Raw genomic sequence first — 109,253 nt, 5'->3', positions numbered from 1 at the left:
CCCCACCGCTCCGACGCCTCAACCCCCTCTTACTCCCCCCACCTGCCGTGGTACCCGCGGCCCCCCGCTGCCCCCCCTAGCTCCGCCGGTGCCGGGGGGGGCTTCACCCCCCGCCAGGGCCGCGAGGTGCAGTACGACCGTCTCGTGATCGCGACGGGTGGTGCAGCGCGCCGTCTGCCGGCGAGCGTCGTGAAGACTTCGCACATTACTTACCTGCGTACGCTCGACGAAGCCGTGGCGCTGGGCGAACGTCTGCGCGCGAGCCAGCGCGTGCTCGTGGTGGGCGGCGGCTGGATCGGTCTCGAAGTGGCGGCCACGGCGCGCAAGCTCGGCGTGGAGGCGACCGTGGTGGAAGGCGCGCCGCGCCTGTGCGCGCGCTCGCTGCCGCCGCTGGTTTCGGACTTTCTGCTGAACCTGCATCGCGCAAATGGTGTGGACGTGCGCCTGAATGCGGCGCTCGTCTCGCTCGGAGATCACCCGGAGGACGCGAGCCGCGTGCGCGCCATCTTCGCCGACGGCTCGACGCTCGACGCCGACTTCGCCGTGGCCGGCATCGGCCTCGCGCCGCACACGGCACTCGCGCAGGACGCGGGCCTCGCGGTGACGGACGGCATCGTGGTGGACGAATACGGCGCGACGGAAGACCCGTACGTGTTCGCCTGCGGCGACGTGGCCAATCATCCGAATGCGTGGCTCAAGCGGCGCGTGCGGCTGGAGTCGTGGGCCAACGCGCAGAACCAGGCCATTGCGGCGGCGAAGGCCGTGCTGGGCGTGAAGGTTCCGTACGCCGAGATTCCGTGGTTCTGGTCCGACCAATACGACGTGAACCTGCAGATCCTGGGCGATCTGCCCGCGGACGCCGAACTGGCGGTGCGCGGCAACCTCGACGAAAAGCGCGCGACGCTCTTCTTCGTGGAGCACGGCAATCTGCGCGGCGTTATCGCGATCAACGCCGCGCGCGACCTGAAACTCGCGCGCAAATGGATGAGCCAGGGCCGTGCGGTCGATCTTTCGACCCTGACCGACACCAGCAAGGCACTTGCGTAGACCAACGAAACGGGAATGGACGAGACGCATGGGAACCATCGATAACTTCATCGGACGGCAGAGCGCCCAAGGCGTGGGCGAGGCCCACACGCGCGGTTCGATCATCGCGCGGCTGGAACGCCTGCCGACCAATGCCATGCAGGTGCGCGCGCGTATCCTCATCGGCCTCGCCACGTTCTTCGATGGCTTCGACGTGATCGCGATCGCCGCGACACTGCCGATCCTCATCCAGAAGTGGCATCTCACGCCGTGGGAGATCGGCTTTCTGATCGCTTCCGGGTCGATCGGGCAACTGTTCGGCGCTTTCCTGTTCCCGTGGCTTGCCGAGCGGCACGGCCGCGTGCGCGCGATTGCATGGAGCTCGGGGATCATCGGCGTGACGAGCATCGCGTGCGGCTTCGCACCCACCTTCGCGGCGTTCGCTGCGCTGCGGGTAGTGCAGGGTCTGGGTCTGGGTGGCGAACTGCCGGTGGCAGCCACCTACATCAATGAAATCAGCCGTGCGCACGGCCGTGGACGTTTCGTTCTGCTTTACGAAATCGTGTTCCCCATCGGCCTGCTCGCCTCGAATGCGCTGGGCGCCTGGATGGTGCCGCGCTTCGGCTGGCAGGCGATGTACTTCATCGGCGGCCTGCCGCTGATCCTGTTCTTCACGCTGCGCCGTCTCGTGCCCGAGTCGCCGCGCTGGCTTGCCGAACACCATCGCCTGGACGACGCGCATCTCGCCGTGAGCGCGTTCGAGCGCAAGGTGAAGGGCGTGCTCGAACCGATCCCGGATGCGGCGGAGTTCGACGCGCTGGTCAACCGCTACCCGGAGCGCCGCGTCAAGGATCTCTACGGTCCGGCCTACCTCAAGCGTTCGATCGCCGTGGCCATGCTGTGGATGACCTGCGGCTTCATCCAGTATGGTCTTTCGACCTGGCTGCCGACGATCTATCGCACGATCTATCACGCGCCGCTGCAACTGGCGCTGAATCTGGCGGTGGCGGCGTCCGTGCTGGGCGTGGTGGGCTCGCTCACCTGCGCGCTGCTCGTCGACAAGGTGGGCCGCAAGCCCATCATCAACGTCTCGTTCGTGCTGTGCGCGCTGTCGCTCGCGCTGGCCGGCATCTGCCACGCGATGTCGGTGTACGTGGTTGCGACATTCTGCGCGTTCGCGCTGGGCTTCCTCGCGTGCGGCTTCATCACGGCCTACGTCTACACGCCGGAGCTCTATCCCACCAGCATCCGCGCCATGGGTTGCGGGATGGGCGGCGCGTGGCTGAAGGTGGCGGCCATCTTCGCGCCCACCATCGTTTCGAAGACCATGATCGGCGGAAATCTCGACATGGCGTTCTACATCCTCGCAGCCGTGCCGTTCCTCGCCGCCTTGGCCGTGCATCTGCTCGGCATCGAAACCAAAGGCAAGGTGCTGGAGCAACTCGAAGCCTGAGGGCGGGTAGCACCTCCAGTCGCGCGAGGTCGGGGACCTGGTCACGTGCCGGGTCCGCCGGCACGTGACCAGGCCGGACGGCTAGTGGAGACCCTTCATCCGAAAATTCGTACCAGTCCGACATTGAGGGCGGGTGCGGGGTCCTACACTGCTTACCGGTTTTACCAGCGGCTCCGTAACGCCTGAGCCAACCAGCCGGAAACCTTATCCTGCCCTTGTGAATTAAAAGGGCTCCATCATTGCGAGCTTGGCCCACATCTGGAATTGCGCTTCAGCTTACGCAGGCACAGTGCGATCTCAAAAAACGAAAACAGTATTTATACTGTGTGAGTGGCCTGTAACTTGATGGAGCCCGATCCCGATGCCTCCTGTGATGAAAATCCGAGTCATACTCGCCGACGACCACCCCATGCTGACCGCAGGGCTCAAGCACATTCTTTCGGGGACGAGCACGATTGAAGTCGTTGGCGTGGCTCGCGAGTCGGGTGAAATCGTCGAGCAACTGGACAGCGTGGCATGCGACGTACTGATCACCGACTACTCGATGCCGGGCGGGAAGTACGGCGACGGCCTCACATTTTTGTCGTTCATAAGACGGCGCTACCCCAACCTGAAGATTGTCGTATTCACGATGATCGACAATCCTCCGCTGACGACTGAAATTGCCCGCCTGGGTGTGCGTGGCGTGGTCAACAAGGGGGGAAACATCGATCTGCTGGTCGCGGCGGTCCACGCGGTCGTTGCCGGCGATACCTTTTTTCCCGAAACCACCGACTCGCGGCAACTGGAGTCGAAAGTTGCTCGCGAGCGCGAACGCCCCGCGCTCACAAAGCGGGAAATGGAAGTTGTTCGTCTTCTTGCGTCCGGTCTTACGGTTAGCGAAATTTCGCAGCAGTTGCATCGAAGCAAGCAGACGATCAGTACTCAGAAGAACACTGCCATGCGGAAATTAGGTATCGAACGCGATGCCGATTTATATCGCTTCATTTTCGAAAGCGGCCAGGGCGGCCAACCCTCGTCGGCGCCCGGCGGCGCTGCGCCCCTGTCAGAAGACCCAGGGCCGATGGCGGGTTAACGCTGCCGCGAACCGGCCCGGTTCACGCCCGGGTTTTGTCGTATCTGGATGCTCTAATGCGGCCACGCGTCAAGGCTTCCAGCGCGAAACCGAATCCGATTGATGCCAGGACCAGGGTGGCGCCAACGGCGGCGCAGGCGAGGACGATCAGGTGTTCATGCCCCGCTTCCTCTGTCGGCTGGACGATTAGGGTAGCGAGCCAATTCAGGCACGGCGAGAAAATTGCCACGTTAAGGAACTGCATAAACATGCTTCAAAACCCGAGAGAAAATTTACGTCTTCATGGTGCGCGAACTATGTGCAACATGATTTAAGAATGTGCGGCCGAGTGTACCTTCGGCTCAATTTTGAGATTGTTAGAAAAAGGAAGGAATTCGCCGATAGGTGACAGGTTCTTGATCGGCGTCCAGGTACCTTAGGTGTTACTGCGTGGCAATGTGGCCGGCTATTCTGAGCAGCCTGGCCGTCACCTTGCGCGCGGCCGTTTCAAGGGGAATGGCGCTTTGTCCAAGTACGGATGCCCGAAAATCGGCAAGCGCATCGGCAAGCGGTGTGTAGCGTAGAAGCATGGCGGTACCGCTTACACGATGTATCCACTCACGCAGCACCCCCTCATCCGGCGCCTCAAGCAGCTCGGCCAGCTTTTTCACGTCGTCACGCAGGCTCTCCGCCCCGATTTTGATCAGCGTTTCGTCACGGCCGGCATGGCTTTGCTGGCCGCAGATCGCTTGCCAGTCGAGCGGCGGCAATGGAACGTCGCCGCTATCCCCCGCCTCTGGACTGTGCGCCGGATCGGAACCTGTGCTTCCGGATTGCGTTCCTTCCTGGGAAGGTGCCGCAGTTTGCGGCAAGCAAGCCGGTGCCCATCGTGCGAGGCATGCACGCAATACTTCGATCTGGGCGGGTTTGCGCAGCCAGTCGTCCATGCCGGCTCCGAGGCATCGTTCGCGCTCGTCCGGCTGCACGCTCGCCGTCACGCCAATGATGGGGAGCCGTTCGGAGGCCGACGCAAGAGCACGTTGCCCTCGCTCGCGCTCGCGAATCTCCCCGGCGAGGGCATACCCGTTGATGTTCGGCATATGGCAGTCGGTAATGAGTATGGCGTAATGGGTTGTTTCGTAGAGCTTGAGTGCCTGTGCCCCATCTTCTACGGCATCGCTCGCACAGCCTAGAAGCTGGAGCTGCATCTGGATCAGATGCCGGTTCACGGGATTGTCTTCGGCCACGAGGATCAACGCGCCGTCGCGCAGCGCCTCGTCGCGGGTCCGGACTACCGGCAGAGAAGTATCGTCGGCGTTTGCCTGTGCATGGGCGTTCACCCTTTCGCCGAGAGCCGCGTGACATACGGCACGCAGGCCTCGGAACGAGAGGGGATTGACGCTCAGGCGAATGTCGTCGTCGGTGAGCCGGTAGCCGGCGGCCTTCGGGCGCTCCGTGACGTGAATGGCTGTGAGACGCTCTCCCAACCCCTTGGGAGGGGGCACTTCCGCATCGAGAAAGACGACGTTCGGTGTGCCGGAGCTTTCTTCGCCTGGCAGGGTATTCATTTCGTCCCGGCTTGCAATGGCGGCATGCACCCCGAGCGCGCCGAGTCCCTCGCGCAGGGCTTCGGCGAGGTTCCTGTTCGACACCAGGATGGCGGCGCGCAATTGGCGCAATTGCGCTTCGTCGTCCTGCTTTCGCTTCTCGACGGGCAGCGGCAGGCAAACGGTCACGCGGGTTCCTTTGCCGGGTTCGCTCGCTATGTCGATCTTCCCGCCCATCAGCTTGATCAGTTGATTCGAAATCGCCAGACCGAGGCCTGTGCCGCCAAAGCGCCGGGACGTGGACGAGTCGGCCTGGACGAACGGCGAAAACAGCATGGGAATTTTCTCTGTCTCGATGCCGATGCCCGTGTCGGCTACCGCCAGACGAAGCACCTGAGCGGAGCCTGTATCGCTTTCAATGTCGACATTGAGCGAGATCGTGCCATTCGCGGTGAATTTGGTGGAATTGCCGAGCAGATTAAAAAGAACCTGGCGAATGCGCACGCTGTCGCCACGATGCCGTGCCGCTACGTTCCGGTCGATCCGGCAGCGCATGGTGAGGCCCTTTTCATGCGCGCGCGCCGAGAGCATGCCCATCACGAGATCGCAAACCGCTCTAAGGTCGAATGGCTCGCTTTCGATGGCGAGCTTGTTGGCCTGAATCTTCGAATAGTCCAGTATGTCGTCGAGAATCTGCAGCAGGGCACCGGCCGAATCGTGAATCATGCCTACGATGGGCGCCTGGTCTCCCCGCAAGTCGCCTTGTGCCAGAATTTCCACGAGCCCAAGCACGCCGCTCATGGGCGTGCGAATCTCGTGGCTCATCATCGCAAGAAATTGGTCCTTGACGACTGAGGCGTGCTCGGCTGCGTCGCGGGCTTCCTCCAGTTCTTCGGCCCGTTGGTGCTCGCGCGTCGTGTCGTTCCAGTACCCGTCCCAAAGCAGCGCGCCGTCCTCGCTGCGACGCGGCACGGCGCTGATCTGCAGCCAGCGCACGGCGTTGCCGTCGAGTGCCTGGACGTCGGCGAACAGCGGCCGCATGGTGCGCCCGGACTCTTCGAATGCCTCTCGCAGGTAACGTATCTGATCCGGCGCGACGGCCAGCTTATGACGAAGGTCTTTCGACGGCGGCCCGAATTGCGGGAGCTCCGGCAGTAGCTCCTCGTTCCCGCCAACGTATTGATACGCCAGGCGGTTGTTCGGATCGCGCCGCAATTGAAATACGGCGGCGGGCAGGTTGCGCGTGATGTCCTGCAGCAGGGCTTCTGTTTCGCGAATCTTTCGTTCGGCATTGACAACCGGCGTGACGTCCACGACAACGCCGACCGAGCCGAGCTGTTTGCCGCCTTCGTCGAAGAATTGCCGGGACCAGTACAGACCATGCCGTTGTTCTCCGTCGAGATTGACGAATCGAACGAAGACGCCGTCGAACGTCTTGTTTTCGCCAACCAGTGCCTCGATCGCGTGCGTGAGCGATCCGGTCAATTTGCTGCGTCGAATACATTCGGGGATCGTGAGCCCGATGATTTCCGAACGAGGTAGCCCGATGGCCGCCGCGGCTCCGGCGTTGACGTCGATGTAACGGCCTTGCGCATCGCGCACGCCGATCGGGAGCGGCACGAGGTCGAGCAGCGTTTCGCGGAACTTGAGTTGCGTGGTGAGATCGGCTTCTGTTCGCTTACGCTGGCGCACTTCGGTGCGCAGGCGCGCATAGCCGAATGCCAGTGCGACGATTGCGGCCAGGACGATCAGCAGAATGGGCAAGCTGCGGCGGATTGCATCCTGCCATGAGAGGCCGAGCTCGTATCGCGTTGTGAGATACCGGTTTTGTAGCGCGGCGCGCTGCGCCTCCGGCATGGTTGTCAGTACCCGGTTGACGATTGCCACGAGCGGTTCGAGACCGGCCCTGAACTGAAATCCGATGGCCTGCCGGTATCCGGTCCAGCCGAGCACCTTGAAGTCTTCCGCGTCGTCTCCCTGCAGCAACTGGTCGAGCGCGGCGAGGTTGCCGATCACGACGTCGGCGTTGCCTTCGCGCACGAGTTGCAATCCGTCAGTGGGCGAGCGCACTTCGATTGTTTTCGCGTTCGGGGCTTCGGTATGCACCCAGGCGGCGTTGCCGGACCGCTCTCCTACGGCGACGCGTAGACCGTCGAGTTGCGACAGGCTGCTCACCACCGGCGCCGTCCGCCGCCCGACAATGGCGACGGGATACGTCATGATGGGTACCGTGGCGCGCGGCAGGCGCTCGCGGTTCGGCACTGGCCAGACATAGACCACCAGATCCGTGGTGCCGGCCGCGAGCATCGAACCTTCCTCGTTAGGCGAGCCGCGCGGCGAAGACGTCTGGACGATCCGTATGTTGAGTCGCTTTGCGATATAGGCGAGATATTCCGGTAGCATGCCCGACGGCTGGCCGGCGCTGTCGAGATAGCTATAGGGCGCCCATCGGGTAACCAGAGTGGCCTTCAGAGGCGGCAGGCCCGCAAGGAATTTTTGCTCGTCGGGGCTGAGTGTGAACGTGCTCGACTCGGGCGGCGGCGTCACGTCACCGGATATCCATCGGGCAAGCAATTGCGTGCGCTCGTCGGGGTTAATGCGCTCAAGACCATGATTGACCCTGTCGCGTAGCGCTGCATGGTCGAGCGGGAACGCGAAACGCAAGTCGCCCGATGGTTCCGTGTGGGCCTCGCTAATAACGAGATTGCGAAGCTCCGGATCGCGCATCTCGTATTCGACTGAGGGGAGAAGGCCGAAGTATGCGTCCGCGCGGCCTGCTGCCACGGCCTGCAAGGCCTCATGCGTGTTGGGCGTATAGAGGAATCGTGCGTCGGGGTAGCGTTCGCGCAGTTGCCGCCCCATGAAGAAGCCTTCCTCTACGGCGTACGTTGCGCTGGGCGCGAGGGCGGGGCTCGCGAATGCGGTGCGATCGGGGCGCGTCACTACAACTCCGCTGCCGTCGTAGTAGGGATCGGAAAACGTGAGGCACGCTTCGCGCTGGGGCGTGCGCGCCAGGTCCGGAACGATGTCGACTTCGCCACGGCACGCGGCAAGCACCAGATCGCCCGCATTCGCAAATATGCGGGTCTGGAAGCCGTTCGCCCCGATTCCCAGCGCCTTTGAAAGAAAGGCTCCGCTGAGGCCATCCAGCTTGCCGTCCGAGAGGTAGTCGAACGGCGGCCAGCCGTCCTTCGTTACACCGACAATGGGCGTTCGCGCGGTTGCGGAATCGGCTGCGGCGACGCCGGGCGTTCCGGGGACGGCGTCCGCCGGCCAGACAAGCGTGGCAATTACCAGTCCTGCTGCCCATGCGCGGCTGCCCACCCGCCTGGGCCATGGGAAAGAAATGCCGATTCCCATTTTGCTCTCCGTGTGACGGCTTCCTGACCGGATGTCGCGATTGTAAAGACTGCTATGGATTATGAGCCAAAACGGTTGTCGTTTTGCCCTGCAAAGGCTGGTCTGGCCGCCCGGTTCGCAACGCGTTTTTCCACCGGGGCGGATTTCATGCCTCGAGTTTCACCCCCTTTTCCACCTCATTTTTCCACTGTTCGATGAAGTGCCGCTTCTGAGGCGAGGAAGACAGCAGGAAGATATTCAGGCTGGAGATAAAGCTGCGCTGCTCGGAATCGGTCAGCGAACCGAAGGCGACGAGTGCCGCACTAATTGCGGATGAATCGAAACGTTGGCGTTGATGCACGGCGAGTAAGCTCCCATGGTTTGCTAGCAGTCGGCTAGTTCAGGCAAGCGTAGCGAAGCTTCTCGCGTGATGCTATCGAACAATTTTTAAAAATTTGGCTGACTGATTACCATTTCAGCCCCCCCGCTTGTTATCTAACATACTCGCGAGCCTTTCGACAATGTGCGACGCACACCGACAGGAAACGCCTACATGGGCTGTTGCGGAGTTTTCGCTTGGCCTGATTCGGGGAATATTTAAAAAAGGAAAAATCCGGTAGACAGCAAGGCGATTTCGTACCAGTTCTATCCCTGAATGCCCTGTGGCTTCCGATAATTGCATTGGCCCGAGATTAAGGGGCGAGGAAACCAGAGCCATGGATTCAACGCGGTTCCGGGCGGTAAATCGCAAATTGACAGATGCGTTTGATGCCTTCGGCGGAATCGATTGAGTGGATCTGGTCATTTTAAAGATGATGACAATTCAGGAAAGTTTGAAAATGAAAAAGATCGCTATTAGCACGATCGTCGCTGCGATGGGTCTGGCTGCTGCTGGTGCGCATGCTGGTCCGGCAAACAACGGTGGTGTGCTGACCATCAATGGCGCGCTGACTGCCCAAACCTGCACGGTGAATGGTAACGGCTCGGGTTCTAACAATTTCACGGTCACGCTGCCGACCGAGTCGGCAGCGGCACTTTCGGCTGCGGGTTCGGTCGTTGGCGCAACGGGTTTCAGCATCGCCCTGACGAACTGCGCACAATCGGGTAAGGTGCGCACGTTCTTTGAATACGGCTCGAACACGCTGGCCGACGGCAATCTGTTGAACAACGGCAGCGCTACCAACGTGGAAGTTCAGTTGCTGGACTACAACAACGGTTCGAATGTCATCGATGTGAGCAAGGCCGATGGTGCGCAGAACTCGAATCTGGTCACGATCAGCAGCGGTGCCGCGAACCTGCAGTATGCAGCGCAATACATTTCGCCGACTGGCGGCGCGACTCAGGGTGCTGTGACGACCAACGTCACGTACTCGATGTCTTACCAGTAATCCACTGGTGTGCGGACGGAGCGCCCGAGCGCCTTCGTCCGCAAGGTTGGCCACGAAATAGCGGCTCGCGGGTACCTGCCCTTCCTACGGATCCGGGTAGGTCTCTGATTAGGTCTTGCGTGCGGCCGCTTTCTTCCGTCTGGCTTTATTTATGTTGATTTCGCACTCAGGCACCGATGCCGGAACGGGTTGTGCCGCACAAATGCGCGAAACACCATTTCACAGAATTTTGTTCTCTGGTTGAGCGTCATGAATATCCGAAAACTCCTCAGCAGCGCCATGGCCGCAGGTGCGCTGGTTCTGGGCGCGATGTTGCCTGTTGCGGCGCATGCATCGGTCGTCATTGCGGGTACGCGCGTGGTCTATAACTCCACGGATAGCGAAGTGACGCTTAAGCTCTCCAACGTCGGCCAGTCGCCGGCGCTGACCCAGGTATGGCTCGACAAGGGCGATCCGAAGGCCGATCCGAGCAAGCTCGACCTGCCTTTCATCATGACGCCGCCGCTCGCGCGCATCGACCCGGGCAAGTCACAGACTATCCGCATTTCGTATACCGGCGAAGCGATGCCGAAGGACCATGAAACCCTGCTGTGGTTCAATCTGCTCGAAGTGCCGCCCAAACCCAAGGCGGAGGAAAGCAGTGACAACTACGTGCAGCTTGCGTTCCGCTCGCGCCTGAAGTTCTTCTTCCGCCCGGCGGGTCTGCCGGGCAAGGCCGATGATGCACCGGATAAGCTCATGTGGCATGTGGGCGATAAGGCCGGCAAGCCCGCGCTGCTGGTGTCCAATCCCACGCCGTATTACGTCACGATCATCGAAGCCCATGTGGGCGAGGGCGAACATGCGCCGAAGTTCGAAGACGGTGACATGGTGGCGCCCGGTGGGCAGACCGCGTTGCCGCTCTCGGCTGCGGCCGTAGCGGGTGGCAAGGTGACGTTCACCACGCTCAACGATTACGGTGGTCCGATCAAGCACGAGGCAGCACTGCAATAACTCTTTGGCATGTCCGATTACGGAGCATGCAAATTATAAAATATAAGGATTCCGAAGCAAATTTCAGTTGAAGTGCTTCGGATTTAGCTTGAGTCGCGCTGAGCGAACAGAACCACTAAACGCTGCGAGGTAGAAGGTCCGTGTGCCGGTGATTTGACGCGTCGGCTGGGGCAGTGCTGCCTGCGGATCTTGATCATAACCATGAGCCATCAGTCACAGTCCCATTTCAATCACGCGTACGCCGGCTCGCTTTCGCTTAGCCAGGCCAGTGTGGCCGTGCTGCTCGCGTTTGCGGCCGCAGCGGCGCAGGCCGGTGATCTTCCCGATGCCAGCGTGGCTCAGCCGGGTGCATCGATCTCGGTGAACGATGTGCAGAGCACTCCGCTGTCCACGTCCGCTGGTCAGCCGGCAACAAGCAACGGAACTCAGGCTACGCCGCAGAACGTGTCTGCGCCTGTTACGGCAGGTGGCAACGCAACTACTGGCGCTACACCGGCCACCCCGGCCGCACCTCAAAGCGTGGAGTTCAATACCCAGTTCTTCAGCGGTACCGGCGCGGCAGGCACGGACATCACCCGTTTCAACAAGGGTAATGTCGCCATGCCGGGCCACTATCGCGCTGCGCTTTATGTGAATGGAGTGTGGATTGGCGTAACCGACGTCACGCTGCGTGAAGTCGACGGGCAAAAGAACAACGTCCAGCCGATATTTGACCGCGATCTGCTCACCCGCGCGGGCGTTGATGTCATGCGCCTGCCGGAAGCGGCGAGCACAAAGCTCGATGCCGTGGCCAAGGGTACCAGCGTTGTGCTGCTGCCCGAGCTGATTCCTCAGGCAACCGCCACGTTCGATCCGGGCGAGCAACGCCTCGACCTGAGCATTCCGCAGGCGGCGTTGAGCCGCAACGCACGCGGCTGGGTCGATCCGAAGTACTGGGACGATGGCGTGACGGCGGCGACGCTGCAGTACAACGCCAACGTCTACCACACGAACGGCAGCGGCTTTTCGACCACGCAGGGCTACCTGGGTCTTACGGCCGGCCTGAACATGGGCGCCTGGCGCTTTCGGTACAACGGCAATATCACGAGTCAGACGGATTCCGGCACGCACGTGCAGAGCATGCAAACGTACCTGCAGCGTTCGTTCACGCCCATCAAGAGCGAACTCACGCTGGGCGACTCGTACACGGACGGCGAAGTGTTCGACAGCTTCGGCGTGCGCGGCGTGCAACTGGGCACGGACGACCGCATGTACCCCGAGTCGCAGAGGGGGTATGCGCCGATCGTGCGCGGCATTGCCAACACCAATGCCAAGGTTCAGGTCAAGCAGAACGGCAACATCATTTATGAAACGACCGTGGCACCGGGCGCGTTCGAGATTAATGACCTGTATCCCACTGGCTATGGTGGTGACCTGCAGGTGGTCGTGACCGAAGCCGACGGCAGCCAGCACGTTTCCTCGATACCGTATGCGGCGCCGGTGAACGCGCTGCGCGAGGGCCGCTGGCGTTACTTCGTGACTGCGGGCGAGTATCGCGATACGAGCATCGACAGCCATCCGTTCGTGTTCGAAGGGACGTTGCAGCGCGGTATCAACAACTTCGTCACGCTGTATGGCGGCCTGATCGGGGCTACGGATTACGTTGCCGGCGAGGTCGGGGCCGCGGTGAACACCCCCTTGGGTGCCTTTGCCCTGGACGTGACCCAGGCGAACACGAACATTCCGCAGATGCCGGGCCGTAGCGGCCAGAGCTTGCGTCTTTCGTATTCGCGCGTGTTCGCGCCGACGGATACTGACGTCACGCTGGCGGCCTACCGCTATTCGACCAGTGGCTACCTGAGTCTCGCGGATGCGATGACGCTGCGCGATTACGCGCAGCGCGGCATCCCCAATACGGACACCGGCATCCAGAAGGGCCGGCTCCAGCTCACGCTGAACCAGACGCTGGGCTCGTGGGGCTCGGTGTATGCGTCCGGCTATGTCCAGAACTACTGGAACCGGCAGGGTACCGACACGTCGTTCCAGGTGGGCTACAACACCAACATCCGCCGGGTGGGCGTAGGCGTTTCGGCCTCGCGCGAGTACGACACCGGCACATCGCGGTGGGACAACCGCTTCATGCTCAATCTGAACGTTCCGCTCGACATCGGCTCGACCATTGCCAACACGACGACGAGCTACACGCACGACTCGCTCACGAATACGGACCAGATCCAGGAGAGCTTCTCGGGCGCGGCAGGCAAGGACAACCAGATCAACTACGGTGCCACGGCGGGCTATACGACCGGTGGCCAGGGTGCAAGCGTGAACGCCAACGCGGGCTACCTCGCGCCGTTCACCCAGGCGCGCGTCAATGCCGGCTATGCGAACGGCTACTCGCAGGTGGGCGGTGGCCTGTCGGGTTCGGTGGTGGCGTACGAGGGCGGTGTTGCGCTCACCTCGCAGACCGGCGACACGATGGCGATAATCGAAGCGAAGGATGCGGTAGGCGCACGCGTGGCCAGCGCGCCGGGCGTGGTGGTCGATACGCATGGTCACGCCATCATCGGCGGCATGATGCCGTACGAACTGAACGACGCGGAAATCGACACGAAGGGCCTGCCGATGGGTGTCGAGCTCAAGAGCACCGAGCAGCACTTCGCGCCGACGGCGGGTGCGGTGGTGCGCGTGAAGTTCGATACGGACTATCGCGGCCAGGCGGTCATCATGAGCCTGCGTCGCACGAACGGAGACGTGGTGCCGTTCGGTGCCGATGTGCTGGATGGCAACGGGAACAGCGTAGGCACGGTAACCCAGGGTAGCCGCGCCATGTTCTTCAGCAAGCAGGCGGCCAACGACCTGACCGTGAAGTGGGGCGAGGGCATTGGACAGAGCTGCAAGGTTCACTACGACATGCCGGTCGCGAAGAAGGGCGAGTCGATGACGACCCAGTTTGCAGACGCGAGCTGCCAGTGAATTGACAAACTTCAAGGCAAGAAAAATGAATTACTTTAGCAATTCAAATCGAAAGTGGTGGGTGTTTGGTGCGCTTCGAAGCATGGCTCTGGCGCTGCTAGTGTGCGTTCCGGTGCTTCATGCGCGCGTCGCGATGGCGGCGGACGCATTGAACTGCAGTACCCCCGTCACAATTAACATTCCCATCTCCGGCTCCATCACAGTTGGGCGAGATGTGCCCGTGGGCACGCAACTCACACAATGGTTTACAGCGCAGGCATGGCCCTACTCAACCTGTCTGGGTACTTTCACTCAGTATATTGGCGTGGGCATAGGATCAGCCGTTGCACCAACGGGGCAGCAGGTGAGCATTGGCGGACTCTCCCTTCCTGTATTTCCGACTAACGTAGCTGGTGTGGGTTACGTCGTTGAGTCGATGTCACGATTCGACTATGTGGTTGGCGGCTGGGACACCGGCTGGAGCAGTTACTCTGCCGTTCCGAGCTCGACGACCATTTATATTGTAGGTAATGACTGGTCGCTCAACCCTCTTTATTACAACGCCGGCTTGGGTGTACAAATAGCCTTTGTAAAAACGGGGCCAATTTCGCCTGGCCAAGTGACGACTTTTCAGGTGGGGACTGGTACTGCTGGCGCAGCTATCGGAACTGGCACGTACAAAACGTTCAGTGGCAGCCCTCTGGCACCTGTCAACGCTACGGGGGCGATAAGTTTCACTCAAGCAAGCTGTACGACGCCTGACGTTACGATTCCACTCGGAACACATTTGACCAGTGAGTTGAAAGGGGCGGGGACTTTCACCAGCGCAGCCAGTTTCAATATCAATATCAATAATTGTCCAGCCGGACTGGGTACTGTGCTCCAACCGGCCATTCAATACCGGATTGATCCTACTACAGCGGTGCTAAATAGCGCGCAATCAGTCGTGGCGTTGGACAGTACTTCGTCGGCTACCGGTGTTGGTATTCAATTGCTGCAAAGTGACGGCTCGACCCCTTACGCTTTAAGCAATAATCAGACATACAGTGGCTACAACACGAGTACCGGTGGTAGCTATACCATTTCGCTCCAGGCTCGTTATTACCAGACTGGTTCCACGGTGGCAGCAGGTCCGGCCAATACGTCAATGACGCTCACCATGACCTACTACTGATTTATCAGTATTCATGACGTGGAAGTCGAGAACGGAAAACTCGGGCAGCCAGGTAAATTCTCCGGGGTTGATTTCCAGGCGTTTCCATTCCTGTTGGAGGATCAATATGTCTAAACTTAAAGCGATTAATGCGAGCGTGGGAAAGCTATTATTTTCTTTTGCTATCCTTATGTCGGTGATGACTGGATCGGCATTCGCTGCGGACGCAACCTTAACGTTCACAGGAACGTTCCTGACGCCGTCTTGCACTATCGATAGTGCAAGTCAGAATCAAACCGTGCCTCTGGGTAGTGCACCGATTTCCAACTTCGCCTCGGTCGGTAGTACCAGCAATCCCACTGCCTTCAATCTGAACCTCACCGATTGCGCACCGGGCACGAATGTCACAATGACGGTGGCGGGTACGATGGATACGGTTCAGAGTGTGTTGCAGAGCACCGGTACGGCTACCGGCATGGGAGTGCAGATTCTGCTTGCGGGTAGCGTCGGCGCGACAACCGGTACGCCAGTTACGTTAAACAACGCGGTCAACCTTGGCGTGGTGGGATCGACGAATGCGATGACGGTTCCGTTTGTCGTCCAGTTTTACAGGCTTAGTACGCTGACAGCAGGTACGGTGGCGGCAACGGCTACGGTGAACTTTACATATAACTGAACGCTTTGAATGATTCGTCACTCAAGTTGCGCTTAGCCTTGTACCAGGGAAGCACTAATTTATCTGTCTCGGAGGGCATCACAGATGTAGCCGAAGGCGTTTTGATGGGAAGTACACGAATGGAAAGCACGCGAATGTTCGCAAAAAAAAGCAGAAAGATCGGGATACAGAGGTTTGTGGCACTGTTGCTGCTCTTTCTCATTTTCGGCCCGAAACCGGCGAATGCCACCTGTACGTTTAATTCTGGAAGTGCCAGCCGGTCTATTAATATTATTGTGCCACTGACGCTGTCCGTGCCTCGCGACACGCCGAACGGCACGGTGATCTACACGTCTGCCAGCACTACTCCGTCAGGAGTGGTCCTCATTACCTGTGCTGGCGGCGAATCCCGAGGTGTTTTGAATCAAATCGGCTCGAACCCTTCATCGGGTACCCAGTTACCCGTTGGTACGAACACCGGTCTTGCGTGGGAGTACATCCTCAACAGCACCACCAGCGCCGCCCGGGCTGCGTACCCTAACGACGCGGCGGCCCCAGATGCAATCATTAACTATGGCAGCTACGACGTTCAGTTCGCCCTCGTGAAGACAGGAGATATTCCGCCAGGGACTACCGTGCCGGGGGGCACAGTGGGTCAGTACGAAGCGGGCGGCATTATTCCCGAGTACGTCGTGCTCAGTAATCCCATCGCCATCACGGAGGTGTCTTGCATGACCCCCGATGTCACCGTGCCGCTGGGTACCCACAAGACAAGCGAATTGTCTGGTGTGGGCACGAGTACAGCGAGTGTCGGTTTTATGATCAATCTCAATAGCTGCCCTTCAGGTATCAATACCGTTTCGTATCGCATCGACCCGGTGACCGCGGTTGTCAACAGCAGTCAGTCCGTCGTGGCATTGGACGGCAGTTCGACAGCGTCGGGCATGGGCGTGCAGTTGCTCAACAGTGACGGTTCGGCACCGCTCCCGTTGAGCAGTTACCAGAAACTGAGTAACTATTTGACCACGGGCGGTAACTATACGATTCCGCTTACTGCGCGCTACTACCAGACTGATTCAACAGTCAGTCCGGGTACTGCTAACTCGTCGATGACGCTCACCATGCAATATCAGTAATCCTCCTGAGAACTGCCTGGTTTACGTTATCGTGAACGACAACATCGGCGCCCAATATTCCATCGCCAATTCAGTCAAGTTCGAAAGCACCAACTATCTGGGTTTCCATTTCGGTGCCCTTCATGGTCTTGGCAACGATCCGGGCGCCTTCCCGAACGGACGCGTGTGGAGCATCGGCGCCGGCTACAAGATCGGCCCGTTTACCATTGCCGCTGCGTATGACCAGATGGACAGCGACCCGGGTGCGGCCGCGCTTTCGTCGCCCGCCGTTACGGTGCCCTACGGCGCAAGCCTGCAACACACCTATGGCTTGACGCCAGCGCTCGCCCTGGTAGGCAACTATACGTATAGGTGGGCCAACACGTCCGGCTCGGTTACGGAATCGAGCAGCCCGAAGTGGAATTCGGTCACGCTCGGCGTGGACTATTCGCTCAGCAAGCGTACGGATGTCTACTTCGCCGGTGTGTATCAGCACGCATCGGGCGACGTGTACGACAACGGGCAGGGTGATGTGGTGGGCAATGCAACGTCTATCGCAGGTCTGCTGCCAGCGTCATCCACGCCCAATCAGGTGGGCGTGACGGCGGGCATGTGCCATCGTTTCTAAACCGGCATGAAATTGGCGAGGCGTCGGGCCTCGCGTCGCCAACTCATTGCTGAGGCAATCAAACGTTTACCTGCGCACCGCCTGGTGCGCGAATGAATTCGTCTGCCATGCAAAACGAACGGCTCCGGTGCGAGACGACTTGGTGCCTTTGCCGGTTTCGACTATAAAGAAAAGGATCCCTTAATATTGCTGCGGTGTTTGCCTGCCTCCATGACTTCAGGCTGGCGGGCGGGTTAGCCGTTTCACGGGCCGAAGCGAGACCCGGCGCGCTGATCCGTATCCTGTGAAGTGTGATGTTTTGAATCCTTGCAGGATGAAAATCATGCTCACGAAAGGCCATCGCGAACCACGCTGGGCTACCAGCGTGATCTGTCTCGCCCTGAGCGGCAACGCCCTTGCGGAGGGCGTTGCCGACGGCGCGTCCGCTGGCGTGCTGCTTGCCTCGATTGCGCCGCTGCCCATGGAGGTCGTTTCGCCCATACCGGAGCCGGGCCAGTACGTCTTCCGCTACGCTTTGCAATATTCGTCTTACCAGGAGGCCACGGCCGGGCTCAGTCCTTCCGACTTTTATGCCGCTTCGCCCGAAACGTTTGGGCGTGCTGCCGTGCCGTCGTCTTCCGGTTCCTCGCATCTGCAACAGCAACCGCAAGCAACATCCGTGGAGAGTGGGTTCGGCACGGTGGCCTCGTCGGCTTCGCTGCTGAGCCTGCTTCAGTTGTCGGATGAAGGCACGGGCTCAGCCGCACATACCACGCGCCGGCTTGCGATGATGGTCAACGACTGGCGCGTTTCCGCCAGTGCGCACCTTTCCGTCACGCACGGCCACGATACGGGAGCCGCCGTTTCGCTCCAGCACAAGTTTTGAGGGGTTGACGCGCGGCGGGTTATCTTCGCCTCATTGCGCTGCCCATTCGGCTAGCGTGGCGATGGTATTCATGTTGCGTGCTGTGCCCGCCTTTGCTGCCGGAATCCGGAGCTTCGAGCGTGCCATGCCGTCCGGGTAATGGACGTAGATCTCGCGTTTGCCGAGCGCGATTGCTTCGGTGCCGAGGCCGCTTATGTGCGCCAGCGTGTCGGCGGGCGGCGGCGCGTCGAGAAAGATCGCAACTGTTCGGTTGAGTGCCGCCGTGGTGAACGGATTGGCGCGCAGCACCGCGGCCAGTTCGCCGCCCGTGCGAACGAGCACGCCGACCGGTTTGCCGGCGTACCCGTCGAGGCGGCGTTCGAGCGCGGACTTGGCCTTCGCTTCGGAAAGCGCACTGGCAAAGACGAGGTTGCCGCTTGCGATATAAGTGCGTACGTTCGCAAAGCCGATGGCTTCCGCCATCGCGCGGAGTTCCGCCATGGGGAGTTTGCCGGTGCCGCCCACATTCACGGCGCGCAGGAAAGCGACGTAGGTTTGCATTCGGCAATTTTATGACGTTTTGCCAGCGCGCACCGCTGGTGGTGTACGCCGGCCGTGTGCTCAGGCGACCTTGAAGCCCCCCGTCAATTCGCGCAGCGTGTGGGCCTGATCGGCAAGGGAGGCCGCCGCTGCCGCGCATTGTTCCACGAGCGCGGCGTTCTGCTGCGTCACCTCGTCCATCTGCGTGATCGCGAGACCAACCTGCTGGATGCCTTCGCTTTGTTCGCGCGACGCCTGTGCGATCTCGCCCACGATGCTCGTCACGCGCGTTACCGCCGTCTCCACCTGTTGCATCGTCCCGCCTGCGCTCTCGACCAGACTCGCGCCGCGCTCGACACGCGACGTGGATTCGGCGATCAGCGCGCCGATTTCGCGCGCCGCCGTTGCCGAGCGTTGCGCGAGGCTGCGCACTTCGCCCGCCACGACGGCGAAGCCGCGGCCTTCGTCGCCGGCGCGCGCCGCTTCGACGGCCGCATTGAGCGCGAGGATGTTGGTTTGGAAGGCGATGCTCTCGATCGTGCCGATGATGCCCGTCATCTGTGCGGAGCCCGTATGGATCGCGCGCATGGTCTCGATCACGCCGCTCATGGCGTTGCGGCCATTCGCCGCGAGATTCGATGCGTCGCGCGCAAGACCGCTCGCCTGCTCGGCGTTGACCGCGTTCAGTTGGACCGTGGCCGTGAGCTGTTCCATGGCCGAAGCGGTTTCGCCCAGTGAGGCAGCCTGCTCCTCGGTGCGCTGCGAGAGATCCTGATTGCCCGCTGCGATCTCCTGCGTGGCAGAGGCGATGGCCTGGGAGCCGGTGCGCACCGAGGCCACCGTGCCCAGCAGGCGCTCCTGCATCGCGCCGAGCGCGTGCAGCAGCGTGCCCATCTCGTCGTTCGCGCGCACGGTCACGCGGGTGCTGAGGTCACCCGCGGCGATGGCGTCGAACTGGTGCAGCGCGCTCGTGAGCGGCGTCATGATCGCGCGGCGCAGGGCGCGCCAGCTCAGGAACGCCACGCCCAGCGCGAGCACGATGCTCGCCGTGCAGGTGGCGAGCATGGCGTGAAAGAGGCTCGTGGAATGGGCTTCCGTTTGCGTCGCTTGTTCGTCCAGATAGCGCTCCAGCGCGCTCTGGCTCGCGTTCATTGCCGTGTAGAGCGCGATCAGATGCTGCGCGCGGCTCTCGTCCATCCACCCCGTGTTGCCGCTGCGGATCGCTGCGATCAGGCGGTCGACGCCGTCGTGGCGCACGGCGTTGCGCTTCGCGTCCAGGTCGTCGGTGAGGGCGGCGAGCTCCAGCGTCTTCGGCAGCGCGCGGAAATCGGCCCAGTGACGGTCGGATTCCGCGAGCAGGCCGTTGGCCCGGTCCAACTGCATGCCTAGCTGTGGCGACTGCGGATTGGCGATTGCCCAGTCCAGTCCGAAGCGGGCGCGCGACATGGCCGTGCCCGACTTGCCGAGGGCGACCACCGACGCGTAGTGAGTCTCATAGGCCTCGTGCTGGGCTCGGTCGCTTTCGGCCATGCCGACGATGCCGATCACGCCGGTCGCGATCAGCAGCAGGGCGAGGAACGCGATCGTGGCGGCGATGCGCGCGTTGAGCGTGAGGTTTTTCATTGTGGGAGGGGGCGGGTTGCCAGGTCTCGCTTACGTTTCTTTGATGGAACAAAGATCCAATCATGGAATATATAACGGCAGAAAGCGGGCGTTATTTAGCCCCGATCCTGGCTATGGCAGGCATTCCAGGGAAAACGAGGGGTTGGATGGCGATAAGCGCGGTGCCGAGCCAGATAGCCTTCCGCGGAAGCTCCGGCCTGTCCTCTTGCTGTAATGACAGGCCGGCTTGGCGGATCGGGCGAAGAAGACGAGACTCAATCTTCCTCTGCTGATCGTTGACGGTGGGAAACGCGTACCGTCAGACGGTACGCTCGCCTTCGCTTACTGATGCGCCGACGCGAACAGGGACGGCTGAGTTGCCGTTTGCGTCATCGTCGGCGACGAGACGCTGGCGGCTCCGCTTGAGTAGGTGGCCATGGCGGCAACCAGTTGCGCGGTCTGCGTGTCGGAAACCGAGGCGCCCAGGCTGCTGCCCACACCCGAATTCTGCAGTGTGGCGCTCGATCCGTTGAAGTTGAAGACCGTGCCCGACGTAACGTCGCTGATCGTGGCGATGTTTCCGTTGCCAAGCTGCAGGGTCAACACCCCGTTGACGAACTGTTCCGCGCCCGCTCCAGCCATGCTGCTGTTCAGCACGATCTCTCCGGATTCGACCGTTAGCGAGGCAGATCCGATCTGCACTGCCTGGCCATACCGCGCGGACAAATCGTAGTTCATGTTGATCGAATTGCCCGAGCCAGTCAGGGCGAACGAGTTACCGGAGGTTGCGTCAATCGTGTCGTTGACGGCGTTGATGGTATAGCCGGCGCCGTCGAGGCTAATGTAGTCTGCACTCGAATCCGCAACGATGGTGCCGTTTGTGCCGTATGCGTATACGGTACTTCCCTCAGCTACGGCTATGTAGGAGCTGTCACCGTGATCATAAACAGTGTTGCCAATGCTGCTGTTCCAATAATTGGATTCTCCCCACAGTTCCCCTTGCGTATCACTACTGGCGTTAACCGAGTTTTCGTTGCCACTGACGTCGAGCGATGTGTTGTTATTCAGGACGATGACATTGGAATCTCCTTGCAGGCTCAACAAGTCTGTTTTCGAGGCGTCCTGGTCGGTGCCGACGTTGAAGACCCCATTGTTCATGTATTCGACGGAGTTTCCGGACCCTTGCAGCGCGAGCGACACGGGGCCTGATTGGGCGTTCATAACGTGGTCTTCAATAATTTCGTTATTGTTACCCGAGACCGTTGCCGTTGTCGTTCCCACACCGGAGAATCCGACGATATCGATGAGATCGTTGTCCGCGTTGACGCGGGTACCGGTGCTGCCTTGCAGGAAAATCGAATCGTCGCCCCGGGTTGCGTACACGATATCATTCGCACCGGTCAGCCACACGTCGCTATTATTTGCACCAACGGTAATCGTATCGCCGTCGGCATAATCGCTAAGCTGGACGCCAGTCCCGGCAAATACCGTGTTTCCACTACCAGAAACAAGAAGTGAAGAACCGCTTGCGCCTGTATCAATAATGGTGTCCCCTGTTCCCGTGACCTCGCATCCCTGAGCGCCGTTCTCGACAATAACCATGTCGGAAGAGCCGTTCAGGTAGAGTCATGCGCCGCTTTGTATATCAAACGTGGCATTGTCCGTCGTGTACGAAGCATCGGACGTAACTTCAATGATGTTACTCATGAGATTTCCTCGATTTAATTGAACATGCGTTTTTATCGACTCGATTCCCGACGGCGTTGCTGGATTCAGGTCCAGCGGCGGCGAGGTCCGATCGCTCGACCCACATGGACATGCAGGTCGAGGTGATATGGGCCAACTACTAGGGCGTGGTTGGCCTTGCTACGGTTGCCTAATTGCGGTTGCCTAATGATGCGAAGCGGCAAGCAGAGGTGCCGAAGCCGCCGAATCTTGCGTCGTGAGCGTCGACGAAACACCAGCGGGAGCAGCGGCGTAGGAGGCCATCGACTGGACGAGCTGTTGTGCCTGCGGATTGGCTGATGCACCAACGCCTGCGCTTTGCAGCCCGGGGTTTTGCAATACCGACCAGGTAGCGTTACCCGATGCGTCGATAGATTCAACCGACGTTCCCGCTTGAAGGTTGCCGACGCCAAGAATATTCCCGTTGCCGAGATTTATATATGCGCTGCTGTAGGACAGTATGTTGGAATTCAGGCTGGCGCCGCCGAGAAGCACAATTGTGTTTCCGTTCTCGATAAATGAACCGGAACTTGTCGCGACGGAAACTGACTCGATTGGGCAGTTATTTTGATCGACGCTTTGGCCGATGTTGATCGAGTTGTTTGAACCATTCACACTGAGTTGTACCGAGTAGCTGGACTGTACGTCAGTGCTGGCACTGATCGAGTTACCGTTCCCATTGATGGTCATCACATGCGTCGTAGCGCAAAGATCGATTACGTCATTGTTGCCGCTTACCGTATTTGCATCGAAAGCGGTAATCTGGGTACCCCCTTGTGTAGCATTAATGGTGGAATTCGAGCCAGCGGCATAGACCCAGCTGTTTGCGCCAACAGTGATAGTGTCGCTAGCGGCGTTGTCAGTAACGTGGCTGTTAGCGCCGAGAGATACGGAGTTGTTCGCACCGTACATCACGGCGCTAGCACCGTTGATGCTCGACCCGTTGAGCGCATTGCCTGTTCCCTCGATATTCACATAGCTGCCGCTGCTTTCAAGCAACACCGTATTCGACGACCCGAATATCTCCAGAAAGCCGCTAGTCGCAGCGTCGTCAAACATCGCATCGTCCGTGGTGTATGTGGTATTGGGTTGCGTAACTTCATAGAACGAAATGCTCATAAATACTCCCATTTGAGTTGAGCATGATTAATCGATCCGGATTTCCGGATCGGACTGATGGAAGCTGCGCCATGGCAGCGCAGCTTCCGCAACTGCAATTTCTAAACTGTTTCTGTTGTGAGTCGGGCGCTGGAACTATCGCGTCGCTACAAATCCTCCCGCCCCAGCGTCCCCAATTTCGCTGCCAGGTTCACCCGCGCGTTATCCCAGTCCGCCAGCGCCTGAACGCGCCGCTGCCTTGCATTGGCCAGCGCCGCCTGCGTGTTCATCAATTCGAGGATGTTCCCCACGCCCGCGTCATAGCGATGCTTCGCCGCATCCCACGAACGCTGCGCAATCGCCAGCAGGTTTGCGCTGTTCTCCGCGTTTTTCGTCGCGCCCGTGAGCGTCTGGTAACTGCTCCACACATCCAGCGCGACCTGCCGCTTCGCGTCGTCCACCGCGTCCTGCTGCCGCTCGGCCTGGGCTCTCGCCTGATCAACCTGGTAGTGCCGACCGAATCCCTCGAAGAGCGGAATGCTCAACTGCACGCCGATATAGGCGTCGTGACCCGTCGCCGGATACGTCGGCATCCCGAGCCCCAGGCTCTGCGGCTGGTTGTTGCGGCTGTACTTCGCCACGAGGCTGAGGGAGGGCAGGCCCTGCGCGCGCGTCTGCGAGACTTTCGCCAGCGCCGCTTCGTACTGCGCCTGCGCGGCCCGCACCGTCGGATGCGTGTCCTGCACGTCGCGGATCATCTGCGTGACCGGTTCGCTGAAGGTCTTGCCCGTGTCCGCGTTTTCGGTCACCGGCGGCACGTCCAGCGGAATATCGGGCATGAGGCCCATGTCGGCGGCGAGCGTGCCCAGCGCCGTCTGTGCGTCGCTTTGCGCCTTCGTCAGGCTGAATACCGCCTGCTCGTGCTGCGTCTGTGCCTGCAGGGCGTCGGTGATGGGGGCCACGCCCTTGTCGGTCCGCGCCTGGGCGGCAATCATGCTCTGGCGTGTCATGTCCTCGACGTCGCTGGCCGCCACAAGCTCGCCGATTGCCGCCTGAGCCGCGTAGTAGTCCTTGGCAGCTGTCGCAAAAAAATTCTGCAGGGTGGCGTCCTGTGTCGCCCGCGCCGCGTCGAGCAGTGCGTTCGCGTTGCGCAACGCCGCCTCGCGCCCTCCGAAGTCGTACAGCAGCCAGTTCAGGCTTACGCTCTCCGCATGCACGGTCGATTCGATATCCGAGCCCAGCAGCGGGTGGTTGTCGACATCGATCACCGAGTGGTCGCGCATCCCCTGAAGGTTGGCCGATATCTGCGGCAGGTAGGCCGCGCGCGCCGCTCCGACGCCGGCCGCCTGGGCTTTCACGGCCGCCCAGGCTTCCCGCGTCTTCGGGTTGTTGCACAGCGTGCGTTCGACTGCCTCCGAGAGTCGCAGCGGACGGCCCGGCGCCGTGTCGAACCCGCATGCCGGGTCCATGGCGCCCGCCGCGGTCGCGGAGATGTTCTGTTCCGCGCGCAGCACGTCGAAGGCGTGCGCGATACCGCTCAAGACGGCCAGGCCGGCCAGCAGCGCGAGCCGTGCTGTTCTTCTCCTAGCGCTCACGCATCCCCTCCTGGGCGGTCTGCAGCAGCGGATCGAGAAAGTACCCGACCACGCTGCGCTTGCCCGTGCGGATGTCCGCCGTCACCGCCATGCCGGGCGTGAGCGTGATCCAGCGGTTGTCCACGCGGATGCGGTTCGTTTCCAGCCGGATACGCACCGGAAACGTCAGCCCGAGCTTTTTGTCCTGCACCGCGTCGTTCGAAACTTCGGTGATGGTGCCGTTCAGATAGCCGTAGCGCGTGTACGGAAACGCCTCGACTTTCACTGCCGCGCGCTGGCCCACCTGCACGAATCCCACGTCCTTGTTCTGAAGCTTCGCTTCCACCTCCAGTGCGTCGTCCGGCACGATCTCCATGAGCGATTGCGCCGTGGTCACCACGCCGCCCAGCGTATGCACCGAAAGTTGCTGCACGGTGCCCGCCACCGGCGCGGTGAGGCTCATGAGCGACTGGCGTGTCTGCGCCTTGGTTTCGTCGTCACGGCTTTGCGTGAGCTGCTGCGTAGCCTTCTCCAGATCGTCGAGCTGGTCGTGCCGGAACTTCGAGGCGGTCGCCTCGACCTGTGCGCGCTGCTCCGCAATCCCCGCCGCCAGTTCGTTCGCATGGCTGCGTTGTGCTGTGAGCTCGTTTTCCTTGTCCAGGGCGCTTTGCTCCTTGTCGAGATAGTCGTTGCGCGCGACGTATTTGTCCGCGACGAGCGCCCGGTACGCATCGGCCTGCTGGCGCGCGAGCGGGGCGGTTGCCACGAGCTTGGCGATCTCCGCGCGCGTGCTGTCGAGCTCCGCCTGGCGTTTTGCCAGTTCCGCCTGTTCGCTCTCGTACTGGTCGCGGTATTCGAGCCACGCGCCTTCGGCCTGGCGCTGCGCATCCTGCATGCGGGCCTCGGGCGCATCGTCGACGTTCGCCACCACGGGCGGCTTGCCGTCGCGCTGGGCCGCGAGCAGGGCGTTCGCGCGTGCCGCAGCCAGGGCGGCATCGAGCCGCGAGGCGTGAGCCTTGTCGGCATCGGCGGCGGCCTGCGTCGTGTCCAGTTTCATGAGCAACTGGCCGGCTGCGACCCGTTCGCCGTCGCGCACACCGATCTCTCGCACCACGCCGGTGATCGCCGGCTGGATCGTCTTGACCCGCGCGTCCGGAATGAACTCGCCGCTGGCCGTCACTACAATGTCCAGCCGCCCGAACACCCCGATCAGCAGCACGCTTACGGTGAGCGCCGCCAGCGCGCGCATCGTCCAGCGCGGCGCGGGATGCACGGGCGTCTCGACCAGTTCGAGTTCGGCGGGCAGGAAGGCGAGCTGGTCGGCATCGCGCGCGGACCTTTCCAGTTCCCTGCGTACATCCCACACGGCGCGCCACACCGCGGCGTAGCGCCTCACGAGATCGGCGAACGCCCGAAGTTTCATCGGTTTCATGCTCAGGCGTCCTGCAGGGAGACGAGGTGGGCGTAGTAGCCGCCGTGACGCAACAGCGCGTCGTGATCGCCCTGCTCGACGATCCGGCCGTGGTCCATGGCGATGATGCGGTCCGCGTGGCGCACGGCGGAGAGGCGGTGCGCGATGATGATGACCGTGCGCCCCGCGCAGATCGCTTTCATGTTGTCGCGGATGATGCGTTCGGTCTCGAAGTCGAGCGCGCTGGTGGCCTCGTCGAAGATGAGGATGCGCGGACTCGTGAGCAGCGCCCGCGCAATGGCGAGGCGCTGGCGCTGGCCGCCCGAGAGGTTGCTGCCGTGTTCGCCCACCACGGTGTCGTAGCCTTCGGGCAAGGCGCAGATGAAGTCATGGGCACCCGCGAGCTTCGCGGCGTGAATCACGGCTTCGAGCGGCACGCCCGGATCGGAAAGCGCAATGTTCTCGCGCACGGAGCGGTTGAAGAGCAGGTTCTCCTGCAGCACGACACCCACCTGCCGGCGCAGCCACGCGGGATCGGCCAGCGCGAGATCCTGGCCGTCGATGCGCACCATGCCCTGTTCGGGCACATAAAGCCGCTGCAGCAGCTTGGTGAGCGTGCTCTTGCCCGACCCGGAGCGGCCCACGATGCCGATCACCTGGCCCGCCCGGATATCGAACGAGACGCCGTCGATCACGGGCGCCGCATCCGGACGATAGCGGAAGCGGATGTTGTCGAACGAGACGTCACCGCGAATGGGTGGCAGGGCCTGGCGCGTCTGCGGAATCTCGGTGCGCGTGTTCAGGATGTCGCCCAGGCGCAGCATGGAGATGCCGATCTGCTGGAAGTCCTGCCAGAGTTGTGCGAGACGCAGCACCGGCGCGCTCACGCGCTGGGACATCATGTTGAAGGCGACGAGTTCACCCACGGAAAGCCGCCCGTCGATCACGAGCCGCGCGCCGATGAAGAGCGTGCCGAGCGTCACGAGCTTGCCGACGAGCTGGATCAGCTGCTGGCCGACGTTGCCGAGCTGGTTCACGCGGAATCCCGCGCTCACATAGGCGGCAAGCTGCGACTCCCAGCGCCGGATGAACTGCGGCTCGACGGCCATGGCCTTCACCGTCTCGACGCCCGAGACCGACTCCACGAGGAACGACTGGTTGTCGGCCCCGCGCGCGAACTTCTCGTTCAGCCGCGAACGGAACGCGGGCACGAGCAGCGCGGAAACGAGCCCATACACGGGCAGCGAGGCGACGACGAGCAGCGTGAGCCACACGCTGTAAACGCACATCACGCCGATGAAGACGAACGAGAACGCCAGGTCGATGACGGCCGTGAGCGCCTGTCCGGTGAGGAAGTTGCGGATGTTTTCCAGCTCGCGCACCCGGGCGACCGTATCGCCCACGCGGCGCGCGCCAAAGTAGGCGAGCGGCAGGGCCACCAGATGCCGGAACAGCCTGGCACCGAGTTCAACGTCGATACGGTTCGTGGTATGGGCGAACACGTAGTTGCGCAGGCCCGTGAGCAGCACCTCGAACACGGAAGCCACCAGCAGCGTCATGCACACGACGTTCAGCGTGCTGTAGGTGCGGTTCACGAGCACCTTGTCCATCACGACCTGAAACATGAGCGGCGAGACGAGGCCGAAGAGCTGCAGCACCAATGACACGCCCAGCACTTCCAGCAACAGTTTGCGGTAGCGGACGATGGCGGGGATGAACCAGGAGAAGTCGAAGCGGGCGAGTTCGCCCGCGAGCGACGCCCGTGACGCGAACAGCAGCATCTGGCCGGTACTGCGCGCGGCAATCTCTTCGAGCGGTTTGATCGTGGGTGCCGGCGCGCCCGGCTCCAGGATCAGCCCGGTCTTGCCGTCGGTCTTCGCGAGGATGAAATGACGGCCGTCGCGGTCGAGCACCAGGGCCGGTAACGGTGTGCTGCCGAGCGTCGCGGGCCGCAACGCGACGATGCGCGCCTTCAGGCCCAGGCTGCGGGCCGAGAGCACCAGATCCTTGCCGGTGAAGCGGCCGGTGCCCACTGCGGCCGCGTGTTTGAGCTGGGCCGCGTCGGCGGCAATGTTGTGGAAGCGGGCGATGGTCACGAGCGCGGCGAGCCCCGGATCCTCGACATATTTTACTTCGTTATCCTGATTTTTGGTCATCGAGAAACAGGCAACAGAGATAGCGATAGGGCCATCGCAGCATCACATACGGAACCATTCGCAATCGTGTTCCGCAAGTGTTAAGCGATCACCGAACAGCGCAGAGCTTAATCGATCCCTGATTTGAGAAATAGCTTGTTTGGGCAAGACGGATCCTGGAATTGCAAGACTTTCATTTAATGTTGGCCCCGTCAAAAACGTATGCAAAACGAAAGCTTTGTGCGGCGCTAGCCGCCTTCTTTTCGCCGGTTTGCTGGACGATCGGCAACCGAATCGGGCGGCGATGTCATTGCAGCCCGGATCGTCCGCGCGAAGAATTTCGTCTATTGCGTTCGTCGTGCAAGACCACCTCGGGCGCCAACATTTTGCGGAGACCAGGTATGCAATTCACACTGAACGGCGCGCCCTTCACGTTCGAAGGCGATCCCGACACGCCCCTTCTGTGGGTGATTCGCGACGCGGCCGGCCTCACCGGCACCAAATACGGTTGCGGCATTGGCGCGTGCGGCGCGTGTACCGTGCACCTGGAAGGCGAGGCGACGCGTTCGTGCGTGCTGCCGGTTTCCGCCGTCGCGAGGCACGCCATCACGACGATCGAAGGGCTCTCGCCCGACGTCACGCATCCCGTCCAGCAGGCCTGGATCCGCAAGGACGTGCCGCAATGCGGCTATTGCCAGTCGGGCATGGTGATGGCCGTGGCCGCGTTGCTCAGGCAGCATCCGCATCCCACCGACGCACAGATCGACCAGGGCGTGACGAATCTGTGCCGCTGCGCGACCTATCACCGTATTCGCGAGGCGGTTCATGTCGCAGCCAATTCCTGAGCGGGCAATGGCCGCGGCCGCGCCCCGCGGGAGCCGGCGCGACTTCCTCAAGACTGGCTTCGTGGCGGCGGGCAGTCTCGTGCTGCCGCTCGCGTGGAGCACGCACGCGCATGCCGCGGACGGCGCCTCTGCCGCAGATACGCCGCGAGGCTCGGGCTTCCACGAAATCAACGACTGGGTACGTGTGGACCCGGACGGCCGCACGATCATCGGTCTTTCGCAGTGCGAAGTGGGGCAGGGCGTGTACACCGGTCTGCCCCAGGTGCTCGCGGACGAAATGGACGCCGACTGGCGTCTCGTGAGCGTGGAGTTCGTGACGGGCCGCAACGCCTATCGCATCTCGGCGGCGAACGAGATGCCGCAGCAGTTCGTGGGGGCGTCGATGTCCGTGACGATGTTCTATACGTGGCTACGCACAGCCGGCGCACAGGCGCGCGAGGCGTTTCTCACGGCCGGTGCGCAGCGGCTCGGCGTGCGACCGACGCAATGCGCGACGAAGAGCGGCCGCGTGATTCATCGGCAGACGGGCCGGTCCGTGGCCTACGGCGAGCTGCTGGCCGACGTCGCGAAGCTGCCGCTCGATTCGCAGCCGCGCCTGAAGCCGGAATCGGCGCACACGCTGATCGGCCAGCCGCTGCACAAGCTCGACGTGCCGGCGAAAGTGAGCGGCCGCGCGCAGTTCGGCATCGACGTGAATGTGCCCGGCATGCTGCATGGCGCGTTGAAGATGGCGCCCACGCTGAACGGCAAGCCCGTGGCCGTGCGCAATCGCGATGCGGTGCGTGCGATGCCCGGCGTGGTCGAGGTGGTGCAGGCAAAGGACGCCGTGATCGTGGTGGCCGCTTCGTACTGGCAGGCGAAGAAGGGTTGCGACGCGCTTGACGTCCAATGGGACGCCGCCGGCGTGACCCCGTTCGACAGCGCCACGATCCTCGCGCAGCGCAAGGCGGCGCTGATTGCGGAGCAGGCCGTGGTGGCCACGCGTATAGGCGATGCGCCCGCGCGCCTGGAGGGGGCGCCGGCGATGGTCGAGGCCGACTATCACACGCCGTACATCGTTCACGCGACGCTGGAGCCGGTCAACGCGACCGTACACGTGCGCGAGCACGATATCGAGGTCTGGGGGCCGGTCCAGGGGCAGGACAAGGTGCGCTGGACGCTCTCCGCCCTCTTCAAGGTGCCCTCGGACAAGGTGATCGTGAACACCACCTTCCTCGGCGGCAGCTTCGGCCGCAAGTACGTGCCCGACTTCGTGATCCATGCAGCGGTGGCCTCGAAGGCCGTGGGGCGTCCCGTCAAGGTGATCCGTTCGCGCGAGGACGACATTCGCCACGGCTTCTATCGCCCCGGTGTTTCTGCCCGCATGCGCGCGGCGCTCGGCGCCGACGGTTATCCGGAAGCCATGCACCTACGCGTGGTGGGGCAGTCGCTCTACTGGTCCATCAAGCGCGACTACTTCGAAAAGGCCGGCGGCTGGGACGAGACCATGCTCGACGGCCTCTACGACCTCGGCTACCGCGTGCCGAACCTGCTCGTCGATTCGGTCAATGTCACGCAGCCGATTCCCGTCAGCTTCATGCGCAGCGTGGGCAGCACCTCCAGCGTGTTTTTCCTCGAGAGCTTCGTCAACGAACTGGCGCGCGCGGCGAACATCGATCCGTTGCAGTACCGGCGCACGATGCTGCGCGACGATCCGCTCGCCCTGCGCGTGCTCGACCAGACCGCGGCGAAGGCGAACTGGTCCGGCAAGCCCGTCGCGGGCGTGCATCGCGGCATCGCGTACTGCCTCTACACGGGGCGCGGTGGCGGGTTCACCACCTACGTCGCGACCATCGCCGAGCTGCGCATGGTGGCGGGCGAGGCGAAGCTCGAGCGCGTGGTCTGCGGCATCGACTGCGGGCGCGCGATCAACCCGATGCTGATTGAAGAGATGGTGGAGGGCGGCATCGGCTTTGCGCTCACCAACACGTTCCGGAGCGAGATCACGTTCAAGGACGGCGCGGTGGAGCAGCAGAATTTCACCGACTATCCGCTGCTCGGGCTTTCGCAGATGCCGAAGATCGAGGTCGTGATCGTCGGGAGCGACCGCGATCCGCAGGGCTGCGGCGAGGTGGCGTTGCCGCCTGTCGCCCCCGCCGTGGCCGAGGCGCTTTATCAGGCGACCGGCGCGCGCCTGCGCACGATGCCGCTCGATCAGACGCTCGTTTGAGGCCCGGCGCGGTCTTTCACCCACCACGGCAATCGGATATCGTGACACTCGCGATAGCGGGTATCCAGCAGCGCTGCTGGCATTGGGAAGGGAGTCAGAGATGTCGATAGACCTGTTGAGCGATGCCCTCGCGGACTTGCGTGCCGATGCTGTGGTGACAGGCCATTTCTCGCTCACGGCGCCATGGGCGTTCTTGAAGCCGGCCATGAACGGTGTGGTGTTTCGCACGGGCTTTGGCAGCCCGTTCTACATCGTGCTGGAGGGTATGGCGCCGGTGCGCGTGGAGGCGGGCGATTTCGTGCTGCTGCCGCACGGGCATGAGCATGTGCTTGCGTCGGCGCCCGATGTCGAACCGGTGCCCTTCGATGACCTCATGGCGAACCAGGGCATCCACCCGAGCTACGACACGCCGCTGCACTTCACCGCTGGCGGCGGAGGCGCGGCGAGCGACCTGTACACGGGTATCGTGGTCTATCGCGAAGCCGTGCGCAGTCCGCTCTTCAGGGTGCTGCCGCCGCTCATCCACGTGCGGGCGAACGATCCGGCGGTGGGCCCCTGGCTCGCGAGCACGCTGATGGCGTTCATTCGCGAATCGATGGCGTGCCAGCCCGGCTGGGCCGTCGCGGCGGCGCGGCTTGCCGACGTGCTGCTCGTGCAGCTGCTGCGGGCGCATCTCGCCTCGGCGGCCAGCCACACGGGCTGGCTGCGCGGCCTCATGGATCCGCAGATCGGCAAGGCGATCGCGCTCTTGCACCGGCATCCCGAACGCGACTGGACCGTCGAAACGCTCGCGGCGGCAGCCGGCATGTCGCGCTCGCGCTTTTCCGCGCGTTTTGTCGAGCTCGTCGACGATACCCCGATCGGCCATCTAACCTCGTACCGCATGTATCTGGCGAGCGGTGCGCTGCGCGATACGCGGCGGCGCCTGATCGAAATTGCGGAAAGCGTGGGCTACGCCTCCGAAAAGGCCTTTATTCGCGCATTCCGGCGCTGGTCGGGCATGGCGCCCAAGCAGTACGCGCGCAACCTGCGCGATCCCTACGACATGGCGAAGAGCGAGTCCGGCCGCGTGGCGTGAGCGGCTCTGGCGACGGAGCAGGCGCCGGGCGGGCGGGGCGAGCGCAATCGTCACGGAAAAACGCGATAAACGGTATATACTGTTTGCTTTACAAGTTCAGTGAACAGCATGAACGAACCGACTCTGCGTAAGCCCACCAAGAAAGCTTTCTATTTCCCGACGTCTGCCGAAGCTCGCGACGAAAAGTCGGCGGTCAAGGCCACTAAAACAACCAAGGCGACCAAGGCCGCCAGGACCACGAAGGGCGCGAACGCCAAGGAGAAGCCCGTGCAAACCGTTAAGAAGACTGCTGCGGTGGCAACTGAAGCCGTAACTGACGCGGCGACCGCAGCCACAACCGACGCCGCACCCGAGGTGGCGGCGAAGGGCAAGGCCCGGCGCGCGAAGAAAGAAGACGTGAAGAAAGACGTCAAGAAGGAAAGCGCGAAGAAAGAGGGCGTCAAGAAAGAGAGCGTGAAGAAGGAAAAGGTCGTGCGCGACAGCTTCACGATGCCGAAGGCCGACTACGAAAAGATCGCGACGCTCAAGAAAAAATGCCTCGACGCCGGCATTACGGTGAAGAAGAGCGAACTGCTGCGCGCAGGTCTGATGCTGCTCGATTCGACCTCCGAAAAGCGCTTGCTTGCCGCCGTCGCTGCCGTCGAAACCGTGAAGACCGGGCGGCCTGCCAAGTCGGCCTGATTTGGGCCATGCTGCGTGGCTTTCAGGTCACGCTCGCCTGCAGTACCGCGCCAACCCAGGCGCCGAACGCAATCCCGGCTACGCGGGCGCCCATGAGGGCGCCGTGCGGCTCGCGGTGTGCCCAGACGTAGTGCCGGCCACGCTCGCGCCAGAGCTGGCAGAGCGGCCCGATCAGAAGCGCTGTCCCGGCAATCGCCACCGGTATCCCGACTGCCAGCAGATCGCCGGCCGGATGACCGGAAGGGATGTCAAGATACCGGAAGCAGACCACCACGGTGGCCGTGGTAAATGTCGCCACGAGAATCTCTGCGAGCAGCCGCTCGATCCGGTTCATTCCCATGGTCAATGTCCGCCTCTCGACAATCCGTCCTTGGTTTCCCGCTGCCGGTAGTGCGCATCTCGATCCGTTTCGAGAATCATGGCTGACCGACTCCATAACGAATTACCTGCCCCGGCGGCCGTGGCGGGCGTGCTGCCATGGAAAGCGTTGCGAGGCGCTGCAATTGCTCGTCGTAACCGTGCAGCGCCGCAAATCGCCTTGCGATAACGGGGCAATCAGGCGGGGCCGGCCTCCACCAGACGTGATGCCGTCCTTCGGCTGTACGCCGCAGCAGGCCCTGCGCGACACATACGTTTAGCAAATGCTGAACGGTTGCCGTTCCCGCATTGAGCCGGCACATGATTTCTGCCCGCGTGCACCGTTCCCCCTCGGTTATGCAGGCGAGCAGGCGCGCTACGGAGAGGATGTTTGCGGTGTCCATGATGTTCCATCATAGTCGTCGCGAATCATCCGTGATCGTTTGCAGTAGCGTAGCCGAGAGCGCACGCGCGCCATTCACGCAGATCTGTCAGAAATACCTGACAGATCTGGCCGCTAGCGGAAATGATTTGGTATCTGAAATAATTTAATTCGCATAACAAAGATTAATCCTTGACATTGCTCACCCTCAAAACGAAAACTCGTGTCATCGTTGGCAGGGTGATCGGAAGATCGCCGCGCTTCCCCTACTACAAGAACATTCCCGGCGAAAATTCATGGCCCGACTGCCCCGCCTCTACATTCCCGGTGAGCCCCAACATGTCCTCCTGCAGACGATCGCTGGACAGACCGCCTTCTGCGACGACGACGACCGGCAACTCTATCTCGATCTGCTGGCGCGCGCGGCAGATCGACGTCGGTTGGCGATTCATGCGTGGGTGTTACTCCCCCGGGCTGTCCGGCTGGTCGTTACACCGTCGGACACCGGCAGTCTGCCACTCACATTACAGGACGTTAACCGCGGCTATGTCGCCGGTTTCAACCGGCGTTGCCAGCGCCACGGCACCCTCTGGGAAGGGCGCTATCGCGCCACGGTGATCGAACCGGAACGGTACCTGATCGACGCCTGCCGCGATGTGGAATTCGCTCCGGTTCTGGAGGGGCTTGTAGGCCAACCCGGAGACTACCGGTGGTCCAGTTACGCTCATCACGTCGGTCTGTGTACCGACCGGCTGATGGTTGACCACGTGCTTTACCGGGTGCTGGGCAATACCTCCTTCGAGCGTCAACACGCCTGGCGGCGGCGATCTGAAGCGCCGCTCAGCGCGCAGACAACGGAGGAACTGATGGAGGCTACCCGTAAGGGTTGGGTGCTGGGCAGCCGCGACTACCTGGATCGCGTGGGCCATAGGGCCAACCGGAGAGTCGAGCGCCTGCCTCGCGGCCGGCCGCCGAAATCGCGCCGCATCATTGTTCACGTATCGGCATCGGCCCCGCGATCCACTGAATGACAACTTGCGCTTTAAATTGAAGCGTTCCCTTCTTTAACCCATGAGAGGCGAGTGAGACGCTTGCCAGGAAAAGTCCTCATCGTAACGGGCGCCAATGAAGGCACAGGCAGCGCGCGAACCGATAAGGATCGTTAAATAAACTTCACGGTAGCGATGTTGCTGCTGAATCCCCGCGGCCTACCATGGTTGACATGCACGTCGCGCTCTCGGGCGATGCGTGCGACCAACTTGAACAAACGGGAGATTGCGATGAAGCTTGCTATCGTACCTGGTGTGATTGCGGCCCTTGTGGGCCTGAGTTCAGCGTGGTCCGTCGCGGCGAATGCGGCGCCTTTGACTCGGCACGAGTGCACGTCGTATCCGTTCGTCCAGTCGGGCGACGTGAACCATCGCCGGCTGGAACGCGAATTGCGCGAACTGGAATCCGTCGGCTATGTGCCGGAGCCGAATGACGTGACGTATCCTCAGGACATCCAGGGAGCGGAGGCCCGCTTGCACGCCAAATACGAGCGTGACTGCGTGCGCACCGGCATCGTCTCGCCCCATGCGGGAGCGGCGCCGAAAGCGGGTTCGATCTGAGGCCTGCAAATGCCGTTTGTGTCTTTCGCGCGTGCTGACACGCGTGTGTTCATCGCACCCCCGAGCAAGGCACGGGGGTGCGATGCCCGCCCGATCCGGAACGCCTTGCAAGCCGCTCAGCACCAGACGACGCGGTCATAGGCGACGGTGCGCCGGTAGACATTTTTGCCGCGCCAGCTCGAATACTCCATGTAGGCGCAGTCCAGTACAACGATCCAGTTGGTCACTCGCATTGCAATCCCCCATTATTTCTATCCGGGTCATGGCGCCCGGCTGTGGTCCGGTCTCGAAACCAGTCTATGGTGCGTGACCCTGACGCGATGTCCCGATGAGACGCGGATATCGCGGCCAGTTCCTGCGTTCGACGCGCACGCCTGGTCAAGCGTCGGGTCCGCACGCCGCCACGCTCCGGGGAAACCCGCGACCCCCTGCCTGTTGCGTAGCATCGGGCGTTCCAGCATGCGTTTTTCGCATGCTCGTCTCGACAAATAATCGTTTGTGGCCCTTTTCTCGTCGTCCGATACTGCCGTAACTCTTGCGGCGGCAGCGCTGGAGGCCCTTTGGACGGCCTTGCGGCGCGGACGCGACGAACCGGCACCCCACGATGAGATCAGACCACAACTTCATAGACGGACAGTTCGTTCCCGCACACGACGAACGCATTGCCGTGCACAATCCGGCGACGGGCGAACTCGTCGGCCACGTGAGCGCGGCGAGTGCTGCCGATGCCGCCCGCGCCGTGGAGGCCGCCGTGGCGGCGCAGCGCGCATGGCGCCGTTTGCCGGCCGCGGAGCGCGGCGCATTGCTGGCCCGTTTCGCGGACGCGATCGAAACGCGCGCGCCCGCGATCGGGGCGGTGCTGGCGCTGGAGTCCGGCAAGAGCGTGGCCGACGCCACGGCCGAGGCGCGCTACGCCGCCGAAATCCTGCGCTATCACGCGCAATGGGCCCGCCGTATCGAAGGCGAGGTGATCCCGAGCGACAGCGCCAATGAAAACCTGATCCTGATGCGCGAGCCGATTGGCGTCGCGGCCTGCTTGATCCCTTTCAATTTCCCGATTTACACGCTGCTGCGCAAGATCGCGCCTGCGCTCATCGCGGGCAACGCGGTCGTCGTGCGGCCGAGCAACAACACGCCGTGCTCGGCGTTCGAAGTCGCACGCGCCGCGCAGGACGCGGCGCTGCCGGCGGGCCTCGTCAACGTGCTCGCGATGGACCACGAGACGGCGGCAGCGCTCTGCACGCACCGCGGCGTGGGCATGATCACGCTCACCGGCAGCGTGGCGGCGGGCCGCAAGGTGCTCGACTACTGCAAGGAAAACATCGCGAAGCCTTCGCTGGAGCTGGGCGGCAAGACGCCGGCGATCATCGAGGCCGACGCCGACCTCGAAGCGGCCGCCACGGCGATCGTGCGCTCCAAGACCACGCACTGCGGTCAGCTCTGTACGGCGATCGAGCGCGTTTATGTGCAGCGCGGCGTGCACGACCGCTTCGTCGCGCTGCTGCGCGAGAAGATGGCAGCGGTGCACTTCGGCGACCGCGCGGTGGACGAAACGCGTATGGGCCCGCTCGTGAACGCGAACGCGCGTGCAACGGTGCACGCGATGGTGCAGCGCGCGCTGGCGGACGGCGCGGTCCTGGAGACGGGCGGCCACCTGCCCGAAGGCGCCGGCCACTTCTATCCGCCGACGCTCCTTACCCAGTGCCGCCAGGACATGGAGATCGTGCAGGAAGAGATTTTCGGCCCGGTGCTGCCGGTGCTGGCCTACGACACGTTGGAGGACGCACTGCGCATGGCGAACGATCACCAGTTCGGCCTTTCGTCGGTGCTCTATACGGAGCGTTATCGCACGGCGATGCGCGTGGCCAACGAGATCGAAGCAGGCGAGCTCTACGTGAACCGCACGCCGGCCGATCCGTACCAGGGCTTCCATGCTGGCTGGAAGCGCTCGGGTCTGGGCGGCGACGACGGCAAACACGGCATGCTCGAATTCACGCAGACGCGCCTTGTCGTGATGCCGTTCTAATCATTCGGGTTCCTGATGGTTCCCTGATCGATGGTTGCAGGGTGCCCGCTAGAAGCGGCGCCTGTTTTGAAGAAGAAAGCAAAATGCCGGCACGCAGGTGCCGGACAAGCAGTATGGAGACAATCTTGCAGAAGTCCATGGCAAAGCCCCAGGCCCTGGGCGCCGTTGCGCGCGCCGAAGCCTCCCCCGCCACCCCTGCCGCCGCGAGCGCGGCGCAACGCTACGGCCAGTTGCTCCTGCTGGTGCTGGCCGCCGGCGCGATCTACCCGATCGTATATCTGCGTCAGGTCTATCAGACCACGATGCTCGACGTCCTCCACATCGACAACGAGCAACTCGGCTACCTGTATTCGGTGCTCGGCATCGTATTCTTTCTCTGCTACCTGCCGAGCGGCTGGCTGGCCGACCGCGTCGCGCCGCGCCTTCTGATCTGCTTTTCGCTGATCGGCACCGGCGCGCTCGGCCTGTGGTATTCCACGGCGCCGGCCTTTCCTGTGCTGATGGTGATTTTCTGCTGTTGGGGCCTCACGACCGGCCTCACGTTCTGGGCTTCGGTGCTCAAGCGCGTGCGCATGATCGCGGGGGCGAACGAGCAGGGCCGCTTCTTCGGCCTGCTCGACGGCGGTCGCGGGCTCATCGAGGCGCTGCTCGCGACCATCGCGCTTGCGCTCTTCGCCGCGGCTACGAGCGGCGGACGCGGCGAGGCCGCCGGGCTGCGCCACGTCATCTATCTTTACTCGTTCACCTGCATTGCGCTTGGCGCGGTGATGAGCCTCTTCAAGGATCCGGTGGCGCAGGCCGCGGACGATGAAGCCGCGCAGAGCCAGATCGGTGCGCAGCGCAATTCGCTGTGGCGCGATCTCTCCACGCTCGCCTCGATTCCGCAACTGTGGCTCGTCGCAGCGGTAGTGTTCTGCGGCTACCAGATCTTCTGGGCGACCTACAGCTTTTCGGCCTACCTCCAGCAGGGCGAACTACACATGAGCGTCGTCGCGGCCGGCATGGTGACCACGCTGAAACTCTGGATGCGTCCGATCGGCGGCATCGGCGGCGGTTTGCTCGGCGACCGGCTCTCGAACCTGCGCGTGCTGATCGTCGCCCTGTTCCTCGCCGTGCTCGGGCTGATCGGCCTGATCCTGTTGCCGGCGCTGCGCAACGTCGCGCTGCTCGGCATCGTCGTGCTGTTCATCGGCATCATGACCTACGCGATCCGCGGTCTCTACTGGACGCTGCTCGACTACTGCGCGGTTCCCATGCGCATCACCGGCCTTGCCATCGGCATGGTTTCGCTGATCGGCTATTCGTCGGACATCTTTCTGCCGCTCGTGAACGGCTATATCACGCAGCACTACGCCGGCATGCTGGGCTATCAGATCTATTTCGCCTACGTGGCCGTGATCGGCGCGACAGGCGGCGTAGCAGCCCTCGTGCTCAAGCACATGACTCACTCGAAAACGGTTTGAACCATGAAAGTCGTCTCAATGCAAACGCATGTCGTCGCGGTGCCTCCCCCGCACATCGGCGGCATGTACTGGATCTTCGTCACGCTGCAGACCGATTGCGGCATGGAAGGCGTGGGCGAGGTCTATGCCGCGACGTTTCACCCCGACGTGATGGTTCCCGCGATCAACGACGTGTTCGAGCGCTATCTGCTGAACCAGGATCCACATCATGTCGAGCGTTTCTGGCGCGAATCCTATTCGAGCGGCTTCACGCAGCGTCCCGATCTCACGATGATGGGCATCGTGAGCGGGCTGGAGATGGCATGCTGGGACATCATCGGCAAGGCCGCCAACAAGCCCGTTTATGAACTGCTGGGCGGCATGGTGAACGAGCGTCTTCGTTCGTACACCTATCTGTACCCGAAGAACCGTCAGGGCGAGTACGATTACGACGACGCCGACCTCGCCGCCGAGTGCGCCGCGCAGAATGTGAAACTTGGCTTCACGGCCGTCAAGTTCGATCCGGCCGGCCCGTACACCGCGTATTCGGGACATCAGCTCTCGCTGGAAGTGCTGGACCGCTGCGAGCGGTTCTGCCGCAAGGTGCGCGAGGCCGTGGGTAGCCGGGCCGACCTGCTGTTCGGCACGCACGGCCAGATGGTGCCGTCTTCGGCCATCCGGCTCGCGCAGCGGCTGGAAAAATACGATCCGCTGTGGTTCGAAGAGCCGGTTCCGCCTGGTCAGGAAGCTGCCATGGCGCAGGTCGCCGCGCGCACGAGCATTCCGATTGCCGCAGGCGAGCGCCTCACGACCAAGTACGAGTTCTTCAAGCTGCTGGACAGCGGTGCGGCCTCGATCCTGCAGATGAACATCGGCCGCGTGGGCGGCCTGCTCGAAGCGAAGAAGGTGGCGAGCCTCGCCGAGGTCTATTACGCGCAGATCGCCCCGCATCTCTATAACGGTCCCGTGGGCGCTGCGGCGAGCATCCAGTTGGCGGCCTGCACGCCCAATTTCCTGATTCAGGAAAGCATCGGCACGTGGGATGGCTTCCACGCCGAAGTCCTCAAGCAGCCGATCCACTGGGAAGACGGCTACATCATTCCGTCGAAGGCGCCGGGGCTCGGCGTCGAACTCGACATGGAAGTCGTGCGCGCGCACACGCCCTACACGGGCAAGCGCCTGCATCTGCAGATGCAGCGCGAGCCGGCGGACGTCCGCGACACGTCGCCTGCACGCGGCTGATCAGGAGAGCAAAGCAATGAACTACGACTACATCATCGTTGGCGCCGGCTCCGCGGGCTGTATCCTCGCCGAGCGGCTGTCGGCCTCGGGCCGGCATTCGGTGCTGCTGCTCGAAGCGGGCGGACCCGACAAATCGTTCTGGTTCAAGATCCCGATCGGTTTCGCGAAGCTGTACTACCACACGGTCTACAACTGGATGTATTACAGCCAGCCGGAGCCGGAGCTCGCGGGCCGTTCGATCTACTGTCCGCGCGGCAAGGTGCAGGGCGGCTCGGGCTCGATCAACGCCATGATCTATGTGCGCGGCGCACAGCGCGACTACGACGACTGGGCCGCCGCCGGCAATCCGGGCTGGTCGTATCGCGACGTGCTGCCGTACTTTCGCAAGCTCGAATCGCATCCGCTTGGCGATACGCCCTGGCACGGCGCGAACGGGCCCGTGCACATCACGCCGATGAAGGATGGCGCGCATCCGATCTGCGAAACGTTCATCGAGGGCGCGCAGCAACTCGGCTACGAACGCAACGAAGACTTCAACGGTGCCCGGCTCGAAGGCGTGGGCATCTATGACGTCAACACGCGCAACGGTCGCCGCGATTCGAGCAGCGTCGCTTATCTGCATCGCGCGGGGCATCGGCCCAATCTCACGATCGAACATCATGCGCACGCCACGCGCGTACTGTTCGACGAGGCCGACGGCGCGCGCCGCGCAACGGGTGTCGAGATCGAGCAGCAGGGCAAGAAGCGCACGTTCCGTGCGAACCGCGAGGTGATCGTCGCGGCAGGCGCCGTGGATTCGCCCAAGCTGCTGCAACTCTCGGGCGTGGGCCCGCGTGCGCTGCTCGAGCAGCATGGCATTGGCGTTGTGCACGAGCTGCCCGCAGTCGGCCAGAACCTGCAGGATCACCTGTGCGTGAGCTTCTACTATCGCGCGCGCGTAAAGACGCTCAACGACGCGTTCCGTAGCTGGACCGGCAAGCTCAAGTTCGGCCTGCAATACCTGCTCGCGCGCAAAGGCCCGCTTTCGATGAGCGTGAACCAGTCGGGCGGCTTCTTCTGTACCGATCCGGACGAGGCGCAGCCGAACATGCAGATCTACTTCAATCCGCTTTCCTACCGGATTCCGAAGTCGAACCGCGCGGCGCTCACGCCGGAGCCGTATTCAGGTTTCCTGATTGCCTACAATCCCTGCCGTCCCACGAGCCGCGGATCGGTGGAGATCGCCTCGGGGCGTATGGAAGATGCGCCGCTCATTCGCGGCAACTATCTCTCCACGCAGAAGGACCGCGACGAAGTCATGCAGGGCGGCCGGCTCGTGCGCCAACTGATGCAGGCGAAGGCGCTCAAGGACATCACCGTGGAAGAAGTGTCGCCGGCAGCGGCTGTCACCGACGACGCGAGCATGCTGCAGTATTTCCGCGAGCAGAGCGGTTCGATCTATCACCTGTGCGGCAGTTGCGCGATGGGTCCCGATCCGCAAACGGCTGTCGTGGATGCGCGCCTGCGCGTGCATGGCATTGCCGGCCTGCGGGTGGTGGATGCGTCGATTTTCCCGAACATCACGTCCGGCAACACGAATGCGGCGGCGATGATGGTCGCGGAGAAGGGCGCGGCGATGATCCTCGAAGACGCGGAGCCGGGCGCAAACGGCGAGACGCGCCGGGCGGTGCGCGCGGGCACTCAACGCGCGGCGGCGATCTCGTCCTGAAGCCACTGCCGGAATAGCTGGAGCGGCTTCGACGCCTTCTGCCCGGGCCGCACCACGAACCAGTACGACTGGCGTCCGTCCACGTGCACCTCGTTTACGGGTGCCAGTTTCCCCTCGGCCAGCTCGCGGGCGATCATGTTGCGGTCGGCGATCGTCACACCCAAGCCTTCGATAGCGGCGCGGATCGCATGATCCAGCAGGTCGAATTCGTAGCCGCCCGAAGTATCCACGCCTTCGATTCGGGCGGCATCCAGCCAGTGGCGCCACGTCAGAAAACGCTGGTTCTCGCCCGCGAGCACGTGCAGCAGCGTCTGCTCCGCGAGGTCGAACGGTTCCTGCGCGAGCAGCGATGGCGCGCAGACCGCGATGTGCTCCTCGTGCATCAGCAATGAACTCTCAAGTCCTTCCCATTCGCCGTCGCCAAAGCGGATCGCGCAGTCGAGCGCCGTCGAATCGGCGAGGCTGTCCTGCAGGCGCGTTGTCACGCTCAGTTCGAGCGACGGATGCCGCGCGTGCAGCTTCGCGAGGCGTGGCACGAGCCAGCGGCTCGCGAAGGTGGGCGGCACGTTCACGCGCAGGCGGTTGAGGTCGCTTTTCTGCTGGATCGTGCGCACCGTCAGTTCGATGCGGTCGAACGACTGCTGCAGCGTGCGCAGCAGCGCGCGGCCAGCGTCGGTCAGTTCGAGCCGGTGATGGTGGCGTTCGAGCAGCGTCTCGCCCAGTTGCTCCTCGAGCTGGCGCACCTGGCGGCTCACGGCGCTTTGCGTCACGTTCAACTGTTCGGCGGCGCGCGTAAAGCTGCCGCTCGTGCCTGCGGCCTCGAACGCCTTCAGGGCGTTCAGCGCGGGCATCTTGCGCTTCAATTTTCTCTCCTTGCGATCCGCGCCGGTTCGGAGCGGCGCGTCTTGCGAAGCGCGCAGTATACCGTTACCCGGGCCGCCGGGCCGCGGCTTCACCTGGCCGCCCTCGCACGGGAGAGCGCCACTAGCCCGAGCGTCACCGCGAGCGCGAACACGTAGAGGCCGCTCGCGCCCAGAACGCGCATGAAGAGCGAGCCGACCGTGGGCCCTGCCGCGCCGCCGATCGAGAAGACGAGCAGGAGCGTCGCGCTGGTTTTCACACGCGCGGACTGGTCGACGCGGTCGTTCACGTCCGAGACGATCACGCCGTAGAGCGTGAACGTCAAGGCAACGTAGAGAAATAGCAGGGTGTCGACGGCGAGCGGCGCGCGTACCACGATCAGCGCGGCGGCGAGCACGGCCGCCGAAGTCGCGACGGCGCCTAGCGTCGTGCGCCGGCCGAGGCGATCGGAGAGTTTGCCCACCGGCCACTGCGAAAGCAGCGCGCCGATCAGCACGATGCCCATGGCGCGCGAGATATCGGCCGGTGGAAAGCCAATGCGTTCGAGGTAGACGGGCGTGAGCGCATAGAACGCACTGGAGAGCAGCCCCGCCCCGATACAGGCCGGCACGCTGCGCGGCGCCGCGCGCCGCAGTTCGTGCAGACCGTCCAGCAACAGGGCTGGCCGCTTGGGTGTGGCGAGCGGCGAGGCGCGTGTTGCGGAAACGGCGGCGGCCGATGCGCTCGACGGCAGTGGTACCTGCCAGTCGCCGATCAGTGCAACGGGAATGAGCGCGCCAACGAAAAGCGCATTGACGAAAACGCGTTCGAAGTCGCCGTTTCCGGCGCTGCCCATGCCGGAGAGGCCGAGCAGGAACTGCCCGGCGCTGACACCCAGATAGGTCAGCACGAGATAAAGGGCGAACGCCCGCCCGCGTTGTCCATTCGGGACCGCGCCGTTCACGCCGCTTTCGATCGAGGTGAACACGCCCACCATGCTGAAACCGGTCAACAGGCGCAGCGCGGCCCATGCGCCGGGGGTGTCGAACGAGAGATAGCCGAGCGCGGCGAGCGCCGTGAATGCGGCAAAGCCGATGAACGCGCGCTGCGGCCCGATTCGCGCGACGAGCGGCCCGAGGCCGAGTGCGCCGCCTATGAAGCCGACGTAGTAGCAGGACTGCACGAGACCCACGTCGAGCGCGGAGCGCTCGACGTGCAGCATCCTCAGCGACACCAGCGTGGTGAGCAGGCTATTGCCGCAGATGAGTAGCGTATAGCCGCTGAGCAGCCCGATCAGCGACCGCATGCGTGCCGTTCAGTGCGGCACGCCGGCGCGGCGTTCGACGAAGCGGCGCACGTAGTCGTCGGCGGGGCGGTGCAGGATGTCGTCGGCCGTGCCGCACTGGATCAGGCGGCCGTCGCGCAGGATCGCGATCTGGTTGCCGATGCGCAGGGCCTCGTCGAGATCGTGCGTGATGAACACGATGGTTTTCTTGAGCGTGGCCTGCAGTTCGAGCAACTGGTCCTGCATCTCCGTGCGGATCAGCGGGTCGAGCGCCGAAAACGCTTCGTCCATCAGCAGCACGTCGGTGTCGGCTGCGAGCGCGCGGGCAAGGCCCACACGCTGACGCATGCCGCCCGAGAGTTCGTCGGGATAATGATTCGCGTAGCCGCCCAAGCCCACCTTGTCGAGCCATTCGCGTGCTTTCTCGTGCGCGTCGGCCTTCTTCTCGCCGCGCGTCACGAGCGCGTAGGCGGCGTTGCTCAACACGGTCTGATGCGGCAGGAGTCCGAAGCTCTGGAACACCATGCTCACGCCGTAGCGGCGCAGCTCGCGCAGGCCGCCTTCGGAGAGTTTGAGCACGTCCTTGCCGTCGATGAGGATCTCGCCCACGGTCGGCTCGATCAGCCGGTTGAAGTGGCGCACGAGCGTGGACTTGCCCGAACCGGAAAGACCCATGATCACGAAGATCTGGCCCGAGCCGATGGAGAGGCTCACGTCGTTCAGGCCGACATTGCAGCGCGTCTTCTCCAGCACGTCCGCCTTGGTGGCGCCGCCGCGCAGCAGGTCGAGTGCGCGCCGGCCCGCTTCCTGGGTGCCGAAGATCTTGTACACGTTTTTGACTTCGATGCCGCTCATTTTCGTTCCCTCATTGCTCTATCGTCCGATGACTCAGGCTCGTTGCGGCGAGCCCACGCGGAAGCATTCATTTCGCGGGCTGGCCGCTCAGGTCGCTGCTCTTCGCGGCATTCGCCTCGTCGGCGGCCTCTGCGCGGGCACGGCGAAACGGAATGCGCGAGGGCTGCTTCTGGCTGCGCGACAGACGCCGCGTGCGGCGGCCCTGGCCGTAGCCCTGGCTGATGCGGTCGATCACGATGGCGAGAATCACGATGGCGATGCCGGCCTGCGTACCCTTGCCGACGTCGAGCGTCTGGATGCCGGCGAGCACGTCTTCGCCGAGTCCGCGCGAACCGATCATCGAGGCGATCACGACCATGGAGAGTGCCATCATCGTGGTCTGGTTGATACCGGCCATGATGCTCGGGCGGGCGAGCGGAAGCTGCACCTGAAACAGCATCTGCCAGCGGGTGGTGCCGAAGGCGCGCGCCGCTTCGACGATCTCGCCGTCCACGTGGCGAATGCCGAGGTCGGTCAGGCGGATGAGCGGCGGCAGCGCATAGACGACGGTGGCGAGGATCGCGGGCACCTTGCCGAGGCCGAACAGCATCAGCACCGGTATGAGGTACACGAAGCTCGGCAGCGTCTGCATCACGTCGAGCACCGGCAGCAGCAGGCGGCGCAGCATGCCGCTCGACGCCGCGAGAATGCCGATGGGGATCCCCAGCGCGACAGAGATGAGCGTCGAAACGAACATCAGCGCGAAGGTTTGCATGAGCTTGTCCCACAGCCCGAAGCAGCCGATCAGGTACAAGAGGCCCATGAACAGCAGCGCCACGCCGACCCGCCGCGAGGCATGCCAGGCGAGCAGGCCGACCGCGGCCAGCACGACCCAGACAGGCATGGCGCGCAGCAGGCCTTCGAGCGGCACGAGAACGTAGCGCAGCATCAGCACGCTGAAGTTGTGGAACGCGTCGCCGTACTGCTGCACGAATGCGGTGACCTGATCGTTGACCCAGTCGGCGATGGAGAGATGAAGGAAGGGGGATCCCATGGTGAGCCTCATTCTGCTTAAGTCGTGTGCCGCTTCGCGGGCTGATGTGCGCTTACGTGCCCAGGCTGGCCTGTACGCGCGCCGCAACGTCCGGCGTCACCCATTGCTTCCAGATTTCCGGGTGCTGTTTGAAGAACGTATGCGCGACCGTCGACGCGTCGAGCTTCTTTTCGTGCATCTGTTCGACGAGCTGCTCGTCGAGCGGAAGCGGCAGACTGATCTTGCCGAAGAACGCCACGGCGTCGGGCTGCGCTTCATAGAACGGCGTGGAAACCGCGACCATGAGATGCGAAACCTTGAAGGCGGACGCACAGGGCGTGCCCTTCGGATCGGCGATCGTGTTCCAGCAGGCGTCGCTGTAGGGTGCGCCTTCGAGCTGCACGAAATGGTACTTCGCCATCAACCCGGCCGGCTGCCAGTAATAGAACAGGATGGGTTTGCCGCGTTCGTAGGCCGACGCGACGGCCGCGTCGAGGCCGGCGCCGGTGCCGGGGCGGAAGTTCGTGTAATCGTCGCCGAGTTTGTAGGCGTCGAGCAGCCGGTTGTTGAAGCGCTCGCAGTCCCAGCCGGAGGGGCAGTTGTAGAAGCGGCCCTTGCCTGGCTCTTCGTCGTCGGCGAAGAGATCCTTGTATTGCGGCAACTGCGAGATTGAGTGCAGTTGCGGCGCGAGCGGCTTGATCCCGCGTGCCGGGTCGCCGTGGATCACGTAGTCGGGGACATACCAGCCTTCGCGGTCGCCGCCGGGAATCAGCTCGCCGACCAGCTTCACGCTGCCGTCCTTCAGGCCGCGCGCGATGATCTTGCTGCGGCCGGTCCAGTGCTCGGCCCAGATCTGCAGGTCGCCGCTGGCGAGCGCGGTTTCGGTGGCGGCGGTGGCGCCCGGCACGACCTCGGTCTTGCAGCCGTAGCCTTTTTCGAGCACCGTGCGGACCATTTCGGTCATTAGCGCACCGCTTTCCCAGGTGATCTGGGCGAGCTTCACTGTCTTGCCGGAGCCGCACCAGTTGGGCTCGGCCGCAAACGTGCTGGTCGCGGCGCAAGTGAGCGCGAGCGCGGCGGCAAGGCGTACGCCTGCCAGCGTGATACCTCTCATGTCTCCTCCGTTACGGAATGTCTGCTGGCCCTTTCGGTTTTGTTCGGGCCAAGTCGTTTGATTCACGCGAACAGAGTCTAGCGGCAGCGTTTAGGGTTGCGAAGCCACGAATAGTCATCGAAGCATTACCTGATCTCATGCCATGCGACACCGCGCTCGCGGCGATGAATACGCCTCATGCCCCCATGAGATTTCGTAGCTTTTGTGAGCGTGTTGCTTGTGCTGCAATTCGTCTCGACGCGCAGGCCGTATCGGCAAACCGAGATTTTCCCGGACGGTTCCCGGATGCTTCCGATAGGCCGCTGCGCTGCACAACAACCCCGGTAATTCAGGAGACGGAGTCGGACATGAAAGCCTTGGAAGTCTATATCGGTGAAGGTTTCGCGGGACCAGGCGTAAACGCTGCCCACATCAACATCATGATCGGTCCGCGCAGCGGCCCCGTTGGCCAGGCGTTCACGAACAGCCTTTCGTCGCCGTCGCAGGGTCATGTGCCCTTCATGGTGGTCGCACAGCCGAACGTGCCGGTCAAGCCCGTCACGCTCTACGTGAACAAGGCCGACATTCGCGGCGACCTGCACGGCAACGCTACCTGGGGCGCCTCCCAGGCCGCCATCGCGAAGGCGGTGACCGAGGCGATGCTGGACGGCACGCTGCCGCCGGAAGCGGAGAACGAATGGTGCATCGTCACGGCGAACTGGGTGAACTGGTCCTGCGACGATCTCGACGCCGTCTACGAGAACAACTACACGGCCTGCAAGACGGCTATCCACGCCGCGATGAACGGACTGCCCAAGCTCGACAAGCTCGCCGAAGTGCGCGACCAGATCAGCAATCCTTTCTATACGCCCAAGGCCCGCGCGGCCTGAATCGGCCCGATCCCATCGACTGCAAGGTGACTGCAATGCAATACATCCAACTGGGACGCTCGGGCCTGAAGGTTTCGCGCCTGTGCCTCGGCACCATGAACATGGGCACGCCGGACTGGAAGCCGTGGATCTACAACGAGGAGCAGAGCGAGCCGATCGTGCGCCGTGCCCTCGAAGCGGGCGTCAATTTCATCGACCTCGCCGACTTCTACTCGACCGGCGTGGGCGAGGAGGTGGTCGGGCGCATCGTGCGCCGGCTCGCGAAGCGCGACGAACTGGTGCTCACGACCAAGGTGGGCTATCCCATCGGCAATGGCGTGAACAACCAGGGTCATTCGCGCAAGCACATCATGGACGGTATCGACGGGTCGCTGCGCCGCTTGCAGACCGATTACGTCGATGTCTACATGCTGCATTACTTCGACGTGAACACGCCCGTCGAGGAAACGATGGACGCGCTGAACGACATCGTGCGCTCGGGCAAGGCGCGCTATATCGGCGTCTCGACGATGTTCACGTGGCAGTTCGCGAAGATCCTGCAGGCCTGCGAGCGTCATGGCTTCGCGCGGCCGATCAACATGCAGCTGCAGCTGAACTGTGCCTACCGCGAGGAAGAGCGCGAGATGATTCCGTTCTGCGTCGATCAGGGCGTGGGCGTTTCGGTGTTCAGCCCGCTCGCGCGCGGCCTGTTGTCCGGCGACGCGAAGTCGGTGCGCAACCAGACCGACTTCTTCACCGGGCAGATGTACGACGACGAAGCATCGCGCAATATCGCGCATTCGGTTGCCGAAGTGGCGCTCGCGCGCGGTGTTTCGTGCGCGCAGATCGCGCAGGCGTGGGTGCTCGGGCGCAACGGCGTTTCGTCGATGCTGGTGGGCGCGGATACCGTTGCGCAGTTCGAAAGCGCGCTCGCGGCGCTGGAAATGAAGCTCGACGCCGACGAGTTGTACGAACTCGATCGCAACTACACGCCTTGCGACGTGATCAACGACTACGTCACGGCGCGCATTCCGCGCGTGGCGCGTCCGTCGCGCCGACTGGAGATTGCAGCATGATCGAAGGCCTCGAGGATCGGGCGCTCTGGCGCATGACGAACTATATCGACGGCGAATGGGTCGAGAGCGAGTCGACCTATGCGGTCGTCGACCCGGCAAGCGGGCAGCCGCTCGCGCAGGTGGCGCGGGCCGGCGGGCGCGAGACGCTGCAGGCCGTCGCGGCGGCGTCGCAGGCTTTCCCGGCATGGCGCGACGCCACGGCCGCCGAGCGCGGCGAGAAGGTGCGCCGCTGGGGCGAACTGATGCTCGAACACCGCGACGACCTCGCACGGATCATGACCGCGGAGCAGGGCAAGCCGTACGCGGAAGCGCAGGGCGAAGTGGCCTATGCGGCGAGCTTCCTGACGTGGTTCGCCGAAGAAGCGCGGCGCGCCTACGGCGACGTGATTCCGGCGCCGAAGAAGGGCTCGCGCATCGTCGTGATGAAGGAGCCGGTGGGGGTGGTCGGCGCCATCACGCCATGGAATTTCCCGCTGGCGATGGTCACGCGCAAGGCGGGCCCCGCGCTGGCGGCGGGCTGCACGATGGTGCTCAAGCCTTCGGAGGAAACTCCGCTTTCCGCGTTCGCGCTTGCGGTGCTGGCCGAGCGCGCCGGCATCCCGCGCGGCGTGTTCAACGTGGTGTCGGGCGACGCGCCCGCCATCGGCGATACGCTGATGGCGTCCAAGGCCGTGCGCAAGATCTCGTTTACGGGCTCGACGCGCGTGGGCAAGCTGCTCATGCGCGCGGCGGCGGACAGCGTCAAGAAGGTCTCGCTGGAGTTGGGCGGCAACGCGCCGTTCATCGTGTTCGACGATGCCGATCTCGACGCGGCGGTGGTTGGGGCGATGGCCTCGAAGTTCCGCAACACAGGGCAGACTTGTGTGTGCGTGAACCGCTTCTTCGTTCAGGCCGGCGTGCACGACGCGTTCGTTGCGAAGCTTGTGAAGGCAGTCGAGGCCTTGCACGTGGCGAACGGCATGGAGCCGGGCGCGACGCAGGGGCCGCTCATCAATCGCGCCGCGCTGCACAAGGTGGAAGCGCACGTGAGCGATGCGAAGGACAAGGGCGGCACGGTGGTGTGCGGCGGTCGTCCGCACACGCTCGGCGGCACGTTCTACGAGCCTACCGTGATTACCGGCGCGCACGGCGGGATGATGCTCGCGCACGAGGAAACTTTCGGGCCGGTGGCAGCCGTGTTCCGCTTCGAGACCGAGGAGGAGGCGGTTCAAGCGGCGAACGATACCGACTTCGGCCTCTCGGCGTACTTCTACGCGCGCGACATCGGCCGGGTCTGGCGCGTGGCGGCTGCGCTCGAAAGCGGCATGGTGGGCATCAACGAAGGCATTATTTCAACCGAGGTCGCGCCGTTCGGCGGTGTGAAGGAATCGGGGCTCGGCCGCGAGGGCTCGAAGTACGGGCTCGATGAGTACCTCGAAACGAAGTACATGATGATGGGGGGATTGGGCTGAACACCCACGGCCGGCTATAACGCGGCGCGCCGCCGCCGCGCAGCCGGCCGAGGGCGGCGGTAACGCGGCTCGCGATGGCCCTTACGGCTGGCCGAAGAAAAATTCGCGTCGATTTGTTGATTCTCGTCAAATTGTAAAAATTGTTAAAGCCGCTCCTGCGGGCATACTTGCGTTCGTTCTCGATAGTCCGTGTCTGGACGTATCGGCCGGACCGGGAACCCCAGGGGTAGGCGAGCTTCCGCTCAAGGGGGAGCCCATGAAACGACGAGACCAATCACGACGATGCGCATCAACGTCCCGATTACAGATCACGAATATGTGTTGTCACAGGACGAGGTCATCATCACCCGTACGGATAGCACCGGCGTAATCGAGTACGCCAATGAGGCTTTCCTTTGCGCGAGCGGATTCTCGCGCGACGAGGTGATCGGCGCGCCACAGAATATCGTTCGGCATCCTGACATGCCGGCGGAAGCCTTCGAAGATCTGTGGCGCACGATCCGGAGCGGCCGTCCGTGGTCGGGCGTCGTCAAGAACCGGCGCAAGGACGGCGGATTCTACTGGGTGCTCGCCAACGTCACGCCGGCCATGCGCGACGGCGAGGCAACGGGTTACGTTTCCGTGCGCACGCGCCCGGCCGAGGCCGAAATCGCGGCGGCCGAACGCCTGTATGCAGACCTGCGGCGCGAGCAGGGCGGGAAGTGGCGCCTCGCAGGCGGGCGGGCCGTCCGCAAAGGCCTGGCCGGTCTTCCCCAGCGGCTGCTCGGCCTTTCGGCCGTTGGCCGCCTGGACTTCATCATGGCGGCGCAGGCACTGATGATCCTGCTCGTTCCGGCGTGCATGACGAGCGGGCTTTTTACCCGCATGGCGGGGCTGCGGCTCGGATGGTCGATCGCGGTCGCGGCGGCACTGTCTTGCGCCCTGATGGCCGTGTGGCTGACCCGCAACGTGTTCGCACCGCTTGCCCGGATGAGCGCCAGCGCGTTCGTGGTGCTCTCGGGCGAACTGCAGCATCGCTTTCACGAGTCGGGCGATTCTCATACGCGCCTGCTCGGGCGCTTGCTCAACCAGATGAACGGAAAGACGATTGGCGTATTGATGGACGCACGCGGCTCGATCGACAAGGTGCGAGGCGCTTCCGCGGGGTTGGCCGAAGGTAATGCCAATCTCTCCATGCGCACGGAGCAGCAGGCGAGCGCGATCGAGCAGACCACCGCGACATTGGGGCAGATTACCGAAACGGCACGGCACAATGCCGAATCGGCCAGGCTGGCGCGCACCGAAGGAAGCCGGACGGCGGAAGCCGCTTCGGCCGCCGCCGAGGCGGCGCGCCGGTCGGCACAGCTAACGGATGCGTTGGCCGGTCACTCGCGACGCATTTCGGAAATTACGACCACGATCGACAGCATTGCGTTTCAAACGAACCTGCTCGCCCTGAATGCGTCGGTGGAAGCCGCGAGAGCGGGGCAGAACGGCCGCGGATTCGCCGTCGTGGCCGGCGAGGTGCGCACGCTGGCCAAGCGTTCCGAGGCTGCGGCCAGGGAGATCAAGGCGCTGATCGACACTTCGCTCGACATGATGAGGGCGAGTGCCCAGGCTGCGGCGGGCGCCGGCGCCGACATGAGCAAGGTCGAACAGTCCGTCGCCGAACTCACGCGGGCCATTTCGGACATTGCCGAAGCGAGCAGCGGACAAAGCGTCGAGATCGCCGAGTCGCAGATTGCCGTGGAGCAGCTTGCGCAGATCACCCAGATGAATGCAACGCTCGTTGAGGAGTCCGCAGCAGCGTCCACGGCGCTGAACCAGCAGGCTCAGACACTGGAAGACGCCGTCACCGTGTTGATGGGTTGAGGGCAGGGTTGACGGCTTCGGGCGACGGCCGGCCGTCCCTCAAGCCGATGGCGCGAGCGCTTGCGCGCACTGCCGCAGCATCAGCCCGGTCAATGACTCCACGGGCTGCGGCTTTGCCAGCAGATAGCCCTGCGCGCCGTGACATCCGGCCTCGCGCAGGAAGGCCACCTGCTCGGGTGTTTCGACACCCTCCATAATCACGTCGAGACCGAGTGCCCGTCCCATCGCAACGGCCGCACGGATGATCGCCCGGTCCGAGTTGTGCGTCTCGTCGCCGGCCAGAAACGAGCGGTCGATCTTCAGCGTATCGACGGGCAGATCCTTCAGGTAGGCGAGCGACGAGTAGCCTGTGCCGAAGTCGTCGATGGCGAGGCTCACTCGCCGCGCCACCAGTTCGCGCAGCAGCGAGACGATGTCTTCGCGCGTATTCATCGCCATGCTTTCGAGCAATTCGAGCTGAAGCCGTTCGGCCGGCAGCGCGGTCTCGCTGAGAATCTCGCTCAGGTCGGCCAGGAACCCGTCGGTGAAACATTGCCGCGCGGAGAGATTGACCGCGACGCGGCCGAACTCGATGCCGGCGTCGAGCCATGCGCGCGCCTGACGGCAGGCTTCGCGCAATACCCAGCGCCCCAGCGGAACGATCAACGCGGATTGCTCGGCAATGGCGATGAACTCGCCCGGCGGCACGAGTCCGCGGCGCGGATGCTGCCAGCGCAGCAAGGCCTCCACGCCGACGACGCGGCCGGTGGAGAGATCGTACTGCGGCTGGTAGAACAGACGGAATTCGTGTTGTTCGAGTGCGCGATGCAATTCGCCCAGCGTTTCGAGCTGGGCCATCGCCGACGATGTCATCCGGCTCTCGAAGAACTGGAAGACGTTGCGTCCGCGGTTTTTTGCGCTGTACATCGCCTGGTCGGCGCGCATCATCAAGGGCTCGGCCTGCGTGCCGTCGTCGGGGAAGATACTGATGCCGATGCTGGGCGTCGTGAAGATCTCGCGCCCGCCGACCGGGATGGCCTCGCCCACCGAATCGAGCAGCGTGCGCGCGAGGCGGCCTACGTCGCGGATATCGCTGATGTCTTCGAGCACGAAGGCAAATTCGTCCCCGCCGAGCCTCGCGACGGTATCGCTCTCGCGCAGGCGCCGGCGCAGCCGTTCCGCGACAATCTTGAGCACCTCGTCGCCGGCGCTGTGGCCAAGCGTGTCGTTGACGAGCTTGAAGCGGTCCAGGTCGAGATACATCACGGCGAACTGGCGGCCGCCGCGCTGGGCATGGAGGATCGCGCGTTCGAGCCGCTCCTCGAACAGCACGCGATTCGCGAGCCCCGTCAGCACGTCGTGCGTGGCGAGGTAGCGCAGGCGCTCTTCGGTCTGACGCCGCTGCGTGATGTCGGAGAAAATGCCTGCGTAGTGCGATATGTTGCCGTCGTTGTCGCGTATGCCCGTGATGGTGAGGTATTCGAGGTAAAGCTCGCCGTTCTTGCGGCGATTCCAGATCTCGCCCTGCCAATGCCCGTTGGTCTTCAGGGAGTCCCACAACTCCCCATAGAACGCGGCGTCCTGGTGCCCCGAGTTCAGGAGGCTCGGATTGCGCCCGACAACTTCCTCCTCCGTGTAGCCCGTGAGACGCGTGAACGCCTGGTTCACGCGCTCTATTTTCGCGTTCCGGTCGGTCACCATGATGCCTTCGAGCGCCGACTCGAACACGCGGTCAGCCATGCGCAGACTGAACCTCGCGCGGCCGAGCGCTTCGTCGCGCTCGCGCAGTGCACTGTGCAGTTCGTTCACGTACTCGTCCTCGATGTTCTGGAGGATGTCCGCGAAGCTCAGGAGTCCGGCGAGGCGGCCGGCGTTGTCGCATACGCCCACGTGACGGATGTGCTGCTGCAGCATGAAGTGCTGCGCGGCATACAGGCTCTGGGTGGCCGAAAGCGTTTGCAGGGGATGGCTGGCGTGATCGCCGACCTCGCCGTTCAGGGCGTCGCTCGCGATGAGGCGCACCACGTCGCGCTCGGTCAGGATGCCGTGCTCGCCGCCGGCATACGCGACGACGATGGCGTCGAGCTTCCTCGCCCGCATCTGCGCGATCGCCTCGTGCAGGGGCCGGCCGGCGGGCACGCTGACGAGCGGCTGCACGTGGATGGCCTCGATGGGCTTGAGGTGCAGAAAGAATTCGGCACCCTGGTTCACGACGACGTCGGTCTGCGTGAGCACGCCGATGCAAACACCGTCGCGCACGACCCCGAAGTGGCGGATTCCCGAATGCTTGAAGCGGACTGCCGCTTCGCCCAGCGATGTATGGGCGTCGAGCGTGAGCAGCGGGGCGCTCATCACGGTGCTGATCGGCCGGTCGAGTTCGTCCGCATGCTCGCTGACGGCGAGCGCGTCCTGCTCGGTCCAGATTCCAACGGGCTCGCCGTCTTCCATCACGACGATCGAACTGCAACGCTCGGCGAAGATGCGCCTTGCGACTTCGCGGACCGGCGTGGAGGGAGCGCACGTCAGCATGGGGCGCGTGATCAGGCGGGAAATCGGAATGGCGTAACTGCTCGTATGAAGCATGCTCGAACCCAAGGCGGTGGACTTTCGAGGTCGGGCGTGCGGCCGGTGCGCGAGCGGCACGGGGCAGTACGCCTTAACTCACACCGGGTTGACGGCCGGGGAGGGTTCGAGCTTGAGAGGCAAAACGTCGCAGGATGCGACGAGCAGGGTATTTATCCCCGCACGGCATGCTGTTCGACGAGCCATCCGCTGAAATTGCGCACGCGCAGCGTGTCCTGCACTTCGGGCCGCACATCGAGCCAGTACCCCGAGGGCCCCGTCACTTCAACGGGGCTCAACTGCACGAGCGTGCCGTTCGCGAGTTCCGGCTCGATCATGTGCCGGTCCGCCACCGCAATGCCCAGACCCGCCACCACCGCGTGGATCACCTGGTCCAGCGTGCTGAATTCGAGTTCGCCGGCGCTTGCCATGGGCACGTCGAGCCCCGCCGCTTCGAGCCACGCTTCCCACACCAGCAGGCGCCGGTCGATGTCGAGGATATAGAGCCACGGATGCGCGGTGAGCAGCGCGCGTAGCGCGGCTTCGTCGGCGGGCGGCCCGTCGAACTCGCGTGCCGAGCCCACCAGCACGTGGCGCTCGCGCATCAGCAGTGTGCTCTGGCCCCCCGGCAGCGGCTCCATGCCGAAGCGAATCTGGCAATCCTCGTTGCGCTCGGTGCCGTGCAGCGGGCCGTATTCGTTCGTCACGGAAATGCGCAGGTCGGGATGACGTCCCTGAAAGTCGCGCAGGCGCGGCGTGAGCCAGCGCGTGGCGAGCGTGGGTGCGGCGTTGACGCTCAGGAGGCTGTTGGACGGGTCGGAGCGGATCGTGTCGAGGGTGTGGGCGATGCTGTCGAACGCGGCCTGCAGCGTGGGCAGCAGGCGCTTGCCCGCCGCGGTGATCTCGAGGCGGTGATGATGGCGCATGAAGAGCGGCGTGCCCAGATAGTCTTCCAGCAGCCGGATCTGCCGGCTGATCGCGCCTTGCGTGACGTGCAGGTTCTGGGCGGCCTTCGTGAAGCTGAGAGTCCGGCTCGCCTCCTCGAATGAACGCAGTGCGGAGAGCGAGGGAAGGCGGCGCATGATGACGACCTCGTGATGCGAAGAAAAAAGCGCCGGCGCAGAAGGGGCCAATTGCGCGCCGGCGCGTCAGACTTTAGAACGAGTGCGTGATACCCACGCGCGTGACGATCTGATTCTGCGTGCTCGACGGATTGAAGGCCGTGATCTGCGCGTTCTCGGCCGAACCCGCCGCGTGCTGGTACGAGCCCATCAGGTAGACCGACGTGCGCTTCGAGAACGAGTACTGCGTGATCAGGTTGACCTGGTGGTACTTCGGCGAACCGTCGGTGGCGTGATCGAGGCCGTCCGTGAAGGTATAGCCCCCGGCGATGAGCCACGACGGCGTAATGAAGTAGGATCCCGAAACTTCGTAGTTCTGGAAATGCAGGTCGTGGCTGCCGTCGGCCGAGGCGAAATCCACGTTCGTGTAGTCGAACATCACCTTCAGGCTGCCGAGCACGTATGACGCGCCGGCCGAGAGAATGCCTTGGTAGCGTGCGTTCGCGAGTGCATTGCCGTAGATGGCGTTGACATAGCTGCCGCCGCTGCCGTAGCCGGTCACCGACACGATCGGGTCGTTTACGCGCAGGTAGCCCACGCCCGCGCTGAACTGGCCGAGCGTGTACGCGGCGGCCGCGCTGTACGAGGCGTTGTTCGAGAACTGGCCTGCCTGCCCGCCGAGCGAGTAGTGGCCTTCGAACTGCAGACCGGCGATCTTCGGGCTCACGTACTTGATTGCGTTGTTGACCGGGAAACCGTTGTCGAGGTTGTCCATGTCGTTCGGGTGTGCGAAGTACCAGCCGCCATAGTTGCCGTTCAGCGTGAACGGCTCGATCAGGTCGACGGTCGCGTCCCACTGCTTGCCCAGCGTGATCTGGCCGTACTGATCGGACTTCAGGCCGACGTAGGCGTTACGCGAGAAGAGCAGGCCGCTGCCCATGGCCCCGGTGGCGACGTCGATGCCGCTTTCGAGGTCGAAGACCGCCGAGAGGCCGCCGCCCAGCTCTTCCGAACCGCGCAGGCCCCAGCGGCTGCCCGCGGGCACGCCGCTTTGCATCTGCACGAGGTGGCCGCCGCTGCCCGGCACGAGCTGGCCGTTCGAGCCGCCGACAACGTTGTTCGAGTAGTCGACGCCGAGGTCGAGGACGCCGTACAGCGTCACGCTGCTCTGCGCATGGGCGCCGGCCATGGCGAGGGCGAACGGCATGGCCGCGAGAATCTTCTTTTTCACAGTAGTCTCCAAATGGAACCGCCTTCGGGCGGCTCCGTTTTATTGCTTGTCGATAAGGTGTTGAGGAGGGAATCCGGTTGCGCGGGCGATCAGGCGCCGAGCGATTTCTGGACCTTCGCGGCGACGTCGGCCGGAACCCACGACTTCCACATTTCGGGGTGTTCCTTGAGGAACTTCGTCGCTTCGGTCTGCGCATCGACCTTATGCTCGGTCATGTCGAGAATGGTCGTGTTCAGGAAATCGATCGGAAAGCTGACCTTCGAGAAGAAGGCCATCACGTCCGGTTCGGCCTGGTAGAACGGCGTCGAAACGCCGATCTTCAGATGCGAGACCAGATACGAGGACGCGCACTGCTGCGGACTGTTTTCCGCGCGCAGCGTCTTCCAGCAGGCTTCGTTGAACGGCGGCATCTTGAGTTGTACGAACTTGTACCTGGCCATCAGCGCAGCCGGCTCCCAGTAGTAGGTGAGAATCGGCTTGCCGCGTTCGTAGGCCGACGAGATCGCCGCGTCGAGCGCCGCGCCCGTGCCGGGGCGGAAGTTCGTGTAGCTGTCGTCGAGCTTGAGCAGCTTCAGAAGACGTGTGTTCACGCGTTCGCAGTCCCAGCCCGAGGGGCAGTTCAGGAAGCGGCCGTGATCCGGTTCCTCGTCGTCGACGAAGAGCGTCTTGTACTTCGGCAGATCGCTCACCGACTGCAGGTCCGGCGCGCTGGCCTTGATGCCGCGCTTCGGATCGCCGTGGATCACGTAGTCGGGCACGTACCAGCCTTCCTTCGTGCCGCCCGGCAGCGTGTCTCCAACGAGCTTGACGGTGCCGGCCTTCTCCGCGCCCGCGATGATTTCCGAGCGGCCGGTCCACTGTTCGGCCCACACCTGCAGATCATTGCGCGAGAGCGCCGTTTCCGTGGCCGCGGTGCTGCCCGGCACGTCGTCGGTCTGGCAGCCATAGCCGTTCTTCAGCACGTAGCGCAGCACTTCGCTCGTGAAGCTGCCGCTTTCCCAGGTAATGCCCGCGAAATGGACGGGCTTGCCGCTGCTGCACCAGGTGCCGGCCGCGTGCGCGGGCAAGGCGGCTACCGCGAGCGGCGCGGCGAGGCACGCCGCGCGAATCAGATGGGTCAGGGTTTTCATTGCATGTCTCCGTTTTATTGAATTCATCGGTCACGCGCTATCGCTACTGCGAGGAAAAGGCAGGTCCGCCGCGCCCGGCGGCGGCCCGGAAAAGGTTTCAGTCGTAGCGGCTATCGGTTGCCAGCGTCGAGGCGAGCACGGCCTCGTTCAGCTCGATGCCGAGGCCCGGCGCGTCGCCAAGGTCGATCCACCCGCCGCCGTCGATTTCGATGGGACGCGTGAGCGGAAAGTCGCGGCGTTCGGGTGTCCACTCGGGCGGGTCGTACGGGAATTCGACGAAGGGGGCGCCCTGCGTGCCCATCGCGCCGGCAACCACGTGCAGATTCGCCGCGAGCCCGATGCCGTTGCCCCACGTGTGCGGCGTGAAGAGGCGGCCGCGCGCTTCGATCTGGGCGGCGAGGCGGCGTGCGCCTTCCATGCCGAGCGAGCAGACCACGTCGGGCTGATAGACGTCGAGGCAGTCGCGCTCCAGCAGCGCCTGGAACTCGTGCGCGTCGCGCGTCATCTCGCCGCCCGCGATACGAATGCCGAGCCCGCCGCTTTCCTTGCGCAGGCGTTCGTGGCCCGCGTAGTCGCCGCGGTGGAGCGGCTCTTCCACCCAGTACACGCGATAGCGTTCGAGCTGGCGGATCACCGCGAGCGCGTCGTCGGCGCTCCAGGGTGCCTGGGTGTCCCAGGGCATGCGCCAGCCCTGGTTGCAGTCCACCATCAGTTCGATGTGCTCGCCCGCGGCTTCGCGCACGGTGGCCAGCGCGGCGAGATCGTCGGCAAGGCTCGGACGGCCGAAGCGCACCTTCAGCGCGGGAAAGCCACGCGACACGCAGTGCCTGGCCCAGTGCGCCATGCCGTCGAGCGAGCGGTGCACGCCCGACGATGCGTACGCGCGCACGCGCCGCGAGCGGCCGCCCGCCATCTTCCAGCAGGGCTCGCCGCGGATCTTGCCGGCGAGGTCCCAGAGCGCGACGTCGAGCGGCCAGAGGCGCCCGGCATGGAAGCTGACGTTCTCGATCACGGCCGAGTGCCGCGCGAGATCGAGGGGATCGGCGCCGATGAAGAGGTGGCGGTAGTCGTCGAAGCCGTACATGGCGTCGCCGGAACCGCAGCCGACGCGGCCTTCGCTGTCTTCGACGCGTACGACGGTGGCGGGAAATGCGTGACGGGGGCGGCTGTCCCACGAGGCCGGGAACGGCGGCACGAGCGGCAGGCGATGATGGCTGACGGTGATGCGAGCGATGCGGTTTGTCATGGTGGTTATGCCGCTGGCCGGTGGCGCGGGCGCGCCGGGCTGCGTGTTGTCTCCAGTGCCCGTGTAAGCGTTACGGCATGCTAGGGGGTCGATTGGCGGGGTTCAATGAAGTCAATTGAAGTAAATGACAGCCTTCATTTCTGCGGATTGGGCGCGATAATTGATGGCATTGGCGCGCGCACGGCGCAGCCTCAGGAGACTCCGGGAAAACACCATGAACGGCTGGTTACCCACTACGTTGCCTCGTAGCAACGAGCCGAAATACCGGGCAATTGCGCAGGCCTACGAGCAGGCCATCCGCGGCGGCCAGATGCTGCCGGGCGAAAAATTGCCCGCGCACCGTCTGCTCGCGAAGAAATTGAGGGTCACGACAGGGACCGTGAGCCGCGCCTACGCGGAACTCGAACGCTGCGGCATGGTGGTGGCGCGCGTGGGCGACGGCACCTATGTGGCCGAGCCGGATGCCGACGGGCAGGGCTTGGGGCGCCTTACGGCCGCTCCGGCGCAAACCGCGATGGCTCTGACCGCGAACGGTGGCGGCACCGGTGCGGCGGCTGCGGTGGGTGTGGCAGCCGCGAGCCGTCCCATCGATCTCGGACAAAACGTGCCGATTCCCACCGACGAGGCCTCTCTCCTCTCCGCCACGCTGCGCGAACTCGCCGCGGACGAACGGCTCTCCGGCGAACTGCTGCTCTATCAACCCGAGGGCGGCCGGCGCTCGCATCGCGAGGCGGGCGCGCGCTGGCTCGCGCGCATGGGCGCGCCGGGGCCTGCCGAGCGCGTGCTCGTGACGCAGGGGGCGCAGCACGGTCTCGCCTGCGTGTTGCGCGCCGTGCTGCGCCCGGGCGACACGATCTTTGCGGAGGCGCTTAGCTACCCCGGCATCGTCGCGCTTGCGCGCCAGTTGCGCCTGAATCTGGTGGGCATCGAGATCGACGACGAAGGGATCGTGCCCGCGGCACTCGAACGCGCGTGCCAACTGCTCGCCCCGCGCGCGCTCTTCTGCGTGCCAACGTTGCACAACCCCACCACGGCGACGCTTTCCGAGGCGCGCCGCCTCGCCATTGCCGACGTCGCGTTGCGCCATAACCTCGTGGTGATCGAGGATCTCGTGCCGGCCGCGCTGCTCGATGCGCCGCCGACGCCCATCGCGGCGCGCTTGCCGGAGCAGGGCATCGTGATCGGCAGCCTCTCGAAGGCCGTAGCGCCCGGGTTGCGGATCGGCTATGTCCAGGCGCCGCAGGACTGGGTGGGCAAGATACTCGCCGTGATCCGCAGCGACTGCTGGATGACGGCGCCGCTTTGCGCGGAGATCGCGGCGCGCTGGATCGAGGGCGGCGAGATCGACCGGCTGATCGCGCAGCAGCGCACGTTCATCGACGCTCGCCAGGCCGTCGCCGCCGAGGTGCTGGACGGCACGCCTTACCGCCGCGATCCGGCCAGCCCGCATCTGTGGCTGCCGCTCGCCGAACCGTGGCGAGCGGCGGAATTCGCCACGGCCTTGCGGCACGTGGGCGTGCTCGTGAAGACGGCGGACAGCTTCGTGATCGGGCGCGGGTCGGCGCCGCATGCCGTGCGGCTCAGCCTGAGCGGCGCGCGCAGCGACGACGCCTTGCGCGAAGGGCTCACGCATCTGGCGCGGACGCTGCGCAACGGGCCGGAGGGGCTTTATTCGGCGTGAGGGTGGGCTGTGCAGGCTAGTGAGCCGGCCTTCTTTTTGCCGGAGCCGCTAGCTTGCGGGAACGGCGAACGAATCAATGAGCGGCCGCGGCGACCTCAGGAAAGAACACGGCTGGGCTGACCCGGAATCGTTGCGCCAGCAATCCAATCTGACGAGCGTTCAGGTCCCGCTTGCCGTTCAGAATTTCCGAAATGACGCCTTGGCTCCCGATCTCGGGCAGATCGTTTTGCTTCAGCGCATGCTGATTCATGAGCTCTTTGAGAACCGCCTGGGGTGTCGACCCCGGTACGTCGTGATGGATAGCTTCGTAGTCGCCAATCAGGGCGCCGAGGATATCCACCAGCGGTGCAAGCTCGCTGCGTTCGTCGCTGCCGCCGGCATCGAGCAGCCCGTTGAGTACGCGCACCGCTTCTGCATGGTCGGCTTCATTCGCGAGCGGATGCAGTGGAACGCGGTTCATCAGCGCAGTCAGGTGTCCGATCATTTCGCGAATTTCGCCTGGCTCAAACGTCAGGGTTTCCATTTGTCGTACTCCTTATGTGTCAGGACATGCCTCACGAACAGCATCTGCCGATTGAAATGGATGGCTGCAATCAGCCGGTACTTATTTCCGCCGATGTTGAACACGTAATAGTCGCTTACCTTGTCGACGGAATTGAACGCCTGTTTGAGAGCGGCGAAATCGCTAAATGAAGTCTCGACAATGATATGGCTCCACGCCCAGAGCGGATCGTGCGCCTCAGGGTGCTCGGCACAGAAATCACGGAGAGGGGTGTCGGGAATCACTCGCATCGGGGCAGTATATCTCAGATTGAGATAGCGTCAACCTGGCCGGATGGGTGCGGCTTTGCCGGCGAACGTGTGCCACACAAAAACGGTGATTTGCCTTCCTTTAAGCGCCGCTTAAGAGTCGTTGGCCAAAGTAGACCCCGACTCTGCAGGAGTCACGTCCTTTCGAAGCGAGATGGATCAAAGGAGGTAAGCACATGCGATTCCGCACGGTTTTCACCGCTGGCGCCATTGCGCTGGCCCCCGCACTGGCGCTGGCCGACCAGCCCGTCATGGTGCGCGTGAACGGTCAGGTCATTCCCGTTCAGCAGAGTACGCATATCGTCCAGACGTCGGCGGGTCCTGCGCGCGTGAGCACGTGGAGCTGGCATAGTCCGGACGGCCATGCCAACGTCCAGATGATGAGCAGCACGGGCGGCGCGCCGCCCGAGTGGGCGCTGAACCAGATGCAGGCGATGCAGTCGCAGATGCAACTGATGCAGACGCAGATGCGCATGGCCCAGGCGCAGATCATGCAGCTTCAGCAAGCGGCGCTCACGGGCGGGACCGTCATTCCGGCGCCGCTCTCGGTGATGTTCACGACACCCGCGTGGACAGTAAGCGGCGGACCGATCTCCGTGGCCGAGCCCGCGGGCGGCGCCGTTCGCACGCCGGTCCCGTCCGCGCCTTCTGCTGCGCCTGCGCAAGGCGCGCCGTCCGCCGGCGTGAAGCTCTGACGCGGCGATGGCTGCCGGGCGCAATGGGCGCCCCGGCAGCGCCGCTCCATTTGCTGCCGCCATCGCGCGGCACGGATTCGTTGGTTTCTCCTGGTGTTCCTGGTTTTCCCGCGGGCCGGTCTTTTCGTTAGACTGCCAGCCTGAGCGCAAGCATAACCAGCAACCAGGAGACATATGGCATTCCCCAACAAATACCGGGTGTTGTTGATGATCTGGCTTCTCCAGTTCGTCAACTACCTCGACCGCATCAATCTCGCGGTCGCCGCGCCGACGATGATGAAGGAATTGTCGATCGGCCCCGATCTTTTCGGTTTCGTCCTCGCGGCCTTCACCTTCGGCTATGCGATTGCCCAGATTCCGGGCGGCGCGTTGGCCGACCGTTTCGGCGCGAAGCGGATGCTGATCGTGAGCCCGATTCTCTGGAGCCTTTTCACGGGCGCGACCGGCTTCGTTTCGACCGTGCTCGCGCTGATCGTCGTGCGCGTCCTGTTCGGCTTCGCCGAAGGCCTGTCCAATGGCGCGAGCTTTAAGTCGGTTGGCGACTACTTCCCGCCGCAGGAGCGATCGACGGCTAACGGCCTTTATCTTTCCGCGCTGGCATTGGGGCCGGCCTTCGTTGCGCCGATCGCGGTGTGGTTTCTGATTCATACGGGCTGGCAGGGCATGTTCCGCTGGCTTACGCTGCCCGGCCTTGCCATGGCCGTGCTGGCGGTGTTCCTCATGCCCGCAACCCGGGTGTCGCGCGAGGCGGCTGCGGCCGGCCCGAGCGAGCCGGCTTCGCACACGGGCGGGTCGTTCGGCGCGGTCATGCGGATGCCGCGGTCGTGGCTCATCTTTACCGCCTACCTCGCGTTCAACGTCGCGTTCTGGGGCTATCTGGGCTGGATGCCGAGCTATCTTTCGATGGCGCGCCACATCGATCTCAAGACGCTCGGTTTCGCGGCTTCCGTGCCGTATTTCGCGGGCACCGTCGGCATGTTCGTGTTCGGTTGGCTCGGCAGCACCGTCCTGTATCGCGCACGCTGCCTGCTGATCGCATTCATCTACCTCTGCACGGCGGCGTGCCTGTACGTGACGTACAACGTGGATAGCGCCGCGCACAGCATCATCGGCCTTTCGGCCGCCGGGTTCTTCCTCTATGGCGGATTCGGGCCGCTCTGGTCGGTGGTGCTGGACCTCACGCCGGACACGAGTCGCGGCGCCTTCTCGGGTTTCGTGAATTGCGGCGGCCAGATCGGCGGCTTTTTTGCGCCTATCGTGGTCGGCTGGATTGTCGGCAGGACGGCTTCGTTTACCGGGGGCTTCATCTTCATGAACGTCGCGCTTGCCATTGCCGCCGTTTGCTTCCTGCTGCTGCACACTGTCGTGCGTTCGCGGCAGTCGGCGGCGCTCGCGTCGGGCAAGGCCGCATGAGCGCGAGCGGCGGTGCATTCGCGGAAAGCGAAGTGCTCGCCGGCGGCGTGCTCACACGCTACGCGACGGCGGGTGCCGCGGGGCCTGCGGTGCTCCTCGTTCACGGGCGCGGCATCGGCGCGTCGGGGGCGACGGAGTGGCATCGTCTGTTGCCGCGGCTGGGCCGGGCCGGCTTTCGCGCGTACGCGCCCGATCACCTTTCGATGGGTTGGACCGATCTGCGCCCGCACGCGTGGCCGGTCAATGGCTACGAGAGCCTGATCGGCCACATGCTGGCCTTTCTCGACGCCATGCAGATCGAACGGGCCTTCGTGATCGGCAACTCGATGGGGGCCTATGTGGCGGCGCGCCTCGCGCTCGATGAGCCGCGCAGGGTGGCGGCGCTCACGATGATCGGCAGCAACACGCTGGCTGCCGCCCTCGACCTGATTCCCGCACCGGCGCCGGCCATGCCTCGGGAAGAAGACTGGCAGCGCGAAGGGATTCGGCGACAACTCCTGACGCAGTTCGCCGAACCGTCCGCATTGCCGGAGGCCATGCTCGATCGGCGTGTTGCGGCGGCTCAGCGGCCCGGGGCGCGCGAGGCCACCGAAGCGTTGATCGACGCACTGCGGGCGCGGGCAGGCGACGAGACGGTGCGGGCGGATTTTCTGATCGGTGACGGGCTGCTAAAACTCAGGATGCCTATGCAGATCCTTTGGGGCGAGCAAGATCACATCGCGCCGGTTGCGCTCGCGCACCAGATTGCCGCGTTGCTGCCCGCCATCCCTTGTGGCGTGATCCCGGCTGCGGGTCACCTGTGCCATATCGAAGCTGCCGATGCAGTGGCGAATTCGATCGTGCGATTTCTACGGCAGGTAGTATCCCAGTAGATCAGGATGACTGATCTTTTCTTCTGGCTATGAAATGGTCATGCTCGCCGCCATCCCCTGGTGCGTCCCTCAGGCGCCTGGGGCAATCTGAAATCTGCCTGCTTCGCGACGATCCGCAGTCCGCTCCGTGCACGCGAAAGGACGTCGCCATCGTATTCCGAGGTGTACACCGCATAAGCGGAGTGTGCGAACGCCGGTGCGTCGCGGACCAGGAACACCTCGCCTTTTTCCAGGAACGGCGCCACGGTGCCGGCACGAAAATATCCGGCTCCGCCCACCTCCAATAGATAGATCAGCGCCAACGGCCCGAGCGAGATCGTGACCGGCGGATTCGGAAAATCCGGAAAGGCCGCGCTATGGTTCGCCGCGAAATTGGGCCCCCAGTCGACGTACACATAATCTTCAGGGTCGAAGCGGCCGTTCGCCATGCTGGTCACCATGACGAGCTTTTCTTCGAGCAGCAGTTCGCACACGAGCCCGGGGCGCCGCGGCGGGTTGTAGAGCAACGCGAGATCGAGCGACCCGTCTTCGATGCGATCGAGCAGGCGATTGGGGGCGTCGACATCGGCGCGCAACGCCACTTCGGGGCAGACGTGATGCATCCACACGAGCCAGTCGGCCAGCAGCGGATGCCAGATGCTGAGTTCCCCGCCCACGCTGACCCCATCTTCCCGTCCCGGCGGCAGTCCTACGTGCTGTCTTGCGCGCTCCCAGCCCTGGACGAGGCTCGTCGCGTGGCGCACGAAGCGCTCACCGGCTGGCGTGAGCCGTGCCCCGGCCTTGTTGCGAACGAAGAGCGGACGTCCCAACTGCTGTTCGAGCGAGCGAATGCGGGCGCCCACCGCGGTCTGGGTCAGATGAAGGCGCTCGGCGGCGGCGACGAAACTGCCGCTGCCGGCAATTTCGAGGAAGGTACGGGCAAGGTCGATGTCCATCGATTCAGTGCAATATTTTTGCGGTCATTGGAAATAATAATTCATTTGTCAATTTTTAAATCGATATCCAGCATAGAGGCTGTCGCGATCTCCTGACACGCCGCCGGGTGGCCGCTTGTGCGCCACCGCGGTCTTTACAGATCGCTTTCCCTCTCCGCTGCTGGAGCCGTGCCATGTTCAGTCCATTGCGCAACGTTCAGACGCTCGCGCAGACGCCGTTGTGCGAAATGCTCGGCTGCCGATATCCGATCCTGCTGGCGGGAATGGGGGGCGTGTCGCGCCATGAACTCGTGGCGGCAGTGGCCGATGCCGGCGGATTCGGTTTTCTGGGCATGGTGCGGGAACCGCTCGACCTGATTCGCGACGAGGTGACCCGGGTGCGGCAAAGCACGGACGGGCCGTTCGGCGTCAATCTGATTCCCGCGGCGACCGACGCCGAACTGCTGCGCCAGCAGATCGACTTGTGCATCGAGTTGCGCGTGCCGGTGGTCGGCCTGTTCTGGGACGTCGCGCCCGACGCGATCGCCACGTTGCGCGCAGCCGGCATCCTGGTGGTCTATCAGGTCGGTTCGGCGAGCGACGCGCAACGGGCGCAGCAAGCCGGCGCCGACGCGCTGATCGTGCAGGGCGTGGAAGGCGGCGGCCACGTGCGCGGCCGGCAGCCGCGCGCGGAACTGCTGACTGAGGTGCTGGCCGTGACGGACGTGCCGGTGGCCGCCGCCGGCGGCATTGGCGACGGCCGGGATGTGGCGCGGGTGCTCGAGCAGGGCGCTCAGGCCGCGGTGCTGGGCACGGTGATGATCGCCACGCACGAATCCTTTGCCCACGAATATCACAAGCGGCGTCTGGTCGAAGCGCAGGCGTCCGAGACCGTGCTGACCGAAGCGTTTCATATCAACTGGCCTCCCCACGCCGCGGTCCGCGTGCTCGGCAACAGCGTGACGCGCGGCGAGCACGGCGATCCGTTCGTCTATGGTCGAACCGTGATCGGCGACGAAGAGGGACGCCCGATCTATCTGTTCAGCACCGATTCGCCGCTGCGCTCGATGACGGGCGACTACGAGGCGATGGCGCTCTATGCGGGCCTCGGTGTCGGGCGCATCACGACGGTGGAGCCTGCGGCGGAGCGCGTGGCACGCATCGTGGCTGAGGCGGCGGAGTCCCTGCACCGGCTGGACGCGCCGTCGAAGGCGTTGAGTTCGCCGGTCTGCTATGCCGCCGAGTTCGAACGCGAAAGCAACGAAGCCGTCGTCGTGCGGCTCGACGAACTGCTCGAGGCCGAGCGCGCGGGCGCGCGCGTGACGCTGGAAACGGCGGCCCATACGCGCGACGCCGGGCAGCGCGATGTCATCGAAGCTATCCATCGTGACGAGGTGAAGTGGTGCGCGATGCTGGCGCACGCGATTCGTACGCTCGACGGAATGCCCAGTTCGCACACCGGCGCTTTCTATGCCGAGGCGATGGCCATCGACGATCCGCTGGAACGTCTGGCCTTCGTCAATCGCGGTCAGGCATGGGTCGTGAGCAAGCTGCGCGAGGTGCTGCCGCTGGTGAACGACGCGGCCATCCAGCGGAGCCTGACCGAGATGCTGGTGGCCCACGAGTTGAATCGCGACAAGGTCGATGCGCTGCTCGACAGTGCGGGTTGAAGCATGAATGGCAAGGATGAGGACGGAATTTTCGATGAACAGGGTAACCCGGGATTTTCGGTGGTGAGGCAAGGAGAATGACGAGCGAGCACAAAGGCGATTTCACAACGGATGTCCGGCTTCTGCGCATCAGCGCCATCGCGGCGGTCGGCGGCGCACTGAGCACGGTCGCCGCCGATTTTCTGCTGCACCTGATCCGCTTCTTCACGAACCTGTTTTTCTTCCAGACGATCTCCACGGCGAACCATTCGCCTTCGCAGAACACACTGGGACTGCTCGTTGTCGTGGCGCCCGTGATCGGCGGTCTGCTGGTGGGATTGATCGCCCGGTACGGTTCGGAGCAGGTGCGCGGTCATGGCATACCGGAGGCCATCGAGGCGATCCTGTTCGGGAAGAGCAAGATGTCGCCGAAGGTCGCGGTTCTGAAACCGCTGGCCTCGGCAATCGCGATCGGCAGCGGCGGGCCGTTCGGCGCGGAAGGCCCAATCATCATGACGGGCGGCGCGATCGGTTCGCTCATCGCGCAATTTTTCCGTCTGACGAGTGCCGAACGGAAGTCGCTGCTGGTGGCGGGGGCGGTGGCAGGCATGACCGCGGTGTTCGGTACGCCGATTGCGGCCGTGCTGCTCGCAATCGAACTGCTGCTGTTCGAGTTGCGGCCCCGCAGCCTTTTGCCTGTCGCGATTGCGTGTGCGGTAGCGGGCTTCACGCGGCCGCTGCTGCTGGGCAGCGGGCCGTTGTTTCCGCTGCAAACCTTGCCGCTCGGCCCGATCGGTTTCGCGGCATCGGCCGTGGCCGGGTTGATTGCCGGCGCCTTGTCCTGGGGGCTGTCCACCTCGCTGTACAAGATGGAAGACCTCTTCGGCAAGCTCCCTGTCCATTGGATGTGGTGGCCCGCGTTGGGCGGCATCGCAGTCGGCATCGGCGGGTACTATCAGCCTCGCGCGCTTGGCGTCGGATACGACGTCATCGGCGACCTGCTGCAAAATCATCTCGCCGTTAGCGTGGTGATCTCGATCGTTCTCGTCAAAGCCGTTATCTGGGTCATCGCGCTGGCGTCGGGCACGTCGGGCGGCGTCCTCGCGCCATTGCTGATGATGGGCGCGGGCGTGGGCGCCGTGGTCGCTCCGTATATGCCCGGGGGCCAACCCGCGATCTGGCCGCTCGTCTTCATGGCCGCTGCGCTTGGGGGCATGATGCGCGCGCCCATCATGGCATCGGTATTCGCGTTCGAGCTGACGGGCGACATGAATGCCTTGCTGCCCCTGCTGGCGGCGGCTGCGGTCGCCTATGGCTTCACGGTCCTCATGATGCGCCGCTCGATTCTGACCGAGAAGATTGCCCGCCGCGGCTATCACATTTATCGCGAGTACAGCGTCGATCCGCTTGAGCGCCATTATGTGGATGAGGTGATGACGCGTGCCGTCGAGGCGATCGATGCGGGCGCAACGGTTGCCGATGTGCTTCGCGACCACTTTGGCCCGCAGCAGAAGTATCGCGCCTTTCCCGTGGTGGCGAATGGCGTCCTGGTGGGCATGGCAGACCGGACCTTGCTCGAGCGGATTCCTTCCGGCGAGTGCGGCAAGCCTGTGACCGCGTTTCTCTCGCCGGCACGCCCCGAGGTCGCTTTCCCGGGCGAAACCTGCAGAAACGTCGCTGCGCGCCTGGCCGTCACGGGGCTCGACCGTGTGCCCGTTGTCGAGGACGCGGAGACATATCGTCTGCTCGGCCTCGTATCGCGGCACGATCTGGTCAAGCCGCTGTTGTCGGTGTTCACGGAGGAGCGCGAGCGGGAGCAGTTCCGCCGTGTCTGGTTTGCGGGGGGGACGCGCTTCGCACCGGTTGGCAAGCCGCAGGACGCCCGTAGCGAGCGCACGGGGGAGACGACCGGGTCAAGCCAGTAAAGCCAATAAAGCGGAGGAACGGGATGCCGCATGACGAGACGGGAAGCGTCGGATTGCACGATGGCCTCCCGCGCCGCTAGGCATGACTTGCCGCAACCCGTTCCGCCAGTTTCGCATCGTAGCTCGAATGCACATGTATGCGCTTCTTGCCCGGAAAGGCATAGTTATAGGCCTTGCGCAAGGCAAGCGAGGCTTCGTGGAAGCCCGAAAGAATCAGCTTTTGTTTGTTGGGATAGGTTGCGATATCCCCTGCCGCGAAAATACCTGCCCGAGAGCTTTCGTAATACGCCGTATCGACGGCGATGCGTCCGCCTTGTATCTCGATGCCCCAGTTGACAATCGGGCCGAGGTCCGCAACGAGACCGTAGAGCACGAGCAACTCATCCGCCTCCAGGCGGGTGGCCCCGTCGATCTGATGAACGTCCACCGATTCGAGCCGGCCGGCAGGCGCATTCAGGCCAGCGATCGTACCGATTACGAAGCCGATTTCGCCGGCCTCGATCGACTGCCGCAAACGCGCGACGCTTGAGTCCACTGCGCTGAAGGCATTGCGGCGATGCACGAGCGTGACCTGCCGCGCGACGGGGAGCAGTGCCAACGCCCAGTCGAGCGCGGAGTCACCCCCACCCGCCACGACTACGTGCTTTCCGGAAAAGTCGCCGATATTTCGCACACCGTAGTGAAGATGACGTCCCTCGAGCGGTCCGGCTTCCGCGAGAGCCAGGCGCTGTGGAGCAAAGGCGCCGTTACCGGCGGCGATCAGGACCGCTGCGGTATCGAACCGGAGCCCCTCGCCGGTGAGGACGGTCCAGCGCCCGTCCTCACCCGATTCGAGGGTTTCGATGCGCTGACCCAGATGGATCGGCGGATCGAACGGGCGACATTGCTCGAGCAGCCGATCGACGAGATCGCGCGCCGTGCACGACGGGATGGCGGGAATATCGTAGATCGGTTTGTCCGGATAAAGCTCGATGCACTGGCCGCCGATGCGCTCGAGCGTTTCCACGATTTGACACGAGAGTCCGATTACCCCGGCCTCGAATGCCGCAAAAAGGCCCACGGGACCTGCGCCGACAATCAATACGTCCGTGCGTATCGGATCGTCGCCGGGTACGTTGCGCTGAGATGTCATATTCGTTCCCATGCCTGACGTGACGGCCTTACGATACCGCTACGGCCGCATGCAAACAACGATGCCATCACGGTTGGTATGGGCAATGCAGGTTCGGGGCCGAGGCACGCGTATGCATTAACCACTGAGGCAAGTGGGAAGGATACCGAAACAAATCGGGATTCGTGCCGCAGCGCGATCTACTGCGGCGCGAGGCCTTTGCTGCGCAGCCAGTCTGGATTGAAGAGACGTGCCTGATACAGGTTGCCGCGGTCGCACAGCAACGTCACGATCGTATGCCCCGGACCCATCTGCCGTGCGAGCTGCACCGCCGCCGCCACGTTGATGCCGGTCGATCCTCCGACGAACAATCCTTCTTCGCGCAGCAGGCGGTAGACCATGTTCACGCAGGTGGGATCGTCGACGCGAATGGCGTCGTCGATCGGCGTACCTTCCAGGTTGGCCGTCACGCGCGACGAGCCTATGCCTTCCGTGATCGAGTTGCCTTCCGAACGCAATTCGCCCGATTTCACGAAGTTGTACAAGGCGCTGCCGTCGGGGTCCGCCAGCACGATCCGTACGTCGGGATTCTTTTCCTTGAGGAAACGGGCGACACCTGCCAGCGTACCGCCCGTGCCGGTGGCGCACACGAACGCATCCACGGTGCCGGCCGTATCGCGCCAGATCTCGGGGCCGGTGGTTTCGTAATGCGCCTGGCGATTCGCGAGGTTCTCGAACTGATTGGCGCAGATCGCGTTCTCCAGTTCGCCAGCCAGATGGGCCGCAATCTTCTGGTAATTGTTCGGATCGCGATATGGCGCGGCAGGCACGGACCGCACCTCGGCGCCCAGCGCGCGCAGCAGTTCCATTTTTTCCGGAGACTGCGTTTCGGGAATGACGATCACGCAGCGGTAGCCGCGCGCGGCGCAGATATGCGCGAGGCCGATTCCCGTATTGCCCGCAGTACCTTCGACCACCGTGCCCGCCGCTTTCAGGCGGCCCGTGCGCTCCGCCTCTTCGATGATGTAGCGCGCCGCGCGATCCTTGACGGATCCGCCCGGATTCATGAATTCAGCTTTGCCGAATATTTCGCAGCCGGTTTCTTCGCAAAGTTTCGCAAGCCGGATGAGCGGCGTATTGCCGATCGCACCGGTAAATCCCTCTGACACGCGCATGACGCCCTCCGCGGCGAAATGTGTCCTTCATGGAGAATAGACCGCCGGACAGCGAACGGGGTAGCGTGGCGCCGGCATCCCGCAGCGCGATGCTCCAAGACCGTCTTCGGCCGGATTGCCGCTTGATTGTGTCATGTTGTGATATAAAATGAAAGCATGCGCGCAGACGGCGCCATACAAGGGAGGATCCGACATGCTGGTCACGTTTCAATCGCGGGCTGCGCCTGACGTAGTCATGCTCAGGGATCTCGCCCAATATCTGCTGGGACTCGTGGGGCGTCGGCTCGGCGCGCGCGGCGTTATTTCGCATGACGAATTGCCGAAGGCGATCGAACGCATGGAAGCGGAAATTGCCGCGGCCGAGCGTCATGAACTGGCCCTGCAATACTCGCGCGATCGCGACCATCGGCCAGCCAACGAACTTTCCCAGCGAGCCTGGCCCTTTATCAACATGATGAGAGAGTCCGAAAAGCAGCACGCCGACATTATCTGGGGGTTATAGCCCCGCGCGTGTTGTCGTGGGCGTGCTTGCGGACGGGTTCGAAACGGCGCCTGGCCGGGCTGAGCGCAATGCGGCGGAAGCGCTCGCGCTTTTGCTCTTCTTCGAAATGGGCGAGCGACGGCTTGACGAGATCGCTGCGGGACACGATGCCCACGAGCTGCAACGATTCTCCGTCCGCAACGACCGGCAGCCGCTCGAGACCATGCACGGCCATGCGTGCGGCAACCTGGCGGCACGTCTCGGTCGGGAGTGCCACGACGGTCGATTTTCCGCCCAGCAGTTCCCCGACCGGCGTATCCATGGGCCGGCTATCGCGCCACGCGTCGAGCGCCGACCGGTCGAGAATGCCCAGTACCGCCCCGTCCCTCACCACAGGGTAGGCGCGCCGCGTCTGTGCCGGGCCAAAGTAGCGATCCAGCGTGTCCTGCACGCTCAGGCTCGCATCGATCGCATCGACGCCGCGCGTCATGACTTCGTCGACGTAGTGCCGTTCGAGCGGATCGACGCCGTATTCGCGGTAGATGTGATAGCCGCGCCGCGCGATCTTTTCGGTCATGATCGAGCGCTTCATCACGACCGTGGCGAAGCCATGAGCGACGAGCGTTGCCGCGAGCAGCGGCAGCAACGCATTGGCATCGTGCGTCAGCTCGAAAGCGAAGATGATGGCCGTCAAGGGGGCGCCGAGCGTCGCGCCGAGCATGGCCGCCATACAGACGAGCGGCCAGAGCGCGGGGTCGGCACCGGGCAGCACGTGGCTGAGCACCACGCCGAGTCCCGCGCCCAGCATCAGCAGCGGGGCGAGTACGCCGCCCGAGGTGCCGGAGCCGAGCGCGATCACCCACATGATCGCCTTCACGGCGAGAATGGCGAGCGCAGCCTGTACGACGATGTGCTGATGCAGCAGGTCGCCGATTACGTCGTAGCCCACACCGAGCGCGCGCGGCTCGAAAAAGCCGCCCACACCCACCGCGAGTCCGCCGATTGCCGGCCACCACATCCAGTGGATCGGCAGGTTGCCGAAGAGATCTTCGGTCTTGTAGAGCGCGGCCGAGAGGCTCGAGGCGAGCGCTCCCGCGAGGAGGCCCGCGACGACGCACGAGATCAGCGAAAGGGCTTGCGGCGGCGGCGTGTCGAGCGGAAAGAGCGGGCCCGTCGGAAAGAAGATCGCGCGTGCGAAGCCGGCCACGGCGCAGGCAAGCGCCACCGGCAGGAAGCTGCGCGGGCGCCATTCGAACAGCAGGAGTTCGACGGCCAGCAGGACCGCCGCCACGGGTGTGCCGAACACGGCCGTCATGCCTGCCGCCGCACCGGCGACGAGCAGCGTCTTGCGCTCGGCGGAGGTGACTTTCACGCATTGCGCGATGAGCGAGCCGATGGCGCCGCCGGTCATGATGATCGGGCCTTCGGCGCCGAACGGGCCGCCGCTGCCGATCACGATGCCGGAAGAGAGCGGCTTGAGCACGGCGACCTTCGGCGACATGCGGCTTTTGCCGAAGAGAATGGCTTCGATGGCTTCGGGAATGCCGTGGCCGCGAATCTTGTCCGAGCCGAAGCGCGCCATCATGCCCACGATGAGTCCGCCCATCACGGGGACGATCACGACCCACCCTCCAAGCCTGTTGAGTGCGGGCGAATGATCGGCGAACGAAAAATGACCGAAGAAGAACAGGTTCGTGAAGAGGTGAATCAGGTTGAGCAGCACGAAGGCGGCTACCGTGCCGAGCATGCCTATGCCGGCGGCGAGCGCGCAAATATAGGGCAGCCTGTCGTTGACCGAAAAATCTCGTTTGTGGGTGTTGTGATTCATGAATTCAAGAATCGATCTGCGGAATGGTGAATCTGCCCTCGAGCGAGCGCAACTCGGCACGATGCATTTCGGCAAGGCGTGCGAGGATTCGCTCGCCTGCCGGCAAGATGTGAACTTCGACCTGGCGACGGTCCCGTTCGCTGACCCGGCGCTCGACCAGGTCGAGCGCTTCGCAGCGGGACACGAGGGCCACCACGCCGTGGTGCTGCGCCTGGAGCCGTTCGGCGAGTTCGCCGATGGTCGCCCATTCGCGGCCGGGATAGCCCTTGATGTGCAGAAGCAGCAGATACTGAAGCGGCGTAACGCCTTCGCCCTGGGCTGCCTGTTCAGAAAAGCGCTCGAAGCGCCGCATCTGATAGCGGAACTCCGAGAGCTGTTCGAAATTCGTCTTGCTCAAGTTTCGCGTGGGTGTTTTCATGAGGTATTCATCGCGGGGGTAAAGCGCAAAATATGCCGCGGGGTGATATAAATCGGCGAGCATGCCACGTGGTGGGCGTACGCTCTTCAGGCCGCGAGACTCTCCTGTGCCAGCGTCTGTCTATACAGCCCCGCGATGAGGTCTGCCTGCGTGATGATGCCTGCGAGCTGACGGTGTCTGTCGACGATCGGAATGTGGTGGTGTCCCATGTCCGCGAACATCGTGACCAACTGCACGATGGGCGTATCGGTGTGGACAGTCCGTACGTGGAGGGTCATCAGCCTCGACACGGGAATGTCGGTCTGATCGCCGGGCGCGAACCATTTGTTCACGAGGCGCTCCACCCGGTTGCCGACCCTGGCCGGACGATAGTTGTCCGCGAGGTCGGTGCGCGTAACGATGCCGATTACCTGTCTGCCTGCGTCGATTACCGGCAACGCCTTGATGCCATGCCGCGTGAGCAGTTCCCACGCGGCGTTGGCCGTCGTGTCCGGGGTGATGCTGATCACGTCGCGCGACATGACATCCGCCGCACTCAATTCGCTGAACGTGCGCGCATAGGCGCGGATCTGCGCCTCGCGCAGCACGGCTTCGAGGTCCTCGGGGGCAATGTCCAGCATTTCGTTGCGTTGCTTCAGGACCGCTTCCAGATCGGCGCGCGAGAAGCCCGCTTGTGCCGCTTGTGTTGCTTGAGCGGGCCGGCCGGCCGCGGCCTTTGCGTTGGGCTCGGTGCGGGCGGCGGCGTGCGGATACCGGTGTCCGGTGATTGCATGGTAGGCGAGGGCCGAGCCAAGCAGTACGAACGATTGTGCCGCGATCGGCTCGAGTACGAAGCCGTAGCCGAGCGAGTGGATCGCCGGGCCCCCAAGCACGGCGGTGAGCGCCACGGCGCCGGAAGGCGGGTGCACGCAGCGCAGCGTGAACATTGCGGCAATCGCGACACCGGCTGCAATGGCCGCAGCAAGGACCGGATCGTCGATCAGGAGTCCACAGGTTACGCCGACCGTCGCGGAAACGAGGTTGCCGCCGATGATCGACCACGGTTGGGCGAGCGGGCTGGCCGGCACTCCGAATAGCAACACGGCGGAGGCGCCCATCGGCGCGACGAGGAGCGGCACGGCAATGCCGTCTTTAAGCGTGAAGTGCATGAGCGCGCCGGTGAGCGCGAGGCCGAGGAGCGCGCCGAATCCGGCGCGGAGCCGCTCCGGCCACTTGACCGTCACGGGAACCGGCGCGAAACGGGACAGCCAGCCCATGAGCCGGGAATGCGTTGGATTCAATTTGTACGATGGAAACAGGTGGCGGAGCAGTGCCCAAAGATAGGCGAAAGCGACGCTCTGGGGAAAGAACATCGAGTGATATTTATATGTCATTGTGACATATTGCCGCCCGGTCGACCAGTTCCCGCGCGGTATGGGCAGCCGAAACAAAAGCGGTGGAATAACGATAGCGTTGGAAATATAACGGTTTACGTTGTATTATTGATCATCGCTATCCTCGCAAGCCCGCCATGCCCGATATCCTCCCGGACGAAGCCCGTCTCGCCGCCGAAATCGACCGGCTGAAAGCGGAATTTCCCAAGACCCGCGAGCTTTACCGCGAGGTTTGCGCGCTCATGTTCTTCCGTTTCGGCATCACGCCCACGGCCAACCGGCTCTATCAACTGGTGCGCCGGGGCAGCATGGGCACGCCTACGGCCGTGCTGGGCGAGTTCTGGAGCGAGTTGCGCGAAAAGAGCCGCGTGCGTATCGAGCATGCGGATATGCCCGAAGAGCTTCAAGATGCGGCGGGCGAATTCGTCGGGGCTCTCTGGAACCGGGCGAGCGCGGCGGCCGAGGCCTCGCTGGCCGCGTTGCGCGACGAAGTGGAGGAGGCGCGCCGCGCGGCGCAGGCGGCGATGACCGCATTGCAGGCCGATCTCGCCCGCACGGAGACGGCACTGGAGCAGCGCACCGCGGCCTTGCTCGCGGCGCAGGTGCGGATCCACGAACTTGAGCAGGCCCAGGCCGCCAACCAGACCTCTGCCGGGGCGCTCGAAGCCGAGGTCGCGCGGCTGCAGGCAGCGGAAAAGCGTGCCGCGCTGGAAAACGATCGCGAGCGCGCGTCCCATACGCGTTTGCAACGCGAGGCGGAGGCAGCGGCCCGCCGTGCGGCGCGTGCAGAGGAGGGGGCTCGCACCGAAATCCAGTCGTTGCAGACGCAACTGGGCGATCTGCGTCATCAGTCGGGCATGCTCGAGGGACACCTCGAAGCGCTGCGAGCGACTCATGCGGCGCAGGGGCGGGAACTCGACACGCTGCGCCAGAAGCTTGGCGGCGCGGAGCCGACGGCTCCGCGCGCAACGCGCCGGGTGGGGCGTCCCGCGGCGGAAGCCGCCAAGCCGCTGCGTCCGCATCGCAAGGGGAGCGCGCAATCATGATGAGCGGCCGATTGTTCTGAAGCGCGCAGGTGTCGTGCGGGCATTGCACATTCGTGGCTCCATGAACTGCTGTTGTCATGGACCTACCGTTGGGACCACGATTTCCTTATCGTAACGGGCTTTCCAGTGCCCCATCGAGGATGCCGACCATGACCGCCGCCGACACCAGCCAGCCGCCTTCGTCCCGTACGCGTGTGCGCCGCGAGGCACACCGCGCGGATTACGACAAGGCGACGCTGCACGCGATTCTCGACGAAGCATGGCTCTGCCATGTCGCCTTCGCCGACGACCACGGCGTGCATTGCATTCCCACGGCGTGCTGGCGCGAGGGCGACTATCTCTACATCCATGGCTCGAACGGCAGCCGCATGCTCAAGGTAGCGGATGCTGGCGCGCAGGTCTGCGTGACGGTGACGCATCTCGATGGGCTCGTGCTCGCGCGCTCGGCGTTCAATCATTCGATGAACTACCGTTCTGCCGCGATCTACGGCGTATTCGAAGCGGTTCCGCTCGATCACAAGGCCGCGGCGCTCGATGCGTTCATGGAGCGTCTGGCGCCGGGCCGTGGAAACGAGGCGCGCCGGGGCAGCGAAAAGGAACTGGCCGCGACGACCGTGCTGCGGATTTCGCTCGCGGAGGCGGCATCGAAGAGACGCACGGGCGGCCCGAACGACGACGAAGCGGATCTCGCGCGTGCCGTCTGGGCGGGCGTGCTGCCGATGGCGCTGCGGCCGCTGCCGCCCGAGGTGGAGCCCGCCGCGCGCGGCGCGGCAACACCCGGTTACGTGGACGATTGGGCGCGCCGCGCAGCCGGTGCCCCGGCGGCGGGCACCGCGGACTGAGCCGCGCGCCCGCTTCGGTCGACCTAGGCCTCTTCCGGCGGCACGTTCTGCACCATCAGCATGCGCGGATTCGACAATGGAATCTGTGCCGCGCGCAGCCGCTTCAGGATATCGAACAGCAGGTCGCTCTTCGTCGAGGCCGCGATGCGCGGGCTCGACACATAACCTGTCACGCTGAGCGTGATGCCGTCCGGCGTGAGCTGGCTGAACGTTACCGACGGCGCGGGCTTTTCCAGAATCGCCGGATGTTCGAGATAGGCTTCGAGCAGCAGGTCCCGCACCTGTTCCGGATCCGTGTTCAGCGGGAACGTCAGTGCGAGCGTCGCGACGCCTTGCGTGCTGTCGCCCATCGTCACGTTGCGCACGTTTTGCGAGATCAGTTGCGAGTTGGGCACGATCATCGTCGACCGGTCGCTGAGCTGGATTTCCGTCGCGCGCACGTTGATGCGGCGGATGTCGCCTTCCACGCCGCCGATGCTGATCATGTCGCCCACCTTCACCGGGCGCTCGGTCAGCAGGATCAGCCCCGAGACGAAGTTCTTCACGACTTCCTGCAGGCCGAAACCGATACCCACGGATAGCGCGCTGACGATCCACGCGAGACTGTCCCATTTCACCCCGAGCAGTGACAGCGTCAGCAGCACGAGCAGCACGTAGCCCACATTCGTGAACAACGTGATGAGCGATACGCGCATGCCGGGATCCATGCCGAGCGTCGGCATGAACTTGTGCTCCAGCCAGCGCCGCACCGAACGCAGCACGTAAAAGCCGACCACGAACCCGATCACCGCGTTCGTGATGTGGTCCGGCATGATGTTGAGGCTCTGCAGCCGCTGGCCGCCCAGCGTGGCCATGAAGCTGTTGATGAGGTCGCCGGGCGTGGTGCCGAAGCCGCCCGTGAGCAGCGCGACGACCGCGAGCAGGATCAGGAGGCTCGTGCCGAGCCCCGACAGCACGGTTTGCGCCTGGTCGAGGTGCCGGTCTTCGAGCCCGAACAGATTCTTGATCTGTTTGCCGGTGGTCAGATTCGCGGCGAACAGGCTTTCAAAGAGGTCGCGAATCAGTTGCGTCAGCACATAAAGGCTGCACAACACGATCTCGAACCAGACGAGTTCGTAGGTGATGAAGCGGGCGACCGTGATGTAGCCGATGGCCAGCGCGATCAGCGACGCGAAGATCGCAAGCGACACGCCGGCGTGGATCAGCCCCGCGAGCGTGGAGTGCGATTCCGGCGCCTTGCCGGCCGCGGCCAGTGCGCTGCGCACGCGGTTCGCGCGCAACAGCGCCGCACCGACCGTCAGCACGATGACGAGCGAGACGACGCCGCGGCCAAAGAGGGTGAGCGACAGGCTCGTGTCGATGATCCGGTTGATCGATTCGATCGTGCCGGACGCGAGCAGCAGTGCGGCCAGTGCGCTCGGGAATGGCCGCAACGCGCGCGCGACGGGATCGGCCAGCGCAGGCAGCCGCCAGGTGGGATGATGCCGGCTGATGAGCGCCCGGCCGAGGCCCGCGATCAGCGCGCAGGTCAAGGTCAGCTTGCCGAGCTGGGTCCACAGGTCGTCGAGCGCCGGCGTGAGTTCGAAGTGGCGGGCCAGCGCGAGGTAGAGGACCTGCATGGCCAGGCCGGTTGCCAGCAGCGAAGCAACCGTGGTCGCAAGAGCCAGCGCGCTGCGGCGCAGATGGGTTGCGGGCAGGCGATGCAGGCAAATCCAGGCGAGCGCGCGTTCGATCAGCCGCCTGCCTCCAATCCAGACCGCGAGCGCGGCGCACAGCAGCAGCACGGTCCCGGCACGCCGTCCGGGCTGCCACACCGACGCCAGCATGTCGCCCAGTTGCGCGTTGAACGCGGTGAGCCGCTGAACATCGTCGGGCGGCTGCCGGAACAGCGGCAGCCAGAATTCCGCACTGAAAATGCCGCCCGTGCGCAGCGCGAGCTGATTCTTCAGCAGGCCGCGGTGCAGCTTCTGGAACTGGTCGGTCAGGTTCGCGAGATTGGTTTTCTGATCGACAGCCTGCTGCAAAGCCGCGTCGATCTGCGCCTTGCGCGCGCTCAAGGCTGCCCGCTGGCGCGCCACGCCCGAAGTGCTGGGCGAGGCGCCCGGCTCGGGCGCGGGGCCGAGCACGTCGAGCTGGGCCTGGAGTTGCGTGCTCTGAAGCGCGAGCTGGCTGCGCAATTTCTCGACGTCGGCGCTCAGGTCCTGGGTCGCATCGGCGAGCGCGTCGAGTTCCTTGCTATTGGTGGCCTCCGACGTTTGCTGCTTGATGCGGTCCTGCTCGGCCTGCATTTGTTTGAGCTGGGCGAGCGCGTCGCCAGGCGCTATGTCGGGAGGCGGGGCGCCGACGCCGCTCGCGCTAACGGCGGATACAGCGGTCGGGAAAGCCGATGCCGGGGCGAGCGCCGCAAGCTGCAGCAGCGCGATGAAGGCGATCCGGAGCGCGAGGCCAGGAAGTCGTGGTCTCGAGGTCGGACGCTCGTGAAATGTCGGCATGGTGGGTGTTGGCGGGTCGTTTTCTGGCTTGGGCCATGGGTCCGGTTGAATGTTACCGGCAAGCGCGGCCCATGATTCTCCTGGATGTCCGAAACAGGCGGGCGGTTCGCGGCTCATTCCCGGCTCCTGATGCGCGGGTGCCGCGGCGCGCAAACCAAAGAGATTTGCCTTCGTGAAATTATCGTGGTATTTTTTCATGAAATTCATCGTGTAAATTTTCACGGACGTTGCCATGTTCGTCGAGTCGAGCCAACACATAGACAGTTATTACGCGCGCGCCTGGCCGGGCGTGCTGCCTGTGCGCGATCCGCTGGAGGGCGATGGCAGCGTGGATGTCGTGATTGTCGGCGGCGGCTTCAGCGGGTTGCATTCGGCGCTGCGTCTTGCGCTGGCGGGCAAGCGGGTGGCACTGCTCGAAGCGAGCCGCGTGGCCTGGGCCGCTTCGGGGCGCAATGGCGGGCAGGCGCTGCTCGGCTGGTCGTGCGACATGGGGCCGCTCGAACGCTCGCTGGGCGTGGAGCGCACGCGGCAGCTCTGGGACAGCATGTGCTGGGCCGCAGCCGAAGTGCGCGAATTGCCCGCGCGGCACGGCTTCGATGTCGATTACCGGCCCGGCAGCCTGTGGGCGGCCGTGCGGCAGAGCCGCGTCGGCATGCTGCAGGAGGCGCGCGACGAGGCCATTCACAAGTGGGGCTATGACAAGCTGCGGTTCATTCCCGAAGCGGAAATGTCCGAATGGATCGGGAGTCCTCGCTATCGCGCGGCGCTCTACGATCCGGAGGCGGGGCATCTGAATCCGCTGAAACTGGCGCTCGGTCTGGCGGACGCCGTCGAGCGCGCGGGCGGCCGGATCTTCGAGCAAAGCCGCGTGCTCGCGTGGCAGGAGACCGGCTCGGGTTTCGTGGTCAGCACGAGCCGCGGAAAAATACGGGGCGATACGCTCGTGCTCGCGTGTAATGCCTACATCGACCAGCTCGACAGCAAGCTGGCAAGGCGCGTGCTGCCCGTCGGCACCTGGCAGGTCGCGACGCGTCCGCTCGATCCTTCGCTCGCGAAGCTGCTGTTGCCGCGCAACAGTTGCGTGATCGACAACCAGTTCGTTCCCGACTACTTCCGGTTGAGCCCCGATCACCGGCTGCTGTTCGGCGGCGCGTGCACGTATCTCGGCGGCATTCCGAAGGACATTGCAGCCGCGATCCGCCCGAGTCTCGAGCGCGCCTTTCCCAAGCTGCGCGGCATTGCGTTCGACTATGCGTGGGGCGGGCATATCGACATCAGCATCCGGCGCACGCCGGACGTGGGTCGCGAACGCCAACGCTACTGGCTGCAGGGCTTTTCCGGCCATGGCGTGCTGCCGACGCTGGCGGCCGCGCGTGCGGTCACCGACTCGATCCTCGGCGACGACCGCTTGCTCGCGCTTTACCAGGGCATTCATAATCCGCCGTTTCCGGGCGGCGAGCGCTTCGCCGCACCGCTGGAGGCGCTCGGCAAGCTGTGGTATCGCCTGCGCGACGTTGTGTGACGGGGCATCGAAATGGACAAGCAGGACGAAATAGAAGGCCTCGCGATCCTGATTCGCGATCTGCGCAAGCACAAGAAGGTGACGCTTGCCGAGCTCGCGAAACGCATCGGGCGATCGGTGGGGTTTCTTTCGCAGGTGGAGCGCGGGCTCTCGCGTCCCACGGTGACGGATCTGACCGCCATCGGCGAGGCGCTGCAGACGCCCACCACCTATTTCTACAGCGTGAGCAAGCCGCGCGCGTTGCCGTGGGTGACGCGCCCGGGCGAGCGGCGCGTCCTGTACTACGCGGGCGGCATCACCGACGTGCTGGTTTCGCCGGGCATGTCGTCGCGCTTTTCGATGCTGGAGAGCCTGCTGGAGCCGGGCGCGACGAGCGGCGACCGCCCGGTGGACGACAGCGACGAACAGGGTGGCTTCGTGCTGGAGGGCGAACTGACGATCCGGCTGGACGGCGAGGAAGAGCCGGTGACGCTGGGCGCCAACGACAGCTTCCAGTTGCCCGCGCGCTGCCGCTTCAGCTACGCCAATCTCGGCGACACGCCCACGAGGGTCCTCTGGGTATTCACGTGACGTGAGGACGGGGGCGCCGCAGCCGCAGCCGCGGCGCATGCATGCCGATTTCATTCATGCGATCAGTAGTCCATACATAAGAACCCACCGCTTTCTCTGGCGCAACCAAGGACTTTACCGTGACATCTCCCGCAGTCGATCTGGTCGGCGAAGTGCGTGCATTTCGCGAGGCTCATCCCGACGTGCGCTACGTCGATCTCCTGTGCCTGGATATTCCGGGTCACTTCTACGGCAAGCGCTACCCCATCGGGATGCTCGAAAAAGTCGCGGCCGGCTCGCTGCTGAAGCTGCCCCAGAACTGCGTGCTGCTGGGCACGCAGGGCGGTGTCTATCCGATCGGACAGTACTGCTTCCATGACGGCGATCCGGACGCGCCGCGCCGGCTCGTGCCCGGCACGCTCAAACCGGTGCGCTGGGAGAAGGCGCCGCTCGGCCAGATGCTGATTACGTCGGACGGCACGCCGGCGCCCATCGGCTTCGAACCGCGCGAGGTGCTCGCGCGCGTGCTGGAACGCTTCGCAAGGCGCGGCATGCATCCCGTGGTGGCCTTCGAGCTGGAGTTTTATTTGTTCGACGCGAAGCTGAAGAACGGTCTGCCGCAGCATGCGCGCGATCCGTTTAGCGGCGATGAGGATAACCAGGCGAACATGCATATCGAGCGCCTCTCGCGTTTCTCGGAGGTGCTGCACGATATGGTGGAGACCGCGCGCGAGCAGGGTGTGGACGCAACGGTCATTACTGCAGAGCTGGGGCCGGGCCAGTTCGAAATCAACTTCGGCCATTGCGACGATGGCCTGCGCGCGGCGGACTGGTCGGCGCTCTTCTGCCGCAGTACGCGCGGCGTGGCGATGAGCCAGGGTTACCGCGCGAGCTTCATGTCAAAGCCGTGGCTCGATGCGCCCGGCAGCGGCATGCACGTCCACGTGAGCCTCTACGACCGTGCCGGCAACAACGTGCTCGCGGCGAACGACAAGCGCGCATTGCGTCACGCGGTGGCCGGCTGTCTCGCGCTGCTGCCGCATTGCATGCCGGTTTTCGCGCCCAATCACAACGCTTTTCGCCGCTACGGGGCGATGGTGAACGCCGCCAGCCGCGCGAGCTGGGGCTTCGAAGACCGCGACGCGTGCATCCGCATTCCCGACTCGGACGACGTGAACCTGCGCATCGAACATCGCCTCGCGGGGGCTGACGCCAATCCGTATCTCGTGCTCGCGGCGATTCTCACCGGCATCGAGCACGGGCTCGACGCGGGCCGCGAACCGATCGCGCCGCTCAACGAGGACCGTTCGAGCGGCATCGATTTTCCGGGCGACATGCTGGCGGCCGTCACCGCGATGCGCGGCCATCCGGCCGTGCGCGAGGGCCTGGGCGAAGATTTCGTCATGGTGTACTGCGAAAACAAGCGCCAGGACCACCTGGACTTCATGAACGAGATCGGCAGCCGCGAATATCGCTGGTTCCTGTGAGCGCAACGATTCCGTGCATCTGCATAAATCGTTCCTGGCCAGTGACTTAGCGCTTCCGGGGCGCTTTGCCGACACAGTGACATCTTCTTGTGATATTCATCTGTCTTGCCCCGGGGACGGGGTGTAAGACACGTGCCGGACGGGCGAAAGACGCGTATCCATATGCAACGCGATTTGCCTGTTTCGCGCGCGTGAGGTAGGGTATGCAGGTTTTCTCAACTCAACACAGGTAGCAGATGAACAAACAGGAACTCATTGACGCGGTCGCCGCAAGCACGGGCGAGACCAAGGCAGCGACCGGCGCGACGATCGACGCGATCCTCGAGGTCGTTCAGCGCACGGTTACCTCGGGCGATTCCGTACAGCTCGTCGGCTTCGGCTCGTTCTCGACCGGCCAGCGTGCTGCCCGCGTGGGCCGCAACCCGGCCACGGGCGCGGAAATCCAGATCGCTGCGGCCAAGACGGTGAAGTTCACGGCTGGCAAGGCGTTCAAGGACGCAGTGAACGGCTGATTGCTGTCCGTCATGATGAGGCAGGCAAGGTTCGCGCCCGTTGGCGCGAGGCTTGAGCGTCTGCGGCCTCGCTAACGTCGCGACGGCTGAAGCTGGCGGTCGCCCCGTAGCGGGCCGCCGCTGGCGCGGCAAGCCGCGAGCGGCCCCGCGTTGCGCGCCGGCCCTCGCTGCTTTCGCCGGTTATCTCGGCATCCGAATCAATCGGGTGCTCGCGGGCTGCCCGCAGCATTTCCCGCAGGACTGCTATTTTCCCCATCGTCGTCACGAACCGGCTCGTTGCGCCGCCGCTTGGCGTCGTACATCGCCGCATCCGCCACGCGCAGCATGGCCTCGATGCTTTCGCCTTCATCACAGGTCGAGCAACCTAGCGAAAAGCTGAGCGCGGGGCCGCCGTAGAACTGGTTGTTCAGTTCGACAAGCTTTCCTATGCTTTCCGCCACGATTTCCGCGTCGCGCTCGTCGGCGCCCGGCATTAGCACGGCGAATTCGTCTCCGCCAATGCGTGCCGCCTGATACGGCTTCTGGATCGCCTTCGCCAGCACTTCGCCCGCGCGGCGCAGCAGGGCATCGCCGGCGGCGTGCCCGAGCTGGTCGTTGACGAGCTTCAGGTTGTCCATGTCGAGCACGATCGCGCTCACCGGGAACGGCCCCTTGCGCTGGAGGCGGTTCAGTTCGTCCACGTAGAACGAGCGGTTTTTCAGCTTCGTCAGAACGTCGTGCTTGCCGAGGAATTCGAGGTAGGCTTCCGCTTTCTTGCGCGCCGTGATGTCGGTGAGCGCGAGCAGCACCAGGTCCCACTGTTCCTCGTGCCCCGGAAAGACCGAGAATTGCAGATGCACGTGCAGTTCGCTGCCGTCCAGCGCGTAGTTGAGCACTTCGCGCTGGTGGAAAAGGCGCCCCTCCCAGAGGTCGAACAGTTGCTCGCGAAAGTGCGGACGCATCTCGTCGCGGAATACGTCGGGCAGCCGGGTGAGCAGCGTCGCTTTGTCGGGAGCCCGAAACATGCCGAGCGTGTAGTGGTTGATGTCCACCACCTGGATTTCGCTCATGCAGCGCTCGACGAATTCGGGGTGAACGTCGGTGAAGGTGCGGAAGTCGACAATGCCCTGCATTCGCACGTCTTCCAGCAACTGGCGGATCGCCGAGAAATTCTCGACCCAGAGCGAAACGGGCGCGTGTTCGAAGATGCCCTGCGCGTACAACTGGTTCGCCATCGCACGATGACGGGCTTCTTCGACCGCGGAGACGTCTTCGATGGCCACCAGCACGCGACTCCAGTCTTCCTCGTGACCCGGCAAGATCACGCCGCGCAGCAGGATGTCCATGCGGCGGCCGTCGAGCGCGTAGTTCACGCTCTGGCTCTCGAACGTCGGGTTCCCGGCCCACATCTGCTCGAGCTCGCCAACGTGCGCCTGGAACATGTCGTCGCGGAGCACGGAGCCCAGGTGCGCGGCGAGTTCGTCGTAATCGCGCGCGCCATACATGCGCAGCGTGTGCTGGTTGACCTTCAGCACTCGGATGCATGCCGAACATTCGGCCACGCGGCGCGGCTCCTCTTCGAGGTGGCGGCGGATGTCCGTGACGCCGGCCGCGCGCCAGCGATCGAACAGCGCGCGCAGTTGGCTATAGTCTTCGAGCCACAGCGAGGTGGGCGTGACGTCGAACAGCGCGAGCAGATCGACGCCCGTCGTGGCGAAGCTGGCGGCAGTGGCCTGGGTGCCTTGTTGCATGTCGGGTGGATGTAAGGGGAGGACGGCGGCGGTATGCGCCGCGGGCGAATATCCGCATCCTGGCATACCTTGCGCTTTCCGTGAGTATGGAAATAACGCCCGCGCGGCGCCGCCACGGCCGGCAATGCCGTTACGGCAGGAAAACCCGGAACGGATAACGGCTGGCCGCTCTCAGGACTTGAGCGGCTCGTCCGCGTGGTGGTGCGCGCGCAACGGCAACTCGGGCAGAAACAGGACGAGCACGAGCGCAATGGCGATGATGCACGCTCCCATGGCGAAAATGCCGGCAATGGCGTGGCGGTAGATGGCCGTCGCGACCTCGTGGCCGACGCTTGCCGCATGCGCCGAAACGTGCGCGAGTTGCGGCGCCGCCGAGTGCCGCAGCTTCGCCGCGAGGATCGCCCCGGCACCCGTGACGCCGATCAGGCCGCCGAGGGAGCGGAAGAAGGCGAGGGTGGCCGTGCCCACGCCGCGATGGCTGGCAGGCAAGGCATTTTGCACGGCAATCGTCATGTTGGGCATCACGAGTCCGAGCCCGAGCCCCACCGCGACGATGCACGGCTCGACCACGCCCAGCGGCTGGGCGCTGCCTATGCTCCAGGCGAGCACGCCGAAGGAGGCGACCGCGAGCGCGAGACCCGCAATCTGGGCGGGCTTGTAGCGTCCGCGGCGCAGCAGCACGCGTCCGTTGAAGACCGACGATACCACCACGCCCATCATCAGCGGCCCGGTGAGAAAACCCGAATGCGAGGGGCTGACGCCTTCCACGGTCTGGAAGTAGAGCGGGAAGAAGACGCTCGATCCCAGCAGGCCCATGAACGTGAATGCGAGGACAGTGCAGGCGATCACGAAGAGGCGGTCGGCAAAGAGCGCCGGCGGCAGGACGGGTTCGGGCGTGCGCCGCGTGTGCAGCGCGAAGACGAGACCGAGCGCCACGGCGAGGGAGGCGCAGAGGGCTACCTGGGCCGAGTCCCACGCCCACTCGGAGCCGCCGAGCGCGAGCACGAGCAGGAGGGCCGTCGTGGTCGAGGTGAGCAGGACGGCGCCCGCATAGTCGATGCGCCGCGTGCGTAGCGGCGGCGAGTGGCGCAGCGCGCGGCCGATCACGTAAAGCGCGACGGCGCCGATCGGCAGGTTCGCGTAGAAGATCCAGTGCCACGAAAGCAGGTCGGTGATGATGCCGCCCGCGAGCGGTCCCACGACGCTGCAGACGGCATAGACCGCGCTGATCGAGCCCTGGCGGCGGCCGCGTTTTGCGGGCGGCACGAGGTCGCCGACGATGGTTTGCGTGAGCGGCAGCAGGCCGCCCGCGCCCAGACCCTGCACCGCGCGAAAGGCGATGAGCTGCGGCAGGCTGCGGGACAGGCCGCTCAACGCGGAGCCGAACAAGAAAAGCAGGATGGCCGCGTAGAGCACGGGCTTGCGTCCGTACTGGTCGCTCAGCTTGCCATAGAGCGGCATGGTGGCCGTCGAGGCGAGCACATAGGCCGAGACGACCCACGACAAATGCGTGACGCCGCCGAACTCCGCGATGATGCGCGGCAACGCCGTGGCGACGATGCTCTGGTCGAGCGCGCCGAGACCCATCACGATCATCAAGCCGGTCAGCACGGAGCGGATTTCGCGCCGCTTGGGTGCGTCGCCGGCGGAGGGTGCGGCTGGCGCCGCCTGCGCGCGCCCGCTGTCCGCGTTCATGCCACGACCCGGCCGAGCGGTTCGACGGCCTCCCGGATGGCCCGGCGATCGGCCGGCGAAAGCGCGGCGAGCTGGCGCGCCAGCCAGTCCGTGCGGTTGCGCTTGATCGCCTTGATCGCGTCGCGTCCCTTCTTCGTGGCGACGAGGCCCACGCGCCTGCGGTCGTCGGGATCGTTCGCCTCGCGCTCGACTAGGCCTGCGCTCTCCATCGCCTTGGCATGCCCGCTGATGGTCGGCCCACGCACGTTCTCGAGCGCGGCGAGGTCGGTCACGCCGATGCCGGGATGCTTGACGATGGAGGCGAGCAGCAGCGCCTGGAGCGGCGAGACCTCGGGATGCTGGCTTTCGCGCCGCAGCTCGCGCAGCAGGCGATGCAGCACCGGGCGCAGTGCCTCGGCGATTTCAAGGGCGGAAGCGAGAGCGTCGGGTGGGGCGGGCTGATTCATGGGGCCGGCGGCGCGCAGCGGCGAATCTGGATTGATAGGCTACCTATGTTATTCGGCGTGCGCAGGAATGTCACCTGGGGTAAGCGTGCAGGGCGATCGGAGGGCCTTCGAAGGGGGATGAACGGGATTGCCGGGAGTGCGATCGCCGCGGATCGTTCCGGCCGTCCGCGGCGATTGACGGCGTCACGTCGTGGTTAGTGCTGCGGCGCGCCTTGCCAGGCCGGCAGCGTCGCGCCGTGGTAGACGGCGAGGATCTCGTGTGCCACGTTGGGCTGCTGATAGCTTTCCACGAGTGCTCTGACCCACGGAGCGTTTTCATCTTTCGCGTTGACCGCGATGAAATTGCGGTACGGATTGCCGCCCACGGCTTCCTGCGCAATGCGCTGGTCGGGAATGCGGATGCCGGACTTGATGGCCCAGTCGGTATTGATCACGGCGGCGTCGAGGTCGCGGATCGCGCGCCCGACGATGCCGGCGTCGAGCTCCTTGATCTTGATGTCCTTCGGATTTTTCTCGATGTCGCGAGCCGTGGGCAGGAGGCCCAGGTCGCCGCGCAGCGTGATGAGCCCCTGCGCCTGCAGCAGCAACAGCGCGCGGCCTTCGTTGCTGGGATCGTTGGGCACGCCGATGACGGCGCCTTGCGGCAGGTCGGCCACCGACTTCACTTTGACCGAATAGAGCCCGATCGGTTGAACGTAGGTGTAGCCCATGGGCACGATGGCATAGTTGTGGGCCTTGATCTGTGCATCCAGATACGGCTTGTGCTGGAATGAATTGGCGTCGAGGTCGCGTTCGGACAGCGCTTCGTTCGACTGCGTGTAGTCGTTGAACGTCGTCACCTTCACGGCCAGCCCGTGTTTCGCGGCATTGGCCGCCACGACGCGCCACACATCTTCGTCTTCGCCGGACATGATGCCCACGCGCACCGTCTGGTCTGCCGCGAGCGCCACGTGCGCGCCGCCAGCCCCCGCGGCGAGCACGCCCGATGCGACCAGGCTTGCGAGCCATTTTCTATTGTTGCGATTCATTCGATACGCCCTACGACGGGTTGAAGATCGGGAAATGCTAGCGAGTGGCCGCATCTCGCGACAACCAATTTTGTGCGCTTTATATATGCCCGCGGCGTTGATATGCACTGCGCTCGCGCGTAGAAGCACCGCGCGGCGCGGCGGAGAAAATGCTTGTTCCTGAAACTGATAAAGCGCCGGATCTGTGCATAGGCACATAACGAGTGGGGATTCTGCGCAGTTCGGAGAACCGGCGTATGGTAGGGCCTTCCATTTCGAACGGCCGGAACCGTACCATGACCCGCACCCGTCAGTTGCACCTTGGCGCGTTCATGCGCCCCGTTAGCCTGCATACCGGGGCGTGGCGCTATCCCGGTGCCTGGCCGGACGCGAATTTCAATTTCGCTCATCTCAAGCGCCTCGCGCAGACGCTGGAAGCGGCGCGTTTCGACGCGTTCTTCATGGCCGATCACCTCGCCGTGCTGAACATGCCCATTCAGGCGCTGCGCCGCAGCCACACCGCGACGTCGTTCGAACCCTTCACGCTGCTTTCCGCGCTCGCGGCCGTGACGGAGAAGATCGGCCTCGTCGCGACCGCGTCAACCACGTTCGACGCGCCGTATCACGTCGCGCGCCGCTTTGCGTCGCTCGATCATCTGAGCGGCGGACGCGCGGGCTGGAATCTCGTGACCACCTCGAACCCGGATGCCGCGCTGAATTTCGGTCTGGAAGATCATGTGGAGCACGACGAGCGCTACCGGCGCGCCCGCGAATTCTTCGACGTGGTGACGGGCCTGTGGGATAGCTGGGACGACGACGCCTTCGTCCGCGACGTCGAGAGCGGGGACTATTTCGATCCCGCGAAGCTTCACGTGCTCGCGCATCGCGGCGAGCATCTTTCGGTGCGCGGACCGCTGAATATCGCGCGGCCGCCGCAAGGCTGGCCCGTGGTGGTGCAGGCGGGTTCCTCGGAGGCCGGGCGGCAACTCGCGGCCGAAACGGCCGAGGCCGTGTTCACGGCGCAGCCTAGTCTCGCGGCGGGCAAGCGCTTTTATGCGGACGTCAAGGCACGTCTAGAACCGTTGGGCCGCGCGCGCGATCACCTCAAGATCCTGCCCGGCGTATTCGTCGTGCTGGGCGAGTCGGTCGAGGAAGCGCGCGAAAAACGCGCGCTATTGGATACGTTCGTGCACTACGACAGCGGCATCGCTTCGCTGTCGATCGCGCTGGGCCATGACGTCTCGGGCTTCGATCCCGACGGGCCGCTGCCCGACATTCCCGAGACCAATGCGAGTCGTTCGGCGCGGCAGCGCATCGTGGACTGGGCGCGCGAAGACGGTCTCACGATCCGTCAACTCGCACAGCGTGTAGGCGGCTATTCAGGACTGGAAATGGTGGGCACGGCGAAGTCGATCGCGGACGAAATGGAGCGGTGGCTCGTGGAGGAGGGCAGCGACGGCTTCAATGTCATGTTCCCGTTTCTGCCGCAGGGCCTCGACGATTTCACTTCGCGGGTCGTGCCGGAATTGCAGCGGCGCGGCATTTTTCGCCGCGAATACACCGGTTCCACCTTGCGCGAGCATCTTGGCTTGCCACGGCCGGAAAACCGGTTTTTCCGCAAGGAGGCGCCGCCACGCAGCGCGTGACGGCGGCTCGAGCCGTTTGGCTCTCCGGCCGATCAGGTTCCCAGCATGTCGGGCGTGATCGCCACCGTCCCGCCGGTTTGCGCCGAGCGCGTTGCCGCTTCTGCGCAGGCAAGGGCGGCAACGCCATCAGCGATACCCACGGGCACGCAGGTTCCGGTCTTGATGGCCTCGACGAAAGCGCTCCACTCCGCCTCGTAGGCGCGCATGTAACGCTCGAGGAAGAAGTAGACGGGCTTGGCCGAGCGCGCGCCTGTGCTCGTGATGCTTTCGACCGTGTTTTCGAGCACGTTCTTCGCAGCGAGCAGACCACCGGAGCCGAGCAGTTCGATGCGCTGATCGTAGCCGTAGCCGGCGCGCCGCGAGTTCTTGATGACGGCGATGCGGCCATCGTGCCAGGTCAGCGTCACGACGGCCGTATCGATGTCGCCGGCCCTGCCGATCTCGGGGTCGACGATCGAGGAGCCTGCCGCAGTGACCTTCGCGGGCGCGCCGCCCATGATCCAGCAAGCGATGTCGAAGTCGTGAATCGTCATGTCGCGGAACAGCCCGCCCGATACCTTGATATAGGAAACGGGGGGCGGGGCCGGGTCGAAGGAGGTGATGGACAGCAACTCGGCGCGGCCGATGTCTCCGGCGTCGGCGGCTGCCTTGAGGGCGGCGAAGTTCGGGTCGAAGCGGCGGTTGAAGCCGATCATGACCGGCTTGCCTGTTTCGTTGACCCTCGCCTGGCATTTCAGCGCGCGCTCCAGTGTCAGGTCCACCGGTTTTTCGCAGAGCACGGCTTTGCCGGCTTGCGTGGCGCGTTCTATCAGGTCGGCGTGGGTGTCGGTGGACGTGGCGATCAGCACGGCGTCGATGGTGGAGTCGGCGAGAATCTCGCTGACGGAGCGTACCTCGGCGCCATGCTGGGCGGCGAGCTTCGAGGCGGCATCCGCCGCGACGTCCGCGACGGCGGCGAGCTTGCAGTCCGGATTGGCACGGATCGATCGGGCGTGGACCTGGCCGATCCGGCCAGCACCTAGCAGGGCAATATTCAGCATTTGAGCTTTTTTCCGTTTCAGGTTGTTCGAAATCAGGGGCATGCCCGTGTTTCGATGAAATTGTTTCGTACTGCGATTCGTTGAGGATAAAAACCTCGAATACCCGCCTCGCGCTGCTTGCCGCGAGCTAGACGGCGAACGCATCCCGGAACTGCTGCAACGCCGCTTCGTCGTCGCCGCTCGCCCATGCTTCAAGGCCGATCGTGCCGCGGTAGCCAGCTTGCGCCAGGGCCCGGGCGATGGCCGGGTAATGGATCTCTCCGGTACCGGGCTGGCAGCGCCCCGGAACATCGGCAACCTGAATTTCCCCGATCCAGGGCAGCGCCCGGCGGACCAGCTCGATCAGATTGCCCTCGCCGATCTGTGCGTGGTACAGATCGAGATTGAGGCGCAGATGCGGACTGTCCACGGCCTTCACGAGTGCGAGCGTATCCGCGGCGCGCGCGAAGGGCACGCCGGGGTGATCCACTTCCGTGTTGAGATTTTCGAGGCAGAAGACCACGCTGGCGCGCCGTCCGAGTTCCGCCACTTGCGCCAGCGTATGCCGTGCTGCGAGCCACATCGCGCCCGTGACGACGGGCGTGGGTTGGACCGGCATGCCGTTGCCGTCGAGCCCCGTGCCGTGCAGATTCAGGCGCGGGCAATGGAGTCGTTTTGCGGCCTCGATGGATTGTTCGGCGGTTTGCAGAAGCGACCTGGCGCCGCTTTCGGTGATCAGGTCTCCTTCGATATACCCTGTCATCGAGGAAAACGAGGTGCCGCTGGCCGCGAGTTCGGCGATATCGTGCTTCGTCCAGTCCCAGATTTCCACGTGGAATCCGAGATCGGCGATTCGTTTGACGCGCTCGATGAACGGAAGCTGGCGAAAGACCATTTCCGCGCATACCGCAAGTTGAAACATGATGGATCCTCTATCGGGAAGGAACGTAAATTTCAGGAGTGCATGGTAGTGAAGACGGGTATCAGCGATACTGGCCCGCGTACTTTTCGACGAGCGCGACGTTGCTGCGCGTCACGAAGCCGGGCCCGGTGTCGATGCCGTTGGCCGAGAAGCGCGGCGCGAGACCGTAAGTGCGAACGCGTTGCTGAAACTGCGGATTGGCCTGCAGGGCCGCGATGGCCTTGCCGATATCGTGGGTATGGTTCTGTTTCATGATGGCGAGCAGCGCGACCGGAATGTAGCCCTGCAGGTAGGGCTGCTGATCGATCGCGAACTCCACGGTGCCCGCCTCGATGCCCTTGTCGATTTCCGGCGTGAGGTCGAACGTGGCGAAGTAAATCTTCGACGACAATCCGAGCTTGCTGACGGCCCGAAGAGCGGGGACGGCCGAGGTCGGGCCGAGTGCGAGCACGGCCTGGGTGTCGGGCCGCTTGTGCAGCGCTGCAAAGACCTTGTTCTGCACTTCGTTGGGATCGTTGCCGCTATCGAGCGTGGACGTCTTGAAGTCGGCGCCGATCGCTTCGGCGAAGCCGCGGCAGCGTTCGAACGACTCGGGATTGGTCACATTGTTGTTCACGCAGAGAAAGCTTTTGACGCCGGCGGCTTTCGCGCGTTCACCCGCTTCCTTGCCTGCTTCGTACTCCGGTTGGCCTACGTGAAGCAGGGCGCCGAGTTCCGCGTTTTGCTTTGCGGTCCCGGAGTTGAACGTGATCACCGGAATGCCCTTCGAAATAATGGTCTTGACCGGGCCGCTCACGACATCGTAGTCGGCGATCGTCGTCGCCACGCCGTCGTAGTTGCGGGCGGCGGCCTGCTCCAGCAGATGAACCATGTCGGCGAGATCGCCATTGGGCGGGTTGCGATAGTCGACCGTGACGCCGAAGTCCTTCGACGCATCGGCGATGCCGTTCTTGACGACGTTCCAGAACGGATCGGCGTCGGGCGCATGCGAGATCACGGCGAATCTCGCGCCCTCCGCCGTGGCGCTTAGGCTGAACACCGCCATGGCCAGTGCCGCGATCAGGCGTGCTGCTCTCTTCATGCTCGTCTCCTGGTTGATCTTGTCGACGCCCCGTCGTGCGGGTGGCGTATGGCTGCATCCTATGACGCGGTGACCGGCACGCCCGCGGGAGAAATGTCCATTCTGGTTATTTCTCGTCGTATCATAGGCTTACCTTACTTATGGCAACACGGCGTCAGCGCTTTTCGGCGTCGTTTCTCCCCGGGAGACTCATGCACGCACGCGACCGGTTGGCCGCCATCGCCGTCATCGACCGGCTGGCCGAAATACTGCGCGCCGAACTTGGCGACGACGCGCAGGCGATCTGGCCAGTCCTTGGCGCGCTCTTGCAGAATCATCTGAACGACCGGCCCACGACCATCACAGCGCTCGCCGATCTCTCCGGGTTGCCGCGCACGACCGCGCGCCGGGTGGTGTTCGCGCTGAAGGCCGGCGGCCTGCTGGAGTTCCGCTCCGTGTCGGGTTCGGGCAGCCGCGCCATCGTGCGTCCCTCCGCTTCGCTACTCGACCGCGTGGACAGGATTACCGAACAGACGGTCAGGCTGATCGTGGGAGCCAGCGACACCGACTCCTTCGATCGTTTCCAGGCCGAAGGTTTGACGGGGACGCCAGGCATTGCATGGCCACGGCCCGCGCCGGACGGTTTCAACGGCGCGATCGAGTTGACGCTCGTGGCCTACGAAGACCCCGTATTCGACATACTCAAGCGCAACCGCTCCGACATCGAGCGCTTCGTGGGCCATCGCTTGAGGATCCTGACCTGGCCTCAGGACACCTACCGGGATGCGCTCGACAAGGCGCTCGATGACGCATCGCGCGCGGGAGCCGCGGCGCCGGTGCTGGTGGCGATTCCCTTCCCGTGGCTCGCAGAACTCGCCGAAGACGGGCATTTGCTCGAGTTGCAGGCCTTGCAGGCTGCCAGCAGTTTTTCCGGCGCGGACTTTTACGATGCGGCATGGCAGGCCGGCTGGCACGGCAAAGCACTCTACGCCATTCCCGTGCAGCCGACGGTGGACTTCCTGTGGTATCGGCAGGATCTGTTCGAGGCCGAGGGGCTCGATCCGCCTTCGAGTTTCGAAGACGTGATTCGCTGCGCCTCCCGATTGCACCGGCCGAGGCAGGATCGGGCGGGCATCACCTGGAACGCGGCACCGGGTCTGCCGCTTGCCGAATCGTTCCTGCAGATGCTGGGCGCGCAGGGCGGCGTGAGGTTCGACGACGGCGTCCTGCAGGTCGATACCGAACGCGGCAGACAGGTGATCGAGTATCTTCGCGCGCTGCTTCCGTGGTCGTCCACGCAGTTGCGCAGCGCGCACTGGACGCGCAATGCCCAGATTTTCGGCTCGGGGAAATCGGCCATGTGCTATCACTGGTCGAACCGTTACGGCATGCTGGACAGCCATGCGCTGCTGCAGAAAGGCGGTCGCATCGGGCTGCAGTTGCATCCCACGTTCGAGCGGGGCGTGACGCCGATCTCACCTCTCGGCGGCGCGCTGCTGGCGATACCCTCGGGTAATGGTACGGAGGCGGCGCAATGGGCGTGGCGGACGATCGAGACGCTGACCTCGCCGGAACTGATGAAATACTTCGTACTCCATGGGGCGGCAGGCAGCGCCCGCCATTCCGTCGCCGAAGACCGCTACGTGCTGCAACGCAATCGCGTCATCGCCGTCATGGATCAACTGGCGAAAAACCGGCAGATCAGCGCGTTTCCGTTTCCGGCCGTCGCGGGCTATCGCCGCCTGACCCAGACGTTGAGCGATCATCTCGAGTCGCTATTGTTCGACGGCGCGCAGGACGTTCGCAAGGGGCTCGGCAAGCTTCAGGGCGCTCTGGCGCGGGCGCGGCGCGCGCCGGGACCCGCTACCCGGCGAGGCCGGCGCGGGTGATCGGCGACCGGGAGCCCCGCACAGGAGCTTCGCTCCTCGTCACTTCTGCGTATCGAGCGCCGAAAGAATTGCATACGCTGCCGCCACGCGATCTTCGATCGGGTAGTTCTTGTTGGCGAGCAGGACGATACCCAGATGCCGCTGCGGAATGAACGCGATATAGGTCGCGAAACCGTTGGTCGAGCCGGTCTTGTTGATCCACACGTCGTCGCGCGGTGGCTCGGGCGGCGTGATGCGCGTGGCCGGCGTCGCGTCGAGGATCATCGCAGACGAGTTGCCGGCCTGCAGCGTCTTCAAATCGACGGGCCAGGGGTACTGTTCCCAGATCAGATCCTGCGTGAGCGGGCCCGAACGGAAGTAGCCCGTATGCGTCGCCGTGATCGCCTGCTGCAGCTTCGGGGCCAGCCGCACTTCGCCCATGTTGGCTTCGATAAAGCGCGTCATGTCGGCGGCGTTCGAGCGGATGCCGTACGCTTCCTCGCCAAGGACGCCCGGTTTCATGCGCACGGGCTGGTTCTGCTTCGTGTAGCCCTGAGCGTAATCGGCCGCCCTGCCTGACGGTACGTCGAGATACGAGCTGGAGAGGCCGAGGGCGGGCAAGAGATGCCGCGTCATCGCGGCGTCGAAGCTCTGGCCCATGCGCTTTGCCGTGACGAACCCGAGCATGCCGATGCCCATGTTCGAGTACGTGCGGTAGGTGCCGGGGGCGTAGAGCGGCTTCCACGCGCGGAAATACTGCATGAGTCGGGCTTCGTCGGTAACGTCGTCGGGGACCTGCAAGGGCAGGCCGCCGGGCGTATGCGTGCCCAGTTCCAGCAGGCTTACCTTGCCGAACGGGCTCGACTGCAACGCGGGCACATACTGGCCGGCGGGCGCGGCGAGCGAGAGTTCACCGTTGACGGCGGCATACGAGGCGAGCGTGGCCGTCAACGTTTTGGATACCGAACCAAGTTCGAACAGCGTGTTGCGTGTGACAGGCTGGCGGCCCTCTTTCGACGCCACGCCGTAATCGAACACCCAGGGCCGGCCGTCCACCGTGACGCCGACAGCCATGCCCGGTACGTCGTCTTTCGCCATCAGCGGCACGATAGCGGCATCCACGGCCTGTTTGATCCGGGTCTGCTGGTCGTCTGCCGCATGGGCGGCCGTGGCGCCCGCGCAAAGGGCGAGGCAGACCGAGGCGAGCAGAAGGCGCTGCGTTTCCAGTTTCATCCGTATTCGATCGTGCCGTTCAGAGAGAGGCTTTGGGCAGCACGTTCCAGTGCCGTATCGCGCGGAACTCGCGATCGAAGCCGAGAACGCTGATGGAGGCCGTGTCGAGATAGAAGTGTGCGCCAAGGGCGGCGCCGCCGATCCAGCAGCCTGCCAGCGCGCGTAGAAAATGGGCGTGCGAGAAGACCGCCACGCGTCCGCTCGACGCGAGCAGGCGCGCCACCACGCTTTCGGCGCGGGCCTGTACCTGCGCGAGGTTCTCGCCTTCCGGAACCGGCGAGTGCCACACACTCCAGTCCGGCGCGCTCGCGCGGATGTCGGGCGTGGTGCGCCCTTCGTAGATACCGTAGTCCCATTCGTGCAACTCGGGCACGATGACGCGTCTGGCACCCAGGCCCGCCAGTTCGCACGTTTCGATGGCTCGTGCCTTCGGGCTCGACCAGACCGCGTCGAAGGTCTGCGCGGCCAGCCGCGGCGCCAGCGCGCGGGCCTGATCGCGGCCGCGCTCCGTGAGCGGAATATCGGTGCGGCCCGTATGCTGACCCGAACGGCTCCACTCGGTCTCGCCGTGGCGGATCAGCCAGACTTCATGCAGCGCGCCGGGCGCGTTTGCGGGGATCGATGACATGAGGGGACTCCGGAAGACGGGACCCCGCTTACGCTGGCGGCGTATCGAGCAGCGATCCGAAGCGGCTCAAGCGCGGCGCGTAGTAGTGGTCGGGGTCGAGCGAGAAAGCCACGCGGCGCGCGCGGCCCATGATCTCGTTACGCGGGAAGAAACCGAAATAGCGCGAGTCCGCGCTGTCGTCGCGATTGTCGCCGAGCATCAGGTATTCGCCGCGCGGCACGACGACAGGGCCGAACGAACTGCGCGGGCTGGGCGCATAGGGCGAGAAGCGCACGGTGTGCGTCACGCCGTCGAAGCGTTCCGCGAAATAATCGCCGGGTTCGCTGGCGTCGCTCGCGAGCAGATTCATGCCTTCGGGCCGGTAGGTCGCGCGTACGCCGTTCACATAGAGCACGTTGTCGCGCAGGGCGATGCGGTCGCCGGGCACGCCGATCACGCGCTTGACGAGCAGTTCGTGCGCGGAGGACGAATCGATGGTCACGATGTCGCCGCGCTGCGGGTCGGCCAGGTGCGCAATGCGGATGTGCGTGAGCGGCACGCGCAGATCGTAGGCCAGCTTGTCGACGAGAATGCGGTCGCCGATGCAGATGGTGGGCAGCATCGAGCCGCTCGGCACGACGTTCCAGTCCGCGACGGCGCTACGGAAGACCGTCATGAGCAGCAGGAATGCGATAAGGCCTTTGTTCTCTTTCCAGAGCCGGGTGATCATCTTCATTCGGTCAGTCAGTCGCTTGGAATGGCAGACTATAACCCCAAGGCGGCCCGTTTGCGCAAAGGCGGCGAAGAGAAATAAAAAAAGCACCTCGTGCCGCCCGTTGCCGGACGAAAGCGAGGTGCCGTTTGCGCGGCGTGGCCGCTTAGAAAGCGTGACGCATGCCCACGGTGACTGCCACTTGCGTATCGGTCGCCGACGGCGAGAGCGTGTTGATCATCGCGTGCGAGAGCACCGAGTCGGCCGGCGCGCCATGCACGTTCTGATACACGCCTTCGAGGTAGAAGTCCGTGCGCTTGCTGACCGCGTAGTCCGTCTGCAGCATCGCCGTGTTCCAGCCCGGCGCCGAGCCGTTGTACGCGCCATGCGTGTACGTATAGGCGCCCGAAACGGTCAAGGCCTGCGTCAGCGCGTACTTGACGTTCACCTCGTAGTTGTCGAGTCGCAGCGAGCCGGTGAGCGAGCCGGCCGAAGCGTCGTTCGAGCCGAGGTACGTGCCCGTGCCGAACGAGTACACGCCGCCGACGTTGTCGAGCTGCGTGTGGCTCCAGACGAGACCGACCGTGGCCGGGCCGAACGTGTAGTTGCCGCCGAGCGACCAGACGCGCTGACGCTCCGCGAGGAAGTTCGCGCTGGTGTCGCTCGTGGTGACGGCGCCGCTGCCGCTGCCGGCGTTGTTGAGCTGCAGGTAGCCGGCCGCGAGGTTGAGCGGGCCTTGCGTGTAGGCAAGCGCGAAGCCGTACGAACGGTTGTTCGCGAATTCGCTGCTGTTGCTGAACGAGTACATCGTTTCGCCCGTGATGCCGTGCCAGGTCGGGCTTGTGTACTTGACCGAGTTGTTGATGACGACCGAATCGGCGGCGAGATTGTCGTTCTCGAACGGGTGGGCGGCCATGTTGCCGCCCCAGGTGTTCGATTCCGCCGTGAGCGGGCCGACCAGGTCGTTCATCACGTCGAACTGGCGGCCGAACGTGAGCGTGCCGTACTGGTCGCTTTGCAGGCCGACCCAGGCTTGCGAGCCGAAGATGTCGCCGGAGAACGCTTCGGCGCCGTTATTGAGCACGAAACCCTGTTCCAGCTTGAAGACCGCATGCAGGCCGCCGCCGAGGTCTTCCGTGCCTTTCAGGCCGAACACCGTGTTCTGCGTCGAGCTGCTGTTCAGTTGCCAGTTGCTGTGGCCGCCCTGGTTGTTCGTGTAGACGAGGCCCGTGTCGATCAGGCCGTAGAGGGTGACGCTGCTTTGTGCATGTGCGGAAATTGCGAAGACACTACCGAGTGCGAGGGCGACAAGACTTTTTTTCATGCTTTTCTCCGAGTACAGCTATGGATTGGCGTTAATGGCTAATTCGTCCTTCTATTTTCTGCAATAAAGAAGGCGTAATCAGGCCGAAAGATTTTTATGTAACCTTCAATAATGAAAGTTAATCCCTTTTGATTATTGCTGGCGCCGCAAGCTCCGCCGCTTTTGGGCGGCGATTATTGCGAAGCGGCCGCATGGACAGGTCGTGTCCGGAGCAGCGAAATACGACGGGCCATCATAGGACGGCGAAAATAAAAATCGCGTTGAAATTGGCCGCGGCGTGGTGTCAAAAAAACACTTGTTTTCGGGTACTCGACTAACGCCAGGGATTGTGCATTGCAGCGTGAACGTGGAGTTTTTCCGTCTCCGAAGGGCTCCCTGACTGACAGGAGGCAGGGGCCGCTGCGTTACGCTACAACTATCGGTGTGAGCGATATTTCTGCTTTATACCTGTGGCTGATATTGTCAAACTATCACCGACAGGCATAAAATTGCTTTATGCGTGACAGGAATATCTCATGAAGATCATCGTCCATACGCCGGCTGCACTCGGCGAGATTCTGCAGTCGGCCAGAAAGGCCCGGGGGATGACCCAGGCGCAGGCGGCCGCGCGTATCGGCATTGGTCAGCCGCGGCTTTCCGCGCTTGAGACCACGGGTACGGCCAGCCTCTCGTTCGACCAGATGATGGCGCTTTTCGCGCTTTACGGTCTTGAGCTGTGCGTGCAGTCGCGCGATACCGGGGCGCCCGGCGCCGCTGGCCAGCCGGAGTGGTGAGCGATGGGCCGCAAATCGCATTCGCGCGCGCTCTCCGTATGGGCCAATGGTGAACGGGTAGGCATCTGGGCCGCGCTGCCCGGCGGCGATATGGAGTTGCACTACGAACCGGCCTGGAAGCTTTCGGCCGTGGGGCGGCCGCTCTCGCTCTCGTTGCCGTTCGGCGTTGGCGAACGGCCGCTGCGCGGCGAGCGCGTTCATAACTACTTCGACAACCTGCTGCCGGACAGTCCGCAGATCCGCCGGCGCATCGCGGCCCGCTTCAGCACCGAAACGGTTGAAGCATTCGATTTGCTGAAAGCGGTCGGACGCGATTGCGTGGGCGCGGTGCAATTGCTGGGCGAGGACGAGGAGCCCGAGGACGTCGAGTCGATCGACGGTACGCCGCTCTCCGAAGCCGCGATCGAGCGGTTGCTGCTCGAAACCGCGGGCGCGCTGCCGGGCGAGGGCGCGGGGGACGAAATGGGCAGCGAGCTGCGCATCTCGCTCGCAGGCGCGCAGGAAAAGACGGCGCTGTTGCATCACGACGGCCAGTGGTATTTGCCGCGCGGCGCCACACCCACCACGCACATCCTCAAGCTGCCGCTCGGCCTGATCGGCCATCGCAAGGTGGACTTCCAGACCTCCGTCGAAAACGAGTGGCTCTGCCTCGCCGTGCTGAAAGCGTACGGGTTACCCGTTGCCGGTGCGCGCATCGAAACCTTCGGCTCGCAGAAGGTGTTGTGCGTGGAGCGCTTCGACCGGGCCTGGTCGCAGGGCGGCGCGTTGCTGCGTCTACCCCAGGAGGATTTTTGCCAGGCGCTGGGCATGCCGCCGCATCGCAAGTACGAATCGCAGGGTGGCCCAGGCGTGCGCGAAATCGCCGACATCCTGCGGCAGTCGCGGCGCGCAGAGGACGACCTCGAAACATTGCTTGGCGCGCAGATCGCGTTCTGGTTGCTCGCGGCGCCCGACGGCCATGCGAAGAACTTCAGCATTCGCCTGCTGCCGGGCGGCCGTTTTCAGTTGGCGCCGCTTTACGATGTGATGTCGATCTGGCCGGTTGAAGGCGACGGCGGCAATCAATGGTCGTGGCACAAGGCGACGCTTGCGATGGCCATGTGGGGCAAGGGGCGCCACTACCGCATGCGCGACGTGAAGCGCGCCCATTTCGATGCCACCGCGCAGCTTTGCCACTACGGGGGCGATGCGGAGGCGCTTGTGGCTCGCTTCGTCGAGCGCACCCCCGCGGTGATCGAGCAGGTGGCGGCGGCGCTGCCCGCAGGTTTTCCCGAGCGTGTTGCGGCGCGGTTGTTCTATGGGTTGAAGTGGTCGGCGGAGCGGCTCGAGGCCGCTGTCTGAGGGGACGGGGGACGGGGGACGCGCTCGCCTTGGGTGTCGACCGGAAAAAACGGTTCTCCGCAGATTTCCGGGCTTTATCAACGCAGACGACAGTCGTCTAACGAAGAAGCAACCCGGTATCGTCATGTCGGCTGAATGCCAAGCAGCTTTTCGCTGAGCGTCCATAGCCCATCGGCATTCGTGTGATCGACGGCATACGGCGCCACGCCGACGAGCCGCATGGCATCGGCCATATCGGCGATTTCGGGCTGCGCCGCCATCAGCGGAGCCACGTCGACGTTTTCGCAGTACACGCCGCCCCGGCCATCGAGCTGAGGGCTCGTCGCGCACCAGACCTGGGTGGCCGCACCTTGCCCAATCGTTTTGAGCTGCCGCGCCGGATCGCGTATCGGCTTGCCTTGTTCGTCGAGAACGCCCGCGGAGATCAACTGCTCGCGCGTCACGTATTTCCCCAGACCCGTATCGACGATGGCACCCGGATGCAGCGAAAACGCGCGGATGCCGTGGCGCTTCTCCCGTTCGTCGAGCGCGACGGCAAAGAGAATGTTGGCCGTCTTCGACTGCCCATATCCGGTCCAGGGGTCGTACGGGCGCCGGTCGTAATGCGGGTCGTCGAGAAACACCGGCGAATAACGATGACCGACCGACGAAACCGAGACCACGCGCGCGCCGTTCGCCCGGCGCAGCGCGGGCAAGAGTCGCAGCACAAGTTGAAAGTGGCCGAGGTGGTTCGTTGCAAACTGGGACTCATAGCCGCGCGCGTCCCGCGTCAATTCTGGCAGGGCCATGATGGCAGCGTTGTCGACCAGTATGTGCAACGCACGCGTCGATTCGAGAAACGACGCCGCAAAGGCATCGATCGAAGCGGGATCGAGCAAGTCCATCGGGGCAATTTCCACATCGATGCCAGTCAATGCCGCACTCGCCCGATTCATGTCGCGCGCGGGGACGACGACACGAGCGCCGGCGGCGCGCAGCACGCGCGCAGTCTCGCGCCCGAGGCCCGAATAGCCGCCGGTCACGATCGCGACCTTGCCGGAAAGGTCGATGCCGGCAATGGCTTCGTCGGCGGTGGTGGCGGCTCCGAAATTCGAACCGATTGGTTTTTGCAGCGTCTGCATGAAGTCCTCCTGGGCGAACAATGTTGGGTACAGTGTGAGCCCGACTTCCGGTACGATGAATAATCAAAAAGCCGGAATACTGTCGCATGAGTTCAGAAATGGAAGGTGACCCCCTATCAGACATGCTTCGGCTGCTCGACGCGCAACCGGTCGTGGCCGGCGGCTTCTCCGCGGGCGGCAGGTGGGCGATCCGCTTTCCGCAGCCGAACAAGATCAAGTTCTTCGCGCTGGTGAAGGGCAGTTGCTGGCTTGGCTTCGGGCCTCGGAGCGAACCGGTCGCTGTCGGCGAAGGCGACGTTTTTTTGTTGAATGGCGAACGCTCATTCATTCTCGCAAGCGACCCGGACACCGAACCCGTCGAGGCGACGAGCCTGTTCTCCGGCAGTGGGAGGCGGGCCGTGCAGATCGGCGACGGCAGCGGCTGCACGCAGATCGGCGGGCACGTGAGACTCGCACCATCCAACGATGCGCTGCTAACCGACGTTTTGCCGCCGCTCATTCATATCCGCGCAAACTGCGAGCAGGCGGGTGTTCTGCAGTGGCTGCTCGCACGGCTAGTGAAGGAGTTCGAGGCCGAGAGGCCAGGCGCCAGTCTGGCTTCGGCCTACCTCGTGCAATTGATGTTTGTCGAGATGCTACGCGTTCATCTCGACACGGGCGCGGACGTCCCCAGAGGATGGTTGCGTGTCATCGGCGACCCGCGGCTTGGTCCTGCGTTGCGGTTGATGCACGGCGACCCAGGCAGGTCGTGGCGGCTCGACGAGCTTGCAGCGGCGGCGGCGATGTCGCGCACTGCGTTTGCCACCCGTTTCAAGTCGGCCGCAGGCATGGCACCGCTTACGTGGTTGACGCACTGGCGCATGCGTATGGCAAGGCGCGCACTGATCCAGGAGGCAACGCCGATTGCCGTCCTCGCGGCCAGGCTGGGATATGCGTCGGAAAGCGCGTTCAGCAGCGCGTTCAAGCGCGTGTGCGGCGTGGCGCCGAGGGACTATCGGCGTACGGGCGTTGGATCTTGATGCGGAGTTGGATGTTTGAGCGTCCCGTCATAATAACGCTCATGGAGAATTACGCAGCATATCCGGCTACCGGCGGATGCGGTGGGCCGTAGCCGACCCGGAGCGGACTTTCATTTTTTCCAGGAGCGGCCATTCAATCGACGATTGATTTTCTTTTACGAGGCGTACAGTTTTCCACCCTCGCCGACCCAAATGACACCTGGGATCATGAAAAAATAGACTATTAGTTCTGGATCGTTTGCATCAGACACGTGCATTGGCCATTGGGCGGCGAGCTGGCGAACAATTTCTTCGGGCGTCTCATGCCACTGGGCATCTCGATCGTAAATAGTGTATCGAGGATGAGGATTTTCCGGAGATGTATAGCAGTCAGCTCCCGGTGCGATGAACATGATCTTGCCGTCATCCAGCAATTGCCTTACGACGTCAAAGAACGCAGCCTTATATTCATCCAATGAGAAGGTCGGATTCCAGCGCCTAATCGAATCAAAGAGACCCGTGATCCAAAGACCGAACGAATATCGAATGATCTCTTCCATGTGCTCTATTTGCGCCATAGCCGAAGACCAACCTCCACAAAATTGAACTGCTAGATATCTGCCGTCCGCTCGCGGCCGCACTGCGTCCGACTCTAGTCGTGCATGTGTTTGGCGATTCGTGCGCGGTAAGCGGCGCCCCCTCAATATCTGGCTCCGCAGCTAAGACGAACATCAGGATCTAAGTCGGCGCAATCGTCTCCCCGAGGTCCCGACATACTGGTCTGCCGTCTTCTTTCCCTCTATATTTTCGACCGTGACCGAAAAGTGTCGACCGTATACCTGATCCGTTCCATATCGAGCGGTCAGCGTTTTGATGGTTGAAAACGCGATGCGATGCTTGTCACAAAGAGTCGGGAGCGCATCACGATAAAGATGAATTGCGCGCTGCAACGTCACAGAAATCGGACCACCAGACGTCGTTCCGTCAAGAAAGTTGACGGTGATAAAACCTTGGGCGCTTGCTGAAGCCTCTGCAAATATATCGAAGTCGTACATGCCAATCATTAAGCCGATTCCGCTAGCCAGCGAATCGGCGATATTGTGGCCAAGCGACCTCAGCTCACCGGGTTTCATTGGGCTCTTCCATGATTCTGAGAAAACGGTCGACCTCGACAGATTGTCGCCGATTGGTGGGGGTAGTCGAACGGTAGCTCATGGTCGAACTCACCCTTTCTCACGCCTCGGCGGTTCCGGCTCTTGCTCGTCTTGGGAGAGAAGATCCGATAGTTCAGACGGGGAGAGGCGCTTCATTTTTTTTTCGAGCTTGCGATCGTACTGCCTGTCGTTGGGCTCTGATGCTTGAACCTTCCGGGCGTACTGTTGCACGAAGCGACTAAGCTCGCCAGCTAGCCGAGTTTTTGTACGGTTCGTCGTCATGTGTCGATCTTGCGCTAATCCAAGTCACGCCCAGAGTCAGCCTGTGCTGATTGTCAACGAATCAGATGCTGACGTCGAGTGACCGTTCATGGCCGACTACCGCCCGACGCCCGAGCGCGAAGATCGCCTCGGGCGTTCTTCCCATGCAACGAACATAAACGACCCGTTGGCGTCGTTCGACGAAGCGTGACGTCTTCGGCAGCTTCAGGGTGTAGCGGCCATCGCTTTCTTCGAGCCCGTTGCTAGTCAGACCAGCACGCCACCGCCATCCACAATTATGGTCTGTCCCGTAGCATAGCGATTGGTCATCAAATAGACGTACGTTTGCGCGAGGTCCTCCGCCTCGCCGGCACGACCGACTGGCAATGCCACGCCACTCGCGGCGTAGAGCGCTTCGCGCTCAAATTCGGGCAAGTTATCCCACAGCGGCGTGCGCACCAAACCGGGACTCACGAGGTTGACGCGAATGGGCGCCAACTCCACCGCGAGTGCCCGTGTTAAACCTTCCATCGCGCTGCAGACGCCGGCGAGCGCCGCCCAACCCGTTTGTGGCCGCAAGCTCGCAATACCGCCGGTCAACACCACCGAGCCGCCGGGACGGAGATACGGTGCCGCATATTTGACAGCGGCAATTGCGCCGAAGACTCGCACTTCGAAAATCTGGCGGACCGTAGCGAGGTCCATGTCGGCGAGCGCTCCGGTTCGCAACGAATCCCCCGCGCTGTAGACCAGATGGTCGAAGGCGCCGACTTGCCCGAACAGTGCACGCACGGCGGACTCGTGACTCAGATCGACCGTGTACCCCTTGACCCGGTCGCCGAGTCTCGCGACGGCTTCGGCGACTCGCTCACTGCGGGATGAAACAACGCTCACTGAGGCGCCGGCTGCCAGCGCGGCCTGCGCCGTGGCAAGGCCGATTCCGGAGGTGCCGCCCAGCAGGACGACGTGTTGATGCCGAAGGTTCGTGCTTGCAATAGTCATGGTGAGTCCTCGCTGTGGATTGTGAGTGAAGCCATGACCCGAGTATTATTCTTTAGCCAGACTTGATAAACCCAGTATCTCTTCGAACACTCCTTAATAAGACTTGCGAATGGATCGATTCAACAGCATGGCGATATTTGCACGCGTGGTCGAGCGCGGCAGCTTTACCGCCGCGGCCGAAGGCAGCGGTATGACGCCCACGATGGTCGGCAACCATATCCGCGAGTTGGAGCGACGGCTCGAAGGCCGGCTGCTGAATCGCACCACGCGGCGTCAAAGCCTGACCGAACTCGGCAAGCGCTATCACTCGCGATGCCTCGAAATTCTGGCGCTGGTGGACTCCGCCGAACTGGACGCGCGAGAAATGCAGAGCAACCCGCGTGGCCGATTGCGGGTGAGTTGCCCGGTTATCTATGGCACGCGTGTGCTCGTACCGGCGCTTGCCGCGTACCTCGACCGCTACCCCGAGGTTCAGGTCGAGCTGTCCCTTAACGATCGTTTCGTCGATCTGGCGGAAGAAGGTTTCGACGCTGCGATCCGAACAGGGGTACTGCCGGACTCGGGCTTGATTGCGCGGCCGTTGACCCATTCGCCGCGTATTGCCTGCGCATCACCGGCCTATCTGGCGCGCCACGGGCAGCCTCAGGTGCCCGCCGATCTGGCGCAGCACAACTGCCTCGCTTTTATAGTCGCGACCGGACCCGAACGTGAATGGCGTTTCCCACGTCCCGGCGGCAATGGCGTGGAGCGCATCGCGGTGCGTGGCCGTCTCGATGTCAATGGCGGCCTCGCGCTTCGCGAAGCTGCGCTCGCGGGACTGGGGGTGATTTTTCAACCTCAGGTAATGCTGCAGGAAGATCTGGATGCGGGTCGGCTCGTTCGTCTTTTTCCCGACTGGCCGGCGCAGACGTGGCCAATCCATGTGGTGCATTTGCCCGATGCGCGTATGCCACGGAAGCTGGCAAGTTTTATCGCCTTCCTCCAGGAAACGTTGGGGCACGACAGCGAACGGTAGACTGGCCGTGTTGTGGGAAAGCGGCCTGTAGCGACTCAGCAGTGAGTTTCTGTGACGGTGTTCATGGCGGTCACCCATGCGATGTTTCAGTATGACCGCTTTGGGCCGTCACTACGGACGTTCATTGCCGGTTTATCTGCATCGCCTCGAACGTGAATGATTGGTCGCTGGCCCAAAGCGTTTAACTGTTACGTCCGGTCTTAAGCCGTGGATTTGTATAGCGCGCAATAGAGTTGGGTGCAGCGCTTGGACCCATTGCGGCCAGGTCCATATTAGTCAGCTGTCAGCGCCGTACGCGCGGCGTTTTCCAGTTCGACTCGCGCGCGAACTCGACGAATGAATTCAGGTAATCGACGACGGCATCGTCCTCGCGCGTGCCCAGAAAAATCTGCTTGGCGATGCCCTGTTTGCCGAGCTTGACGATGGCGAGCGGCATGCGGTCAGCGTATTCTTCCGCGAGCCATTTGGGCAGCGCCGCCACGCCACGGTGGCTCGCGACCATCTGCAGCATGATGTCCGTCGTTTCGATCGTTTTGTGCCGCCGCGGAATGATGCCGGCGGGGCGCAGAAACTGGTTGTAGATGTCGAGCCGGTCGGTTTCCACGGGATAGGTAATGAGCGTTTCGTCGACCAGTTGTTCCGGTTTCACATAACGCTCGCCTGTCAGCCGATGATTTTCCGCGACCACCAGCACCTGCTCGTAGTCGAACACCGGTTCGAAGCGCAGGCCGGGGCGGTTGAGCGGATCGGGCGTCACCAGCACGTCGATGTCGTAGCCGATCAGCGCGCCGATCCCGCCAAACTGGAAGCGCTGCTTCACATCCACGTCCACATCGGGAAATCGCGCGAGATACGGTGAAACGACCTTGAGCAGCCACTGATAGCACGGCGCGCATTCCATGCCGATGCGCAGGGTCCCGCGCTCGCCCGCTGCGTACTGCTTCATGCGCTCCTCGGCTAGCTCGAACTGGGGCAGAAGCCGCTCGGCGAGCGAGAGTAGATACTGGCCGGCCTGCGTAGGGCGCAGGCTGCGTCCCTCCCGGTGCCAGATCGGGGTGCCGAGTTGCTGTTCGATCTTCTTGACCGTGTGGCTCAACGCCGATTGCGTGAGGAAAAGCGATTCCGCGGCTGCGGTGAGTGAGCCCTGTCGGGCCACTTCACGAACGATGACGAGATGAACGCGCTCGAGCATGGAAATGGACAACCAAAAAATGAAGAAATCTAATGGATGGATGAAATAATGCCATTTTTCTTCATCGAAGATAAGCCCTCTACGTACCCGCAATTTCTTTATGCCGCCCGATCCTTAACGTACGCGAACGCAGTGTGAGGCCAGCGACCGGATTTTCGGATGAACGAAACTAATGGATGTATGAAGAATAATCCATGGTCGAATACAAGGCGGTCCAGGATAATTACGGGCTACCCCGGCAATCTTGGCGTTTCCCGCTTTAAAGCATGACTTTTCGGATCGACGAGGCCGCTAGTGATGCACCGCTGGAACAACTGGCGTTCTAGCCAAAGCGCGGCTTCGCGAGCACTGTCCACGCAATGATTTTGCGTAGCGGCGCAACGCGACAAGCTCAAACTCGTACTCGATACACCACGTGAAATCTGGCGCGAGGCTTGAAGATAACCGTCGCTGCGTAAGCATGCCGGTCTTGTATCAGCCTGCGTGACGTTTCAGCGAAAGGAGATGTTATGACATCAACCCATGACCGTAAGCCTCTCCCACTGCCCGGCGGCCAGAGCAAGGTGCTGCTGCATTCGTGCTGCGCGCCGTGTTCCGGGGAAGTCATGGAAGCCATGGTAGCGTCGGGCATCGACTTCACGATCTTTTTCTATAACCCGAATATTCATCCGCGCAAGGAATACGATCTCCGCAAAGACGAGAACATTCGCTTTGCCGAAAAGTTTGGCATTCCCTTCGTCGATGCCGATTACGACCGCGATAACTGGTTCGAACGCGCACGCGGGATGGAAAACGAACCGGAACGCGGTGTGCGCTGCACGATGTGCTTCGACATGCGTTTCGAGCGGACCGCGCTTTACGCGCACGAAAATGGCTTCCCGGTGATCACGAGTTCGCTGGGCATCTCGCGCTGGAAGAACATGCAGCAGATCAACGAGAGCGGAGCAATCGTCAATAGTGGTGTACGGGCGGGACGGCATGATCAGGCGGCCAGCGC

90 protein-coding genes are annotated in these 109,253 nt (G+C 63.7%); 45 read left to right on the top strand and 45 right to left on the bottom strand.

Translation table 11 applies throughout. From position 1 onward, the window contains the following. The 3 genes from V8683_RS15575 to V8683_RS15565 form a co-directional block, all read left to right on the top strand. A partial coding sequence (locus tag V8683_RS15575) for an NAD(P)/FAD-dependent oxidoreductase (RefSeq protein ID WP_462880658.1) occupies positions 1-1,047 on the top strand: 1,047 nt, incomplete at its 5' end. A 28-nt stretch (positions 1,048-1,075) separates the two neighbouring features. Next, positions 1,076-2,479: an MFS transporter gene (locus tag V8683_RS15570; RefSeq protein ID WP_411193268.1), complete on the top strand. Its 1,404-nt coding sequence runs from the start codon at positions 1,076-1,078 to the stop codon at positions 2,477-2,479. A 373-nt stretch (positions 2,480-2,852) separates the two neighbouring features. After that, a complete protein-coding gene (locus V8683_RS15565; RefSeq protein ID WP_411193267.1) occupies positions 2,853-3,554 on the top strand; it encodes a response regulator in 702 nt (233 codons plus the stop codon). 422 nt (positions 3,555-3,976) lie between these two features. Here V8683_RS15565 and V8683_RS15560 read toward each other — a convergent pair whose 3' ends face one another. Both V8683_RS15560 and V8683_RS15555 read right to left on the bottom strand, forming a co-directional pair. Continuing rightward, entirely contained in the window at positions 3,977-8,440 is a 4,464-nt protein-coding gene (locus V8683_RS15560) for an ATP-binding protein (protein WP_411193266.1), read from the bottom strand. Positions 8,441-8,585: 145 nt separating this feature from the next. Then, positions 8,586-8,780, bottom strand: coding sequence for a hypothetical protein (locus V8683_RS15555; RefSeq protein ID WP_411193265.1), 195 nt, complete (start codon positions 8,778-8,780; stop codon positions 8,586-8,588). 478 nt (positions 8,781-9,258) lie between these two features. Between V8683_RS15555 and V8683_RS15550 the strand changes: the two genes are divergently transcribed. From V8683_RS15550 to V8683_RS15515, 8 genes are all read left to right on the top strand, one after another. Further along, entirely contained in the window at positions 9,259-9,807 is a 549-nt protein-coding gene (locus tag V8683_RS15550; protein WP_462848089.1) for a fimbrial protein, read from the top strand. A gap of 249 nt (positions 9,808-10,056) precedes the next feature. Continuing rightward, positions 10,057-10,800 (top strand): fimbria/pilus periplasmic chaperone, encoded by a 744-nt coding sequence (locus tag V8683_RS15545; protein ID WP_411193263.1) that lies wholly within the window; start codon positions 10,057-10,059, stop codon positions 10,798-10,800. A 201-nt stretch (positions 10,801-11,001) separates the two neighbouring features. Continuing rightward, positions 11,002-13,755, top strand: coding sequence for a fimbria/pilus outer membrane usher protein (locus V8683_RS15540; RefSeq protein WP_411193262.1), 2,754 nt, complete (start codon positions 11,002-11,004; stop codon positions 13,753-13,755). Positions 13,756-13,780: 25 nt separating this feature from the next. Further along, positions 13,781-14,908 (top strand): fimbrial protein, encoded by a 1,128-nt coding sequence (locus tag V8683_RS15535; RefSeq protein WP_411193261.1) that lies wholly within the window; start codon positions 13,781-13,783, stop codon positions 14,906-14,908. A 106-nt stretch (positions 14,909-15,014) separates the two neighbouring features. Continuing rightward, entirely contained in the window at positions 15,015-15,563 is a 549-nt protein-coding gene (locus V8683_RS15530; RefSeq protein WP_411193260.1) for a fimbrial protein, read from the top strand. 134 nt (positions 15,564-15,697) lie between these two features. Continuing rightward, on the top strand, positions 15,698-16,678 hold the full coding sequence (locus V8683_RS15525; protein WP_411193259.1) for a fimbrial protein: 981 nt from the start codon (positions 15,698-15,700) through the stop codon (positions 16,676-16,678). Between the two features lie 31 nt (positions 16,679-16,709). After that, complete coding sequence (locus V8683_RS15520) at positions 16,710-17,285, top strand: porin (RefSeq protein ID WP_411193258.1); 576 nt, start codon at positions 16,710-16,712, stop codon at positions 17,283-17,285. 322 nt (positions 17,286-17,607) lie between these two features. After that, positions 17,608-18,150 (top strand): hypothetical protein, encoded by a 543-nt coding sequence (locus V8683_RS15515; protein WP_411193257.1) that lies wholly within the window; start codon positions 17,608-17,610, stop codon positions 18,148-18,150. Positions 18,151-18,180: 30 nt separating this feature from the next. Here the strand turns inward: V8683_RS15515 and V8683_RS15510 are convergent, their stop codons facing one another. From V8683_RS15510 to V8683_RS15480, 7 genes are all read right to left on the bottom strand, one after another. Next, a complete protein-coding gene (locus V8683_RS15510; protein ID WP_411193256.1) occupies positions 18,181-18,690 on the bottom strand; it encodes a DUF1697 domain-containing protein in 510 nt (169 codons plus the stop codon). Positions 18,691-18,750: 60 nt separating this feature from the next. After that, positions 18,751-20,292 (bottom strand): methyl-accepting chemotaxis protein, encoded by a 1,542-nt coding sequence (locus V8683_RS15505; protein WP_411193255.1) that lies wholly within the window; start codon positions 20,290-20,292, stop codon positions 18,751-18,753. A 321-nt stretch (positions 20,293-20,613) separates the two neighbouring features. Beyond that, positions 20,614-21,873, bottom strand: coding sequence for a hypothetical protein (locus V8683_RS15500; protein ID WP_411193254.1), 1,260 nt, complete (start codon positions 21,871-21,873; stop codon positions 20,614-20,616). 288 nt (positions 21,874-22,161) lie between these two features. Then, positions 22,162-23,115: a hypothetical protein gene (locus tag V8683_RS15495; RefSeq protein WP_411193253.1), complete on the bottom strand. Its 954-nt coding sequence runs from the start codon at positions 23,113-23,115 to the stop codon at positions 22,162-22,164. 146 nt (positions 23,116-23,261) lie between these two features. Next, positions 23,262-24,689, bottom strand: a complete 1,428-nt coding sequence (locus V8683_RS15490; RefSeq protein WP_411193252.1) for a TolC family protein — start codon at positions 24,687-24,689, stop codon at positions 23,262-23,264. Next, positions 24,679-26,100 (bottom strand): HlyD family type I secretion periplasmic adaptor subunit, encoded by a 1,422-nt coding sequence (locus V8683_RS15485; protein WP_411193251.1) that lies wholly within the window; start codon positions 26,098-26,100, stop codon positions 24,679-24,681. Before V8683_RS15485 ends, V8683_RS15490 begins: the two co-directional genes overlap by 11 nt. 2 nt (positions 26,101-26,102) lie before the next feature. Continuing rightward, positions 26,103-28,235 (bottom strand): type I secretion system permease/ATPase, encoded by a 2,133-nt coding sequence (locus V8683_RS15480; protein WP_411193250.1) that lies wholly within the window; start codon positions 28,233-28,235, stop codon positions 26,103-26,105. A gap of 380 nt (positions 28,236-28,615) precedes the next feature. Between V8683_RS15480 and V8683_RS15475 the strand changes: the two genes are divergently transcribed. From V8683_RS15475 to V8683_RS15460, 4 genes are all read left to right on the top strand, one after another. Then, on the top strand, positions 28,616-29,059 hold the full coding sequence (locus tag V8683_RS15475; RefSeq protein ID WP_411193249.1) for a (2Fe-2S)-binding protein: 444 nt from the start codon (positions 28,616-28,618) through the stop codon (positions 29,057-29,059). After that, the gene (locus tag V8683_RS15470) at positions 29,040-31,268 is read left to right on the top strand and encodes a xanthine dehydrogenase family protein molybdopterin-binding subunit (protein WP_411193248.1); all 2,229 of its coding nucleotides are present in this window, start codon (positions 29,040-29,042) and stop codon (positions 31,266-31,268) included. The genes V8683_RS15475 and V8683_RS15470 overlap by 20 nt, the downstream gene beginning before the upstream one ends. Positions 31,269-31,368: 100 nt before the next feature. After that, the gene (locus tag V8683_RS15465; RefSeq protein ID WP_411193247.1) at positions 31,369-32,346 is read left to right on the top strand and encodes an AraC family transcriptional regulator; all 978 of its coding nucleotides are present in this window, start codon (positions 31,369-31,371) and stop codon (positions 32,344-32,346) included. 108 nt (positions 32,347-32,454) lie between these two features. Next, entirely contained in the window at positions 32,455-33,027 is a 573-nt protein-coding gene (locus V8683_RS15460; RefSeq protein ID WP_411193570.1) for a hypothetical protein, read from the top strand. Between the two features lie 22 nt (positions 33,028-33,049). On the opposite strand, the gene V8683_RS15455 is transcribed toward V8683_RS15460, so the two are convergent. Continuing rightward, positions 33,050-33,367, bottom strand: a complete 318-nt coding sequence (locus V8683_RS15455) for a hypothetical protein (protein WP_411193246.1) — start codon at positions 33,365-33,367, stop codon at positions 33,050-33,052. 695 nt (positions 33,368-34,062) lie between these two features. Here V8683_RS15455 and V8683_RS15450 point away from each other — a divergent pair. The 6 genes from V8683_RS15450 (at position 34,063) to V8683_RS15425 (ending at position 41,794) form a co-directional block, all read left to right on the top strand. Next, positions 34,063-34,797, top strand: coding sequence for a transposase (locus V8683_RS15450; RefSeq protein WP_411193245.1), 735 nt, complete (start codon positions 34,063-34,065; stop codon positions 34,795-34,797). Positions 34,798-35,010: 213 nt separating this feature from the next. Next, positions 35,011-35,376 carry a hypothetical protein gene (locus V8683_RS15445; protein WP_411193244.1) on the top strand — a complete coding sequence of 122 codons (366 nt, stop codon included), beginning with the start codon at positions 35,011-35,013 and terminating at the stop codon, positions 35,374-35,376. Between the two features lie 604 nt (positions 35,377-35,980). Next, on the top strand, positions 35,981-37,402 hold the full coding sequence (gene aldA / locus V8683_RS15440; protein ID WP_411193243.1) for an aldehyde dehydrogenase: 1,422 nt from the start codon (positions 35,981-35,983) through the stop codon (positions 37,400-37,402). A gap of 137 nt (positions 37,403-37,539) precedes the next feature. Continuing rightward, on the top strand, positions 37,540-38,865 hold the full coding sequence (locus tag V8683_RS15435) for an MFS transporter (RefSeq protein ID WP_411193242.1): 1,326 nt from the start codon (positions 37,540-37,542) through the stop codon (positions 38,863-38,865). A 3-nt stretch (positions 38,866-38,868) separates the two neighbouring features. Next, the gene (locus tag V8683_RS15430; protein ID WP_411193241.1) at positions 38,869-40,086 is read left to right on the top strand and encodes a mandelate racemase/muconate lactonizing enzyme family protein; all 1,218 of its coding nucleotides are present in this window, start codon (positions 38,869-38,871) and stop codon (positions 40,084-40,086) included. 16 nt (positions 40,087-40,102) lie between these two features. Beyond that, a complete protein-coding gene (locus tag V8683_RS15425) occupies positions 40,103-41,794 on the top strand; it encodes a GMC family oxidoreductase (RefSeq protein WP_411193240.1) in 1,692 nt (563 codons plus the stop codon). On the opposite strand, the gene V8683_RS15420 is transcribed toward V8683_RS15425, so the two are convergent. The 5 genes from V8683_RS15420 to V8683_RS15400 all read right to left on the bottom strand — a co-directional run bounded on the left by V8683_RS15420 (position 41,767) and on the right by V8683_RS15400 (position 46,900). Beyond that, on the bottom strand, positions 41,767-42,645 hold the full coding sequence (locus V8683_RS15420) for a LysR substrate-binding domain-containing protein (RefSeq protein WP_411193568.1): 879 nt from the start codon (positions 42,643-42,645) through the stop codon (positions 41,767-41,769). The genes V8683_RS15425 and V8683_RS15420 overlap by 28 nt on opposite strands. 101 nt (positions 42,646-42,746) lie before the next feature. Further along, positions 42,747-43,940, bottom strand: coding sequence for an MFS transporter (locus tag V8683_RS15415; RefSeq protein WP_411193239.1), 1,194 nt, complete (start codon positions 43,938-43,940; stop codon positions 42,747-42,749). A 9-nt stretch (positions 43,941-43,949) separates the two neighbouring features. Beyond that, positions 43,950-44,774 carry a quaternary amine ABC transporter ATP-binding protein gene (locus V8683_RS15410; RefSeq protein ID WP_411193238.1) on the bottom strand — a complete coding sequence of 275 codons (825 nt, stop codon included), beginning with the start codon at positions 44,772-44,774 and terminating at the stop codon, positions 43,950-43,952. A 67-nt stretch (positions 44,775-44,841) separates the two neighbouring features. After that, complete coding sequence (locus V8683_RS15405; RefSeq protein ID WP_411193237.1) at positions 44,842-45,807, bottom strand: ABC transporter permease; 966 nt, start codon at positions 45,805-45,807, stop codon at positions 44,842-44,844. Between the two features lie 52 nt (positions 45,808-45,859). Further along, on the bottom strand, positions 45,860-46,900 hold the full coding sequence (locus V8683_RS15400; protein WP_411193236.1) for an ABC transporter substrate-binding protein: 1,041 nt from the start codon (positions 46,898-46,900) through the stop codon (positions 45,860-45,862). Between the two features lie 347 nt (positions 46,901-47,247). Here V8683_RS15400 and fae point away from each other — a divergent pair, with 347 nt between their 5' ends. The 4 genes from fae to V8683_RS15380 all read left to right on the top strand — a co-directional run bounded on the left by fae (position 47,248) and on the right by V8683_RS15380 (position 52,126). After that, entirely contained in the window at positions 47,248-47,769 is a 522-nt protein-coding gene (gene fae, locus V8683_RS15395) for a formaldehyde-activating enzyme (protein WP_411193235.1), read from the top strand. A gap of 35 nt (positions 47,770-47,804) precedes the next feature. Continuing rightward, positions 47,805-48,824 carry an aldo/keto reductase gene (locus V8683_RS15390; RefSeq protein ID WP_411193234.1) on the top strand — a complete coding sequence of 340 codons (1,020 nt, stop codon included), beginning with the start codon at positions 47,805-47,807 and terminating at the stop codon, positions 48,822-48,824. Beyond that, positions 48,821-50,275 (top strand): NAD-dependent succinate-semialdehyde dehydrogenase, encoded by a 1,455-nt coding sequence (locus V8683_RS15385; RefSeq protein WP_411193233.1) that lies wholly within the window; start codon positions 48,821-48,823, stop codon positions 50,273-50,275. The genes V8683_RS15390 and V8683_RS15385 overlap by 4 nt, the downstream gene beginning before the upstream one ends. A 282-nt stretch (positions 50,276-50,557) precedes the next feature. Further along, on the top strand, positions 50,558-52,126 hold the full coding sequence (locus tag V8683_RS15380) for a methyl-accepting chemotaxis protein (protein WP_462880657.1): 1,569 nt from the start codon (positions 50,558-50,560) through the stop codon (positions 52,124-52,126). Positions 52,127-52,165: 39 nt separating this feature from the next. Here the strand turns inward: V8683_RS15380 and V8683_RS15375 are convergent, their stop codons facing one another. The 5 genes from V8683_RS15375 to V8683_RS15355 all read right to left on the bottom strand — a co-directional run bounded on the left by V8683_RS15375 (position 52,166) and on the right by V8683_RS15355 (position 59,335). Beyond that, positions 52,166-54,688: an EAL domain-containing protein gene (locus tag V8683_RS15375; RefSeq protein WP_411193231.1), complete on the bottom strand. Its 2,523-nt coding sequence runs from the start codon at positions 54,686-54,688 to the stop codon at positions 52,166-52,168. A gap of 152 nt (positions 54,689-54,840) precedes the next feature. Then, a complete protein-coding gene (locus V8683_RS15370) occupies positions 54,841-55,749 on the bottom strand; it encodes a LysR substrate-binding domain-containing protein (RefSeq protein ID WP_411193230.1) in 909 nt (302 codons plus the stop codon). Between the two features lie 73 nt (positions 55,750-55,822). Further along, on the bottom strand, positions 55,823-56,935 hold the full coding sequence (locus V8683_RS15365; protein WP_411193566.1) for a porin: 1,113 nt from the start codon (positions 56,933-56,935) through the stop codon (positions 55,823-55,825). A 113-nt stretch (positions 56,936-57,048) separates the two neighbouring features. Then, entirely contained in the window at positions 57,049-58,089 is a 1,041-nt protein-coding gene (locus V8683_RS15360; RefSeq protein ID WP_411193229.1) for an ABC transporter substrate-binding protein, read from the bottom strand. Positions 58,090-58,186: 97 nt separating this feature from the next. After that, positions 58,187-59,335: a mandelate racemase/muconate lactonizing enzyme family protein gene (locus tag V8683_RS15355; RefSeq protein ID WP_411193228.1), complete on the bottom strand. Its 1,149-nt coding sequence runs from the start codon at positions 59,333-59,335 to the stop codon at positions 58,187-58,189. Between the two features lie 214 nt (positions 59,336-59,549). Between V8683_RS15355 and V8683_RS15350 the strand changes: the two genes are divergently transcribed. Further along, positions 59,550-61,016: an aminotransferase-like domain-containing protein gene (locus tag V8683_RS15350; RefSeq protein ID WP_411193227.1), complete on the top strand. Its 1,467-nt coding sequence runs from the start codon at positions 59,550-59,552 to the stop codon at positions 61,014-61,016. A 73-nt stretch (positions 61,017-61,089) separates the two neighbouring features. On the opposite strand, the gene V8683_RS15345 is transcribed toward V8683_RS15350, so the two are convergent. Continuing rightward, a complete protein-coding gene (locus V8683_RS15345) occupies positions 61,090-61,539 on the bottom strand; it encodes a helix-turn-helix domain-containing protein (RefSeq protein ID WP_411193226.1) in 450 nt (149 codons plus the stop codon). Further along, the gene (locus tag V8683_RS15340; protein WP_411193225.1) at positions 61,527-61,808 is read right to left on the bottom strand and encodes a type II toxin-antitoxin system HigB family toxin; all 282 of its coding nucleotides are present in this window, start codon (positions 61,806-61,808) and stop codon (positions 61,527-61,529) included. Before V8683_RS15340 ends, V8683_RS15345 begins: the two co-directional genes overlap by 13 nt. A 194-nt stretch (positions 61,809-62,002) precedes the next feature. Here V8683_RS15340 and V8683_RS15335 point away from each other — a divergent pair, with 194 nt between their 5' ends. From V8683_RS15335 to V8683_RS15325, 3 genes are all read left to right on the top strand, one after another. Further along, entirely contained in the window at positions 62,003-62,521 is a 519-nt protein-coding gene (locus V8683_RS15335) for a hypothetical protein (RefSeq protein WP_411193224.1), read from the top strand. 174 nt (positions 62,522-62,695) lie between these two features. Next, positions 62,696-63,934 (top strand): MFS transporter, encoded by a 1,239-nt coding sequence (locus V8683_RS15330; protein ID WP_411193223.1) that lies wholly within the window; start codon positions 62,696-62,698, stop codon positions 63,932-63,934. 32 nt (positions 63,935-63,966) lie between these two features. After that, on the top strand, positions 63,967-64,806 hold the full coding sequence (locus V8683_RS15325; protein ID WP_411193222.1) for an alpha/beta fold hydrolase: 840 nt from the start codon (positions 63,967-63,969) through the stop codon (positions 64,804-64,806). 38 nt (positions 64,807-64,844) lie between these two features. On the opposite strand, the gene V8683_RS15320 is transcribed toward V8683_RS15325, so the two are convergent. Further along, the gene (locus V8683_RS15320; protein WP_411193221.1) at positions 64,845-65,741 is read right to left on the bottom strand and encodes a LysR family transcriptional regulator; all 897 of its coding nucleotides are present in this window, start codon (positions 65,739-65,741) and stop codon (positions 64,845-64,847) included. Positions 65,742-65,914: 173 nt separating this feature from the next. On the opposite strand from V8683_RS15320, the gene V8683_RS15315 reads away from it, so the two are divergent. Beyond that, a complete protein-coding gene (locus V8683_RS15315) occupies positions 65,915-67,390 on the top strand; it encodes a nitronate monooxygenase (RefSeq protein ID WP_411193220.1) in 1,476 nt (491 codons plus the stop codon). 77 nt (positions 67,391-67,467) lie between these two features. Beyond that, positions 67,468-69,294 (top strand): chloride channel protein, encoded by a 1,827-nt coding sequence (locus V8683_RS15310; RefSeq protein WP_411193219.1) that lies wholly within the window; start codon positions 67,468-67,470, stop codon positions 69,292-69,294. 76 nt (positions 69,295-69,370) lie between these two features. On the opposite strand, the gene V8683_RS15305 is transcribed toward V8683_RS15310, so the two are convergent. Both V8683_RS15305 and V8683_RS15300 read right to left on the bottom strand, forming a co-directional pair. Then, on the bottom strand, positions 69,371-70,426 hold the full coding sequence (locus tag V8683_RS15305) for an NAD(P)/FAD-dependent oxidoreductase (RefSeq protein ID WP_411193218.1): 1,056 nt from the start codon (positions 70,424-70,426) through the stop codon (positions 69,371-69,373). 179 nt (positions 70,427-70,605) lie between these two features. Beyond that, complete coding sequence (locus V8683_RS15300; protein ID WP_411193217.1) at positions 70,606-71,580, bottom strand: cysteine synthase A; 975 nt, start codon at positions 71,578-71,580, stop codon at positions 70,606-70,608. Between the two features lie 193 nt (positions 71,581-71,773). Here V8683_RS15300 and V8683_RS15295 point away from each other — a divergent pair, with 193 nt between their 5' ends. Beyond that, positions 71,774-72,082 carry a DUF1840 domain-containing protein gene (locus tag V8683_RS15295; protein WP_411193216.1) on the top strand — a complete coding sequence of 103 codons (309 nt, stop codon included), beginning with the start codon at positions 71,774-71,776 and terminating at the stop codon, positions 72,080-72,082. On the opposite strand, the gene V8683_RS15290 is transcribed toward V8683_RS15295, so the two are convergent. The 3 genes from V8683_RS15290 to V8683_RS15280 all read right to left on the bottom strand — a co-directional run bounded on the left by V8683_RS15290 (position 72,066) and on the right by V8683_RS15280 (position 75,563). Then, positions 72,066-73,889: a chloride channel protein gene (locus tag V8683_RS15290; protein WP_411193215.1), complete on the bottom strand. Its 1,824-nt coding sequence runs from the start codon at positions 73,887-73,889 to the stop codon at positions 72,066-72,068. The genes V8683_RS15295 and V8683_RS15290 overlap by 17 nt on opposite strands. 4 nt (positions 73,890-73,893) lie before the next feature. Further along, positions 73,894-74,307, bottom strand: coding sequence for a MarR family winged helix-turn-helix transcriptional regulator (locus tag V8683_RS15285; RefSeq protein WP_411193565.1), 414 nt, complete (start codon positions 74,305-74,307; stop codon positions 73,894-73,896). Positions 74,308-74,393: 86 nt separating this feature from the next. After that, the gene (locus V8683_RS15280) at positions 74,394-75,563 is read right to left on the bottom strand and encodes an HPP family protein (RefSeq protein WP_411193214.1); all 1,170 of its coding nucleotides are present in this window, start codon (positions 75,561-75,563) and stop codon (positions 74,394-74,396) included. Positions 75,564-75,817: 254 nt separating this feature from the next. On the opposite strand from V8683_RS15280, the gene V8683_RS15275 reads away from it, so the two are divergent. Then, positions 75,818-76,726 carry a DNA-binding protein gene (locus V8683_RS15275; protein ID WP_411193213.1) on the top strand — a complete coding sequence of 303 codons (909 nt, stop codon included), beginning with the start codon at positions 75,818-75,820 and terminating at the stop codon, positions 76,724-76,726. Between the two features lie 149 nt (positions 76,727-76,875). After that, on the top strand, positions 76,876-77,568 hold the full coding sequence (locus V8683_RS15270) for a pyridoxamine 5'-phosphate oxidase family protein (RefSeq protein ID WP_411193212.1): 693 nt from the start codon (positions 76,876-76,878) through the stop codon (positions 77,566-77,568). A 23-nt stretch (positions 77,569-77,591) separates the two neighbouring features. On the opposite strand, the gene V8683_RS15265 is transcribed toward V8683_RS15270, so the two are convergent. Beyond that, positions 77,592-80,060 carry a DUF3772 domain-containing protein gene (locus tag V8683_RS15265; RefSeq protein ID WP_411193211.1) on the bottom strand — a complete coding sequence of 823 codons (2,469 nt, stop codon included), beginning with the start codon at positions 80,058-80,060 and terminating at the stop codon, positions 77,592-77,594. Positions 80,061-80,292: 232 nt separating this feature from the next. Between V8683_RS15265 and V8683_RS15260 the strand changes: the two genes are divergently transcribed. The 4 genes from V8683_RS15260 to V8683_RS15245 all read left to right on the top strand — a co-directional run bounded on the left by V8683_RS15260 (position 80,293) and on the right by V8683_RS15245 (position 84,130). Then, on the top strand, positions 80,293-81,582 hold the full coding sequence (locus V8683_RS15260) for an NAD(P)/FAD-dependent oxidoreductase (protein WP_411193210.1): 1,290 nt from the start codon (positions 80,293-80,295) through the stop codon (positions 81,580-81,582). Between the two features lie 12 nt (positions 81,583-81,594). After that, complete coding sequence (locus V8683_RS15255) at positions 81,595-82,152, top strand: helix-turn-helix domain-containing protein (protein WP_411193209.1); 558 nt, start codon at positions 81,595-81,597, stop codon at positions 82,150-82,152. Between the two features lie 119 nt (positions 82,153-82,271). Continuing rightward, positions 82,272-83,618, top strand: coding sequence for a glutamine synthetase family protein (locus V8683_RS15250; protein ID WP_411193208.1), 1,347 nt, complete (start codon positions 82,272-82,274; stop codon positions 83,616-83,618). A gap of 236 nt (positions 83,619-83,854) precedes the next feature. After that, positions 83,855-84,130 carry an HU family DNA-binding protein gene (locus tag V8683_RS15245; RefSeq protein ID WP_027794724.1) on the top strand — a complete coding sequence of 92 codons (276 nt, stop codon included), beginning with the start codon at positions 83,855-83,857 and terminating at the stop codon, positions 84,128-84,130. Positions 84,131-84,327: 197 nt separating this feature from the next. On the opposite strand, the gene V8683_RS15240 is transcribed toward V8683_RS15245, so the two are convergent. The 4 genes from V8683_RS15240 to V8683_RS15225 all read right to left on the bottom strand — a co-directional run bounded on the left by V8683_RS15240 (position 84,328) and on the right by V8683_RS15225 (position 89,029). Next, a complete protein-coding gene (locus tag V8683_RS15240) occupies positions 84,328-85,860 on the bottom strand; it encodes a sensor domain-containing diguanylate cyclase (RefSeq protein ID WP_411193207.1) in 1,533 nt (510 codons plus the stop codon). A gap of 171 nt (positions 85,861-86,031) precedes the next feature. Next, a complete protein-coding gene (locus V8683_RS15235; RefSeq protein WP_411193206.1) occupies positions 86,032-87,555 on the bottom strand; it encodes an MDR family MFS transporter in 1,524 nt (507 codons plus the stop codon). After that, positions 87,552-88,001, bottom strand: a complete 450-nt coding sequence (locus tag V8683_RS15230) for a MarR family winged helix-turn-helix transcriptional regulator (protein WP_411193205.1) — start codon at positions 87,999-88,001, stop codon at positions 87,552-87,554. Before V8683_RS15230 ends, V8683_RS15235 begins: the two co-directional genes overlap by 4 nt. A gap of 194 nt (positions 88,002-88,195) precedes the next feature. Next, positions 88,196-89,029, bottom strand: a complete 834-nt coding sequence (locus V8683_RS15225) for a MetQ/NlpA family lipoprotein (RefSeq protein ID WP_411193204.1) — start codon at positions 89,027-89,029, stop codon at positions 88,196-88,198. A 275-nt stretch (positions 89,030-89,304) separates the two neighbouring features. On the opposite strand from V8683_RS15225, the gene V8683_RS15220 reads away from it, so the two are divergent. Beyond that, positions 89,305-90,654 carry an LLM class flavin-dependent oxidoreductase gene (locus V8683_RS15220; protein WP_411193203.1) on the top strand — a complete coding sequence of 450 codons (1,350 nt, stop codon included), beginning with the start codon at positions 89,305-89,307 and terminating at the stop codon, positions 90,652-90,654. A 32-nt stretch (positions 90,655-90,686) separates the two neighbouring features. On the opposite strand, the gene iolG is transcribed toward V8683_RS15220, so the two are convergent. The 3 genes from iolG to V8683_RS15205 all read right to left on the bottom strand — a co-directional run bounded on the left by iolG (position 90,687) and on the right by V8683_RS15205 (position 93,676). Beyond that, positions 90,687-91,694, bottom strand: a complete 1,008-nt coding sequence (gene iolG / locus V8683_RS15215) for an inositol 2-dehydrogenase (RefSeq protein WP_411193202.1) — start codon at positions 91,692-91,694, stop codon at positions 90,687-90,689. A gap of 127 nt (positions 91,695-91,821) precedes the next feature. Next, positions 91,822-92,595: a TIM barrel protein gene (locus tag V8683_RS15210; RefSeq protein WP_411193201.1), complete on the bottom strand. Its 774-nt coding sequence runs from the start codon at positions 92,593-92,595 to the stop codon at positions 91,822-91,824. A gap of 61 nt (positions 92,596-92,656) precedes the next feature. Continuing rightward, positions 92,657-93,676, bottom strand: coding sequence for a sugar ABC transporter substrate-binding protein (locus V8683_RS15205; RefSeq protein WP_411193200.1), 1,020 nt, complete (start codon positions 93,674-93,676; stop codon positions 92,657-92,659). Positions 93,677-93,867: 191 nt separating this feature from the next. Between V8683_RS15205 and V8683_RS15200 the strand changes: the two genes are divergently transcribed. Further along, positions 93,868-95,544, top strand: coding sequence for an extracellular solute-binding protein (locus V8683_RS15200; RefSeq protein ID WP_411193199.1), 1,677 nt, complete (start codon positions 93,868-93,870; stop codon positions 95,542-95,544). 39 nt (positions 95,545-95,583) lie between these two features. Here V8683_RS15200 and ampC read toward each other — a convergent pair whose 3' ends face one another. The 4 genes from ampC to V8683_RS15180 form a co-directional block, all read right to left on the bottom strand. Beyond that, the gene (gene ampC / locus V8683_RS15195; RefSeq protein ID WP_411193198.1) at positions 95,584-96,756 is read right to left on the bottom strand and encodes a class C beta-lactamase; all 1,173 of its coding nucleotides are present in this window, start codon (positions 96,754-96,756) and stop codon (positions 95,584-95,586) included. Positions 96,757-96,775: 19 nt separating this feature from the next. After that, positions 96,776-97,384, bottom strand: a complete 609-nt coding sequence (locus tag V8683_RS15190) for a histidine phosphatase family protein (protein ID WP_411193197.1) — start codon at positions 97,382-97,384, stop codon at positions 96,776-96,778. 28 nt (positions 97,385-97,412) lie between these two features. Next, complete coding sequence (gene lepB / locus V8683_RS15185; protein WP_411193196.1) at positions 97,413-98,099, bottom strand: signal peptidase I; 687 nt, start codon at positions 98,097-98,099, stop codon at positions 97,413-97,415. A 142-nt stretch (positions 98,100-98,241) separates the two neighbouring features. Then, on the bottom strand, positions 98,242-99,399 hold the full coding sequence (locus V8683_RS15180; protein WP_411193195.1) for a porin: 1,158 nt from the start codon (positions 99,397-99,399) through the stop codon (positions 98,242-98,244). Positions 99,400-99,914: 515 nt separating this feature from the next. Between V8683_RS15180 and V8683_RS15175 the strand changes: the two genes are divergently transcribed. Both V8683_RS15175 and V8683_RS15170 read left to right on the top strand, forming a co-directional pair. Next, positions 99,915-100,172: a helix-turn-helix domain-containing protein gene (locus V8683_RS15175; protein WP_411193194.1), complete on the top strand. Its 258-nt coding sequence runs from the start codon at positions 99,915-99,917 to the stop codon at positions 100,170-100,172. A gap of 3 nt (positions 100,173-100,175) precedes the next feature. Beyond that, positions 100,176-101,513: a type II toxin-antitoxin system HipA family toxin gene (locus tag V8683_RS15170; protein WP_411193193.1), complete on the top strand. Its 1,338-nt coding sequence runs from the start codon at positions 100,176-100,178 to the stop codon at positions 101,511-101,513. 122 nt (positions 101,514-101,635) lie between these two features. Here the strand turns inward: V8683_RS15170 and V8683_RS15165 are convergent, their stop codons facing one another. Beyond that, the gene (locus tag V8683_RS15165; protein WP_411193192.1) at positions 101,636-102,634 is read right to left on the bottom strand and encodes an SDR family NAD(P)-dependent oxidoreductase; all 999 of its coding nucleotides are present in this window, start codon (positions 102,632-102,634) and stop codon (positions 101,636-101,638) included. Between the two features lie 98 nt (positions 102,635-102,732). Between V8683_RS15165 and V8683_RS15160 the strand changes: the two genes are divergently transcribed. Further along, on the top strand, positions 102,733-103,653 hold the full coding sequence (locus tag V8683_RS15160; RefSeq protein ID WP_462848051.1) for an AraC family transcriptional regulator: 921 nt from the start codon (positions 102,733-102,735) through the stop codon (positions 103,651-103,653). A 155-nt stretch (positions 103,654-103,808) separates the two neighbouring features. Here the strand turns inward: V8683_RS15160 and V8683_RS15155 are convergent, their stop codons facing one another. The 3 genes from V8683_RS15155 to V8683_RS15145 form a co-directional block, all read right to left on the bottom strand. Continuing rightward, entirely contained in the window at positions 103,809-104,192 is a 384-nt protein-coding gene (locus V8683_RS15155; RefSeq protein ID WP_411193190.1) for a hypothetical protein, read from the bottom strand. A 171-nt stretch (positions 104,193-104,363) separates the two neighbouring features. Then, on the bottom strand, positions 104,364-104,765 hold the full coding sequence (locus tag V8683_RS15150; RefSeq protein ID WP_411193189.1) for a hypothetical protein: 402 nt from the start codon (positions 104,763-104,765) through the stop codon (positions 104,364-104,366). A 549-nt stretch (positions 104,766-105,314) separates the two neighbouring features. Next, complete coding sequence (locus V8683_RS15145; protein ID WP_411193188.1) at positions 105,315-106,049, bottom strand: SDR family oxidoreductase; 735 nt, start codon at positions 106,047-106,049, stop codon at positions 105,315-105,317. Between the two features lie 109 nt (positions 106,050-106,158). Between V8683_RS15145 and V8683_RS15140 the strand changes: the two genes are divergently transcribed. Then, positions 106,159-107,064, top strand: a complete 906-nt coding sequence (locus tag V8683_RS15140; protein WP_411193187.1) for a LysR family transcriptional regulator — start codon at positions 106,159-106,161, stop codon at positions 107,062-107,064. Positions 107,065-107,347: 283 nt separating this feature from the next. Here V8683_RS15140 and V8683_RS15135 read toward each other — a convergent pair whose 3' ends face one another. Further along, positions 107,348-108,256 (bottom strand): LysR family transcriptional regulator, encoded by a 909-nt coding sequence (locus tag V8683_RS15135; RefSeq protein ID WP_411193186.1) that lies wholly within the window; start codon positions 108,254-108,256, stop codon positions 107,348-107,350. A gap of 509 nt (positions 108,257-108,765) precedes the next feature. Here V8683_RS15135 and V8683_RS15130 point away from each other — a divergent pair. Beyond that, positions 108,766-109,253, top strand: a 488-nt coding sequence (locus tag V8683_RS15130; protein WP_462880656.1) for an epoxyqueuosine reductase QueH, incomplete at its 3' end; no start/stop codon positions are given.

The sequence above is a fragment of the Paraburkholderia sp. AV2 genome, from assembly GCF_054968425.1.
This window is presented reverse-complemented; position numbering and strand designations above follow the sequence as displayed.

What these genes read in the sequence shown, in the direction of transcription:
- V8683_RS15570 (WP_411193268.1), top strand. Translation starts at nt 1,076, where the DNA reads ATGGGAACCATCGATAACTTCATCGGACGGCAGAGCGCCCAAGGCGTG.
- V8683_RS15565 (WP_411193267.1), top strand. Translation starts at nt 2,853, where the DNA reads ATGAAAATCCGAGTCATACTCGCCGACGACCACCCCATGCTGACCGCA.
- V8683_RS15560 (WP_411193266.1), bottom strand. Translation starts at nt 8,440, where the DNA reads ATGGGAATCGGCATTTCTTTCCCATGGCCCAGGCGGGTGGGCAGCCGC.
- V8683_RS15550 (WP_462848089.1), top strand. Translation starts at nt 9,259, where the DNA reads ATGAAAAAGATCGCTATTAGCACGATCGTCGCTGCGATGGGTCTGGCT.
- V8683_RS15545 (WP_411193263.1), top strand. Translation starts at nt 10,057, where the DNA reads ATGAATATCCGAAAACTCCTCAGCAGCGCCATGGCCGCAGGTGCGCTG.
- V8683_RS15540 (WP_411193262.1), top strand. Translation starts at nt 11,002, where the DNA reads ATGAGCCATCAGTCACAGTCCCATTTCAATCACGCGTACGCCGGCTCG.
- V8683_RS15535 (WP_411193261.1), top strand. Translation starts at nt 13,781, where the DNA reads ATGAATTACTTTAGCAATTCAAATCGAAAGTGGTGGGTGTTTGGTGCG.
- V8683_RS15530 (WP_411193260.1), top strand. Translation starts at nt 15,015, where the DNA reads ATGTCTAAACTTAAAGCGATTAATGCGAGCGTGGGAAAGCTATTATTT.
- V8683_RS15525 (WP_411193259.1), top strand. Translation starts at nt 15,698, where the DNA reads ATGTTCGCAAAAAAAAGCAGAAAGATCGGGATACAGAGGTTTGTGGCA.
- V8683_RS15515 (WP_411193257.1), top strand. Translation starts at nt 17,608, where the DNA reads ATGCTCACGAAAGGCCATCGCGAACCACGCTGGGCTACCAGCGTGATC.
- V8683_RS15510 (WP_411193256.1), bottom strand. Translation starts at nt 18,690, where the DNA reads ATGCAAACCTACGTCGCTTTCCTGCGCGCCGTGAATGTGGGCGGCACC.
- V8683_RS15505 (WP_411193255.1), bottom strand. Translation starts at nt 20,292, where the DNA reads ATGAAAAACCTCACGCTCAACGCGCGCATCGCCGCCACGATCGCGTTC.
- V8683_RS15500 (WP_411193254.1), bottom strand. Translation starts at nt 21,873, where the DNA reads ATGGTTATTGTCGAGAACGGCGCTCAGGGATGCGAGGTCACGGGAACA.
- V8683_RS15495 (WP_411193253.1), bottom strand. Translation starts at nt 23,115, where the DNA reads ATGAGCATTTCGTTCTATGAAGTTACGCAACCCAATACCACATACACC.
- V8683_RS15485 (WP_411193251.1), bottom strand. Translation starts at nt 26,100, where the DNA reads ATGAAACCGATGAAACTTCGGGCGTTCGCCGATCTCGTGAGGCGCTAC.
- V8683_RS15480 (WP_411193250.1), bottom strand. Translation starts at nt 28,235, where the DNA reads ATGACCAAAAATCAGGATAACGAAGTAAAATATGTCGAGGATCCGGGG.
- V8683_RS15475 (WP_411193249.1), top strand. Translation starts at nt 28,616, where the DNA reads ATGCAATTCACACTGAACGGCGCGCCCTTCACGTTCGAAGGCGATCCC.
- V8683_RS15470 (WP_411193248.1), top strand. Translation starts at nt 29,040, where the DNA reads ATGTCGCAGCCAATTCCTGAGCGGGCAATGGCCGCGGCCGCGCCCCGC.
- V8683_RS15465 (WP_411193247.1), top strand. Translation starts at nt 31,369, where the DNA reads ATGTCGATAGACCTGTTGAGCGATGCCCTCGCGGACTTGCGTGCCGAT.
- V8683_RS15460 (WP_411193570.1), top strand. Translation starts at nt 32,455, where the DNA reads ATGAACGAACCGACTCTGCGTAAGCCCACCAAGAAAGCTTTCTATTTC.
- V8683_RS15455 (WP_411193246.1), bottom strand. Translation starts at nt 33,367, where the DNA reads ATGGGAATGAACCGGATCGAGCGGCTGCTCGCAGAGATTCTCGTGGCG.
- V8683_RS15450 (WP_411193245.1), top strand. Translation starts at nt 34,063, where the DNA reads ATGGCCCGACTGCCCCGCCTCTACATTCCCGGTGAGCCCCAACATGTC.
- V8683_RS15445 (WP_411193244.1), top strand. Translation starts at nt 35,011, where the DNA reads ATGCGTGCGACCAACTTGAACAAACGGGAGATTGCGATGAAGCTTGCT.
- aldA (WP_411193243.1), top strand. Translation starts at nt 35,981, where the DNA reads ATGAGATCAGACCACAACTTCATAGACGGACAGTTCGTTCCCGCACAC.
- V8683_RS15435 (WP_411193242.1), top strand. Translation starts at nt 37,540, where the DNA reads ATGGCAAAGCCCCAGGCCCTGGGCGCCGTTGCGCGCGCCGAAGCCTCC.
- V8683_RS15430 (WP_411193241.1), top strand. Translation starts at nt 38,869, where the DNA reads ATGAAAGTCGTCTCAATGCAAACGCATGTCGTCGCGGTGCCTCCCCCG.
- V8683_RS15425 (WP_411193240.1), top strand. Translation starts at nt 40,103, where the DNA reads ATGAACTACGACTACATCATCGTTGGCGCCGGCTCCGCGGGCTGTATC.
- V8683_RS15420 (WP_411193568.1), bottom strand. Translation starts at nt 42,645, where the DNA reads ATGCCCGCGCTGAACGCCCTGAAGGCGTTCGAGGCCGCAGGCACGAGC.
- V8683_RS15415 (WP_411193239.1), bottom strand. Translation starts at nt 43,940, where the DNA reads ATGCGGTCGCTGATCGGGCTGCTCAGCGGCTATACGCTACTCATCTGC.
- V8683_RS15410 (WP_411193238.1), bottom strand. Translation starts at nt 44,774, where the DNA reads ATGAGCGGCATCGAAGTCAAAAACGTGTACAAGATCTTCGGCACCCAG.
- V8683_RS15405 (WP_411193237.1), bottom strand. Translation starts at nt 45,807, where the DNA reads ATGGGATCCCCCTTCCTTCATCTCTCCATCGCCGACTGGGTCAACGAT.
- V8683_RS15400 (WP_411193236.1), bottom strand. Translation starts at nt 46,900, where the DNA reads ATGAGAGGTATCACGCTGGCAGGCGTACGCCTTGCCGCCGCGCTCGCG.
- fae (WP_411193235.1), top strand. Translation starts at nt 47,248, where the DNA reads ATGAAAGCCTTGGAAGTCTATATCGGTGAAGGTTTCGCGGGACCAGGC.
- V8683_RS15390 (WP_411193234.1), top strand. Translation starts at nt 47,805, where the DNA reads ATGCAATACATCCAACTGGGACGCTCGGGCCTGAAGGTTTCGCGCCTG.
- V8683_RS15385 (WP_411193233.1), top strand. Translation starts at nt 48,821, where the DNA reads ATGATCGAAGGCCTCGAGGATCGGGCGCTCTGGCGCATGACGAACTAT.
- V8683_RS15380 (WP_462880657.1), top strand. Translation starts at nt 50,558, where the DNA reads ATGCGCATCAACGTCCCGATTACAGATCACGAATATGTGTTGTCACAG.
- V8683_RS15375 (WP_411193231.1), bottom strand. Translation starts at nt 54,688, where the DNA reads ATGCTTCATACGAGCAGTTACGCCATTCCGATTTCCCGCCTGATCACG.
- V8683_RS15370 (WP_411193230.1), bottom strand. Translation starts at nt 55,749, where the DNA reads ATGCGCCGCCTTCCCTCGCTCTCCGCACTGCGTTCATTCGAGGAGGCG.
- V8683_RS15365 (WP_411193566.1), bottom strand. Translation starts at nt 56,935, where the DNA reads ATGCCGTTCGCCCTCGCCATGGCCGGCGCCCATGCGCAGAGCAGCGTG.
- V8683_RS15360 (WP_411193229.1), bottom strand. Translation starts at nt 58,089, where the DNA reads ATGAAAACCCTGACCCATCTGATTCGCGCGGCGTGCCTCGCCGCGCCG.
- V8683_RS15355 (WP_411193228.1), bottom strand. Translation starts at nt 59,335, where the DNA reads ATGACAAACCGCATCGCTCGCATCACCGTCAGCCATCATCGCCTGCCG.
- V8683_RS15350 (WP_411193227.1), top strand. Translation starts at nt 59,550, where the DNA reads ATGAACGGCTGGTTACCCACTACGTTGCCTCGTAGCAACGAGCCGAAA.
- V8683_RS15345 (WP_411193226.1), bottom strand. Translation starts at nt 61,539, where the DNA reads ATGGAAACCCTGACGTTTGAGCCAGGCGAAATTCGCGAAATGATCGGA.
- V8683_RS15340 (WP_411193225.1), bottom strand. Translation starts at nt 61,808, where the DNA reads ATGCGAGTGATTCCCGACACCCCTCTCCGTGATTTCTGTGCCGAGCAC.
- V8683_RS15335 (WP_411193224.1), top strand. Translation starts at nt 62,003, where the DNA reads ATGCGATTCCGCACGGTTTTCACCGCTGGCGCCATTGCGCTGGCCCCC.
- V8683_RS15330 (WP_411193223.1), top strand. Translation starts at nt 62,696, where the DNA reads ATGGCATTCCCCAACAAATACCGGGTGTTGTTGATGATCTGGCTTCTC.
- V8683_RS15320 (WP_411193221.1), bottom strand. Translation starts at nt 65,741, where the DNA reads ATGGACATCGACCTTGCCCGTACCTTCCTCGAAATTGCCGGCAGCGGC.
- V8683_RS15315 (WP_411193220.1), top strand. Translation starts at nt 65,915, where the DNA reads ATGTTCAGTCCATTGCGCAACGTTCAGACGCTCGCGCAGACGCCGTTG.
- V8683_RS15310 (WP_411193219.1), top strand. Translation starts at nt 67,468, where the DNA reads ATGACGAGCGAGCACAAAGGCGATTTCACAACGGATGTCCGGCTTCTG.
- V8683_RS15305 (WP_411193218.1), bottom strand. Translation starts at nt 70,426, where the DNA reads ATGACATCTCAGCGCAACGTACCCGGCGACGATCCGATACGCACGGAC.
- V8683_RS15300 (WP_411193217.1), bottom strand. Translation starts at nt 71,580, where the DNA reads ATGCGCGTGTCAGAGGGATTTACCGGTGCGATCGGCAATACGCCGCTC.
- V8683_RS15295 (WP_411193216.1), top strand. Translation starts at nt 71,774, where the DNA reads ATGCTGGTCACGTTTCAATCGCGGGCTGCGCCTGACGTAGTCATGCTC.
- V8683_RS15290 (WP_411193215.1), bottom strand. Translation starts at nt 73,889, where the DNA reads ATGAATCACAACACCCACAAACGAGATTTTTCGGTCAACGACAGGCTG.
- V8683_RS15285 (WP_411193565.1), bottom strand. Translation starts at nt 74,307, where the DNA reads ATGAAAACACCCACGCGAAACTTGAGCAAGACGAATTTCGAACAGCTC.
- V8683_RS15280 (WP_411193214.1), bottom strand. Translation starts at nt 75,563, where the DNA reads ATGGGCTGGCTGTCCCGTTTCGCGCCGGTTCCCGTGACGGTCAAGTGG.
- V8683_RS15275 (WP_411193213.1), top strand. Translation starts at nt 75,818, where the DNA reads ATGCCCGATATCCTCCCGGACGAAGCCCGTCTCGCCGCCGAAATCGAC.
- V8683_RS15270 (WP_411193212.1), top strand. Translation starts at nt 76,876, where the DNA reads ATGACCGCCGCCGACACCAGCCAGCCGCCTTCGTCCCGTACGCGTGTG.
- V8683_RS15265 (WP_411193211.1), bottom strand. Translation starts at nt 80,060, where the DNA reads ATGCCGACATTTCACGAGCGTCCGACCTCGAGACCACGACTTCCTGGC.
- V8683_RS15260 (WP_411193210.1), top strand. Translation starts at nt 80,293, where the DNA reads ATGTTCGTCGAGTCGAGCCAACACATAGACAGTTATTACGCGCGCGCC.
- V8683_RS15255 (WP_411193209.1), top strand. Translation starts at nt 81,595, where the DNA reads ATGGACAAGCAGGACGAAATAGAAGGCCTCGCGATCCTGATTCGCGAT.
- V8683_RS15245 (WP_027794724.1), top strand. Translation starts at nt 83,855, where the DNA reads ATGAACAAACAGGAACTCATTGACGCGGTCGCCGCAAGCACGGGCGAG.
- V8683_RS15240 (WP_411193207.1), bottom strand. Translation starts at nt 85,860, where the DNA reads ATGCAACAAGGCACCCAGGCCACTGCCGCCAGCTTCGCCACGACGGGC.
- V8683_RS15235 (WP_411193206.1), bottom strand. Translation starts at nt 87,555, where the DNA reads ATGAACGCGGACAGCGGGCGCGCGCAGGCGGCGCCAGCCGCACCCTCC.
- V8683_RS15230 (WP_411193205.1), bottom strand. Translation starts at nt 88,001, where the DNA reads ATGAATCAGCCCGCCCCACCCGACGCTCTCGCTTCCGCCCTTGAAATC.
- V8683_RS15225 (WP_411193204.1), bottom strand. Translation starts at nt 89,029, where the DNA reads ATGAATCGCAACAATAGAAAATGGCTCGCAAGCCTGGTCGCATCGGGC.
- V8683_RS15220 (WP_411193203.1), top strand. Translation starts at nt 89,305, where the DNA reads ATGACCCGCACCCGTCAGTTGCACCTTGGCGCGTTCATGCGCCCCGTT.
- iolG (WP_411193202.1), bottom strand. Translation starts at nt 91,694, where the DNA reads ATGCTGAATATTGCCCTGCTAGGTGCTGGCCGGATCGGCCAGGTCCAC.
- V8683_RS15210 (WP_411193201.1), bottom strand. Translation starts at nt 92,595, where the DNA reads ATGTTTCAACTTGCGGTATGCGCGGAAATGGTCTTTCGCCAGCTTCCG.
- V8683_RS15205 (WP_411193200.1), bottom strand. Translation starts at nt 93,676, where the DNA reads ATGAAGAGAGCAGCACGCCTGATCGCGGCACTGGCCATGGCGGTGTTC.
- V8683_RS15200 (WP_411193199.1), top strand. Translation starts at nt 93,868, where the DNA reads ATGCACGCACGCGACCGGTTGGCCGCCATCGCCGTCATCGACCGGCTG.
- ampC (WP_411193198.1), bottom strand. Translation starts at nt 96,756, where the DNA reads ATGAAACTGGAAACGCAGCGCCTTCTGCTCGCCTCGGTCTGCCTCGCC.
- V8683_RS15190 (WP_411193197.1), bottom strand. Translation starts at nt 97,384, where the DNA reads ATGTCATCGATCCCCGCAAACGCGCCCGGCGCGCTGCATGAAGTCTGG.
- lepB (WP_411193196.1), bottom strand. Translation starts at nt 98,099, where the DNA reads ATGAAGATGATCACCCGGCTCTGGAAAGAGAACAAAGGCCTTATCGCA.
- V8683_RS15180 (WP_411193195.1), bottom strand. Translation starts at nt 99,399, where the DNA reads ATGAAAAAAAGTCTTGTCGCCCTCGCACTCGGTAGTGTCTTCGCAATT.
- V8683_RS15175 (WP_411193194.1), top strand. Translation starts at nt 99,915, where the DNA reads ATGAAGATCATCGTCCATACGCCGGCTGCACTCGGCGAGATTCTGCAG.
- V8683_RS15170 (WP_411193193.1), top strand. Translation starts at nt 100,176, where the DNA reads ATGGGCCGCAAATCGCATTCGCGCGCGCTCTCCGTATGGGCCAATGGT.
- V8683_RS15165 (WP_411193192.1), bottom strand. Translation starts at nt 102,634, where the DNA reads ATGCAGACGCTGCAAAAACCAATCGGTTCGAATTTCGGAGCCGCCACC.
- V8683_RS15160 (WP_462848051.1), top strand. Translation starts at nt 102,733, where the DNA reads ATGGAAGGTGACCCCCTATCAGACATGCTTCGGCTGCTCGACGCGCAA.
- V8683_RS15155 (WP_411193190.1), bottom strand. Translation starts at nt 104,192, where the DNA reads ATGGAAGAGATCATTCGATATTCGTTCGGTCTTTGGATCACGGGTCTC.
- V8683_RS15150 (WP_411193189.1), bottom strand. Translation starts at nt 104,765, where the DNA reads ATGAAACCCGGTGAGCTGAGGTCGCTTGGCCACAATATCGCCGATTCG.
- V8683_RS15145 (WP_411193188.1), bottom strand. Translation starts at nt 106,049, where the DNA reads ATGACTATTGCAAGCACGAACCTTCGGCATCAACACGTCGTCCTGCTG.
- V8683_RS15140 (WP_411193187.1), top strand. Translation starts at nt 106,159, where the DNA reads ATGGATCGATTCAACAGCATGGCGATATTTGCACGCGTGGTCGAGCGC.
- V8683_RS15135 (WP_411193186.1), bottom strand. Translation starts at nt 108,256, where the DNA reads ATGCTCGAGCGCGTTCATCTCGTCATCGTTCGTGAAGTGGCCCGACAG.